Source organism: Chitiniphilus eburneus, assembly GCF_005048205.1.
In the GTDB taxonomy this organism is placed as follows: Bacteria; Pseudomonadota; Gammaproteobacteria; order Burkholderiales; family Chitinibacteraceae; genus Chitiniphilus; species Chitiniphilus eburneus.
On record NZ_SUMF01000003.1, the window covers coordinates 170319 to 251759 of the forward strand.

79 protein-coding genes and 2 tRNA genes are annotated in these 81441 nt (G+C 62.8%); 37 read left to right on the forward strand and 44 right to left on the reverse strand.

All coding sequences use genetic code 11. The features are described from left to right. Positions 1–828 precede the first annotated feature (828 nt). Positions 829–1773: an AfsR/SARP family transcriptional regulator gene (locus FAZ21_RS05715; protein WP_246038502.1), complete on the forward strand. Its 945-nt coding sequence runs from the start codon at positions 829–831 to the stop codon at positions 1771–1773. Between the two features lie 182 nt (positions 1774–1955). Here the strand turns inward: FAZ21_RS05715 and FAZ21_RS05720 are convergent, their stop codons facing one another. Continuing rightward, on the reverse strand, positions 1956–2987 hold the full coding sequence (locus FAZ21_RS05720) for a threonine ammonia-lyase (protein ID WP_136772322.1): 1032 nt from the start codon (positions 2985–2987) through the stop codon (positions 1956–1958). 545 nt (positions 2988–3532) lie between these two features. Between FAZ21_RS05720 and bcsA the strand changes: the two genes are divergently transcribed. From bcsA to FAZ21_RS05740, 4 genes are read left to right on the forward strand one after another with little or no spacing between them, the layout of a single operon-like run. Beyond that, positions 3533–5818: a UDP-forming cellulose synthase catalytic subunit gene (gene bcsA / locus FAZ21_RS05725; protein ID WP_136772323.1), complete on the forward strand. Its 2286-nt coding sequence runs from the start codon at positions 3533–3535 to the stop codon at positions 5816–5818. Further along, a complete protein-coding gene (locus FAZ21_RS05730; RefSeq protein WP_136772324.1) occupies positions 5815–8127 on the forward strand; it encodes a cellulose biosynthesis cyclic di-GMP-binding regulatory protein BcsB in 2313 nt (770 codons plus the stop codon). Before bcsA ends, FAZ21_RS05730 begins: the two co-directional genes overlap by 4 nt. Continuing rightward, the gene (locus FAZ21_RS05735; protein ID WP_136772325.1) at positions 8124–9143 is read left to right on the forward strand and encodes a family 8 glycosyl hydrolase; all 1020 of its coding nucleotides are present in this window, start codon (positions 8124–8126) and stop codon (positions 9141–9143) included. The genes FAZ21_RS05730 and FAZ21_RS05735 overlap by 4 nt, the downstream gene beginning before the upstream one ends. Beyond that, positions 9140–11731 carry a cellulose synthase subunit BcsC-related outer membrane protein gene (locus FAZ21_RS05740; protein ID WP_136772326.1) on the forward strand — a complete coding sequence of 864 codons (2592 nt, stop codon included), beginning with the start codon at positions 9140–9142 and terminating at the stop codon, positions 11729–11731. Before FAZ21_RS05735 ends, FAZ21_RS05740 begins: the two co-directional genes overlap by 4 nt. A gap of 56 nt (positions 11732–11787) precedes the next feature. Here FAZ21_RS05740 and FAZ21_RS05745 read toward each other — a convergent pair whose 3' ends face one another. Next, the gene (locus tag FAZ21_RS05745) at positions 11788–13308 is read right to left on the reverse strand and encodes a fumarate hydratase (protein ID WP_136772327.1); all 1521 of its coding nucleotides are present in this window, start codon (positions 13306–13308) and stop codon (positions 11788–11790) included. A gap of 171 nt (positions 13309–13479) precedes the next feature. Here FAZ21_RS05745 and FAZ21_RS05750 point away from each other — a divergent pair, with 171 nt between their 5' ends. Continuing rightward, positions 13480–14304, forward strand: coding sequence for an NUDIX hydrolase (locus FAZ21_RS05750; protein ID WP_136772328.1), 825 nt, complete (start codon positions 13480–13482; stop codon positions 14302–14304). A gap of 9 nt (positions 14305–14313) precedes the next feature. Next, positions 14314–14850 carry an RNA 2',3'-cyclic phosphodiesterase gene (thpR, locus tag FAZ21_RS05755; protein WP_136772329.1) on the forward strand — a complete coding sequence of 179 codons (537 nt, stop codon included), beginning with the start codon at positions 14314–14316 and terminating at the stop codon, positions 14848–14850. Between the two features lie 39 nt (positions 14851–14889). Here the strand turns inward: thpR and ypfJ are convergent, their stop codons facing one another. The 17 genes from ypfJ to ndk form a co-directional block, all read right to left on the reverse strand. After that, entirely contained in the window at positions 14890–15729 is an 840-nt protein-coding gene (gene ypfJ, locus FAZ21_RS05760; protein WP_136772330.1) for a KPN_02809 family neutral zinc metallopeptidase, read from the reverse strand. Between the two features lie 176 nt (positions 15730–15905). Then, on the reverse strand, positions 15906–17201 hold the full coding sequence (locus tag FAZ21_RS05765) for an adenylosuccinate synthase (RefSeq protein ID WP_136772331.1): 1296 nt from the start codon (positions 17199–17201) through the stop codon (positions 15906–15908). Between the two features lie 120 nt (positions 17202–17321). After that, positions 17322–18467, reverse strand: a complete 1146-nt coding sequence (locus tag FAZ21_RS05770) for an ATP phosphoribosyltransferase regulatory subunit (protein WP_136772332.1) — start codon at positions 18465–18467, stop codon at positions 17322–17324. A gap of 67 nt (positions 18468–18534) precedes the next feature. Beyond that, positions 18535–18720: a DUF2065 domain-containing protein gene (locus tag FAZ21_RS05775; RefSeq protein WP_136772333.1), complete on the reverse strand. Its 186-nt coding sequence runs from the start codon at positions 18718–18720 to the stop codon at positions 18535–18537. Then, positions 18717–19592, reverse strand: a complete 876-nt coding sequence (hflC, locus tag FAZ21_RS05780; RefSeq protein WP_136772334.1) for a protease modulator HflC — start codon at positions 19590–19592, stop codon at positions 18717–18719. The genes FAZ21_RS05775 and hflC overlap by 4 nt, the downstream gene beginning before the upstream one ends. Positions 19593–19604: 12 nt before the next feature. Continuing rightward, complete coding sequence (hflK, locus tag FAZ21_RS05785; protein WP_136772335.1) at positions 19605–20759, reverse strand: FtsH protease activity modulator HflK; 1155 nt, start codon at positions 20757–20759, stop codon at positions 19605–19607. Next, positions 20756–21868: a GTPase HflX gene (gene hflX / locus FAZ21_RS05790; protein ID WP_136772336.1), complete on the reverse strand. Its 1113-nt coding sequence runs from the start codon at positions 21866–21868 to the stop codon at positions 20756–20758. The genes hflK and hflX overlap by 4 nt, the downstream gene beginning before the upstream one ends. A gap of 83 nt (positions 21869–21951) precedes the next feature. Further along, positions 21952–22206, reverse strand: coding sequence for an RNA chaperone Hfq (gene hfq / locus FAZ21_RS05795; RefSeq protein WP_136772337.1), 255 nt, complete (start codon positions 22204–22206; stop codon positions 21952–21954). Positions 22207–22316: 110 nt separating this feature from the next. Continuing rightward, positions 22317–23660: a ribosome biogenesis GTPase Der gene (gene der / locus FAZ21_RS05800; RefSeq protein ID WP_136772338.1), complete on the reverse strand. Its 1344-nt coding sequence runs from the start codon at positions 23658–23660 to the stop codon at positions 22317–22319. Between the two features lie 3 nt (positions 23661–23663). Continuing rightward, positions 23664–24821: an outer membrane protein assembly factor BamB gene (bamB, locus tag FAZ21_RS05805; RefSeq protein WP_169307273.1), complete on the reverse strand. Its 1158-nt coding sequence runs from the start codon at positions 24819–24821 to the stop codon at positions 23664–23666. A gap of 1 nt (position 24822) precedes the next feature. Further along, the gene (locus FAZ21_RS05810; RefSeq protein ID WP_136772340.1) at positions 24823–25452 is read right to left on the reverse strand and encodes a YfgM family protein; all 630 of its coding nucleotides are present in this window, start codon (positions 25450–25452) and stop codon (positions 24823–24825) included. Positions 25453–25496: 44 nt separating this feature from the next. Further along, positions 25497–26759 carry a histidine--tRNA ligase gene (gene hisS, locus FAZ21_RS05815; RefSeq protein WP_136772341.1) on the reverse strand — a complete coding sequence of 421 codons (1263 nt, stop codon included), beginning with the start codon at positions 26757–26759 and terminating at the stop codon, positions 25497–25499. A gap of 4 nt (positions 26760–26763) precedes the next feature. Then, positions 26764–28035, reverse strand: a complete 1272-nt coding sequence (gene ispG / locus FAZ21_RS05820) for a flavodoxin-dependent (E)-4-hydroxy-3-methylbut-2-enyl-diphosphate synthase (protein WP_136772342.1) — start codon at positions 28033–28035, stop codon at positions 26764–26766. Between the two features lie 10 nt (positions 28036–28045). After that, positions 28046–28891: a RodZ domain-containing protein gene (locus tag FAZ21_RS05825; RefSeq protein ID WP_136772343.1), complete on the reverse strand. Its 846-nt coding sequence runs from the start codon at positions 28889–28891 to the stop codon at positions 28046–28048. Positions 28892–28940: 49 nt separating this feature from the next. After that, positions 28941–29687 (reverse strand): type IV pilus biogenesis/stability protein PilW, encoded by a 747-nt coding sequence (gene pilW / locus FAZ21_RS05830; protein ID WP_169307274.1) that lies wholly within the window; start codon positions 29685–29687, stop codon positions 28941–28943. 10 nt (positions 29688–29697) lie between these two features. After that, positions 29698–30819 carry a dual-specificity RNA methyltransferase RlmN gene (rlmN, locus tag FAZ21_RS05835; RefSeq protein ID WP_136772345.1) on the reverse strand — a complete coding sequence of 374 codons (1122 nt, stop codon included), beginning with the start codon at positions 30817–30819 and terminating at the stop codon, positions 29698–29700. A gap of 37 nt (positions 30820–30856) precedes the next feature. Next, positions 30857–31285 (reverse strand): nucleoside-diphosphate kinase, encoded by a 429-nt coding sequence (gene ndk, locus FAZ21_RS05840; protein ID WP_136772346.1) that lies wholly within the window; start codon positions 31283–31285, stop codon positions 30857–30859. A gap of 158 nt (positions 31286–31443) precedes the next feature. On the opposite strand from ndk, the gene FAZ21_RS05845 reads away from it, so the two are divergent. Further along, positions 31444–32190 (forward strand): SPOR domain-containing protein, encoded by a 747-nt coding sequence (locus FAZ21_RS05845; protein WP_136772347.1) that lies wholly within the window; start codon positions 31444–31446, stop codon positions 32188–32190. 4 nt (positions 32191–32194) lie between these two features. Here FAZ21_RS05845 and FAZ21_RS05850 read toward each other — a convergent pair whose 3' ends face one another. The 4 genes from FAZ21_RS05850 to FAZ21_RS05865 form a co-directional block, all read right to left on the reverse strand. Beyond that, the gene (locus FAZ21_RS05850; RefSeq protein ID WP_136772348.1) at positions 32195–33346 is read right to left on the reverse strand and encodes an NAD(P)/FAD-dependent oxidoreductase; all 1152 of its coding nucleotides are present in this window, start codon (positions 33344–33346) and stop codon (positions 32195–32197) included. A 130-nt stretch (positions 33347–33476) separates the two neighbouring features. Beyond that, positions 33477–34418, reverse strand: a complete 942-nt coding sequence (locus FAZ21_RS05855) for a hydrogen peroxide-inducible genes activator (protein WP_136772349.1) — start codon at positions 34416–34418, stop codon at positions 33477–33479. Beyond that, positions 34415–34936, reverse strand: a complete 522-nt coding sequence (locus tag FAZ21_RS05860; protein ID WP_136772350.1) for a disulfide bond formation protein B — start codon at positions 34934–34936, stop codon at positions 34415–34417. The genes FAZ21_RS05855 and FAZ21_RS05860 overlap by 4 nt, the downstream gene beginning before the upstream one ends. A 97-nt stretch (positions 34937–35033) precedes the next feature. Then, a complete protein-coding gene (locus FAZ21_RS05865; protein ID WP_136772351.1) occupies positions 35034–36188 on the reverse strand; it encodes a patatin-like phospholipase family protein in 1155 nt (384 codons plus the stop codon). Positions 36189–36312: 124 nt separating this feature from the next. On the opposite strand from FAZ21_RS05865, the gene guaB reads away from it, so the two are divergent. Continuing rightward, the gene (gene guaB / locus FAZ21_RS05870; protein WP_136772352.1) at positions 36313–37779 is read left to right on the forward strand and encodes an IMP dehydrogenase; all 1467 of its coding nucleotides are present in this window, start codon (positions 36313–36315) and stop codon (positions 37777–37779) included. Between the two features lie 69 nt (positions 37780–37848). Here guaB and FAZ21_RS05875 read toward each other — a convergent pair whose 3' ends face one another. Beyond that, positions 37849–39108: a D-amino acid dehydrogenase gene (locus FAZ21_RS05875; RefSeq protein WP_136772353.1), complete on the reverse strand. Its 1260-nt coding sequence runs from the start codon at positions 39106–39108 to the stop codon at positions 37849–37851. Positions 39109–39295: 187 nt separating this feature from the next. Here FAZ21_RS05875 and FAZ21_RS05880 point away from each other — a divergent pair, with 187 nt between their 5' ends. The 4 genes from FAZ21_RS05880 (at position 39296) to FAZ21_RS05895 (ending at position 45320) form a co-directional block, all read left to right on the forward strand. Next, positions 39296–41128, forward strand: coding sequence for a sensor histidine kinase (locus tag FAZ21_RS05880; protein ID WP_169307275.1), 1833 nt, complete (start codon positions 39296–39298; stop codon positions 41126–41128). Between the two features lie 117 nt (positions 41129–41245). Next, a complete protein-coding gene (gene recA / locus FAZ21_RS05885; RefSeq protein WP_136772355.1) occupies positions 41246–42304 on the forward strand; it encodes a recombinase RecA in 1059 nt (352 codons plus the stop codon). 79 nt (positions 42305–42383) lie between these two features. Beyond that, the gene (gene recX / locus FAZ21_RS05890; protein WP_211243380.1) at positions 42384–42836 is read left to right on the forward strand and encodes a recombination regulator RecX; all 453 of its coding nucleotides are present in this window, start codon (positions 42384–42386) and stop codon (positions 42834–42836) included. Between the two features lie 210 nt (positions 42837–43046). Further along, positions 43047–45320, forward strand: coding sequence for a GGDEF/EAL domain-containing response regulator (locus tag FAZ21_RS05895; RefSeq protein ID WP_136772357.1), 2274 nt, complete (start codon positions 43047–43049; stop codon positions 45318–45320). On the opposite strand, the gene FAZ21_RS05900 is transcribed toward FAZ21_RS05895, so the two are convergent. Further along, a complete protein-coding gene (locus tag FAZ21_RS05900; protein WP_136772358.1) occupies positions 45304–46212 on the reverse strand; it encodes a LysR family transcriptional regulator in 909 nt (302 codons plus the stop codon). The two genes, FAZ21_RS05895 and FAZ21_RS05900, sit on opposite strands and share 17 nt — an antisense overlap. 110 nt (positions 46213–46322) lie before the next feature. On the opposite strand from FAZ21_RS05900, the gene FAZ21_RS05905 reads away from it, so the two are divergent. Beyond that, positions 46323–46964 (forward strand): NAD(P)-dependent oxidoreductase, encoded by a 642-nt coding sequence (locus FAZ21_RS05905; protein ID WP_136772359.1) that lies wholly within the window; start codon positions 46323–46325, stop codon positions 46962–46964. A gap of 3 nt (positions 46965–46967) precedes the next feature. Here the strand turns inward: FAZ21_RS05905 and FAZ21_RS05910 are convergent, their stop codons facing one another. After that, positions 46968–47876 (reverse strand): LysR family transcriptional regulator, encoded by a 909-nt coding sequence (locus FAZ21_RS05910; protein ID WP_136772360.1) that lies wholly within the window; start codon positions 47874–47876, stop codon positions 46968–46970. 141 nt (positions 47877–48017) lie between these two features. Here FAZ21_RS05910 and FAZ21_RS05915 point away from each other — a divergent pair, with 141 nt between their 5' ends. The 7 genes from FAZ21_RS05915 to FAZ21_RS05945 all read left to right on the forward strand — a co-directional run bounded on the left by FAZ21_RS05915 (position 48018) and on the right by FAZ21_RS05945 (position 55000). Next, positions 48018–48566: an NADPH-dependent FMN reductase gene (locus tag FAZ21_RS05915; RefSeq protein ID WP_136772361.1), complete on the forward strand. Its 549-nt coding sequence runs from the start codon at positions 48018–48020 to the stop codon at positions 48564–48566. A 160-nt stretch (positions 48567–48726) separates the two neighbouring features. Further along, positions 48727–49962: a multidrug effflux MFS transporter gene (locus FAZ21_RS05920; protein WP_246038504.1), complete on the forward strand. Its 1236-nt coding sequence runs from the start codon at positions 48727–48729 to the stop codon at positions 49960–49962. Positions 49963–50090: 128 nt separating this feature from the next. Continuing rightward, the gene (gene alaS, locus FAZ21_RS05925; RefSeq protein WP_136772362.1) at positions 50091–52721 is read left to right on the forward strand and encodes an alanine--tRNA ligase; all 2631 of its coding nucleotides are present in this window, start codon (positions 50091–50093) and stop codon (positions 52719–52721) included. Positions 52722–52779: 58 nt separating this feature from the next. Beyond that, positions 52780–53034, forward strand: coding sequence for a DUF1653 domain-containing protein (locus tag FAZ21_RS05930; protein ID WP_136772363.1), 255 nt, complete (start codon positions 52780–52782; stop codon positions 53032–53034). A 36-nt stretch (positions 53035–53070) separates the two neighbouring features. Then, positions 53071–53144 (forward strand) — tRNA-Gly (locus tag FAZ21_RS05935). A gap of 331 nt (positions 53145–53475) precedes the next feature. Beyond that, positions 53476–53856 carry an HNH endonuclease gene (locus tag FAZ21_RS05940; RefSeq protein ID WP_136772364.1) on the forward strand — a complete coding sequence of 127 codons (381 nt, stop codon included), beginning with the start codon at positions 53476–53478 and terminating at the stop codon, positions 53854–53856. A gap of 700 nt (positions 53857–54556) precedes the next feature. Beyond that, the gene (locus tag FAZ21_RS05945) at positions 54557–55000 is read left to right on the forward strand and encodes a WapI family immunity protein (protein WP_136772365.1); all 444 of its coding nucleotides are present in this window, start codon (positions 54557–54559) and stop codon (positions 54998–55000) included. 55 nt (positions 55001–55055) lie between these two features. Here FAZ21_RS05945 and yieE read toward each other — a convergent pair whose 3' ends face one another. Next, the gene (yieE, locus tag FAZ21_RS05950) at positions 55056–55916 is read right to left on the reverse strand and encodes a DNA-binding transcriptional regulator YeiE (protein WP_136772366.1); all 861 of its coding nucleotides are present in this window, start codon (positions 55914–55916) and stop codon (positions 55056–55058) included. A gap of 327 nt (positions 55917–56243) precedes the next feature. Between yieE and FAZ21_RS05955 the strand changes: the two genes are divergently transcribed. Next, positions 56244–57359 (forward strand): YeiH family protein, encoded by a 1116-nt coding sequence (locus tag FAZ21_RS05955; RefSeq protein ID WP_211243381.1) that lies wholly within the window; start codon positions 56244–56246, stop codon positions 57357–57359. Positions 57360–57617: 258 nt separating this feature from the next. Beyond that, complete coding sequence (locus FAZ21_RS05960; RefSeq protein WP_136772367.1) at positions 57618–59195, forward strand: hypothetical protein; 1578 nt, start codon at positions 57618–57620, stop codon at positions 59193–59195. 109 nt (positions 59196–59304) lie between these two features. Here the strand turns inward: FAZ21_RS05960 and FAZ21_RS05965 are convergent, their stop codons facing one another. Next, positions 59305–60345: an FUSC family protein gene (locus FAZ21_RS05965; protein ID WP_169307276.1), complete on the reverse strand. Its 1041-nt coding sequence runs from the start codon at positions 60343–60345 to the stop codon at positions 59305–59307. A gap of 275 nt (positions 60346–60620) precedes the next feature. Between FAZ21_RS05965 and FAZ21_RS05970 the strand changes: the two genes are divergently transcribed. Continuing rightward, positions 60621–61922: a hypothetical protein gene (locus FAZ21_RS05970; protein ID WP_136772369.1), complete on the forward strand. Its 1302-nt coding sequence runs from the start codon at positions 60621–60623 to the stop codon at positions 61920–61922. 344 nt (positions 61923–62266) lie between these two features. Here the strand turns inward: FAZ21_RS05970 and FAZ21_RS05975 are convergent, their stop codons facing one another. Then, the gene (locus FAZ21_RS05975; protein ID WP_211243382.1) at positions 62267–62731 is read right to left on the reverse strand and encodes a BLUF domain-containing protein; all 465 of its coding nucleotides are present in this window, start codon (positions 62729–62731) and stop codon (positions 62267–62269) included. A gap of 211 nt (positions 62732–62942) precedes the next feature. Here FAZ21_RS05975 and FAZ21_RS05980 point away from each other — a divergent pair, with 211 nt between their 5' ends. Together FAZ21_RS05980 and FAZ21_RS05985 are read left to right on the forward strand one after the other, a co-directional pair. Beyond that, positions 62943–63218, forward strand: coding sequence for a hypothetical protein (locus FAZ21_RS05980; RefSeq protein WP_136772370.1), 276 nt, complete (start codon positions 62943–62945; stop codon positions 63216–63218). Beyond that, the gene (locus tag FAZ21_RS05985) at positions 63215–64057 is read left to right on the forward strand and encodes a spermine/spermidine synthase domain-containing protein (RefSeq protein ID WP_136772371.1); all 843 of its coding nucleotides are present in this window, start codon (positions 63215–63217) and stop codon (positions 64055–64057) included. The genes FAZ21_RS05980 and FAZ21_RS05985 overlap by 4 nt, the downstream gene beginning before the upstream one ends. A gap of 8 nt (positions 64058–64065) precedes the next feature. Here FAZ21_RS05985 and FAZ21_RS05990 read toward each other — a convergent pair whose 3' ends face one another. After that, positions 64066–64254, reverse strand: coding sequence for a ribbon-helix-helix protein (locus tag FAZ21_RS05990; protein ID WP_018748324.1), 189 nt, complete (start codon positions 64252–64254; stop codon positions 64066–64068). A 121-nt stretch (positions 64255–64375) separates the two neighbouring features. Here FAZ21_RS05990 and FAZ21_RS05995 point away from each other — a divergent pair, with 121 nt between their 5' ends. The 5 genes from FAZ21_RS05995 (at position 64376) to FAZ21_RS06010 (ending at position 67914) form a co-directional block, all read left to right on the forward strand. Next, positions 64376–64717 (forward strand): zinc ribbon domain-containing protein YjdM, encoded by a 342-nt coding sequence (locus FAZ21_RS05995; protein ID WP_136772372.1) that lies wholly within the window; start codon positions 64376–64378, stop codon positions 64715–64717. A gap of 124 nt (positions 64718–64841) precedes the next feature. Next, positions 64842–65747: a helix-turn-helix domain-containing protein gene (locus tag FAZ21_RS06000; RefSeq protein ID WP_169307277.1), complete on the forward strand. Its 906-nt coding sequence runs from the start codon at positions 64842–64844 to the stop codon at positions 65745–65747. 105 nt (positions 65748–65852) lie between these two features. Next, positions 65853–66605, forward strand: coding sequence for an alpha/beta hydrolase (locus FAZ21_RS06005; protein WP_136772374.1), 753 nt, complete (start codon positions 65853–65855; stop codon positions 66603–66605). Positions 66606–66925: 320 nt separating this feature from the next. Next, on the forward strand, positions 66926–67255 hold the full coding sequence (locus FAZ21_RS21025; protein ID WP_211243383.1) for an aldo/keto reductase: 330 nt from the start codon (positions 66926–66928) through the stop codon (positions 67253–67255). Next, positions 67207–67914: an aldo/keto reductase gene (locus FAZ21_RS06010; RefSeq protein WP_211243384.1), complete on the forward strand. Its 708-nt coding sequence runs from the start codon at positions 67207–67209 to the stop codon at positions 67912–67914. Before FAZ21_RS21025 ends, FAZ21_RS06010 begins: the two co-directional genes overlap by 49 nt. Before the next feature lie 331 nt (positions 67915–68245). On the opposite strand, the gene FAZ21_RS06015 is transcribed toward FAZ21_RS06010, so the two are convergent. Continuing rightward, positions 68246–68336, reverse strand: a tRNA-Ser gene (locus FAZ21_RS06015). A 358-nt stretch (positions 68337–68694) separates the two neighbouring features. Here FAZ21_RS06015 and FAZ21_RS06020 point away from each other — a divergent pair. The 6 genes from FAZ21_RS06020 (at position 68695) to FAZ21_RS06045 (ending at position 74693) form a co-directional block, all read left to right on the forward strand. Then, positions 68695–69579, forward strand: coding sequence for a ribokinase (locus FAZ21_RS06020; protein WP_136772375.1), 885 nt, complete (start codon positions 68695–68697; stop codon positions 69577–69579). 2 nt (positions 69580–69581) lie between these two features. Further along, entirely contained in the window at positions 69582–69980 is a 399-nt protein-coding gene (rbsD, locus tag FAZ21_RS06025; protein WP_136772376.1) for a D-ribose pyranase, read from the forward strand. An 86-nt stretch (positions 69981–70066) separates the two neighbouring features. After that, entirely contained in the window at positions 70067–71548 is a 1482-nt protein-coding gene (locus tag FAZ21_RS06030) for a sugar ABC transporter ATP-binding protein (protein ID WP_136772377.1), read from the forward strand. A 22-nt stretch (positions 71549–71570) separates the two neighbouring features. After that, positions 71571–72509, forward strand: a complete 939-nt coding sequence (locus FAZ21_RS06035) for an ABC transporter permease (RefSeq protein WP_136772378.1) — start codon at positions 71571–71573, stop codon at positions 72507–72509. A gap of 73 nt (positions 72510–72582) precedes the next feature. Beyond that, complete coding sequence (gene rbsB, locus FAZ21_RS06040) at positions 72583–73530, forward strand: ribose ABC transporter substrate-binding protein RbsB (protein ID WP_136772379.1); 948 nt, start codon at positions 72583–72585, stop codon at positions 73528–73530. 143 nt (positions 73531–73673) lie between these two features. Beyond that, complete coding sequence (locus tag FAZ21_RS06045) at positions 73674–74693, forward strand: LacI family DNA-binding transcriptional regulator (protein WP_136772380.1); 1020 nt, start codon at positions 73674–73676, stop codon at positions 74691–74693. On the opposite strand, the gene FAZ21_RS06050 is transcribed toward FAZ21_RS06045, so the two are convergent. The 13 genes from FAZ21_RS06050 to FAZ21_RS06095 all read right to left on the reverse strand — a co-directional run. Next, a complete protein-coding gene (locus tag FAZ21_RS06050) occupies positions 74694–75137 on the reverse strand; it encodes a DUF3293 domain-containing protein (protein ID WP_136772381.1) in 444 nt (147 codons plus the stop codon). Between the two features lie 327 nt (positions 75138–75464). Next, complete coding sequence (locus FAZ21_RS06055; protein WP_136772382.1) at positions 75465–75758, reverse strand: immunity protein TriTu family protein; 294 nt, start codon at positions 75756–75758, stop codon at positions 75465–75467. A gap of 162 nt (positions 75759–75920) precedes the next feature. Then, on the reverse strand, positions 75921–76307 hold the full coding sequence (locus FAZ21_RS06060) for an SCO4402 family protein (RefSeq protein WP_136772383.1): 387 nt from the start codon (positions 76305–76307) through the stop codon (positions 75921–75923). Continuing rightward, positions 76304–76603, reverse strand: coding sequence for a hypothetical protein (locus tag FAZ21_RS06065; protein ID WP_136772384.1), 300 nt, complete (start codon positions 76601–76603; stop codon positions 76304–76306). The genes FAZ21_RS06060 and FAZ21_RS06065 overlap by 4 nt, the downstream gene beginning before the upstream one ends. A gap of 174 nt (positions 76604–76777) precedes the next feature. Beyond that, positions 76778–77044 carry a hypothetical protein gene (locus tag FAZ21_RS06070; protein ID WP_136772385.1) on the reverse strand — a complete coding sequence of 89 codons (267 nt, stop codon included), beginning with the start codon at positions 77042–77044 and terminating at the stop codon, positions 76778–76780. Positions 77045–77476: 432 nt separating this feature from the next. Next, on the reverse strand, positions 77477–77611 hold the full coding sequence (locus tag FAZ21_RS21030; protein WP_281279738.1) for a hypothetical protein: 135 nt from the start codon (positions 77609–77611) through the stop codon (positions 77477–77479). A 503-nt stretch (positions 77612–78114) separates the two neighbouring features. Continuing rightward, a complete protein-coding gene (locus FAZ21_RS06075; protein WP_136772386.1) occupies positions 78115–78369 on the reverse strand; it encodes a hypothetical protein in 255 nt (84 codons plus the stop codon). Beyond that, a complete protein-coding gene (locus FAZ21_RS21035) occupies positions 78366–78500 on the reverse strand; it encodes a hypothetical protein (protein WP_281279739.1) in 135 nt (44 codons plus the stop codon). Before FAZ21_RS21035 ends, FAZ21_RS06075 begins: the two co-directional genes overlap by 4 nt. Positions 78501–78912: 412 nt before the next feature. After that, the gene (locus FAZ21_RS06080; RefSeq protein WP_136772387.1) at positions 78913–79215 is read right to left on the reverse strand and encodes an immunity protein TriTu family protein; all 303 of its coding nucleotides are present in this window, start codon (positions 79213–79215) and stop codon (positions 78913–78915) included. After that, positions 79202–79447: a TreTu family toxin gene (locus FAZ21_RS21335; RefSeq protein ID WP_444542046.1), complete on the reverse strand. Its 246-nt coding sequence runs from the start codon at positions 79445–79447 to the stop codon at positions 79202–79204. The genes FAZ21_RS06080 and FAZ21_RS21335 overlap by 14 nt, the downstream gene beginning before the upstream one ends. A gap of 220 nt (positions 79448–79667) precedes the next feature. After that, entirely contained in the window at positions 79668–80267 is a 600-nt protein-coding gene (locus FAZ21_RS06085) for a cytochrome c oxidase assembly factor Coa1 family protein (protein WP_136772388.1), read from the reverse strand. Then, entirely contained in the window at positions 80268–80852 is a 585-nt protein-coding gene (locus FAZ21_RS06090; protein ID WP_136772389.1) for a hypothetical protein, read from the reverse strand. Further along, positions 80809–81441, reverse strand: a 633-nt coding sequence (locus tag FAZ21_RS06095; RefSeq protein WP_211243385.1) for a hypothetical protein, incomplete at its 5' end; no start/stop codon positions are given. The genes FAZ21_RS06090 and FAZ21_RS06095, both read right to left, overlap by 44 nt.

Below are 81441 nucleotides of genomic sequence, written 5' to 3' on the forward strand. Positions count from 1 at the left end.
GGGAAGTCTTTAGCCGCAAGGCTTTTTTCCGCCACGGTGAAAAAATAAAACCACCGTGGCGGAAATTGCCCTTTTCTCTCCTCCGTGCGACATCCAGCACATGATCAACCACAAGCATGTAGTCTGTCAAAGAAAGCTACAATCTTGTTTGTTTATATAAAAATCAATGAGTTAACAAAAATGACATCGTCAAACATCACACCCGTTCAGCGGAGATGAATGGAAGAAAGCTGGTCGGACAAAAATCAAAGCGCTTTCATGAATTGATTGCCGGATGCCAAGAAAAGCACCAAATAAAAACATAATGAAATAGTGATTTTTCAAAATTCTCCATCAGCAATAAATTAAATAAAAACGGGAATGAAAATACGAATACGGCAAGAGCCAGATGCCAGGGCATTCCAGAAAGGCCGGCATTTCAACGGCAATGTCCTTTCCTGTGTTTCGTACCCCGCCCCTCCCCCGATCAAAACAGACGCGATCGTTCAGAGTCGCTAACAAAACCCAGCGCAGCGGTTCTGGCAAGGAGCGCGAAACGTCCTGAAAGGCAATAAACCGGACTTCCTTCGGTCGCAGGCAGTACAAGGCGTACGGGCAAGTGAGGCTCGGCGCCCCCGCGCGACATCGCCAGAAGGGTCTTGTTAGCGGCTCTTGGTCATGAACCATGCCACCTGTCACCGTCGGCTCGCGTTCGTCGTTTCGTCGGGGGCTGAACGTCGGATGAGGTAGATGGCTTAAATTGTCCTGTCTACGGTGGAGGCTGTTCATGACAACGAGATAGAAGCCAATGGAAAGCCGACGCACTCTTCCCGCCAGCAAGGATTGATCGTGCTGCACCTGTTCCTGTTCGGCTCGCTGTCCGTACAGTGGTCCGGCGCCCCTTGCGCGGGGATTGCGCTATCCAGCCGGGCAGCCAGCCTGCTGGCCTTTCTGGCGCTGGCGCGCGGGCGCTTCTTCAGCCGCGCGGAACTGGCGACGCTGCTGTGGACGGATCGGGGCGAGGCAGTGAATGCCGGCACCTTCAACACGGCGCTCTGGCGCTTGCGCAAGGCGATCGAACGTCCGCCGATCGCCGCCGGCACGCTGATCGGCAGCGACCGGCGCGGCGGCATCGGCTTGCTGCCGGATGCTGCGCTCACGCTGGACGTGGAGCAGTTCCAGCAACTGACCGCTCCAGGGCTGGCGCGGCCACTGGAGCAACTGGGCGAAAGTGAGATAAGCGGCCTGCGTGCCGGCGTGCAGCTCTACAAGGCCGATATCCTCAGCGACTTCACCGATGACTGGGCCCTGCGCGAGCGCGAAAAACTGCGTCGCATCTATCTCAATGCCCAGGGCCGGCTGATGAAGTTCTGCGGGCTGGTGGGCGATCACGGTGGCGGCATCCGCCACGCCCAGGCCATTCTCGATTGCGATGCGCTGCGCGAAGACGTACATCGCGAGCTGATGCGGCTGTACGTACTGAACGGCCAGCGGGCACTGGCGCTGCGCCAGTTCGAATACTGTCGCGGCCTGCTGCGTCGCGAACTGGCCATTCATCCGATGCCGGAAACCGTCGCCCTGTACCGGCGCATCGCCGAAAGTGCCATCGATGCCAACCCGCGCGATGCGGCGCCGGCGACGGAAGCCCCCATCATCGTTCCGCCCCCCGCCCCGGCAGGGCCGGGGCCTCAGCGGCCAACCGGCGACCCGCGGCTGTTGCTGGAAACCGCGCGCCGTCATCTGGCCGAGGCGGATGTCCAGTTGCAGATGTCGTTGCGTCTGTTCGACGACTGACCTTGCCGCCAGCCACCTGACCCTGCCCCGGCCCAGCCACCGGCCAGCCCCGGCATCGCGATTCCGGGCGCAGTCACCCGGTGAGCAATGCCGGGGTTTCCTCCATCGCATGCCGTACCCGGTGCGCGATCGTTAACGCCCGGCGCTGAGCACCCTGCCGCCAACTGAGTGCCATGAGGTACTCAGGCCGCGAGCGCACGTCCTTCTTCGAGCAGTTGCCCAAAACGCGTCGGGTCCAGGTTGGCGCCGCAGGCAATCACCGCAACACGGCGCCCGGCCAGCGTCTCGCGCAGCGGGCCCAGCAAGGCGGCGGTGGCCGCCGCCGTCGCCGGTTCGGTGGCCAGTTTCATGTCGCGATACAGGTAATACATTGCGCGGCGTAGTGCGTCGTCGGAAACCCGCACGATATCTTCGACAAAGTGTCGACAGACGCCGTAGCTGTAATCCATTGCGTACGGCGCGCCCAGGCTGTCCGCCACCGAATCCACCTGCTCCAGCGCCATCGGCCTGCCCGCCTGGAAGCTGCGGTACATCGCATCGGCGCCGAAAGGCTCCACGCCGAACACCCGGCAGGCGGGGTCGATCTGCCGCACCGCCGCCGCGATGCCGGCGCACAGCCCACCACCGCCCACCGGCACGATCACGGCATCCAGATCCGGCACCTGCGCCATCAGTTCCAGCCCGATGGTGGCCGTACCCTCGGCGATGCGTGGCCCGTCATAGGGATGCACCATTGCCCTGCCCTCGCTGGCCACCAGGCGCTGCGTCAGCTCGAATGCCTGGTGCACGGTATCGACCAGCAGCACTTCGGCGCCCGCTTCACGGCAGGCGGCAATGCGGGCGGGGCTGGCGTGGCGCGCCATGGCCACTTTGGCCGATGTGCCGGACAACCGCGCAGCGTGCGCCACCGCAATGGCGTGATTGCCGGCGCTGGCCGCCACCACGCCACGCGCCAGCGCATCCGGTGCCAGTGCGGCGATGCAGTTGAGCGCGCCGCGCAACTTGAAGGTGCCGGTTTCCTGAAACAACTCCAGCTTGAGCCAGACTTCGGTATCGCCCAGCAAGCGTGACGCGGCGCCGGTGCGCCACTGCCAGACCGGTGTATGCAGCACGCGGCCGGCAAGGCGGCGCGCGGTGGCTTCGATGTCGGACAACGAGGGATAGGCGGCGGAAGGCGCCGTGGCCGGCGCCGCGAGGGACAGGGTGGACAACATGATGATTGCTCCGTTGGATCGATGGCAGCGCGCATGCCGCAGGGCATGCGTCCATGGGATCGGGGCCGCCGAGCACCGGCCCCAGCCGCAGCTCAGCGACCCTGGAGAATTCGAATCATGGCGAAGCCCGACACGACGGCGGGCGAAGGAAACACGGCTTCGAGCACGGCCGAACGCCCCGGCCGATGAACGGCGGGAGCAACATCGGCAAAGGAAGCAATGTGGAAGGCGCACATGATCGAACCAGTATGCCGACGATGACGGCTGCAAATCAAGCACTTGCGATGGCCGTCGCGATAACCGATTGCAATCACCTCCTGGCATCTGGGGCCGAGCCCCCCTGAATACGGGGCCTTCATACGTCTTACGGTGGTTATCAACAACAATACGAGCGGCTACAACGAACATGAATGACTGTTTGGCCTCAACCCAATTCCAGCATGAATGTCCAGCAGAAAATTACGCTTACTACACTGCCCCACCCTTGCTTTACATACCTACCGTATGCGTCAAAATACCGCTCTACACCTGTCACCTGAATGACGATGACCCAGCAACCAGATCGAATCACTCACCACGCTGGCCTGGCGGCGCTGCTGGCGCTGGCCGTGACGGTGGCGATGGCGCTGCTGGTCTCGGTACCGGTCGATACGCTGTCGCAACTGACGTTCGCCGCCATCGCCGTGGCCACCATCCTGGCGCTACGGGTGCTCGGCCACCTGCCGCGCTGCCGGCTGTTCTTCATGATGCTGGCCGCCTTCCTCACCTTGCGTTATGTGTACTGGCGCACCACGTCCACCATCGAATATCACGGCGTTGCCGATCTGATGGCGGCGTTGCTGCTGTACTGCGCCGAGCTGTACGGCATCGTGGTGGCGCTGCTGGGCATGTTCGTCAACGTACGGCCATTGCGCCGCCAGCCGCAGCCCCTGCCGGCCGACCCCGCCGACTGGCCCACGGTGGATGTATTCATTCCCACCTACAACGAATCGCCCGACATTCTGGAAGTGACGCTGCGCGCGGCGTGCAATCTGCACTACCCGCGCGACAAGCTGCGTGTCTACTTGCTGGACGATGGCGGCACCGAGCAAAAGCGCGGACAGAACGACACGCTCAAGGCCATCACCGCGAACGTGCGCCTGATGCAATTGACCGAGATGGCCAGGCGGCATGGCGCCCACTACATTTCGCGCGAGCGCAACGAGCACGCCAAGGCCGGCAACATCAATGCCGCGCTGCGCAAATCGCACGGCGATCTGGTGGCGATCTTCGATGCCGACCATGTGCCGACGGTGGATTTTCTGGAAAAGACCGTCGGCTTTTTCGTTGCTGATCCGAAGATGTTCCTGGTGCAGACGCCGCACTTCTTCATCAATCCGGACCCGATCGAGAAGAACCTCCAGATGTTCGGCGAAATGCCGTCCGAGAACGAGATGTTCTATTCGGTGATCCAGCACGGGCTGGATTTCTGGAACGCGGCGTTCTTCTGCGGCTCAGCCGCCGTGTTGCGCCGCGCCTGCCTGGAGGAAGTGGGCGGCATCCAGGGTGGGTCGATCACCGAGGATGCCGAAACCGCGCTGGCACTGCATGCCCGTGGCTACAACAGCGCCTACCTGGGCACTCCGATGATCTCCGGTCTGCAACCGGAAACCTTCAGCGGTTTCGTCACCCAGCGCGTGCGCTGGGCGCAGGGCATGGTGCAGATCTTCCTGATGAAGAACCCGCTGCTGCTCAAGGGGCTGACACTGCCGCAGCGGCTTTGTTATTTCTCCAGCACTTTCTTCTGGTTCTTCGGCTTCGCGCGGGTGATGTTCCTGGTGGCGCCGCTGGCCTACCTGATCGGGGGGCTGCATATCTACGACGCCACCTTCGCCGAGTTCGTTGCCTACACCGTGCCGCACGTGGTGGGCGTGATGCTGGTGTCGGATTTCCTGTTCGGCAAGGTGCGCTGGGCCTTCGTGTCGGAGCTGTACGAGCTGCTGCAATCGTTCTTTTCGCTACCGGGCATTGTCCAGGTGCTGAAGAACCCGCGCGCGCCCACGTTCAATGTCACGCCCAAGGGCGAGCAACTGGAAGAAGACTTCATCTCGCGCCTGTCCGGCCCGTTCTACCTGGTGTACCTGCTGGTGCTGGCCGGCATGGGCTTCGCCGCCTGGCGCTATATCGCCTTTCCGCTGGAACGCGGCGTGGTGTTGATCACGCTGGCCTGGAACTGCCTTAACCTGCTCTTGCTCAATGCCGCTATCGGCGCCCTGTTCGAGCGACGCCAGCGGCGCGGCACGCCGCGCATGCCGGCCGACCTGCCTGCCGAACTGGTGCTGTACCAGCATGGCGAGCCGCTGGAGTGCCGGATCGACGATCTGTCCGCCACCGGTGCGCGGCTGGTGGTGCCGCCGGGCATCCTGCCCGGCCCGCGCACCAGCGACCGCGCTTTTCTCGCCGTCCACAATCCCGCGTTGTCGCGCTTCTCCCACTTGCGCGTGAAGATCCAGAACGAGCGCGAGCTGGACGATGGCAGCGTCGCGCTGGGCGTCGCCTTCGTCGAAGTGCAGCCCGTGCTGCTGGCCGAGATCGTGGCGCTGGCCCACGGCGACAGTTCGCGCTGGCAGGCCTACCGGCAATCGCGCGCGCGGCAGATCGGCATCGGTGCCAGCCTGGTGCGCCTGGGCTGGCTGGGCGCGCGTTATGCCTTCGATCACTCCCGCGCCATCCTGGACATCGTCTGGGGTTACGTGCGGGACAACTTCTTGCACTACGGCGGCCTGCTGGCCCGCCGCCTGCGCCGCCATGGCGGCGAATTCATCACCTGGATTTCCGGAGCGCCCCGATGACGCGAACCCTGACCCGACACCTGATCCATCTCACCCTTGCGCTGTGCTGCGCACCGCTGGCGCTCGCCGCCGAGCCGGCAGCGCTCACCGCGTCCGCCACGGTGTCCACGCCGGAGCGCGCAGCCCCCGCCACTGGTGTGCCGCTGGCGCGTTTCATGGCCACATCGGGGCCGATACGGCTGGAGGGCGCGGCGGGCCGGATGGACATCAGCCTGCCCGTCTCCGCCCGCGAAACGGTCCAGCATGCGCAACTGCGGCTGGTGGCGACCAACTCCGTATCGCTGCTGGGCGAGCGCTCGCAACTGGCGGTCCGGCTGAATGGCCGCACCGTGGTGCAGTTGCCGTTGTCGCCGCGCCAGCCGGAAATCGTTGCCGATATCCGGCTGCCGGTTGCCTTGCTCAAGCCGGGCTACAATACGCTGTCCTTCGTCGCGGCCCAGCACTACAGCTTGCAGTGCGAAGACCCTGCCGCGCCCGAGTTGTGGACCGAGATCGACACCGTGCGCTCGACGCTGACGCTCGATACCGCGCTCAAGCCCATCACGCCGGTGCTGGCCGATCTGCCCGACCTGCTGGCGCCCACGCAGTCCCCTGGTGAAATCCTGAACATCGTCACGCCCGGTCTGCCTCAGCCCGCGCTCCTGGCCGCCGGCGGCATCGTCGCCCAGGGCGCCGCGTTGCGGCTGCGCTATCTGCCGTTGACCGTGCGCCACGCCAGCGCGCAGGTCGCGACGCCGCGCGGCGCCGGAGCGCTGGCCGGACTGGATACGCGCGCCCTCAACGGTGACGCCGTGCTGATCGGCACGCTCGATGCGCTCAAGCCCTACCTGGCCGCCGACGTCGCCACGCGGATCAAGGGCGCGTTCCTGGCGATCTACCCGATGCCCAGCGATCCCAAGCGCTTCGTGATCCTGGTCAGTGGCCGCAATGACGCCGAGGTGGCCAGCGCCGCCAGCGCCTTCGCCTGGCAGAGCACGCCTTTCCCGCGCCAGGCCGAGCTGAATGTCGCCGCGATACGCATTCCCGAGATGCCGGATTACGCCGCCGGCGGCCGTATCGCCCAGCCAGGCAGCTACCGCTTTTCCGACCTGGGCTTCTCCACCCGCAGCGTGGAAGGCACGCAGGCGCAGCCGTTGACGCTGACCATGAGCCTGCCGGCCGATACCTACGCGCCGGAGGACGCCTATATCGAACTGGCGCTGGACTTCGCGCAGGGCGCGCGCATGCGCAACGATTCGGTGCTCAACATCTTCCTGAACGGCAATTTCCAGCAGGTAGTGCCGCTGGATGAAGAACGCGGCGGGCTGATGCAGCGCTATCGGGTGCGCATCCCGCTGCGCGATTTCAAGCCCGGCAGCAATACCCTCACCTTCTCGCCACGGATGACGCCGCAACAGGAAGGCGCCTGCGCTACCTACCAGACCGGGAACCTGCAATTCACGCTGTTCGACAGCTCGCTGATCACGCTGCCGCAGGTGTTCCATTTCACCCTGCTGCCGGACCTGCAACGCTTCGCGCTATCGGGCTTTCCGTACACCGTCCGCTCCAGCGGAGAGCAACTGGGCGTGTGGCTGGCCAGCCGCGACAGCGACACCATCGCCGCCGCGTGGACGCTACTGGGCAAGCTGTCGCAACGCAAAAGCATCCCGCTCACGCAGGTGCGTTATGGCTACGAGCAACCGGCCGGCGCGCGCCATACGTTGTTGCTGGGTGCCAGCGACCGGCTGCCGGTCGCCGCGCTGAAAGGCGCGCCCTGGTTGCCCGGTCGCCACTTCACCCAGCCCGCACTATCGAACCAGGCGTTGCCGGTGAACAACCCGGGCTGGCTCTCCAGCACCTGGCACTGGCTCAGCGGCGGTCTGCGCACCTCGCTGGACACGCCCACCATCGGCCCGGTGGCGGTGGACGGTAATGCCCGGCTGGACGGCCAGTTGCTGACAATGCAGTACCGCTCGCCGTTTTCCAGCAAATCCACGCTGACGGTGTTCACCTCCGACGACCCGGCTGCGTTGAGCGCCGGCATGGCGCGGCTGGTCGATCCCCGATACTGGGACAACCTGCGCGGCGATGTGGCGCTGGTCAGCCAGGACCGCGATACGGTGACCTGGCAGCAGGTCGGCGCCCGCTACGAGTACGGCGGCATCGGTCTGCGCGACCGGCTGGGCTTCTATTTTTCGCAGCACCCGTGGCTCTGGTTCGTGCTGACCGTCATCCTGCTGGTCCTGCTCGCCGCACTGGTGGCCCGCCTGATCCGGTTGTATCACCGGCGTATCCACCGCAATGTCGCCGAGCAGCAGGAACCCCGATGATCCGGCGCTGGTGCTACGCGCTGCTGTTCGGCCTGTGCGCGCAAGCGGCCAGCGCCGCCGCGCCGTCGTGGGACGACTGGCTGGAACGTTTCGTCTCGCCCGAAGGCCGGGTGATCGATACCGCCAACCAGCGCGTCAGCCATAGCGAGGGCCAGGGCTACGGCATGCTGCTGGCCGAGGCCCGGCGCGACCGCGCCAGCTTCGAGCGCCTGTGGCGCTGGACCGACCGCAACCTGGCCGTACGCGACGACGCATTGTTCGCCTGGCAGTGGAAGCCGGCCGGCGATGGCGGCGCGGTGGGCGACCGCAACAATGCCACCGACGGCGATCTGCTGATCGCGTGGGCACTGCTGCGCGGCGCCGAGCGCTGGCGTCAGCCGGCATGGCGCGCCCGCGCCCGCGCCATCCTGGCGGATGTGCGCGGCAAGCTGATCCGCCCCAGCCCATACGGCCCGCTGTTGCTGCCGGGCATGGTGGGGTTCGTGCAGGACCAGACCGTCGTCGTCAACCTCTCGTACTGGCTGTTCCCTGCTTTCGGCGAATTCGACCGGGCCGACCCCGCCCCGGTCTGGCGTGAACTGGCGCAAAGCGGGCAGAAGCTGCTTGTCGCCGCACGCTTCGGCCGCTGGCAGTTGCCGCCCGACTGGGTGGCAGTGGCGCCCGATGGCAAGCTGTCGCTGATTCCGCGCCTGGGCACCCGCCATGGCTACAACGCCGTGCGTATTCCGCTTTACCTGGCGTGGGCACGGGTGGACAACCCGGCGCTCTACGCCCCGTTCCTCGCATTCTGGCGGGATTTCGACCAAGGCTCCGTCCAGCCGGCCACCACCGATCTGCGTGACGACACCACCGATCCCTACAACGCGCCACCCGGCGTGCTGTCCCTGAACGCCACCGTGCGGCGGCTGCGCCAGGACGCCGCCGCGCCTGCGCCGCCCGACGCGGCGGACACCGACTATTACCCCGCCACGCTGGCGCTGCTGGCCGCCCTGGCCGAACGCGAGGTGGCACGATGACGCGCGGCCCCCTGCTTGTGCTCAGCGCCCTGTGCGTTGCCACGGCCACCGCCGCGCCACAGGAAAACCTGGTACGCGACCAGCGGGGCGAACAGACGCGGGACCTGCTCGACAGCCAGCACAGCACTCAGCAAAACCGCGTCGACGACCGGCGCGGTGAGCAGAACGCACTGATCGCGCCGACAACGACCCCGCCCGCTACGCCCGGCAACGCCGCCACACCCCCTTCGCGCAGCGCCGTTGCCGAGCCGGATGCCCGACCACTCTGGCGCCTGCTGCACGCTGGCCGGCTGGGTGAATTCGACGCCGCGCTGGCACGCCAGCGCCAGGCCACGCCAGGCTGGCGCCCGGATGCCGCGCTGTTGCGCGAACGCGCGCGGTTGCAACGGCAGGATGAGATCGCCGCCGCGCTGGCTTTGCAGGATGCCGTTACGTTGCGCCACGTCATGGCCGCCGCGCCGCAGGAATTCGGCTGCACCCGGATCGACCGTGCCTGGGCCGCGGCGGCCATTCTGGCGCGTGCCGGCGATGAGGACGGCGCGTGGCGCATCTATCGCGGGCTGTTTCCCGACTGCACGCCGGCCGCAAACCGCATTGCCACGCTGTACAAGGCACAGCCGCTGCTCTCGCCGCAGCGCTACGAGCAATTGCTGGCACTGGAAATCGCCGAGGGCCGGCGCGATGCCGCCAGTGACGCCACCCTGGCGCGCATCCGCTACGACCTCGCGCTGTCGCGCCTGGCCGACCGGCCACGCGACGTGGCCGTCCCCGATGCCAGCGTGACCGAACTGGCGCCACAGATCATCGCCTACCGCGACGCCGACACCGCGCTCCTGGCGGGCTGGAGCGCCTACCAGGCCGGCGAGGCGGAAGCCGCGCGGGATTGGTTCGAGCGCGCGTGGCAGTGGCAACCGGCCGACCGCGAAGCCCCCTACGCGCTGGCGGTCATCGCGCTGGATCAGGGTGAACTGGACCGCGCCGACCAACTGCTGGCCACCCCCGCGCTGGCCGACGACCCGCGTCTGCCGGCCCTGCATGCGCAACTGGCCTACGCGCAGGCAGTCGAGGCCAATCGCCGGGGCGACTACGCGGCCAGCCAGGTGGCGCTGGCACGCGCCAGCGGTTACGGCGTCCCTGCGGGGGACATCCTGCGGCTGCAAGGCTGGAATGCGCTGCAACTGGGCGACGCCAGCCAGGCAGCCCGCGATTTCGCCGGGCTGTATCGTGCAGCCCCCTTGCCGGAAACCGCCGAAGGGCTGGCGCTGGCGCGACAACGCCTCGGCGAGCTGGAGGTACTGGCGCGCGAGGCCGATGAGCTGGGCGGGCCACTGGCCGATTTCAGCGATGCGCTGCAAGCGCGGCAGCAGTACCAGCGCAAGCTGTTCCTGGCCAGCCATGCCACGCTGCCCGCGTTCCGCGCCTTGATCCCGGCCGCGCAACACCACGCGCCACCGTCGCTGGCGGGGATCGACAGCCCATCGCTGGCTTTCGCGCCCGGGTACGAGCATCGTAGCGGCGACGCGGGCCGGGGCCGGCTGGATGCCTGGTCCGGTGCCGTGCGTGGTGAGCTGATCCGCGACCAGGACGCGTTGCAGGTGCGCTACCGCCATTTGTGGCTCGACGCTGGCGAGGCGCCCGCCCAGGCCCACATCGGCACGCCCGGCACCGTCTACGCGACCTCGCCCGTCACCCGCGATCAGGCGGACGAGTTGTGGCTGGGCTGGACCCGTGAGGACTGGACCAGTTGGCGCGCCGGTATCGGCGTCACCACCGGTGGCGATGGCGCCACCGCCTGGGAAGGTCAACTGGCTGCGCGCACCCAGATGGCCACCGGCTGGTGGGAGCTGTCGCTGGACGCGGCGCCGGTACGCGAGTCGCTGCTGTCCTGGCGCGGCATGGCCGATCCTTATCGTCCGGGCGAGCGCTGGGGCGCGGTGCAGCGGCAACGGCTGGCCGGTGCGCTGTTCACCCAGCCGGTGCCGCGCTGGGGGATTTCCGCCGCCGCGCGCGTCGAGCGCCTGCCGGGCGACGACGTCCAGACCAACCAGGGCTGGGGCCTGGATCTGGCGCTGGGCTATGACCTGCAACAAGCCGGCTTCGACTATCTGACCGTCGGCCCGAGCGTGCGCTATCAGCACTACCGCGACAATCTCGGCCAGTTCACGCGGGGTCACGGCGGCTATTACAGCCCACAGCAGGATTGGGCACTGGGCGTGGCCAGCCAGTTTCTCACCGAGGAAGGACGCGCCACGCAATGGCGCGGCGGGCTGGAACTGGGCTACGGTCATTCGCGCCAGGATGCGACGCCGTGTTTTCCGCTGGGCGCCCCGGCCGGCACGGACTGCCCCGATTACGCGGCAACCACCGATCGTGGGCTGTATGCCTCGCTGCAACTGGCCGGCGTGCATCGGCTGTCGGCCAACTGGCAGGCGGGCGGCATGCTCAGCGCCGGCGCCAGTCCGGGCAACGATACGCAGGTGGCGGGCATGCTGTTCCTGCGTTATTTCTTCGAACCACGCGGCGCGGTATTCAGCCGCGATCTGCCGGGCGACGCGCGCACGCTGACCTTCGGGCTGGAGCGCCGCTGATCCGGCAAACGAACAAGGCCGCCTCACAAGGCGGCCTTGTTCATGGTCAGGGCCGATCAGGCGACGGCGACCGGTATCTTGCCGATCTTCGCCTGCCACTCCTTCGGCGCCACGGCGTGCACCGAGGTGCCACCGGCATCGACGGCGACCGTGACCGGCATATCGACCACGTCGAACTCGTAGATGGCCTCCATGCCCAGTTCCTCGAAGGCGACCACGCGACTACTCTTGATCGCCTTGGACACCAGGTAGGCAGCGCCACCGACCGCCATCAGGTAGACAGCGCCGTTATCCTTGATCGCCTCGATGGCGACCGGGCCGCGCTCCGCCTTGCCCACCATGCCCAGCAGGCCGGTGGTTTCCAGCATCTGGCGGGTGAACTTGTCCATGCGGGTGGCGGTGGTCGGGCCGGCGGGGCCCACGACTTCATCGCGCACCGGATCGACCGGGCCGACGTAGTAGATGAAGCGATTGGTGAAATCCACCGGCAGCTTTTCGCCCCGGTTCAGCATGTCCACCATGCGCTTGTGCGCGGCATCGCGACCGGTGAGCAGCTTGCCGTTGAGCAGCAGCGTCTGGCCCGGCTTGAACGCCGCCACCTGTTCGCGTGTGATGGTGTCCAGATCGACGCGGGTGGCGGCGGCGGATGGCGTCCAGGTCACGTCCGGCCAGTCTTCCAGACGCGGTGCCTCCAGCTCGGCCGGGCCGCTGCCGTCCAGGATGAAGTGCACGTGGCGAGTGGCGGCGCAGTTGGGAATCATCGCCACCGGCAGGCTGGCGGCGTGGGTCGGGTAATCCTTGATCTTTACATCCAGCACGGTGGCCAGGCCGCCCAGGCCCTGCGCGCCGATGCCCAGCGCGTTCACCTTGTCGAAGATTTCCAGGCGCAGTTCCTCGATGCGGTTCTGCGGGCCGCGCGCGATCAGGTCGTGGATGTCGATCTCCTCCATCAACGATTCCTTGGCCAGCACCATGGCCTTTTCGGCGGTACCGCCGATGCCGATGCCCAGCATGCCGGGCGGGCACCAGCCGGCGCCCATCAGCGGCACGGTCCTGACCACCCAGTCAACGATGGAATCACTGGGGTTGAGCATGACGAACTTGGATTTGTTCTCGGAGCCGCCGCCCTTGGCAGCGATATCCACTTCCACGGTATCGCCCGGGACGATCTCGAAATGGATCACCGCCGGCGTGTTGTCGCGGGTGTTCTTGCGCCCACCGGCCGGATCGGCCAGCACCGAGGCGCGCAGTTTGTTGTCCGGGTGCAGGTAGGCGCGGCGCACGCCTTCGTTGATCATGTCGGCCACGCCCATCGTCGCGTCGGCCCACTGCACGTTCATGCCGACGCGGATGAAACAGGTGACGATGCCGGTATCCTGGCAGATCGGGCGATGCCCTTCCGCGCACATGCGGCTATTGGTCAGGATCTGGGCGATGGCATCCTTGGCCGCCACGCTCTCTTCGCGCTCGTAGGCGCGGCCCAGTGCCTGGATGTAGTCCTTGGGGTGGTAATAACTGATGTATTGCAGGGCGTCGGCGATGCTGTCGATCAGATCGTCCTGGCGAATGACGGCCATGTGTGCTCCAGGGGGGCTCGCGGGAAAAGCGCGATTCTAGCAGTTCCGCCCGTGGAACAAGGCTGCGTGAAACACTGATGTCGCGGCATCCGGCGGGCCGTCGACGGGACGCGCGGCACGTTCGCCAGCGGTGGCGGTAGAATCGAACCCTCCAACCTGCGTTGATCGGCAATGCCTGCCCATTCCGCCCCGGGCGCCAGCGTGGCGCCCCATGACTATCTGGCCCGTCATCCACGGTTCGACCCCGCTGGCCTGACCCGCCTTTGGCTGCTGGGCATGCCGCTGGGCTGGCTGGAGGCGCCGACGCTGCGCTTTCTGACCCGCTTCGACGCGGCATTCCGCCAGGTGGGCGAGTTCGGCGTGCAGTTGCAGGCGGAAACCCCCGCCGAGGCCGGGGCGATCCTGGAACGCGCGGCGCGCGCCATGCGCGAAAACGGGCTGGTTCGCGGCTGGCGCAACGAGCGTTACACCGTTTACGCGCCGCTCGGCGACGGCGCGCCAGACCTGGACCAGCCGTGGTTTGCCCTGGAGCGTGCGGCGTTCCGCCGGCTGGGGCTGGTCAGCCGCGCGGTGCATATCAACGGCTACACCGCCGCCCGCACACTCTGGGTGGGCCGGCGCGCCGCCGACAAGAGCATCGACCCGGGCCGGCTGGACAATCTGGCGGCCGGTGGCCTGCCGCAAGGCGAAACCACGTTCGATTGCGTGGTCCGCGAGTTGTGGGAGGAAGCCGGCGTACCGGCGGAGCTGGCCGCCCTGGCTCGCCCGGGCGACAGCATCCGCGTCACCCGCAACGAGCCGGATGGCACGCACGACGAGATGCTCCATTGCTACGATCTGGCGCTGCCGGCCGATTTCACACCGCGTAACGTCGATGGCGAGGTGGCGGGCTTCATGCAGCTCGATGCGGCAACGGCGTTGGCGCGCCTGCCGGAATTCACCTGGGATGCCGGCATGGTCACCGCGCGATTCCTGATCGCGCACCATTGGCGCTGAGCGTTCACGATGAACCTGCCGACTGATCCGCCCTCACCCACTGAACGCCTGTTCATCGCGCTGGCACCCGCCGAGTCGCTAAGGGAAACCCTGTGCGCCATTCGCGACCGGTTGCACAACCAGGCTGGTGGTCGCGCGATGCCGGCGGGCAATCTGCACCTGACGCTGGCATTCCTGGGCGACACCCCCACCGCGCGCATTCCGGAGCTGCTGCAATTGCTGGCGGCCTTGCCCCGACGCGAGTTTGTCTGGCGCATCGAGCGCGCGGGCAGTTTCAAGGCCGGCAGCCCCAAAGGCTGCATCGTCTGGGCGGGGGGCGAAACGCCCGCGCCGCTGGCCGCGCTGGTCGAGGACGTGTGGGCCACCCTGCGTGCCAACCGGTTTCCTTTCGACAGCAAGCAGTTCAGGCCGCACGTGACCTTGCTGCGCGATGCGCGACCGGTCGATGAGACATTGCCGCCGCTGGACTGGCAAGCCGGCCCGCCGCTGCTCTACCGCAGCGTGGCAACGCCCCGCGGGCCGCGCTACGAAGTGATCACGCGCTGAGGCACCCGCCGGACGCTGGCCGTCATGTGACGACACGCCCTAGCTGGCAAAGGTATCGCAGCTTTTGATCTGGCCGCTGTCGAAGCCACGACGAAACCAGGTCATGCGCTGTTCGGAACTGCCGTGCGTGAAGGAGTCGGGCACCACTTGGCGGCCGGCGCTGCGCTGCAAGGTGTCGTCGCCGATGGCATTGGCCGCCGTCAGCGCCTCTTCCAGATCACCCTGTTCCAGCAGGCCGCGTCGCTGCGCATAGTGTCCCCAGACGCCCGCGAGGCAATCGGCCTGTAGTTCCTGCTTCACCGACAGCGCATTGCCAGCGGCTTCGCCCAGGCGCGCTCGCGCGGCATGCACTTTCTCCGACACGCCCAGCAGGTTCTGCACGTGGTGCCCGACCTCGTGGGCAATGACGTAGGCTGCGGCAAAATCGCCACCTGCCTTGTAGCGCTGGGCCATTTCGTCGAAGAAGCCCAGGTCGAGGTAGACCTGACTGTCGCCGGGGCAATAGAACGGCCCGACCGCCGAACTGGCCTGACCGCAGGCGCTTTGCACCGCGTCGCGGAACAACACCAGCCGGGGTGGCTGGTACTGCCCACCGGCCTGGCTGAACAGCGTGGTCCAGGTGTCTTCGGTATCACCCAGTACGCGGGCGGCGAACTGGCGGCTGGGGTCGTTCGCGGCAGCGGGGGCCGATTGCTGGACCGCGGGCGCGGGCTGTTGCACCTGGGATACCATGCCCAGGATTTCCATCGGACTCTTGCCCATCAGCAGGCCGATGACCACGACAACGGCAATGCCGCCCAGCCCCAGCTTGACGCCGCCACCGCCCATGCCGCGCCGGTCTTCGACGTTGTTGCTTTCACGCATTTTGTCCCAGCGCATGCTTGCTCCTCGGTCGTCCGCGACCCGTTCTATCGGTTGATGCGCCACGTTAGCGCATGGCCGGCATTCCACGACCGGCACTTGTACGACTCAGTGTGGGCGAACGCGGCCCGAACGGTAGCCCACCAATGAAAAGCCCCGCTGAACGCGGGGCTTTGACGATGATCGCGACGCGCTTATCCCAGGTAGGGATGACGCAGCACGATGGTTTCCTCGCGATCCGGGCCGGTGGAGATGATATCCACCGGGGCCTCACAGATTTCCTCGACGCGCTTGAGGTAGGCGCGCGCGTTGGCCGGCAGGTCGTCCCAGCGCTTGATGCCAAAGGTGGATTCGCTCCAGCCCGGCATTTCTTCGTAGACCGGCTCGCAACGCGCGATTTCCTCAGCGCCGATCGGCAGGATGTCGATCAGCTTGCCATCCAGCTTGTAGCCAGTGCACAGGTTGATGGTTTCGATGCCGTCCATCACGTCCAGCTTGGTGACGCAGAGGCCGGAAACGCCGTTGATCTGGATCGAGCGCTTGAGCGCGGCGGCGTCGAACCAGCCGCAGCGACGCGGCCGGCCGGTGACCGAGCCGAACTCGTTGCCGCGCTTGGCCAGGCCGGCGCCGATTTCGTCGAACAGCTCGGTCGGGAACGGGCCCGAGCCGACGCGGGTGGTATAGGCCTTCACGATGCCCAGCACGTAATGCAGCATCTGCGGCGCCACGCCGGCGCCAGGTGCGGCAGCGCCGGCCACGCAGTTGGACGAGGTCACGAACGGATAGGTGCCATGATCGACGTCGAGCAGGGTGCCCTGCGCGCCTTCGAACAGCAACGGTTCGCCAGCCTTGTGCAGGTCGTACAGCGTGCGCGAGACGTCGGCCACCATGGGCTTGATCCGCTCGGCGTAGGCCAGGGTCTGGTCGTGCACCTGCTGGAAGTCCAGCGTTTCGGCCTTGAAGTAATGCTTGAGCGCGAAGTTGTACCAGTCCAGGTTCTCCAGCAGCTTGGAGGCGAAACGTTCCGGATGGTAGAGATCCTGGAGGCGGATCGAGCGACGCGCCACCTTGTCTTCGTAGGCCGGGCCGATGCCGCGACCGGTGGTGCCGATCTTGCGATCGCCCTTGGACGCTTCACGCGCCTGGTCGATGGCGATGTGGTACGGCAGGATCAGTGGGCAAGCCTCGGAAATACGCAGGCGGCTGGCGACGTCGATGCCGGCCACGCTCAGTTCGTCGATTTCCTTGAGCAGCGCCTCGGGCGAGATCACCACGCCGTTGCCGATGAAACACGCCTTGCCTGCGTGCAGGATGCCCGACGGGATCAGGCGCAGCACGGTCTTCTTGCCGCCGACCACCAGGGTGTGCCCCGCATTGTGCCCACCCTGGAAACGAACCACGCCCTGTGCGTGATCGGTCAGCCAGTCAACGATCTTGCCTTTGCCTTCGTCACCCCATTGGGTCCCGATCACGACGACATTTCTGCTCATGGAAATCCTCGATTCACCAATTGAAACCAACGTGGACCACCGATGCGGCCCGCGTCATATTTTCCCGCACCCGTCCGGCGCCCGCATGTGAGGGGCGACGAACGAGCTACCGAATACTTGTCAGTCCAGCGCTTCCACCCGCCAGCCATCGCCATGCGCCGACAGGCGCCGATCGCACCCTGCCTCGGCCGGGTCCACGCCCAGGTCGACGATGACGGTTTCGCCTTCGGCACGCAGCGCGCGGATCGCGGCCAGCAGGCCCGGCGCCTCGCCAGCCGGCGCGATGATCGCGGGCCGGGCAGCCGGGAACGGCAGCCGGCTCATTTCGCGCAGGTCCAGGCTGAAGCCGGTGGCCGGGCGCGAACGACCGAACTTTTCGCCCACGCTGTCGTAACGACCGCCACGCGCAACCGCGTTGGCAAAGCCGGTGGCGTAAGCGGCGAAGACGAGGCCGGTGTGATAGTCGCTGCTGCGCACTTCGGCCAGGTCGAAACGGATGGCGATGCCCCGGGCGGCCAGCGCGGCCGCCAGTTGTTCCAGTGCATCGAGCGCCGCGACCACCGCCGGCAACGGCGGCAGACTGGCGCGGGCCCGGGCGATCACGTCGATATTGCCGTACAGGTTCGGCAACGCGGTCAGGCCCTGGGCGATGGCCGGGTCCAGTTGGGCGGTGGCGGCACGCAACGTGGGCAGGTCTTTCTGTTGCAGGGCCAGGAATACTTCGTGGCGGGCTTCGCCGCCCAGGCGCGCGGCATCGGCCAGTGCGTGGAACAGGCCGATATGCCCGATATCCAGACGAACCTGCTTCAATCCGGCCAGCGCCAGGCTTTCGAACATCAGTTCGATCACTTCGACGTCGGCAGCGATGTCGGCACAGCCATAGAGTTCGGCGCCGATCTGCCGTGGTTCGCGCGTGGACAGGATGCCGTCGGGCCGGGTGTTGACCACCGAGCCGGTGTAGCACAGGCGGGCGACGCCCTTGCGGTTGAGGATGTGCGCGTCGATGCGCGCCACCTGCGGCGTGATGTCGGCACGCAGGCCCATCTGCCGGCCGGTCAGCTCATCCACCAGCTTGAAGGTCTTGAGATCGAGTGCCGGATCGTCGTTGACGAACAGCGATTCGACATACTCGACGAGCGGCGGCATGACCAGTTCGTACCCGTAACGGGTGAACAGGTCGAGAATGCCCCGACGCATCGCCTCGATCTGGCGGGCTTCGCGGGGCAAGACGTCGGAAATATTCTCCGGCAGGATCCAGTTGCGCATTGGTTCTTTTCAAACAAAGGCCCGCCGGTGCGTGTGCACCGTCGGGCGCCTTGGTCAGGTAAAGGAGTTAGTGTACGGCGAGCGCGAGCAGCAGGCCAGCCATCAGGGACAGAAAACCGAACAGCCGGACCTTGCTTTCATCCAGCGAGGCGAGCTGCGTCATGCTCTGCTTCCACAGGCGCGGCACGGCGAAGGGCAGTATTCCCTCGAACACCATGACCAGCGCCAGCGCAAGGCCGATGCTGCCGATCATTTACCGCCCGCCCTCGGGTTCTTCATGTACTTGAAGAACTCCGCGCTCGGATCGACCACCAGCAGGTCGCCCTTCTTGCGGAAGCTTTCCTTGTAGGCATCCAGGCTCTTGTAGAACGCATAGAACTCGGGATTCTGCCCATAGGTCTGGCCATAGATCGACGCGGCGCGACCGTCGCCCTCGCCCTTCAGTTGCTGGGCCTTGTTGTAGGCGTCGGCCAGCGTCACTTCACGCTGGCGGTCGGCATCGGCCTTGATCTTTTCGGCCTCGGCAGAGCCTTCGGCGCGCAACTGGCTGGCCACGGCCTTGCGTTCGGACTGCATGCGCTCGTACACCGAGGTCAGCGTGCTGTCTTCCAGCTCCACGCGCTTGATCCGCACGTCGATCACCCGCACGCCGATGCGTGACGCATCGGAGTCGGCCACCTTGCGCACGAAGTCCATCACTTCGTCGCGCTTGCCGGAGATCACGTCCTGGACCGTGCGTTTGCCGAATTCATCGCGCAGCATGTTGTTGACGGTATTGCGCAGGCGATCCACCGCCTTGCGCTGATCGGTACCCACCGCCTTGTAGTAACGCTCGACATCGACGATGCGCCACTTGATGTAGCTGTCGGCACGCACATTCATCTTTTCGATGGTCTGGATGCGGGCCGGAATGCTTTCATCGATGGTCTGGATACGCTTGTCGAAATAGCGCACTTCCTGCAACAGCGGAATCTTGAAGTGAAAGCCCGGCTCCGAAATCACGCGGCGCGCTTCGGAGAACTGGAACACCACGGCGAACTGGCGCTGATCGACCGTGAAGAACGACAGGCTCAACACGAACAGCACTACCAGGATGACGGCGAGCGTCGGCAGAATACGATTCATCTTGTCGCCTCCTTAGCGGCCGTAACGAGCGCCGCGTTCTTGCGAGGCTGTATCGAGGGTTGCGGGAGCCGGAGCGGGCGCGGGCGCAGGTGCGGCAGCCGTCGGCGCATCGGCGCCGGTCTGCTGGATCAGTTTGTCGAGCGGGAGATAAAGCAGGCTGCCCGCTTTCTGGTCGACCAGTACCTTGGTGGTGTTCTGAAAAACCTGCTGCATGGTTTCGAGGTACAGCCGGTCACGCGTGACCTGCGGCGCCCTGGCGTACTCGGCAGCCACCGCCTTGAAGCGAGCGGTATCACCCTCGGCCTGGGCCACGACGCGCTGCTTGTAGCCCTCTGCTTCTTCCAGCAGTCGGGCGGCGGCGCCACGCGCCTTGGGAATCACGTCGTTGGCATAGGCGGTGCCTTCGTTGATCAGACGCTGGCGATCCTGGCGGGCCTTGACCGCATCGGCAAACGATTGCTGCACCTGCTCGGGCGGCTGCACATCGGAGATATTGACGCGCGCGATGGAAACGCCGGCACCGTAGCGATCCAGCAGTTCCTGCATCTGCTTCTTGGTTTCCTCGGCGATCTGGCCACGGCCTTCGTTCAGGACGTAATCGACCTTGCTGCGCCCCACCACTTCGCGAATGGCGGTTTCGGCCGCGGGCTTGACGATCAGGTCGCGCCCGTTGGGGTCGTTGACGCGGTTGTTGAAGACGTAATCCTTGGCGGAATTGAGCGTGTACTGCACTTCGAGCTGCACTTCGATCAGGTTCTGGTCGCCGGTCAGCATGATCGCTTCATCCGACGAACCACCCGCGGCCGCGGTGCCTACTTCCAGGCTGCGGATTTCCGTCATGTTGACGATCTCGCGGCGTTCGATCGGCCAGGGCACGTGCCAGTGCAGGCCGGAATTCTCGACAGTGTTCACATAGCGGCCGAACCGCAGCACCACGGCGTTTTCGCGCTCGTCCACCACGTAAAAGCCGGAAAGCCCCCACAAAACCAGCAGGACGCCGACGACGGCAAACAGCCCCGTGCTGCCACTACCGGAGCGTCCTGGCGTCGGCGAGCGGCCGCCGCCGAAAAAGCGGGAAATCTTCTGGGTAAAGCGACGGATGATTTCATCCAGGTCGGGAGGGCCATCGTTGCGGCGGCCACCCCATTGCGGGTCGTTCTGGCTCATGGAGTCGTGTTTTCCTCGGTGTTTTGGCTCATTGCCTCGACCACGGCGCTGCGCAGCAGATCCAAGCCTTCCCCTTGCATTGCACTCACGCGCACGGCGCGAATCCTACCATATTCATCAAGATCCACGCCCGCCGGCAGCGGTTTCAGGTCGATCTTGTTCCAGACCATCAATTGGGGAATGCGTTCCGCTCCGATCTCCGCCAATACCTTGTTGACCTCGCTGACCTGCATTTCGCGCATCGGATGATTGATATCCACTACATGCAGCAATAGATCAGCATGGATGGTTTCTTCAAGCGTGGCGCGAAATGCCGCGACCAGGGTATGAGGCAATTGACGGATGAACCCGACGGTATCGGAAATCACCACCGAATGCGCCGAGTCGAGAAACAGTTTGCGGGAGGTGGTATCCAGCGTGGCAAACAACTGATCGGCCGCATAAATCTTGGCCTTGGTCAGCGAATTGAACAACGTGGACTTGCCCGCGTTGGTGTAGCCGACGATGGATACGGTGAACAGGTTGCTCCGCTCGCGGGCCCGCCGCTGCGTTGCCCGCTGTCGTTGCACGGTGGCCAGCTGATCCTTGAGCCGCTTGACCCGGATGCCGATCAGGCGCCGGTCGGTTTCCAGCTGGGTTTCACCCGGCCCACGCAGGCCGATACCGCCCTTTTGCCGCTCCAGGTGAGTCCAGCCCCGCACCAGGCGCGTCTGGATGTGCGCAAGCTGAGCCAACTCCACCTGAAGCTTGCCTTCTGCGGTTCGGGCGCGCTGCGCAAAGATATCGAGAATGAGCGTGGTGCGATCGATGACGCGGCAGGACATCGCCCTTTCCAGGTTGCGCTCCTGCGCCGGCGATAGCTGGTGGTTGAAGATCACCAGTGGCGCATCGTGCCCGCGCACTGCGGCGGCAATCTCTTCCACCTTGCCGGTGCCGGCAAAATAGGCCGGGTCCGGTCGCGAGCGCTTGCCTTCGATGACGGTCAGCGGGCGTACGCCGGCCGATTCGACCAACTGCACAAATTCTTCAAGGCCATCGCGATAATCGGCCTCGCCAAAGTCGAGACAAACGAGAACGGCGGTATCGCCGCCTTGGTGACGTTCAAACATTAGGGCCCGGGGTCAACGGCAAAGCCAAAAGATAAAACCCCGGAAGTCTACATCTTCCGGGGTTGGCATGCGTGCACTACCTGTCACGCTTCGGCTGCGGGTGCGGCCGGCGGCTGTTCGTGGGGGATCGAAACAGGGCGCGAAGGCACCACGGTGGAGATGGCGTGCTTGTACACCATCTGGGTCACGTTGTTACGAAGCAGGACCACGTATTGATCGAAGGATTCAATCTGACCCTGTAGCTTGATGCCATTGACAAGGTAGATGTAAACAGGGACGTGTTCCTTGCGAAGGATATTCAGGAACGGGTCTTGCAGCATTTGCCCCTTGGCGCTCATTAGTTGTTCTCCGATGCGTTGTTATGTTGGAAGTCTGTCTTATCGCGTCTTAAATGACATCTTACACTTATAGTATAACCCGGAGCGTACGCCAATCGTCATGATTCACATCACCGGGGTTTTTTGCCCCCACCGGCCTGCCCTTCATAGGGGTTGTCGCTTCGCTTGTACTGCACCCGCAGCGGCGTGCCCTGCAATTTGAAGGTCTTGATGAAGCAGTGCTCCAGATAGCGCCAATAGGAGTCCGGGACTTGTTCCAGCGCGTTTCCGTGGATCACGATGACAGGGGGATTCATGCCGCCCTGGTGGGCATACCGCAACTTGGGGCGAATCCGGCCTGAGAGCGGTGGCTGTTGTCGTTCGATAGCAAGTTGCAATGCACGGGTCAGCTTTGGGGTGGGCAACTTTACCATTGCCGCAGCGTAAGCGGCATCGATGGACTTGAAGAGGTCACCCACGCCCTGCCCCGCCAGCGCGGAAATATAGTGAAAGCGGGCAAATTCCAGAAAAGCCAGCTTGCGCGAGATTTCGCGCTTGATGCGGTCCCGCTGTTCGGCCGACGCAGCCTCCCACTTGTTCACCGCAACCACCAGCGCCCGCCCCGTTTCCAGCACGAAACTGGCAAGGCGGGCATCCTGGTCGGAGACCTCTTGTGTGGCATCCAGCACCAGCACCGCCACGTTGGCATCTTCCACCGCCTGCATGGTCTTGATCACCGAAAATTTCTCGATGGTTTCATTGACCTTGCCGCGACGCCGCACGCCAGCGGTATCGATGATGGTGTAGTGCGAAGCGTTGCGCTCGAAATCGATGTAAACCGAATCGCGGGTAGTGCCCGGCTGGTCGAAGGCGATGACGCGTTCCTCGCCCAGCACGGCGTTGACCAGCGTGCTCTTGCCCACGTTGGGACGGCCAATCACTGCGAATTTCGGATGATCGGCCTCGGTATCGTCGGTATCGACCTGGAAACCGTCGAGCACCTCACCGATCAATTCGCGAACACCTTCGCCGTGCGACGCGGAGATGGCCACCGGATCGCCCAGACCCAGCTCGAAGAAATCCGCCGTGACCACGCCACGGTTCATCCCTTCGACCTTGTTCACCGCCACCCAGACCGGACGTTCGGTCTGGCGCAGGCGTTGCGCGATCAATTTATCCTGAGGTGTGATGCCGACCCGGCCATCGACGATGAACACGATGGCATCGGCCTCGTCCACCGCCTGGAGGGTCTGCCGAGCCATTTCCATCATGATGCCTTCGTCGACGACGGGCTCGAAGCCGCCGGTATCCACGACGAAATAAGGCTTGCCCCCCACCTTGCCATGACCATAGTGGCGATCGCGGGTCAGGCCCGGCTGATCGGCCACCAGGGCGTCACGCGTCTTGGTCAGGCGATTGAATAAGGTGGATTTGCCGACATTGGGACGGCCGACAAGCGCGATAGTGGGTTTCATCAGTTATTGCTTGATACTCAATGCAAACACGTTGCCGGCCTGCGTTTGCACGATCACACGATTGCCGATCACCTGAGGCACGGCCGCGATACGGCTGCCATCGGTGGACACCTGGCCGACGAAACGGCCATCTTCGCGTGACAGAAAATGAACATAGCCCGCCAGATCGCCGACGGCGACCACGTCGCCGATGCGCACCGGGGCGCTGGTGCGTCGGGCAACCAGCTTGTCCTGACGCCACATGCTGCGACCGCTGCTCCGGTCGAGCGCACTGACATTGCCGAGGTCATCGACCAGATACAACTGATCGTCATCCACAGCGACGCCCGCATAGCTGGAGGCTTCGCGCGACCAGACCGGCGTACCGTTGTTCTGGTTCAGGCAACCCACCCGGCCCTGATAGGCCACGGCACAAACCAGATTACCCGTCACCACGGGCGGCGCCACCACGTCGGAGACGCGCTCCAGCTCGGTTGCACCGCGCGGCTGGGCGATGGGGCTATCCCACACCACCGTGCCATCGCTCAGCCTGAGCGCAAGCAGGCGTCCACCCGCCATGCCCGCGAACAGCAGGCCATGGTCGGTGACCATCGGCGCGAAATTACGCAGCATCAGCGCCGGCATCTGGCGCTGGTATTGCCATTTACGCGAACCGTCCGCAGCGGAAAAACCCGTGATCCGGCCATCCGCGGTCCGCACGGCGACGATGCCGTCGGCCACCAGCGGCGGGGAGATGATTTCAGTGGACGCCCGCGTCTGCCACAGCGACTGACCATCATAGCCATAGGCAAGCAGGTCGCCCTTGAGCGTACCGACGACAATGGTGCCTTCACCGGCACCGACCCCGCCGGCAACCGGATGCGGCAGGTCCACCTTCCAGCGCGCACCGCCACCGTTCATGTCGATGGCCTGCAACTGCGCGGGCGCCCCGGCAACGATCAGGCGATCTCCCGCCTGTGCCGGCAGAAAACGGAAATCGGTCTTGCCGCCCACGCCATCGCGCCAGGCAACCTGTGCGCCGATCTGGTCGGCCACGGTCGGCAAGGGGGACGGCTCCGGCTGATTGCTGGTCGCACCGCATGCGGCCAGCGCGGCGGTCATCGCTGCAAGGCTCAGGCGGCGCAAGGCCATGCCTTTCATGCCCATGATCTTGGACGGCATCTCAACCCTTTTGGAGTGCATCGAGTTTTACCTGGACAAACTGGACATTCGGCGCGTCCTTGGGCAGCTTGGCCAGGGCCTCCTTGTAGGCCTCCCGCGCGCCGCTGCTATCGCCCTTGTCGAGCAGGACATCGCCACGAAGTTCCGCCACCAGTCCGGCAAAGCCCGTGGTTTCGGCGCCACCCAGGGTTTTCAGGGCCGCATCGGGCTGCTTTTGATCGAGCTGGACCGCGGCAAGGCGCAGGCGTGCCGCGTCGCGCAGGTCCACTTCATTGCTGTTGGCCACCACCCAGTTGAGCTGGGCTTCCGCTTCCTTGAGCTGGCCGGCATCGGCGCTGGCCTTGGCGGCAAACAGTGCGCCGCGCGTTGCAAAGGCGGAGCCCGAAAAATCCTGCTTGAGCAGATCGGCATCGGCGCGGATCTTGGCCGCATCGCCACCGATTGCGCTCTCGATGCGGGAATAGATCATTGCGGCCTTTTCCGACTGGCCCTTCTGGTAGGCATTCCAGCCCTGCCATGCGAGATAACCCAGCAAAGCCAGGATGGCGGTGGCGGCGAGGTACTTGCCCCAGCTATTCCACCAAGCCTTGAAGTCAGCGATTTGTTCTTGTTCCTGAAGGTCGAATGCCATCTTTTGATGATCCAGAGTTCAGAGCGGTAAACGGAAGTAGGCGATTATGCCCGAATTCGTGCGGCCAGGTCGGCCAGCGGCAGCGTGACTTGCTCGCCGGCGCCAGCACCGGTCAGCGTTTTCAGATTGGCGTTGCCATTGCGTGCCTCTTCGTCGCCGATCACGACCGCAAAGCGTGCTCCACTGGCATCCGCCTTCTTGAACTGCGATTTGAAACTGCCGCCACCGGCATGCACCGCCACGGCCAGCCCTTCGTCACGCAGTTTTTCGGCAAGGCCCGGCGCAATGCGTTGCGCCTCGTCGCCAAGATTCACCAGATAGACATCCGGCGAATCGGAAGCCTGCACGCCATATTCCTGCATCAACAGGAATACACGCTCCAGGCCCATGCCGAAGCCGCAGGCAGGCGTGGGCTTGCCCCCCAGGGTTTCCACCAGGGTGTCGTAGCGACCCCCGCCAGCAATCGTGCCCTGGCTGCCCAGGCGCGTGGTGACCCATTCGAACACGGTGCGGTTGTAGTAATCCAGACCGCGCACCAACCGTTGATTCAGTTGATAAGCCACGCCGGCATCGGAAAGGAACTGGCATACACCGTCGTAGTGCGCCCGTGTTTCAGCGCCCAGCGTATCGAACAGCTTGGGCGCGGCTTCGATCATTTCCTGCATTGCCGGATTCTTGCTATCCAGGATACGCAGCGGATTGGTATGCAGGCGACGCTTTGCATCGTCATCCAGCAGCGCGGCATTGCGCTCGAAATAGTCGATCAGCACCTGGCGGTAGGCCGCACGCTCGGGGGCATCGCCAATGGTGTTGATCTGCAGGGCCACGTCGTTCAGACCGAGCGCGCGCCACAGCCGCGCCAGCATCACCATCTGCTCCGCATCGACATCCGGGCCAGTAAAGCCGAATGCCTCGACACCGATCTGGTGGAACTGCCGCTGCCGCCCTTTCTGCACGTTCTCGTGACGGAACATGGGGCCGGCGTACCACAGCCGCTGCGGGCCGTTGTAGGTCAGGTTGTGTTCGACGACCGCCCGGACGCAGCCGGCAGTGCCCTCGGGGCGCAAGGTCAGCTTGTCGCCGTTCAGCGCATCCACCCAGGAATACATTTCCTTTTCGACGATGTCGGTGTTCTCGCCGACGCCGCGCACGTACAGCCCCGTCGGTTCGACGATGGGCAGGTGGATATAGCGATATCCGTACTGGCCGAGCACGCGAGCGGCCACGTCGCCCAGCTTCTGCCAGAGCGCGGAATCGCCCGGCAGGATGTCGTAAAAACCCTTGATGCTTTGAAACTTGTCAGCCATGGAATCAGACAACCTTGAGCGGAATGATCTTGTTCTCGGCACGCCTGGCACCGCCCTCGCCATACCGCGTGCTCACATAATTCTCGACGATGGCCTGGAACTCGGCCGCCACCTGGTCACCCTTCAGCGTGACGGTCTTCTCGCCATCCACATAGACCGGACAGACCGGCACCTCGCCCGTACCCGGCAGGCTGATGCCGATATCCGCCAGCTTGGATTCGCCGGGGCCATTGACCACGCACCCCATCACCGCGACCTTCATGTCCTCGACGCCCGGGTAGCTGGCGCGCCAGACCGGCATCTGCCGACGCAGGAACTCCTGGATATCCTGGGCCAACTCCTGAAACACGGTGGAGGTCGTCCGCCCACAGCCCGGACACGCGGTCACCAGCGGGGTGAAGCTGCGCAGGCCCATGGTTTGCAGCAACTCCTGCGCGACGATCACTTCCTTGGTGCGATCGCCACCCGGCTCGGGGGTGAGGGAGATGCGGATGGTGTCGCCGATCCCTTCCTGGAGCAGCACCGCCAGCGCGGCGGAGGATGCGACGATGCCTTTGGAACCCATGCCCGCCTCGGTCAGGCCGAGGTGTAGCGGAAAATCGCAACGGCTGCCCAGATCGCGATAGACCCTGATCAGGTCCTGCACGTGCGATACCTTGCACGACAGGATGATCTTGTCCGGGGACAACCCCCAGCCGATCGCCTGTTCGGCCGATTCGAGCGCCGAGCGGATCAGGGTTTCCCGCATGACCGCCTCGACCGGAAGCGGCTGGGCCAGCTTGGCGTTCTCGTCCATCAGCCGGCCGGCCATGGCCTGATCGATCGATCCCCAGTTCACGCCGATCCGTACCACCTTGTCGAACTCGATGGCCTTTTCGATCATGAAGGCAAATTTCTCGTCGCGCTTGCTACCGCGCCCGACATTGCCCGGGTTGATACGGTACTTGGCCAGCGCCTTGGCGCATTCGGGATATTCGCGCAGCAGCCGGTCGCCGTTGAAATGAAAATCACCGATCAGCGGAACGCGGCAACCCCACTCTTCCAGCATGGCCTGGATCGGCGCAACGGCGGCGGCGGCTTCGGAACTGTTGACGGTGATGCGCACGGCTTCGGAGCCCGCGCGCCACAACTCGAAAATCTGCCGCGCGGTGCCTTCGGCATCGGCGGTATCGGTGTTGGTCATCGACTGGACCAGCACCGGGTGATCGCTGCCGATCCAGGCGTGGCCCAGTTGGACCTGCCGGGTACTACGGCGAGGAAGGGAATCGCTCATCATTGCCTGGGGGTTATTTCAGTTCGAACGCGGCAACATTGACCTGCGTATAGGGCACGAGGTCCACCTGCTTGCCGCGCAGGTAAAGCTGGGTTTTCGGCGCATTGCCGATCTTGATGCGATAGGGCGCTCGACCGCTTACATAGCGCTCCGCACCTGCCGGAATCACTTCCGAAATCATGCGACGCCCATCGGCATCGGTGATCTGCACCCAGGTTTCCGCCTGCGCCGCGATTCGCAGATCACCGGACATCACCGCGGTTGGGGTCGGCGCGGCCGACGCCACCACCGGCCCGGGCACGGCGGTCACCACGGGCTGGGGTGCAACGGCACTGGCCGCCGCGACAGCCTGGGACGCCGCCTCGCCAACCGGATCGACCGGCACCGGCGCCACCACTTCCACCGGCGGCGTATCGAGCTGTGGGTTCACCGGCTGCTGCAAATACCACCAGACGCCGCCGAACACGCACGCAAACGCCACCAGCCCGGCCAGCACCGCCGGCCAGCGCGACGAGCCACTTCGCGGCAAGCTGCCACCGAGACTGACGCCCACTTCCTCGCGTACCGACGGCAACGCCACCTGTACCCGCTCCGTCGGCAGCAACCCTTCCAGGTCGGCCAGCAGCGGCGCGGCATCCATCCCCAGCAGCTTGGCGTAATTGCGGACGAAACCACGGGCGAACGTATTGCCCGGCAGGGAGTTGTAGTGATCAGCCTCGATCGCTTCGATCTGTTTCTTCGCCAGCTTCAGTTGCGCCGCGATCTGCTCGATCGCAAGCCCCATCTGCTCGCGCCTCGCCTTCAGCCGTGCGCCCACACCTTGCGGCAGGGATGTCGTCGATTCGGTTTGCTCGGTCATTCTGTCCAGTTTTCCACGCAGATCCGCTTGCGTCAGCAGGCCTCTCGGTTCAGTCGTACTTTCCGTTCAGCAGCTTGGTGGTTTCCACCGATTCGGGAAATTGATTGCGCAACTTGGCGGCCATGCGGCTTTCCACCGCTTTGTTGCCCGCCATGCGCTCCACCCGCACTCCCAGCCAGAGCGACTCCGCGCTTTCCGGCAAGCGCTTTTGCAACTCTGCATAATTTTGCTTGGCCAGCACCGGATCGCCCTTCTTCAGCCCCAGCTCGACCAGCCACAAACGGGCCTGAAGGTTGTCCTGGCGATAGGCCAGCGCGCGCTCGAAGTAATCCTGCGCCGCCGTCATCTTGCCCGCCTGGAACGCACACTGCCCGGCATTGACCAGCGTCTTGTCCGGGGTGGTGTAAAGCTTGTCCTTCAGCGCATTCAGGTAATAGAGAATGCCTTCGTCATACTGGCCGCGATCGCAGAGGAACCAGCCATAGTTGTGATTGATGTTGGGATTGTCCGGGGAGAGCGTCAGCGCCTTCTGGAAATTGTCCCGTGCCTTCTGGTCCTCTTTCAGCTCGGCGTAGATCAGCCCCAGTACGTTGTAGGCTTCCGCGTAGCGCGGATTGGCGGTGATGGCGCGATTGGCCTCATCGATGGCAACGCCGTACTGTCCCCGTTTGAAGTAGCCCGCAGCCAACTGGGTACGCAGGGTGGCCACATCGCCGGGCTCGGCCAGCACTGGCGTGGCGAGGCCTCCTGCGATCAGTCCCAGTGCCAGGCCCACCGTCGCAATCAAACCTCGCATCTTCTCCCCCTCAACGCCGGAATGTAATGGGCTGCGCGTCGGTCGCGCGCTGTGTACGCCGCGTCCGATCCTTGACCTGGCCAGCGAGCTGGCCGCAGGCGGCATCGATATCGTCGCCGCGCGTTTTGCGGACAGTCACGATGTAGCCCGCATCAATCAGGATGTCGCGAAAGGCGAGGATAGCATCGCGCGACGAACGGTTGTAGCCCGAGTTGGGGAAGGGATTGAATGGGATCAAATTCAGCTTGCATGGCACATCGCGCAACAACGCCGCCAGTTGCCGCGCATGCTCGGGCAAATCGTTGACCCCCTCGAGCATCACGTACTCGAAGGTGATGAAGTCGCGCGGCGCCTTTTCCAGATAGCGGTTACAGGCGGCCAGCAGTTCGCGCAACGGGTATTTCTTGTTGATAGGAACGATGTGATCGCGAATCTCATCGTTCGGGGCATGCAGGCTGACCGCCAGGGCCACCGGACAGGCGTCGCGCAGGCGATCCATCGCCGGCACCAGCCCCGATGTGGACAGCGTGACGCGCCGGCGCGACAAGCCGTAGGCATTGTCATCCAGCATCAGGCGCAGCGCGGCGACCACATTCTCGAAATTGGCCAGCGGCTCGCCCATGCCCATCATCACGACATTGGAAACGATGCGCCCGTCTTCGTTGACCGGCGCGCCCAACCGCGCTTGCTCGACCGACAGGCGATTGTTGGCCCACCACAACTGCCCGATGATTTCGCCCACGGAGAGGTTCCGGTTGAACCCCTGGCGCGCGGTGGAACAGAACGAGCATTCGAGGGCGCAGCCTACCTGGCTGGAGACGCAGAGCGTGCCGCGGTCGTCCTCGGGGATGAACACGGTTTCGATGCCATTGCCGACACCGACGTCCAGCAACCACTTGGTGGTGCCGTCGCTGGCCACATGCTCGGCCAGCACGCCCGGAGACTTGATCTGGGCATCGGCGGCGAGCCGGGTGCGAAAATTCCTGGCGATGTCGGTCATCTGCTCGAAATCGGCCACGCCGCGCTGATGAATCCACTTCATCAGTTGCTTGGCGCGGAACGGCTTTTCGCCGTATTGCACCATCAGCTCGGCCATGCGGTCGGCATCGAAATCAAGCAGATTGACGGACATTCGTTACTCCCGGACCGCCCGCACGGGGCGGACGCGATTACTTGGCGGCGTACACTTCGGAAGCCGCGAAGAAATAGGCGATCTCGATCGCCGCATTTTCCGCGCTATCCGAACCGTGAACGGCGTTGGCGTCGATCGACTCGGCGAAATCGGCGCGAATGGTACCCTTATCGGCCTTCTTCGGGTCGGTGGCGCCCATCAGCTCGCGATTCTTCAGCACCGCGCCCTCGCCCTCCAGGGCCTGGATCATCACCGGGCCGGAAACCATGAAATCGACCAGATCCTTGAAGAAAGGACGCTCTTTGTGCACCGCGTAGAAGCCTTCGGCCTCGGTGCGGGACAGATGCTTCATGCGCGCGGCAACGACCTTCAGACCGGCGGATTCGAAGCGATCATAAATCTTGCCGATCACATTCTTGGCGACGGCATCAGGTTTTACGATCGACAGCGTACGTTCAATAGCCATGGTGACTCCGAATAGGCGTTACGGTTCTAGATAAAGGACAAAGAAATCGTTTGCAGCAGCAGGCAGACTGGGCTAGCCTCGTTCTGGACTATCCGCAGCAATCTTGCGCTGCGTCAAAATAGCCGAACATTATAACAAACTTGCGTGCACAACGGCAGATGAGTGACGGACAGGATCCCCTGCTGAGGGAAGCCGAGCAGCACCGGCTGAAAGAACAAGTGTTTTGGCGCCTGGGAATTGCCACCGGGTTGATCGTCATCATTCTGGCCGGCATCTATCTGCTGGACCGCCCCGACTCGACACCGCAGCTCGCCCCTACCCCGGCCCAACCGCGCATCGCCGCAATACCGGCTCCAAAACCCGTCGTCGCGAGCGCGCCGGTCGTTACCGCCAGCGCGCCGCTTGCTGAAAATGCCTCGATCGCCTCCGACACCGCAACGGCACCAAGCCCGACCGCCGCAGCGCCAGTCGCCGCGCCTGCCGCGCCGGCGACCACCCCCACCCCGTCGCCCGTCGTGGCTGTCCGCCCGCTTGGCCCGACACTCAATGAAACAGACCGGCCGGCACTGCCCGGCGTCGTTCGCCCCGCACAACCGCAGATAGCCCGTCCCACGCCGCCGGACATCGTCCGGCCCGTCAGCCCCACGCTCGCCCGGCCAGCGCCCGTCGAACCACCGGCGCGCCCCGTGGTCGCGACCGAGCCGGCCACCTACACCGTTCAGGCCGGTGTCTTCCTGCACGCGAACAACGCGGAAAAACTGCTGCGCCAGCTACAGAATGCCGGCATTCCGGCCTATCTGGAGACCCGGGTACAGATCGGCCCCTTCAAGACCAAGGCCGAGGCGGAGGCTGCCAAGCGGCAGCTGCGCGCGCTCGGCATCGACCCGGTCCTGCACAACAACTGATCGATCAGTCCAGCCAGGGCGCCAGTTGCGCGACCAGCGACTGGCGCTGCCGGATTCCCTCGCCCATCAGCGCGAAGCCCAGCAGTTCACCGGTTGGCGAGCAATGCCTCGCCACCAGTGCCACTTCGTTCGCATCGACCTCCCAGACCCCGTCACGCCCGCCTTGCGGCGGCGCCACGACCGTCGGGCAACCGGGGGTTTTGACGATGACCGGCATGGCGGGATATCTGACCTGTGCCCCCTGACCCGCCAGGGTTGCCGCCAAGACCCGGGCCTGCTGCATGAGGGGCATGACAAAAGGCAGGCTCGATCCGGCCACTTCGGCGCAATCGCCGAGCGCCCAGACATGCTGCGCACTGGTTTGCAGGTCTCGCCCGACCGTCACGCCCCGCCCCGTCGCCATCCCGGATTGCCGCGCCAGCCCGGTGCGCGGGCACAACCCCACCGCCGACAGGACCAGCGCCACCTCGAGCACCGCGCCATCATCGAGCGCAACCCGATAGCCACCGCTCGCCTCATTGACCGACGTCGCCGCCACACCCAGGTGAAAATCCACGCCCGCGGCCGCCAGGCGCTCGCGAAGCCAGTCTCCGGCCGCTTGCGGCACGAAACGGGAGAGCGGCCAGGCGGCGGGATCGACCACCACCGGCTTCAGCCCACGCGCCAGCAGGTCATTGGCGAACTCGCACCCGATCAGGCCAGCCCCGAGGATGGCCACGGCACCTTCCACGGGCAGGCGTTCGACGAAGCGGGCGTAATCGTCCAGGTCGTTCACGGACAGCACCTGGGCGGCGGCATCCCCCGCCAGGGACAGGCGGATGGGATCGGCACCGAGCGCCAGGACCAGATCGCGATAGCGCAACTGGCGACCGTCCGCAAAAGCCACGGTTTGCGCGGCCACATCGATGGCGGTTGCTTCGCAACGCGGCCAGATGGTGGCATTCAGCTCCTCCGCCATGCGCTCGGCCGATTTCATGACCAACGCTTCCGGCGCCTTGTTTCCCGCCAGGGCATTGGACAGCATCGGTTTCGAATAGAAACCGGCGCCATCACGGGCAACGATGAACAGCGGCGTGGAAGTATCGAGTTTGCGAAACTCGCGGGCACAGTGGTAGGCGGCCAGGCCCGCGCCGACGATCACGACAGGATCGGACATGAAGACTCCAGGGATAGACGCCCGATATCCACCCATGCCGGCTCAAACCGGCTTCCGGCGAGCGCACCGGGGCGCCAGACAAACTGATTGAACGAGAAAAACGGAATATAAGTAATGCGCAGGCCGCCACTCAGGCGCTGGCATGGGCCTCGGGCAGATAGGTGATATTGGTCAGTCCCGCACCCAGCACCGCCTGCCGCACCGCTTCGACCGCCGCGCCGCGCGGGAAGTTCTTGCGCCACGCCAGCACTACCCGCCGGGTGGGCGCCGGCTCGACAAAGGGGCGAATCGCCAGCAGCGCATCGTCCGCGGGGCTGACGGAGGTCACCGGCAACACCGTAACGCCAATGCCGCCCGCGACCATATGCCGGATCGTGGTCAGCGAGCTGCCCTGCAACGTGCGTTGCAGACTGCTGCCGGCAGGGACACTTTCGCGATTCAGGTCCGGGCACATCTGCAGGACCTGATCCCGAAAACAGTTGCCTGGCGACAGCAGCAGGACATTTTCTTCCGACAACTGCTCGGAATTCACGTGATCGAGCTTTTCCCAAGGGTGCCCCTTGGGGGTGGCGACGACAAAGGGCTCGTCGTAGATCGCCTGGGTGACCACGCCGCTTTCATGGAACGGCTCGGCCACGATGGCCAGATCGATCTCGCCCTGCTTGAGCATCTCCGCCAGCCGCGCGGTGTAGTCTTCTTCCAGCAACACTTGCATCTGCGGTGCGCGCTCGCGCAATGCAGGAATCAGGTGCGGCAGCAGATACGGGCTGATGGAATAAATGATGCCCAGGCGCAGCGGCCCGGCCAGAGGGTCCTTGCCCTGCTCGGCCAACTGCTTGATGACCTGCACTTCCTCGAGCACCGACTGCGATTGCTCGACGATGCGCTCTCCGATGGGGGTCAGCGTCACATCGCCGGCCGAGCGCTCGAACAGCGTGACGCCCAGCTCGTCCTCCAGCTTCTTCACCGCCACCGACAACGTGGGCTGCGACACGAAGCAACTGGCGGCGGCGCGGCCAAAATGGCGCTCTCGTGCCACGGCGACGATATAGCGAAGCTCCGTCAACGTCATACCCAGAACTTCCTCTTCAGTTCGCGCCAGCGCCGCGCGCTCAGCGCGAAGGTCAAACCGAGCAGAACCAGCATCGTGAACAGCACCAACAGCGGCATGCTGAGACCAAGCAGCGTGAAATCGACGCTGGTGCAACTGCCGACCGGGCGGATCAGCGCCACCAGCCAGCCCGGCCAGCCCGGGTCGTTCAAATCGATGGGAAACGGCAGGCTGGAGGCGCACGCGAGATTGGGGTCCGGGGTACCGTATTGCAGGCGCAGGTTCCAGACCGCGCTTGCCGCGCCGGCCAGCGCGGACAGGCCCAGCAAGGACCCCAGGATGATCACGCCGCGCCGGGATGCCGGCTTCCAGAACACGGCCAGCAAGGAAAGCAGGCCAAAGGCAATGACCGCCAGCCGTTGATAGATGCACATCAGACAGGGCATCACCCAGTTGTAGATCTGGTGATACATCGCAAAGCCGACCATGCCGCAGCACGCCAGAAACAAGACCAGGAACCAAAGACGCCAGCGGGCCATGCCCCACTCCTTGTCTGATTGTTTTTTTCAATCGGCGATTGTAACGCCATGCTCAGGCAACGCCAAAGCAAACATCACGGAACCCTGATGTGCCGATTTACCCCGCACGATTCAGGAACTCCGCCAGCGCCTCGCGCTGCGCCATGGCATCGCGATACCCCAGGCGGATCAGCTCGCGCGCGTACTGATGATGGAACAGAACATAGCTGGCCACGATCGATCCCTGGCGACGAAATGCGCCCAGCCCGCCCAGCAGGAAGCGCAGGCCGGGCGGGAACGTCGAGCGATGCGGCATGGCCAAGCGCTCCAGCGGTCGCGAAGGCTTGATGCTGAACACCTCCACCTGACGCAACCCCAGCTGCTCACGCTCGACAGCGGGCAGGCGCTCCAGCGTACGATTGATGCGGCGCACCCGCTCCAGATCCGCTTCCAGCCCGTCGATGAAGATGCTATCGAGCAGGTGCCCGGCCACCTGCGCCAGCGATGGGTAGGCCACCACCTTTTCACGCGGCGGAACCGGCTCGGATTGCGGCGCCACGCCGATGACCAGCACCCGGCACGCGCCGAGATGGATGGCGGGGCTGATCGGTGCCACCTGCCGCACCGACCCGTCGCCAAAATACTCGCGGTGTATCCGCGCAGCGGGAAAGACGAATGGGATCGCGCTGGACGCCAGCAGGTGCGGCGGCTCGATGACGGTCTTCATGCCAAGCCGTTGCGCGCGCTGCCAGCCCTGCAACGCATCGTCGCCCTGGAAAAAACTGACGGATTGCCCGGTGGTGTAACCGGAAGCGGTAATCGACAGCGCCTTGAGCTGCCCCGCCTCGATGGCCCGGCCGATACCGCCGAAGTCGATCATGTTCCGCAACAGCTCGGTCAGCGGGCGATTGTCGAGAAAAGACCGGGGGTTGAAGCGGCCCAGGCCACCCAGCATCAGCGAAAAGATCCAGTGCGCGGCACGGCCAAACAACGCCGGCAAGGTGACGCGATAGACGCGCTCCGGCGTCAACGACAGCCAGGCGCGCGCCAGTTCGCGCACGGCCCGGCGAAAATCGGTGGCGCCGGCTGCCAGCGCGGCGGCATTGATGCCGCCCGCCGACGTCCCGCAGATGATGGGAAACGGGTTATCACGCGACCGGCGATGCAATCGCGTCACGGCCAACAGCACGCCGATCTGGTAGGCGGCCCTGGCGCCGCCGCCCGACAGGATCAACGCGGTGGCGTTCTGCGCACGATGCGTCGGCTGATCCATGCTCTCCCCTGGCGCGTTCGCGCGCGCTCATGCCTGGCACTCGACCCTGTCCAATGACACCGGGGCATGGTCGAGCAACGGCCCTTTCGGTATAATCTGGTTTTGGCGTAAAAGGATTTCGCCCATGCGCATCGTACAGAAAGCCCTGACCTTCGACGACGTTCTGCTTGTCCCCGCACATTCCTCCGTTCTTCCCCGCGACGTTTCACTGGCCACCCAGTTCACGCGTGACATCCGCCTGAATCTTCCGCTCGTTTCCGCCGCGATGGATACGGTGACCGAATCCCGCCTTGCCATCGCCATGGCACAGGAAGGCGGCATCGGCATCATGCACAAGAACATGTCGGCCAGACAGCAGGCCCAGGAAGTATCCAAGGTCAAGCGCTACGAATCGGGCATCGTCAAAGACCCGATCACCATCCGTCCGGACCTGCTGGTCCGCGATGTCCTGGCCCTCACACGCCAGCACCGGATCTCCGGCCTGCCCGTGGTCGATGCCGGCGGCCAGGTCGTCGGCATCGTCACCAACCGCGACATCCGTTTCGAATCGCGCCTGGACGTGCCGGTCAGCTCGATCATGACCCCCCGCGAACGCCTGGTCACGGTAAAGGAAGGCGCGAGCATCGAAGATGCTCGCGAACTGATGCACACCAACCGCCTGGAGCGGGTGCTGGTGGTGGACGACAACTTCCGCCTCAAGGGCCTGATCACGGTCAAGGACATCATCAAGACCACCGAACACCCGAATGCGGCCAAGGACAGCCTGGGCCGCCTGCGCGTCGGCGCAGCCGTGGGCACGGGCGGCGACACCGAAGAGCGCGCGACATTGCTGGTCGAAGCCGGCGTCGACGTCATCGTCGTCGATACCGCGCATGGCCACAGCCAGGGCGTGATCGATCGCGTGCGCTGGGTAAAGCAGAACTTCCCGCAAGTGCAGGTGGTCGGCGGCAATATCGCCACTGCCGCCGCCGCGCTGGCCCTGGTGGAAGCCGGCGCCGACGCGGTCAAGGTAGGGATCGGCCCGGGCTCGATCTGCACCACCCGCATCGTTGCCGGCGTGGGCGTGCCCCAGATTTCCGCGGTTTCCAATGTTGCCGATGCACTGGCCGGCACCGGCGTGCCGCTGATTGCCGACGGCGGCATCCGCTTCTCCGGCGACATCGCCAAGGCGCTGGCCGCTGGCGCGCACTGCGTGATGCTCGGCGGCCTGTTCGCCGGCACCGAGGAAGCACCGGGCGAAGTCGAGCTATACCAGGGCCGCAGCTACAAGAGCTATCGTGGCATGGGTTCGCTGGGCGCCATGCAGCAAGGCTCGTCGGATCGTTACTTCCAGGAAGAAAACACCGCCAACGTCGAAAAGCTGGTACCGGAAGGCATCGAAGGCCGCGTGCCGTACAAGGGGGCGTTGTCCGCCATCGTCCACCAGTTGGTCGGCGGTATCCGCTCCTCGATGGGCTACCTGGGCTGCGCCAGCATTGCCGACATCCACGCCAAGGCGGAGTTCGTCCAGATCACGGCGGCCGGCATCCGCGAATCGCACGTTCACGATGTGCAGATCACCAAGGAAGCGCCGAACTACCGGATGGAATGAGCAAACCTTTCCGTCAAGCAAAACCCCCGCAGCACTGCGGGGGTTTTGTTTTTGCGAAGCCCGGCTCGATCAGGCCGGCAGCCCGGTGAACGGAAAATCCACCTCCGGCCGCCGCCCCGCGATGATGTCGGCAATCGCCAGCCCGGAACCGCAGGCCTCGGTCCAGCCCAGTGTGCCGTGCCCGGTGTTCAGATAAAGGTTGGCATAACGCGTACCGCCGATATAAGGCAGATTGCTCGGCGTGGCGGGGCGCAGGCCACACCAGAACTCGGCCGCATCGTAATCGGCGCCATCCGGGAAAATCTCCCTGGTTCGCGCCACCAGCGCCTCGCAACGGATACGGTTCAGCGACAGGTCATAGCCGTTGAATTCCGCGGTTCCCGCCACGCGCAGCCGGTCACCCAGGCGGGAAAACACCAGCTTGTGGCCATCGTCGGTCAGGCTGACCGTGGGCGCCTTCTGCCCCGGCCGAACCGGAATGGTGGCGGAGTACCCCTTGGCCGGATACAGGTTGAGCCGGATACCCAGGGGTGCCAGATGCAACGGGCTATAGCTGCCCAGGCACACCACGAAGGCGTCGGCAGCCAGCACTTCCGGCCCTTCCGCCGTACCCAACCGCACCCCGGAGACCCGGTCCCCCTCGGTGGCGAAGCCGTCGATGACGCAGTCATAGCGGAAATCCACGCCTAATCTGGCGGCATGGCGCGCCAGCTCATCCGTGAACTTGCGCGCATCGCCGGATTCATCGGACGGGGTATAGGTACCACCGACAATGGGGCGATGCGATGCGCCAAGCGCAGGTTCGATGGCAATGCACTCATGCGCCTGCTTGACCTGCCGGTCCAGCCCCACCTCGCGCATTGCCGCGGCGGCGGGAATCGCGGCCTCGAATTCGGCGGGGTCGGTGTAGTAATGCAGGATGCCCTCGGTACGGGCGTCGTACTCCAGGCCGAGTTCGGCGCGCAGGCGTTGCAGGGTGTCGCGACTATACAGACCGAGGCGCACCAGGTTCTGCAAATTGGCGCGGGCGCGGGCTCGCGGGCATTCGCGCAGGAAGCCCAGGCCCCAGCGCCACAGCGCCGGATCGGCGCGCATGCGGAACAACAGCGGCGCGTCTTCTTCACCCAGCCATTGCAAAGCCTTCCAGGGTGCCTTGGGATTGGCCCAGGGCTCGGCATGGCACACCGAAATCTGGCCCCCGTTGGCGTAGCTGGTTTCGCGCGCCACTTCCGGCGCGCGCTCGATGACGGTGACCTGGTGGCCCGCCCGCGCCAGAAACCATGCCGAAGTCACGCCAATGACCCCCGCTCCCAGTACTGCTATCCGCATCTGCCTCTCCCTTTCGTCGATCCAGGGGCTGAATTATGCCGCGCCCCGCAGCCACGGGGCCTGCGCGCCATCAAGCGTGGGGTTTCCATACCACCCCGGCCATTGCCATTGCGCGCTTTCCCATATTTGTCGGCTAGACTACGCGGCGCGTATCCCGCTTTAAAGCCAATCGACAATGACCCTATCGTTGCGTACCGCTCTTATCCTCGCCATCCTGGCCGGGCTGTTGTTGCCCGCAAGCATCGCAGGCTATCTGCGCCTGGAATCGCAACTGGGCGAAGCCCGGGCGCAAATGGCACGCGATCACGGGCGGATTGCGGACATCCTGATGCTGGGCATGCAGGAACCGCTATGGAATCTGGCGCCAGAATCGGGCCGGCCATTGCTCGACTCGGTGATGAGCGACGAACGCGTGGTGCGCGTGGTGATCAGCGACAACACACTGGGCACCTTCCTCAGCGCCAATCGCCCCGAACGCCGGCAGGGCCAGCTCTACGCGTTGAACCGCGTGGTCACCAAGCAGGGCGCGCAGATCGGCAAGGTCACCGTGGAATTCGACGATGGCCGCGCCATCGCCCTGATCCGCAGCGAACAGCGCCAGACCATCGCGTCGGTGCTGGTACAACTGGCCTTCAGCCTGGGCCTGATCCTGTTCCTGATCCACTCGCGCATTCTCAGGCCGCTCGACGCGCTGACGAAGCAGGCCAAACGCCTGGCCAACCAGCAACTGGACCAGCCCTTCATCTGGCATCGCGACGACGAACTGGGCCAGCTCGGGCATGGGCTGGAAGCGACGCGACAATCGCTGAAGGCCATGTTCGACACGCTGGAGCAGAAAAACCTGCAACTCGAAGCCGATCTGATCAGCCGGCGCCATATCGAATCCGCGCTGCGCGCCAGCCAGGGGCGCTTCCAGCGGCTGGTGGAATCCACCCGCGTCATCCCCTGGGATGCCAACCCGGAGGAATGGCGCTTCGTATACGTCGGCCCCCAGGCGGAGCAGCTTCTCGGCTATCCGCAGTCGGTCTGGTATCACGAGAACTTCCTCTCCACCTACCTGCACCCCAACGATCGCCACCTGGCCTACCAGCTTTTCACCGAAGTGCGCGGCGATGCGCCCACCGAGTTCGAGTGTCGCCTGCTCGCCAAGGACCAGCGCACGGTCTGGGTGCTGTTGATCGCCGAACACCGCCACGGCGCCGATGGTCATCACCTGCAAGGCTTCCTGATCGACATCTCGGCACGCAAGGAGGCCGAGATCGAACTGGAAAAGTATCGCAATCACCTGGAAGAAGGCATCGAACTCAGCACGCGTGCGTTGGCCGCCGCCAACCACGAACTCGAAACCTTCGCCCAATCGGTCTCGCACGACCTGCGCTCGCCACTGCGGACCATCGAGGGCTATATCGAGGTGCTGCTGGAGGACTACAGCGATACGCTCGACGAGCGTGCGCGCAACTACGTGGTCCGCATGCGCGGCACCATGCGCCACATGGGCGTCCTGGTGGACGACCTGCTGACGCTGTCCCGGCTGTCGCGCAGCGAGATCCGCCGCCAGCCAGTGGACCTGGCGGCCGTGGCCTACGAAATCGTCGAAGAACTGCGCGCACTGCAACCGGACCGGCAGGTGGAGATCGCCTTCCCCGACTGCCTGATGGCCAGCGCCGACCCCAAGCTGATCCGCATCGTGCTGTACAACCTGCTCGACAATGCCTGGAAGTTCACCAGCCATGTCCCCGAGCCGGTCATCTCGCTGGAAGTCAACGAAGCCAACGGCCAGCAGGTCTACCAGGTCAGCGACAACGGCGTAGGCTTCGACATGGCCCAGGTCATCCGCCTGTTCCTGCCCTTCCAGCGCCTGCATCCGCCCGGCGAGTACGAAGGCAACGGCATCGGCCTGGCCATTGCGCAGGCCATCGTCCAGCGTCATGGCGGTCGCATCTGGGCCAAGGGCGCGCCTGACGAAGGCACCACCTTCTACTTCACGCTCCCCGAAGGGCGCGACGTCCCCGGGACCTGACCTCCGCGCGCATCCGCTCGCCTCGCCGCTTTTCTTTTACAGAACATTCGTTCTATAATCGCCGCAACATCAGGCCGGCCACAAGGCCGCATTTCCACTCATACGGGCACAGGTGTCATGGACGACAACAAGAGCAAGGCGCTGGCTGCGGCGCTGGCACAGATCGAACGCCAATTCGGCAAGGGCGCCATCATGAAGATGGGCGAGAGCCAGATCGAGAATGATCTGCAGGTGGTTTCCACCGGCTCGCTCGGCCTGGACCTGGGCCTGGGCGTGGGCGGCCTGCCACGCGGCCGCGTGGTTGAAATCTTCGGCCCGGAATCGTCCGGCAAAACCACGCTGTGCCTGCATGTCGTGGCGGAAATCCAGAAGAACGGCGGCGTTGCCGCCTATATCGATGCCGAGAACGCGCTGGACCCCGTCTATGCGCAACGCCTGGGCGTCAACGTATCCGACATGCTGATTTCCCAGCCCGATACCGGTGAGCAGGCGCTGGAAATCTGCGACATGCTGGTTCGCTCCGGCGGCGTGGACATCATCGTGATCGACTCGGTTGCCGCGCTGACACCGAAGGCGGAAATCGAAGGGGAAATGGGCGACCAGCTCCCCGGCCTGCAGGCACGCCTGATGAGCCAGGCGCTGCGCAAGCTGACCGGCAACATCAAGCGCACCAACACGCTGGTCATCTTCATCAACCAGTTGCGGATGAAGATCGGCGTAATGATGCCCGGCCAGAGCCCGGAAACGACCACCGGCGGCAACGCGCTGAAGTTCTATGCCTCCGTTCGCCTGGATATCCGCCGCATCGGCGCCGTGAAAAAGGGCGACGAGATCATCGGCAACCAGACCAAGGTGAAAATCGCCAAGAACAAGGTGGCCCCGCCGTTCCGCGTGGTGACCTTCGACATCCTCTACGGCGAAGGCATCAGCCGCGAAGGCGAGATCATCGATCACGGCGTTACACACAAGATCGTCGAAAAATCGGGCGCCTGGTATAGCTACAACGGCAACAAGATCGGCCAGGGCCTGGAAAATGCCCGTCAGTTCCTCAAGGACAACCCCGAACTGACGCAGGAAATCGTGCAGAAGATCCGCAGCAAGATCGGTTTCGGCGAAGTGCCGATCGAATCGGGCGGCTCGCTAGCCGATGAGGCGGACGCCGTCGCGGCCGAGTAAGCCGCCGGTCCACCCCCTGCAGGGCGAGCCTCATGGCTCGCCCTGTTCGCTTGCGACACCCCACCACGAGGCCCCGCCATTGCCGAAACCTCCTGCCACCCTGCGCAATCGTGCCCTCGCCCTGTTATCGCGCCGGGAGCATTCGCGGCTGGAACTGCTGCGCAAGCTGAAGCCGCACACGGAAGACGAAGCGGAACTGGAAACGCTGCTCGACGATTTCGCGCAACGCGGCTGGCTATCCGATGCGCGCTTTGCCGAAAGTTGGGTGCATGGTCGCGCCGCGCGCTACGGCGGTACACGGTTAAAAGCGGAGCTGTGCAGCAAGGGGGTGGCCGCCGAGACCATCGATGACACCCTTGCCCACCTTCAGACCAGCGAAGCCGCGCGCGCCCGCGACATCTGGCAGCGCAAGTTCGGCAGCCCCGCCACGGATGCCAAGGAGCGCGCACGGCAGTTGCGCTTTCTTGCCACGCGGGGGTTTTCGCTGGACGTGATATACGCCGTGGTCGGGGGCGACTGGGACGACGAGTGACTCCCCGACGCATTGTCGCGCGAGCGCAATGCCAGCCCGATCAGCAGTGGCATTGCGCAAATCGCCGGACGACTTGCGACTTTCCTTACAAAAATTGGCAATCCCACGCGGCAAAGGCTATCAAGAGGGAAGTTCAATATGCCGGAGTTGTCGTGCCCTTCCCGTCCATCACAGCGGCAACACCCACGCTGACTTCCCCGCCGGATCGCCATGGAGGATAGCCTCAAACCCCTGGAGGCGGCGGTGCAGTTCAGCCCCTACGATCCGCCGCTGTCGTTCGCCGGCGAGGAAGAAGGCGGGCACGAGGAAATCGCCCCGGAACGGTGGCGCATCCTGGTGGTGGACGACGAACCCGATGTCCACCTGGCGACCACCTTTGCGCTGAAAGACGAAATCATTCTCGACCGCCCGCTGGAACTGCTGCACGCCTACAGCGGAGACGAAGCCCTGCAAATGCTTTCGCGCGAGCCCGACATCGCCGTCGTACTGCTCGACGTGGTGATGAACGGCAGCGAGGATGGCCTCGCCGTCGCCCATGCCATCCGGCACCAGCTCAACCTGAAAGAGCTGCGTATCGTGCTGCGTACCGGCCACCCGGGCTATGCACCCGAATATGCGGTGATCCGCGACTACGGCATCAACGACTACAAGACCAAATCCGAGCTGACCCAGATCCGCCTGCAGACGACGCTGACCACGGCCATCCGTTCCTACCAGCAGCTCAAGACCGTCGACGCCAACCGGCGCGGGCTGGAAATGATCATCGAAGCGTCCGCCTCGCTGTTCGAACGACGTACGCAGGAAAGCTTTGCCGCTGGCGCCCTCGCCCATCTGATCGCACTGCTGGGCCTGCCGCATCATGGCCTGATCGCCATCCACCAGCCCAGCACGCCCGGTACCCGCCCGCCCCATGCCTGGCTGATCGCCAGCGCGGCAGGCAAGTTGAATGCCCTGGTCGGCCAGCCACTGGCTGCGCTGGAGGACCCGCTGGTCCTCAACGCCATCGAGCATGCCATCCGTTCGCGCAGCCCGCTGTATACCGCCGAATTCGCGGTGCTCTATCTCAACCGGCCGCACGATCAGGAAGCGGCGATCTATCTCTCCACCCAACGCCCGCTGGCCAAGGACGAACGCCAGTTGCTGGAAGTGTTCTGCACCAACATCGCCGTCGGCCTGGAGAACGTGGCGTTGTTCCGCCAGTTGCAGGATCTGGCGTATATCGACCCACTCACCTACCTGCCCAATCGCACCCAGTTCGTCACCCGTCTCGACAATCTACTGAAATCCGCCGAGCCGGACGAAGTGGTCGTGCTGCTGGATATCGCCCAGTTCTCACAAATCAACGATGCCCTCGGCCACCTGATCGGCGACCAGTTGCTGCAAAGCGTGGCGCAACGCCTGCGGCCGCTGGTGCCCGCCACGGCGACACTGGCCCGCCTGGGCGTGGACCTGTTCGGCGTCGTCGGCCATTACCAGCCGGAACAGCTCACCCCTTTGTTCGAAGCATTCGAGCGCCCATTCGCTGTCGCATCTCACCGGCTGCGCGTACAGATATCCTGCGCCGCCGCCCATTTGCGCGATACCGAACCAACCGGCATCGGCTGCCTCAAGGACGTGACGATCGCACTCAACCAGGCCAAGCGCGCCGACAACGGCCAGTTGGTCTGGTATTCGCCCTCGATGAGCCGCGCTTCGCGCCGGCGCCTTGACCTGCTCCACGACCTGGAAAGCGCCATCCACCGGGGGCAGCTCACGATTCACTATCAGCCGCAGATTGCGCTGGACAGCGGTGAAATCGTCGGCGTGGAAGCATTGGCGCGCTGGCCCCAGCCGGATGGCAGTTTCATCCCACCGGATCGCTTCATTCCACTGGCCGAGCAATCCGGCCTGATCCTGGATCTGGGCAACTGGCTGGTGACGCAGGTCTGCGGCCAGTTGAGCGAGTGGCGCGCGCTGGGACTGGGCGCGTTGCGCATGGCAATCAACGTTTCCATGGTGCAGTTCAACCACGAAGGCCTGATCGACCTGCTGGCCGACGCATTGCAGCGCCACAGCCTGTCAGCATCGCTGATCGAGGTGGAAATCACCGAGAGCGTGGCCATGGCCCGGCCCGAGGAAGTCATGGCCAAGATCGCGCGACTGAAGGCGCTGGGCGTCTCGGTCGCCATCGACGATTTCGGCACCGGTTTCTCGTCGCTGGCCTACCTGCAAAAACTGCATGCCGATCGCCTGAAGATCGACCGTGCCTTCATCCGCGACATGGGCCTTTCGGAAAACCCCTACAGCATCGCCGAAATGGTGATCAATCTGGGGCACAAGCTGGGGATCAAGGTATTGGCCGAAGGCGTGGAGTCGCCGGCCCAGGCCACCCTGCTGCGCAGCCTCGGTTGCGATGAAGCGCAGGGGTTCCTCTTTGCCAAGCCCGCGCCACCGGCGCCACTGACCCACTGGTTCCTGGAAACCGGGCTCAAAGTGGCGGTATAGCGCCGAACTCCTTCAGGAAGTCGATGAATGCCCGAGACTTGGCCGGCAGATGCCGGCTGGCCGGGTAAACCGCGTAGATGCCGCCGCGCGGCAAGGCCCATTCCGGCAGCAAGCGGATCAAGCGCCCGGCCAGCACCTCCTCGTGCGCCAGATAGTCCGGCAACACGCTAACCCCCGCATCGTGCAACAACAGGGAGTGCAGCACCTGGGGCGAATTCACCCGCAACGGCGCCCGCATGCGCACAGGGACCGCTTCGCCATCCCGCTCGAACTGCCAATGCAGCGGCGCGCTCAGCAGGTTGAGCGCGATCCAGCGATGCGATGCCAAGTCCTCCGGCCGCTCGATAGCCCCCGCCCGCGCCAGGTAAGCAGGACTGGCCAGCAGCCATTGCCCGAAACTGCCCAGTTGCAAGGCGTGCAGGCTGGAATCGCGCAACCAGCCCATGCGGATCGCCACGTCGATGCGCGTCTCGACCAGGTCCACCACCTCGTTGCTGGCGATCAGCTCGATCTGCAATGCCGGGTAGTGCGCGGCGAAAGCCGCGATCAGCGGCGCCACCACGCTGGCCGCGTAGTCGGTGGATGCCGTCACCCGCAGCGTACCGTGCGGCACGGCGTGATCCCGCGCCGCGCTGTCCAGCACCGCTTCCGCCTGGCGCAGCAGCGGCACGCAATCGCCGTAGAACGCCTCCCCCGCCTCGGTCAGGGTCACGCGGCGGGTAGTGCGCGCCAGCAGCGTCACGCCCAGGTCGCGCTCCAGCCGTGCCACCTGCTGGCTCACCACCGCCTTGGCCAGTCCGAGACGATCCGCCGCGGCAGTGAAACCACCTGTTTCCACGACAGTGACAAACAGCGTCAACCGCCCAAGGTCGATGCGCGCGAGGTCGTGCATGCCCCACCATTGTTCGTATATATGAAACAGTTAATTCTGGTTGATGTCATTTATCTAATCAATCTCCGCGCGCATCATCAAGCTCACTCTTACCCACCCGGAGACTCATCATGAAAATCGCCCTGATCGGCGCCACCGGCTTCATCGGCTCCAAACTCCTGCAAGAAGCATTGGATCGCGGCCATCAGGTCAGCGCACTGGTGCAGCATATCGACAAGCTGCCGCACCATGAGCGCCTGACGCCCGTCGCCGCCGATGTCCAGAACGCCGACGCACTGGCCACACAGCTTGCCGGCCACGATGCCGTGATCAGCGCGTTCAGCGGACACGCTCAAGGCGAAAAGGTCTTCGATTATTTCCTGGCGGGCGTGAAGGCGATCATCGCTGCCACCAAGCAGGCAGGCGTGCCACGTTTGCTGATGGTGGGTGGCGCGGGCAGCCTGGAGGTCGCACCGGGCGTGCAACTGCTCGACACCCCCGAGTTTCCCGCACAGTGGAAAGGCACGGCCGAAGGCGCGCGCCAGGCATTGAACCTGCTGCGGCAGGAACAGACACTGGCCTGGACCATGCTGAGCCCGGCCGCGATGATCGCCCCGGGCGAGCGGACCGGCCGTTTCCGCCTCGGTGGTGACCAATTGGTGGTCGATGCGCAGGGCAACAGCAACATCTCGGTGGAAGACTACGCCGTGGCGCTGCTCGATGAACTGGAAACGCCGCAACACACGGGCGCACGGTTCACCCTGGGCTACTGAGCACTACGGCGCAGCGGGCCCATCTGCCATCCAGCCGTCCCAGGGCGGCGGATCGCCCCACTCGCCGGCCAGGAAATCGATCATGCTGCGCACCTTGGCCGCCACATGGCGCCGGCTGGGGTATACCGCCCAGGCGAACAGCTCGGGCTCGCCGTAATCCTGCAACAGCCGGACCAGACGCCCGTGGCGCAGGTCCTCGCCGATCAGGAACGTGGGCTGGCGGATGATCCCCTCGCCGGCCCGGGCGGCTGCGCACAGCACATCGCCATTGTTGGCGCGCAGATTGCCCTTCACCCGCACCTTCTGCGCGCCATCGTCACCGAAAGGCCAGTCGTCGCCGCCGGCTGCATAGCTGTACAACAGGCAATTGTGATCGGCCAGCGCCTGCGGCGTGATCGGCATACCGTGGCGCGCCAGATAGTCGGGCGAGGCGGAGATCGGTACGCGAATGCGGCACAGCCGCCGCGCCACCAGGTTTTCCCCCAGGCGTGGCGCGATCCGCAATGCCAGGTCGAAGCCTTCCTCGACCAGATCCACGGTACGGTCCGCCAGCTCCAGGTGCAGCATCACGTCCGGATAGCGCTGGCGGTAACGGGACAACAGCGGCGCCAGATGCAGGATGCCCAGTGACACCGGCGCCGAGATACGCAAGGTGCCCTGCGGGCGCCGGGTTTCGTGGGACAACGCCCCTTCGGCCTCGGCCACATCGGCCAGTATCTGCACGCACCGCGCGTGATAGTCCTGCCCGGCCTCGGTCAGGCTGAGCTTGCGGGTGGTACGGTTCAACAGGCGGGCACCCAGATGGTTTTCCAGATCGGCCACCAGCCGCGATGCGGCGGTGGTGGAAATCTGCAAGCGCTCCGCCGCGCGCACGAAGCTGCCGCTCTCGACGACACGAACAAATATGGCCATGGCCGTCAGTCGATCCACCGCATCCTCCAAACAGGAACAATTCCTGTCTCGATCCATTGTTTATGCTGCACAGTAGCGGGTTTCGACGGCGGTTACACGTGTCGTCCCCGCCGAACTTACCTCCCAACAGAAGGAACCCACATGTCCTCACCCGTTCGCGTTCTTGCTTTCTGCGGCAGCCTGCGTCATGGCTCCTACAACGCTGCGGCGCTCGATGCCGCCATTGAACTCGCGCCAGCAGGCATGGCCATCGAGCGCGCGGAAATCGGCGACTTCCCGCTCTACAACCAGGACGTGCAGGCGGCCGGCTTCCCCGCCGCCGTGGAGCGGGTGGCTGCACAGTTACGCGCGGCCGACGCGGTATTGTTCGCCACGCCCGAATACAACTATTCCGTGCCCGGCGTGCTGAAGAATGCCATCGACTGGCTGTCCCGCCTGCCGGATTCGCCATTCTCGGGCAAGGCCGCCGCGGTGCTCGGTGCCAGTCCCGGCAATATCGGCACGGCACGCGCGCAGTATCACCTCCGCCAGATCGGGGTCTTTCTCAACCTGCGTTTCCTGAACAAACCGGAAGTGATGATCGGGCAGGCGGCGCAGCGTTTCCAGGACGGAAAACTGAGCGACGAAGCCACGCGCGAACACCTGCAAAAGCTGCTGGTCGCACTGGTCGACCTGGCCGCGCCACGCTGAGGTTACGCGCTGCCGCTCGATCGTAGAGCACGGGAAGCGCATGGATGATCGCCCGCACTTCCCGCGCCTGCGGCGATGCAAGCCGCTCGCACCAGCGAGATGTACGAATACAGATTATTTCCAATGCAATAGTCGCAATCTCAATGGCATCATTGAGCACATGACTACCGCAACCTCCCCCCGACGTTCCTGGATTCCGCCCGGCTGGATGATCCTGCTGGGCATCCTCACCGCCATCGGCTCCGTATCGATCGATATGTACCTGCCGGCGTTCCCCGCGATTCAGCAGGGACTGCATACCACCACCGGCCAGGTACAGCTCACGCTGACGGCGTTCTTCGTCGGCATGCTGAGCGGGCAATTGCTCTACGGGCCGCTTTCCGACCGCTTCGGACGACGCCCCCCACTGATCGGCGGGCTGATCATCTACATCATCGGCTCCGTGGGGTGCACGCTGGCCCAAAGCATCGAGGCACTGATGTTCTGGCGCCTGATCCAGGCACTCGGCGCGTGCTCCGGCATCGTGCTGGCACGAGCCATCGTGCGCGATCGCTGCGATCCGCGCGAAGCGGCACGCTCCTTCTCCACGCTGATGCTGATCATGGGCGTATCGCCGATCCTGGCCCCCCTCTTGGGCGGCTATATCCTCCAGGTTTCGGATTGGCGCGTCGTGTTCGGGCTCAACGTACTGTTCGGCATCGGCTGCCTGATCGCCACGGTGACGATGCTGCGCGAATCGCACACACCGCGCGCGGACGCCTCGCTGGGCCTGGGGCCGGTGTTCTCCAGCTTCGCCACGGTGCTGCGCGATCGCGACTTCACCGTGCACGCCATCTCCGGAGGACTGGCACAGGCCGGCCTCTATACCTATCTGGCCGGCTCGCCCTTCGTACTGATCGAACTGTTCCACCTCAGCCCCAGCGCCTATGGCTGGGTGTTCTGCGCCAACTCGGTGGGCCTCATCGTTGCCAGCCAGGTCAACTCGGCCCTGCTCAAGGGCAGCGATATCCACACCATGTTGCGACGCGGCCTGCTCGGCGTGATCGCTGGCGCGGCGTTGTTGATCGTGGCCGGCCTGAGTGGCGTCGCGGTCCTGCCGCTGTTGCTGGCCGGCATCTTCGTGTTCATGACCTGCCTGGGCTTCGTCAATCCCAACGCGGCGGCGGCGTCGCTGGCCAACCATCCGGAACGCGCCGGCACCGCCTCGGCGCTGATGGGTACGCTTCAATACGGCCTGGCCACACTGGCCACGTTCGCCATGGGCGTGGTGCATGATGGCACGGCCCGACCATTTGCCTTCGGCATGGCCGCCTGCGGCCTGGCCGCATGGCTGGTGCTGCGCACGCTGGGCATCCGCCACACCGCGCCGCTGCAAACTGCCACGGCCACCTCGTAGCGGATAAGGCGCCGGGCAGGCGCTTTGTCGCTACGCCGCCCGGCCCGCCGCCGGCGCGCTATCCCAGCCGCCGGCCTTTCCTTTAGAATCGCTGGTTTGCATATCTTGCACATCCTCGCCGAGCGACCATGAAATCCGCCGAGATCCGCCAGAAATTCCTCGACTTCTTTGCCTCGAAGGGCCACCAGATCGTGGCGTCGAGCAGCCTGATTCCCGCCAACGATCCGACGCTGCTGTTCACCAACGCCGGCATGAACCAGTTCAAGGACGTGTTCCTCGGCTTCGACAAGCGCCCCTATACCCGCGCCACCACCAGCCAGAAGTGCGTACGCGCCGGCGGCAAGCACAACGATCTGGAAAACGTGGGCTATACCGCGCGCCACCATACCTTCTTTGAAATGCTGGGCAATTTCAGCTTTGGCGATTACTTCAAGGAAGACGCGATCAAGTACGCCTGGGAGTTCCTCACCAGCCCGCAATGGCTGGGGCTGCCCAAGGAAAAGCTGATGGTCACGGTGTATGCCACCGATGACGAAGCCTACGACCTCTGGCACAAGCAGATCGGCGTGCCTGCGGAAAAGATCGTGCGCATCGGCGACAACAAGGGCGCGCCCTACGCCAGCGACAACTTCTGGACCATGGGCGACACCGGCCCGTGTGGCCCGTGTACCGAGATTTTCTACGACCACGGCGCGCATATCTGGGGCGGCCCCCCCGGATCGGCCGAGGAAGACGGCGATCGTTTCATCGAAATCTGGAACAACGTGTTCATGCAGTTCAACCGGGACGAATCCGGCATGCTGCATCCGCTGCCCAAGCCCAGCGTCGACACGGGCATGGGCCTGGAACGCGTCTCGGCCGTGTTGCAACACGTGCACGCCAACTACGAGATCGACCTGTTCGTGGCGCTGCTCAAGGCGGCGGCCAAGGAAACCGGCGTGCCGTACAACCAGGACACCCCGTCGCTGAAGGTGATCGCCGATCACATCCGCGCGTGCTCGTTCCTGATCGCCGACGGCGTGATGCCCGCCAACGACGGCCGTGGCTACGTGCTGCGCCGGATCATCCGCCGCGCCATCCGCCACGGCTACAAGCTGGGCCAGAAGGGCCTGTTCTTCCACAAGCTGGTGGGCGCGCTGGCCGCCGAGATGGGTGATGCCTATCCCGAACTGCGCATCCGCCAGGCCATCATCGAAGACGCGCTGCGCCAGGAAGAGGAAATCTTCAGCCGCACGCTGGAAAACGGTATGTCGCTGCTGGACGAAGCCCTCGCCGGTGGCAAGACCGTGCTCGACGGCGCCACGGCCTTCAAGCTGTCCGATACCTTCGGCTTTCCCATCGACCTGACCGCCGACGTCTGCCGCGAACGCAACGTCAGCGTGGACATGGAAGGCTACGAGCGCGCGCTGGATGCCCAGCGCAAGCAATCCAAGGCCGCCGGCGCCTTCAAGATGGCCGCCGGTCTGGCCTACGAAGGCGATGCGTCGTGCTTCCACGGCTACAGCGAGACCAGTCGCGACGCCAAGGTGATCGCGCTCTACCGGGGCAACGAACCCGTTTCGCAACTGAACCAGGGTGAAGAAGGCGTGGTGGTGCTGGATCACACGCCGTTCTATGCCGAATCGGGCGGTCAGGCTGGCGACGTGGGCGAGATTTCCGCTGTCGGCGGCCTGAATGCGCTGTTCGACGTGACCGACACCCAGAAAGTGAAAGCCGACGTATTCGGCCATCAGGGCAAACTGGCACGCGGCGCCCTCAAGGTGGGCGACGCCGTGACCGCCACCATCGACCTGCATCGCCGCCACGCCACCCAGCGGAACCACAGCGCCACCCACTTGCTGCACTCCGCGCTGCGCGAAGTGCTGGGCACGCATGTCGAACAAAAGGGTTCGCTGGTGACGCATGAGCGCACCCGTTTCGACTTCAGCCATCCCAAGGCGGTCACCGCCGAAGAACTGGCACGGATCGAAGCGCTGGTAAACCACGCCATCATGCACAACCACGCGGTGGACGTTGCCCACATGAGCTACGACGACGCCATCAAGGCCGGCGCCATGGCGCTGTTCGGCGAAAAATACGGCGACGAAGTGCGTGTGTTGAAGATGGGCGATTTCTCCACCGAACTGTGCGGCGGCACCCACGTCGGCCGCACCGGCGACATCGGCTTCTTCAAGATCGTGGCGGAAGGCGGCGTGGCCGCTGGCGTGCGCCGGGTAGAAGCCGTCACCGGCGAAGGCGCCCTGGCCGCGGTGCAGAGCGCCGACGCCGAACTGAAGGCCGCGGCCGCGATCGCCCAGGCGCAACCGGGCGAATTGCTGGCCAAGCTGGAAAAGATCCAGGACAACGCCCGCGCGCTGGAAAAGGAACTCGCCAAGCTCAAGGGCCAACTGGCCGCGAGCAAGGGGGATGAGCTCGCCGACAGTGCCGTCGAAATCAACGGCGCCAGGGTGCTCGCCGCCGAATTGCCTGGCGCCGACAACACCGCCCTGCGCGAAACGATGGACAAGCTGAAGGACAAGCTGGGTAGCGCCGCTATCGTGCTGGCCGCCGTCAACGACGGCAAGGTCGCGCTGGTGGCCGGCGTCACCGCCGACCTTACCGGCAAGGTGAAGGCCGGCGAGCTGGTCAACTTCGTGGCACAGCAGATCGGTGGCAAGGGCGGCGGCCGGCCGGACATGGCCCAGGCCGGCGGCACCCAGCCGGAAAACCTCGCCACGGCCCTCGCCGGTGTGCAAGGCTGGGTGGGCGCCAAGCTGTAATCGCCCTCGTGACGCAGCAACGGCTGGCCTTGTGCCAGCCGTTTTTCCTGGAGGATGCATGACCGAACGCCCCGCTTTTGCCCTTGGCCGTTACCGGCATTACAAAGGCAACGATTACGATGCCATCGACCTCGTCCGGCACAGCGAAACCTGCGAATGGATGGTGCTTTATCGCGCGCGCTATGGCGACTGCGGGTTATGGGTCCGGCCATTGGCGATGTTCACCGAACACGTCGTCATCGACGGCATCGCCCGTCCACGCTTCGCCCTGCTGCATGCCGGCGAGGATCATTCACCGCCGACGCCGGACTAGCCAAACGCGCGCTTTCCCCCTAGAATGCGTGGCTCTGCGGGCGTCGTATAATGGCAATACCCTAGCTTCCCAAGCTAGAGCCGTGGGTTCGATTCCCATCGCCCGCTCCAGGACACAGCAGCGCTCGGCGTCGTTAGACGACTCCGGGCGCTTTGTTTTTGCGGGTTCCGGCCATGTTGCAGCCGCCCAGCATCGCCAACTGGCGCCTCTTGTTTCGCGCGAAATTCGCACCGGATTCGCACGCACCAAACAAGGATAACTGTCACCTGCCATGCTAAACATCGCTGCGGCTACACCGCCGCAGAGCCAGCATCGTTGCAATCGCAACCCTGGCCGTCGTTGACTCCCTGGAGCACGGCCCCCGTGTGGACTTGACCTTTCGAGCCCCGGGACTTCCCAAACAGAAGTCCCGACTTGTCGGGGCACCCCCAGGGAGGCCACATGCCCACTGCGATTCAACGTCACCGCCATCAAGCATTTCAGACCCAATCCCAACGCTGCTTTTACTGCGGCGCTCCGATGTGGGAAACCGACCCAAGCAAATTCGCGGCACACTTCCGGCTAAGCATCGCCGAAGCAGGCCACTTTCGCTGCACTGCCGAGCACCTGGTAGCGCGCAAGGATGGCGGAAAAAACATCGGAGCAAACATCTCTGCGGCTTGCCTGTTCTGCAACCGCACTCGCCATCGAGCTGCAAACGCTCTTCCTTCCGAGCAATTTCAGAAAAAGGTACGACAACGTTTAAAGCAGGGAAAGTGGCACCCTCCGCATATTTTGTTGGCGCTTCATATGGGTATTTCAAATAGGCCCTCCGAAGAGTAAGCACGAAAAGCCCAGCCATAGCCGGGCTTTTTCTTTGCTGCACATTGACGCCTACACGAATATGCGACGTCATTAAGCTAGCGCCTAAAGCTGCCCAGAAAACAACAAGCACTAGCCGAGGGGCTCTTCTTTCGGCGGGTGAGAATGTCCTCTGGATGGCGAACCAGCTCGGCCACTTGAGCACAGGGATGATGATCAAAACGGACAGACAGTGGATACCGGGCCGCGGAGCAAAAGCAGGACACACCCCGGTTGAAGACTGGAGCATCGATGGCGAGAAATTCGCACGGTGATCGCACGAAGATTACGGGCATTTTGTTTTTTGCGGGTTTTGGCGCGATACTTTGGCGTTTTGTGTATCGCCCTGCCTGCCGCCCCCCTCCCGCACGCGGAAATCTGGATTGAAACCGACTGAATATCTTGAATTGATCCTGATGGGTGTGCCGGCTGGAATGCTTGCACTTGCAGTCCTCTCCGGCGAAGAACGCACCGCCATCCGAACAGAGGTAGCTCGCCTGTGCCTCTCGTTTGGACTGTGCTCGTTGATCGCAATAGGTTTCACGTTCCTTGCGCCTGAAGGCTGGGCGGGTGGACGGATCCCGTTCGGGATGGCAGCCTTGGGGCTACCCGCTTTTCCCGTCGGGCTGCTTCTTTTTCTTTACGAAAGACTCCGAACCTATTTACGGCACCCTCGTTAAACATGGCACTTAGATTGATCAACTCAGCGCGACTGACCACCGTCCAGATCGATGCGATGTCTTATCAGTTTCCTCAATCGCTGGACGAATGGGATGGCAATTGGCTATGCATTACGGGCTCGATCGAAGCCGCCGAGGGTGCATGGAAATTTCGGGACCCTTGCCTCACCACATTTGAGCTGGAAGAGCTTGCCAATTGGTTTACTAACCTTGAAAGCGAAAAGCGGCCATGCTTTTTCACTGAGCCATGCATTCATTTTCGAGTCGTATCGTCCCCAGCCCCTGGGCTGGAGCTGGTGCTGTCTCATGAATGTGCTCCACCCTGGCAAACAGGTGAGGATCGTTTGGATGGCTGGGCATTGTTTTTCCCGTTTTCGGAAAACAGCCCCACCGAAATGAAGGCAACAAAAGCCATCATGGAGCGCTTTCCTGTCCGCAACCGGTAATCCCCTGCCCCCAGGCATCAGCCACGCAGCGCTTCGCACCACTTCCACCGAGAACTCAGCAGTAGCTGAGAAACCGCTCCAGCGCCTTCGAAACATGCTTCTGCCGATGGTGGATCAGATAAAGCGGCCTGACCAGCCCTGGTTCAGCCAATGGGATCTGCACCAGCCGGCCGTCCTGCAATGGCTCTTCGATCACCTTGCGCGACAGGCAACTGATCCCCAACCCATACCGTACGGCATGCTTGATTGCTTCGGAATTGCCCAACTCCATCACCAGGTTGAACTGCGGCAATTTCGAGAGCAAGGCGTGCTCCAGCACTTCGCGGGTACCTGAGCCGGTTTCCCGCAATATCCAGGGCGCTTTGGATAGTGTTTCCAGGGTGGCGGGCTGCGTGACGATGGGATGATCCGGCGCGGCGAAGATCACCAGCTCGTCGTCTTTCCAGGCCTGGGTCAGTACTTCCGGCATGTGGCATGGGCCTTCGATAAAGCCCATGTCCGCCTTGAACTCCGCAACGGCCTGGATGACATCGCGGCTATTGCCGACATGCAGTTCCAGGGGAATCCGTGGGAAATCGAGGCGATAGCGGGCAATCGCCTTCGGTAACAGGTAGTTGCCGATGGTGCTGCTCGCGGCAATTTTCAGCGCGCCGCCATCCCTGACAAAAAGCTGTTCGATCTCGCCGGCACGTTCCAGCAATGCAAGCGCCTTGGGGTAAAGCAGGCGTGCGTATTCGTTGACCACCAGCCGCTTGCCCACGCGATCGAACAATTTCACATCCAACTGATGCTCAAGTTCGGACAGCGCCGCGCTCACAGCGGATTGCGACAAGGCCAGCGTGGCCGAGGCCTGCGTGGTGGAGCCACTCTTCAGCACTTCGACGAAGACGGCGAGCTGGCGCAGGGTGATATGCATGCTGTTCTCCGCAAGGTACCGCTGACAAACCTGGCTGGCCGCGTCGTGCCGACGTGCCGAACCTTCACTGACCGTATGACTTGCATTGCCCGCCAGCGGGAAAAAGTCCGGTCGATCGCTTTTCGGGGTGTTTCCAACCGCTTGCCCAGACCTCTCACCAGAGTGGTGATTGGCAGCTACAAGCCGCGCCATTGCTGGATTCCTGCCTTGGCGTGGTCATGCCATCCTATCACTTATACCGGTTAGGCATAAACATATAATCAATTTCACTAATGAAGGGGTGGGGCGTAGCCTCAAGGCATCCGATTCACAGCTTTGGTTACTCACATGGACTCCACCACCGTCATAGGATCGAAGGACCCCACCTTCCAACTCAGCGCTAAGCTGCAGTCACTCAACCAATACTTGCCCGGCCTGCTACTGGTGGGCGCCATCACCGCGCTATCGGTATGGGCTGGCGATATTCCCTGGGTGGCCAATCTGGGCCTGGGCGCGCTGACACTGGCCATCGCGGTCGGCATCGTGGCCGGCAATACGCTGTATCGCCCGATCGCCCCGCAATGCGCGGCTGGCGTGCATTTCTCCAAGCAGACGCTGCTGCGCCTGGGCATCATCCTTTACGGCTTTCGCCTCACCTTCCAACAGATTGCGGATGTCGGCACCGCCGGTATCGTGATCGATCTGCTGACGCTCAGCTCCACCTTCCTGATGGCGTTCTGGGTGGGCCGCAAGGTGTTCCACCTGGACGACCAGACGGTGATGCTGATCGGCGCCGGCAGCAGCATCTGCGGCGCGGCGGCGGTAATGGCCACCGAGCCGGTGGTCAAGGCCGATGCCAGCAAGGTCGCCGTGGCCGTGTCCACGGTGGTGATCTTCGGCACCATCGCCATCTTTCTCTACCCCTGGCTGTACCAGCTCAACCTGACGCACCAATGGCTGGCGACCACGCCGCAACGCTACGGCGTCTACATCGGCTCGACGGTGCAGGAAGTGGCACAGGTGGTCGCGGCCGGGCGTGCGATCAGTGATGACGCCGGCAACGCGGCGGTGATCGCCAAGATGATCCGGGTGATGATGCTGGCACCGTTCCTGCTGCTGCTCGCCAACTACCTGGCACGGCGCGGCAACAAGGCCACGCGGGGCGACAGCGCTGTCGCAAAGCAGGAAAAGGCGCCAATCACCATTCCCTGGTTCGCCATCATCTTCATCGCGGTAGCCGCCTTCAATTCACTGCACCTGCTGCCGCAAGCCGTGGTCAACCAGTTGATCACGCTCGACACGGTGCTGCTGTCGATGGCAATGGCGGCGCTGGGCCTGACCACCCACATCAGTGCGATCCGCCAGGCGGGGGTCAAGCCGATCCTGCTCGCCACCCTGCTGTTCGGCTGGATGCTGCTCGGTGGCGCACTGATCAACCACCTGATCAACGGCCTGCTGCTCTGAAGCAACCCGCCAGACGGAACAGGCATCAAGCGCGGCGCGGCCCTTTACCTGGGCCGCGCGGCTCGTTCCAGGGCCGCTACGCCTCACGATTCGCCATGACCACCCCTGCTTCGGGCTCCACCATTTCTTTTTGATACAGACAGCAAACTGCCTTTCATCCAGTCATGTTTGTTCAGCCTTGAACAAGGTTTATATCGGATACGCGGGTCAATCGGCGCACCAGTGTCGATGCCCCGCATTCCTCACCGGAGAACCGACATGACCACTGGATGTCTTCGCCTGATCCGCTCGCTCGCACTGGTGCTACCCGCCATGCTGAGCAGCGTTGCCGCACTGGCCAGCAACCCACCACCCAACCCTTACCTGGCTGCCGAAAAATACGCGGTCACCCATTTCGACTCGGCGCAGACCGACGCCTTTCCCTATGCCGTGCCACAAGGCACCAGCTATGTCAGCGCGCTGGCCGGGCCACAGGTGCTGGCAGGGCCGATCAATCTGATGACGCTGGCCACCACCTCACCGGACTACATGTGGGGCGTTTCCACCACCGGCGTCAGCTATATCCGCGTCGCCAGCAACCAGTTCACCCCGGTGGCGCGCCTGTTGCTGCCAGGCGTCACCCAGACCGCGATCAACACCGTGCTCGGCCTGCTGACCCAGCCGCTGACCACCCTGGCCCAGGCACAGCAGATCGTCAGTCAACTCGGCCTGAGCGGCGGCGGCATTTCCAGCGCCTATAGCGTGGTGGACAACCAGAACGTGCTGTACGTGAACTACGGCAAGACCATCTACGCCTTTGCCCTCAACGTACCGGCACTGCCGGTGCTGGGCATCCATATCGAGCGCTCGCTCGATACCACCACTTTCCTGCAAAGCGGAGAGTCGGTTGCCGGCCTGGTGATGACCTATGACGGCAAGCTGGTGATCCTGGGCACGCGTTCGGTATCGATCGTCAACCGTTCGTTCACCGGGCCGATCCATACCGCCACCTTCAACAGCGACGAGTACATCAGCAACTCCGCCGCGGTCGATTCGAACAACGGCATCTACGTGATTTCGGACAAACTGATGCGCAAGGTGGTCTGGACCGGCAGCGCGCTCTCGACCAACCCAGCCGATGGCGCCTGGGTATCGCCCTACGACACAGGCGATACCTTCCCGACGGTGTTCGGTTCGGGCTCGGGCGCAACGCCGACGTTGATGGGCTTCGGCGACGACCCGGACAAGCTGGTGGTGATCACCGACGGCTTGCAGCGGATGAAGCTGGTTGCCTTCTGGCGCGACCAGATTCCGGCCGGCTTCAGCAGCCGCGTTGCCGGGCAGATCCAGGTCAATTGCAATCTGCCGCCGCAATACCAGATCCAGACCGATCAATCGGTGGCGGTGGATGGCTACGGCGCCTTTGTGGTCAACAATGTCTCGGCGCTGGACGGCAGCACCGGCTCGGGCAATGCCTTCGTCGATGCGCTGGTGCGCGGCCCGCTCCTGCCCCCGCCGGCCGGGGTGGAACGCTTCCAGTGGGATACCACCACGCATGGCTGGAGCTCCACCTGGGCGCGATCGGATATTTCGTCCAACACCATGGTTCCGGGCATCAGCTCGGCATCGGGCATCGTCTTCGCCAACGGCTACTACACCGATGGGCGCGGCTGGACCGTGGTCGGCATGGACTGGAACACCGGGCAGACACTGCACCAGACCGTGTTCGGCAACAACATCCTGGGCAATGGCTTCTACGCGCTGACGCAGTTCCTGCCTGACGGCGACCTGCTGTTCAACAGCGTGATCGGCCCGGTGCGGGTACAGGAGCCCGGCGGCGTGGTCTATCCGTTCTGATCCCGTCGCGGCCCGGCATCGCCGCGCCGCTGGCGCCTGCCCCAGTGTGGGCAGGCGCCACAGCACGCTTTCCATTTCCTGCCGCGTGCAACATCCACCCTGCGTGCCTTCACGCCTTCATCGGAGATACGCCCAGCGCCCGGATCGCGGCCACCCGCTCACTCAGCAGCCGCTGATGGGTCATCAGCGCGCCTTGCAATACCATGTGATACGGGTTGGCGCTGTCGGCCGGTGTATACGGCGCTTGCAGGTAATCGTGGTCCGGCGGCTCGGCGCGGCGATGCTCGAAGTACGCCGCCAGTTGCTGGTGCACTTCGTCGATCCGCGCCAGGTGGACGAATACATGTTCGCGAAATGCCGGTTCCAGCGTATCGAACAGCGCGTGGCAATCGGCCAGCGTGCGCAGCAGGTGCTCACCACTGGCGATCAACGCCACCCGATGTCCGAACAGCGCCATGTCGGCCTGGTAGCGCCGCAGATGGCGACGCCCACGCGGGCCGTAGTCGGCCTTGAAATTGGCCAGTTGATCCCGCAGGTCGAGCTGCGCCCGCGTCAGCGAATCGAGGCAGCCGCCGGTCAGACTGTCCAGCGAGCGCGTCGCCGCCACGCTTTCGAACAACGCGCCCAATTGCCGGCTGGCGCGGCGCGCCAGCAGGTGGAACTTGTAGCCCTGATCCGGCGGCAGCACATACAACTCGACCAGGAAACCGATCAGCATGCCGAAGAACACCGCGAACATGCGACCTTCCGCCGCCGCCAGATCGCGGCCGAAGCCAGCCACCAAACAGATGGCGATGCCCATGCTGGTCAGGCGAAAGGCGTTGGGAAAATGCTTCACCAGCACGAACATCGCCAATGCCACCAGCACGATGATGGCCAGCGGCTCAGGCACCAGCGGATACAGCACCAGCCCGATCGGAATCGGCACCAGATTGGCCATCGAGCGTTGCAGGAAATACTTCTTCGAGCTCTCCACCGATGGCCCCAGCCCCAGCGTCAGCCAGGCCGAGGACGCCATGGTCTCGGCGATGCCCGGCGAGGCGCCCCACAGCGCGGGCAGGCTATAGCCCACCAACAGCGCGATCAGCAATTTGACGAAACGTCCTTCCTGCGAGATCGACAGCGCGGAAAGCCGGGTGCCTGGATTCATGCCTCGTCTCCGATAACCGACATTGCGCACGGTGCCACAACCCGGCTGGCACCGCACCCCTCCCATCATGGACCACACCGATGGGCAAGGCTGGCACCGCAACGTCGCGCCCGGCCAACGACGGAAGAATGCAATGCGCCGGCCATCGCCTATGCTTTTGGCATTCGAGTCGAGGCCGGCCCGCCATGAACAGCAATCCGAGTAATCCAGGCAATCCGAGCAGAAAGCGTCAGGACCGGGATGTCGTACAGGACCCCAGCCTGGTCAAAAAGCACATGCCGCAAACCTACACGGCGTCCTCAGGACCGGGCTTCTCCGCGATTCCATTGCCGAGCACCCCGCAATCGGCTTTCCTGCCGCCGTCATCGGCCCATTTCACGCCACTGAGTGTACCCAGCACATTCGGCCCCGGCGCCAGCACGGCCTTCCCCAGCATTCCAAGCATCTCGCAACCCACATCCCCCACTCTGTCCAGCCCGGCCCTCACCACGCCACTCACCGCGCAGCCGACGCAGAGTGCCACGCCCACGTTGGCCGCCAGCACCTCGCCGCCCACCGTGAAGTTCCGGCTGGACGATACCGGCAAGGTGCATTACCAAGCCAAGGACGACACTCAGGCCCGCACCGACCATGCCGCGCACTACATGGAGATGAATGCCTCCGATTTCGCACTGTTCAAGAACGCCGGCAAGCGCAGCCCCAGCAACAAGGTGATGGACCCCGTCAGCGGCGACAAGTACGTCTTCGACGCGCAGCAGAACACGTTCTTCGGCTACGACAAGAGCAAGGCCGGCAAGCGTGGCGCGGAGGTGGACGCGAGCCTGAAGCAGGAGTTGCTGGGCAAGCAGCAGAACAAGCAACTGGTGGATCGCCGCCGCGAAGACCGCACAAAATCGGGCCAGGACACCCTGAAGCCTTTCGACGTGGGGCATTACAAGCAGGCACCGGGGGGGAGCAGGTTCGATGTGCTGAGCGGCAAGAAGGAAGAAGCCGGCTTCGTCTCCAACCGCGACCACATCCCGTCCGGCGCGTCGCTCCAGTTGCGCGATGGGCAGTCTGCCTACAACCAGGGGCTGACCATTGCCATTCCCAACGAGGTGATGCACCGCCCATCCAGTTCCACCTACGGCGGGCGCCAGACCACCAAGGATACGTTGGACAGCAATTCGCCGTCGGCGCGCAAAAGCATGGACAGCGACCACTCCGGCCTGGCGTTCTACCGCGATACCACCACCATGCTGAGCCGTACCGCCGACACCGATTTCACCCAGCAATCCGGCGCCAAGCACGACTACCTGGACCTCACCAAACCGGAAAATCGCGTACGCCAGGTCGGCGCCTACCGCACGCTGTACCGGGGCAATACCCGGATGTACGCGGCCGACCAGGATCGCGGGGTAAACCCAAGCGAAACCGGGCACACCGTCAGCCATGCGGGCACATCGGACGGGCGGCTCGGCGCCTTTACCTATACCCAGGCCGCATCCGGCAGCGGTGGCAGCGGCACCCCCACCCAGGGCAGCCTGATGGTGGGGCACTTCCAGGAGGCACTACGCAATACCAAGCTGGCCAAGTAAAACCTGGCACCGCCAGACACACCCGACGCCCTCGACGCCAAGGGCGTTCTTTCCTTGCGCAATACGATCGATTGCCGGGGCGAAACGGCCCAGGCATCACAACAAGCGATGCATGCTTCCAGCGGCCCCACGCATTGACGCCGACATGTTGTACGCGACAGGCGCGCCAGCGGAACGCGCACATGAAGCCGCAATGGAAAGCCGCGCACGCGATACGCTGATCAACGTGGCGTCTGGTGGGGTATCTGATCGGATGGCATCTGCTGATCCTGAAATGGTGCGATGCCACAAGAACAGGACCAGCCGGTCGATTTTCCCGGCTACAGGTGGAATGAACTGAGGCGCTACTCTCTCTTGTTCCAATCGGCCGATTGCTCCACATCGAGCTGCGGCAACGCGTTCCAGATCCGCTCCACCGCCTCGTTCATGCCAGAAGCCGTCGCGACCACGCCTGGCAGAAAGGTGGCGTCGGTGCTGTAGCCCACGAACAGGCCATTGTTTGGCAACCGCCTCGGCCGGGTGCTGAGCCCTTCCCCCAGCCGCCGCAGGTTACGGTGCCGCGAGTCTCGCTCGATCACGCGCATGAGTTGCAGCACATCTCCCTTGGGCCCTTCCAGGTACTGGCAGAAGTACAGGCCATCGAACAACAGCAGGCCGGTAATGGCCAGCCCCTCGTTCTTCTTTCTCGCCCGCTGCGCCAGCAAGCCCATCTGGTAGGGCTCGAATTCGGGACTGACATCGCTGAGATAGAGATACCGATACATTTCGAACCCGTAGGAAAAGCGCGCTCGCGACGGCTTCTCGGCCATCGGAGGCCCTTGCGTCGTCAACGGTGTGGTTCAGGAGTCAGCAGACCGCCTGGCATCACATCGATCAGGCAAGCCGCACAAGCATGGATTCCTGACAACCCACTTGATGGAAGGTGATAACCCGGCGTTATTTTGCTTCGTTCTCGAACATACATCAACACACATAGCATTATAATGTTACGCACATTTCCCTCGTCCGGAGACGCTACCGATGCAGATTCAACGTTACGGACTCCGGGTCGTGGGCCAACATGACCAGGCGGACTGGCAACCTCGCCTGACCGAGCAGATCGCCACAGCGCAGGTTCTCTGCCGCGCCGAGGTGGTTACGCTGGAGACGATCGAACTGGATCTCGAATGCACCCGTGTCGACCTCGAAGCGATCGGTTACGAGATCCTGCAGGGGGCACTGGGGTTTACGCCGCGCTACGTGATCGTGCAAAACCCGGATCACCAGACCTATTTCCTGCGTAAAACTGTGGAATGACCCTTCCGATTCCCCGACCCTTGCCCGACCAGGCCGGTTTGCCATCACACCCGGAACGCATGACGCCTTGCGTGGCGCAAAGCGGGGGCTATCGCACGCTTCAGTTCGACTTGGTGGCCATCCAGAGCAGGATGGCACTCGAAGACCCGCTACAACTGGTACTGAGTTACACCCGTAGCATGCTGGCGTTCCGGCTGTTCGTACCCGACCCACGGCAGGTGGTGATGGTGGGGCTGGGGGGCGGCTCGCTCGCCAAGTATTGCTACCACGCGATGCCGGACACGATGATCTCGGTCTGCGAGATCGACGCACGCGTGATCGCCCTGCGGGAGCAGTTTCACGTGCCGCCCGACGATGAGCGCTTCCGGGTGATCTGCGCGGATGGGGCCGACTATCTGCGGCAACGCGAGGCCGACATCGACGTCCTGTTGATCGACGGCTTTGACCAGCGAGGCATTCATCCATCGCTGTGTACCGAAGCCTTCTACCGACAATGCCTGGATGGCCTGACAGCCAATGGAATAGCCGTGTTCAACCTGCTCGGCACCGATGACGACGCAGGCCGCCATCTCCACCGCTTATGCAAGGTGTTCGCGGACAAGGTGGTGGTGATCCGGGCGGAAGACTGCGCCAACTACATTGTGCTGGCCAGTGCGTCGGGGCAGTTGCGTCAGACGCCGGACGAGGTGGTGCTGGCGCAGGGCGCGCTGATGGAAGCGGTCACCGGTTACGGGTTCAGCCAGTATGCGCATCGACTCATCGTCAATCGCCGGCTGTATACCCAACCGGCACAGCTTGCCGAAATGTTCGACACCCTGCACCGCAAGCGAGGCGCCTGACCATGCGGCTATTTCACGCGCGGGTTGGCGCGCGACGCGGCATCGCCGTATTCCACGCCATGCTTGGCGAGGTAGTCCCGAATCAACTGGCGGACTACCTGAGAGGTATTGAGATCCTGTGCGGCACACAGGTCTTCAAAGGCTTTTTTCTTGGCCGGATCGATCAGCACCGTCAGGCGCGCGGTCTTGGCTTCCATCGTTCACACACACTCCGAATGGATGTGCGTTGAATTGTAATCCAATGCACATGCCGCATACAGCACCCACCCGTGTGCCGCGCCTTGCGTCCATTGTGCCTCAACTTCAAGGAGATCGTCCGTGAGTACCCTTCCCCCCTGCCCGCAATGCCAATCCGGATATACCTACCAGGATGGCGCCCTCTACATTTGCCCGGAATGCGCCCACGAATGGGCCCCGGAAACCGATACGCCTGAAGCCGACACGCAACGCGTAGTGCGCGACGCCTACGGCAATGTCCTCAACGACGGCGACAGCATCACCGTCATCAAGGATCTGAAGGTCAAGGGCTCGTCGTTGGTGGTCAAGGTCGGGACCAAGGTAAAGGGGATACGTCTGGTCGATGGCGATCATGACATCGACTGCCGCATCGAAGGCATCGGCGCGATGCAGCTCAAGTCGGAATTCGTCAAAAAGGCATGAGTCCCAAGTCATCAAAGCGCAGTGGCCTCTCATCCGCAAAGGAAACGAACCACCTGTTCAGCGAGGCGACAATGCACAAGTGTCGCGCAAGAATATGGCTCTCTGGAACTATCGCGCTGGCCCCATGAACGCACCCTTATCGGTCATCGGTCGCCAAAATTTGCCCGGCTATGTGCTGCCGGTGTGCGTATCCGCGCAAGCCGCGGAGCCAGCGCAGCCCGACGCCCCGCGCTTTGCGATCTGTCTGATCCATTCAGGCAGCGCCACAGTGACGCTGAACGGCCAGCGGCTCTTGCTGGGCGCCCCTGCGGTCCTGCTGCTGGACGACCGCGAGCGGCCCCAGTTGGATCGCACGCAGGGGCTGGCGATTGAAACCGTCTATTTCCATCCCGGCATCATCAATTCCGCGTTCACCCTGGAAAACCTGCATGGGGCCTCCCCTGGGTTCAGCGGCACGCTGGAATACGATTTCTATCTGCTACAACCCCTGCTGCCACCCGACCCAGCGCGCCGGATCCTCAAGCTGTCGCCGCAGCAGGCCCGCCACCTGCGCCAACTGGTCGCCAACATCGCCAACGAGGCGGCCAGCCAGCCCGACCAAAGCTGGCCCTGTCGCACCCGCTCCTGGCTGTTCGAACTGCTGTTCTGCCTGCGCGCCGCCAACCAGGCCGCCAACCAAGCCGCCACCCTGGCGCTGCCCTCCCAGGCCAATCGATTGGATGATGCATTGTTGTTGGTCCACGAGCGCTATCACACCCGCTTCACCATTGCCGAGCTGGCGCGCTGGTGCGGCAGCAACCGCACTTCGCTGAATGTGCACTTTCGCAATCTCACTGGCGCCAGCGTGCACGACTATGTGATCCGCCTGCGCATGGATACCGCCGCCGCGCTGCTGCGCGACACGCTATTGCCGGTAGGCGAGATCATGACGCGCGTCGGATACGAGAACCCCAGCCATTTCAGCCGCATTTTCCGGCAGTTCACCGGCAGCACGCCGCGCGACTACCGCACCGCGCACAACTGGATGTAAACGACACAACCATTGTCGTTTCGCACAATTTCATTGCCACCCCATCCTGCCCTCCAGGCGGGGTGCGTCGTATCGTCGAGGCACATTCTCGACAAGGGGTACGACATGAACAAGTGGCTCAATCTGATGCTCATCGCTTTGGTCGCCTGTGGCTCCAGCCAGGCATGGGCGGCGAGCAAGAAACCCAAGCAGGCAACGGTAGTGGTGCCGGCCGTGCAGGAAGAAGCGCCGCCCGAATTCGCCAAGGTTTCGTTCACCACCGAGGACGGCGTGCCGCTGGCGGGGCGGGTATTCGGCAAGCCCGGCGCGGCGTGGGTGATCCTGTCCCATCAACACGATCGCGATCAGACCGCGTGGGAGCGCTTCGCCGCCCGCCTGGCTGATGAAGGCTATACCGTGCTGACCTACGACTTCCGGGGCTACGGCGATTCGGGCGGCCAGCGCGTCTACGCGCAACTGGACCGCGATCTGAAGGCCGCGGTGGCCTATGCCCGAGCCCAGGGTGCCGACAAAGTGGCACTGATGGGCGCCTGCATCGGCAGCATCGCCACCGTGCCCGCCGCTGCCGCCACCAAACCGCAGGCCGTAGTGCTGATGACTTTCATCTCTTCGTTCGAAGGCTTGAAAGCCAGCGATGACGATCTGAAGGCCATCGCCGCGCCCAAGCTGTTTGTCGCGGCGCGCTACGACGGCACCATGGACAGCGTCATGCGCATGGAAAGCGCCGCCGCCGATCCCAAGCAGTTGCTGATCTCCGAAAGCGGCGGGCGCGGCCCGGACATGTTCGTCAGCCGCGACGGGGAGGAAACCCAACAGAAGATCGTGGCTTTCCTCAAGCAAGCCGTGCCCACGCCCTGACCCGGGCTACTTGATGACCGATGCTGGGAAACCAGGGGCATTCGTCAACAGCAGCAAAACAAAAAGCCCTGAATTGCTCAGGGCTCTTTGCTTGATTTCTTGTAAAGGCGTCGCTTCCCCGTCATCGGGCAAGCACAACTGTAGACCTGCATACAGGTGCCATCACCACCCGGAATCCAGCCCACCCCATTGGTGCGATAGCCTCCAGTCGAAATGCACGGCTCAGCCCACCAATCACCACTATACCTATGGCAATCGATGATCGGCTCACACGCTGAGGCCCGCCTGCATGACGACCAATTCCGGCGAGAGGAACAGGGATGAAAACACGCAAACTCGGAACGAACGGCCTTGAGGTATCCACCATCGGCTTCGGCTGCATGGGGCTGGACTTCAGCTATACCCACAAGCTCACCAGGGAAGAGAGCATTACGCTGATCCGGCAAGCGGTGGATCGGGGCGTCACCTTCTTCGATACAGCCGAGGTCTATGGTCCTTTCACCAACGAGGAAATCGTCGGCCAGGCACTGCGCCCCGTGCGCGACCAAGTGGTAATCGCCACCAAGTTCGGCTTCAACATCGTCGATGAAAGATGGCCGGCATGGACAGCCGGCCCGAGCACATCAGGCAAGTGGCCGATGCATCCTTGAAGCGGCTCGGCATCGACACCATCGACCTTTTCTACCAGCACCGGGTCGATCCCGACGTGCCGATCGAAGACGTGGCGGGTACGGTGAAAGCGCTGATCGACGCAGGCAAGGTTCGGCACTTCGGGATGTCCGAACCGAGCGCGGCCACCGCCCGCCGCGCCCATGCCGTCCAGCCGATTTCGGCATTGCAGAACGAGTACTCGCTGTGGACGCGCGGGCCGGATACCAATGGCATCCTGGAGGCCTGCGAGGAACTTGGCATCGGCCTCGTTCCCTACAGCCCGCTCGGCAAAGGATTCCTGACCGGCGCGATGAGCAAGGACACGCCGATCGGCGAAGATGATTTTCGCAAGCAACTGCCGCGCTTCACACCCGAAGCGATGGAAAAGAATCAGGCATTGATCGACCTGCTGCGCCGCATCGCCGAAGCAAAGGCGGCGACACCCGCGCAGATCGCACTGGCATGGCTGCTGGCGCAGAAACCATGGATCGTGCCCATCCCCGGCACGACCAAACTGCATCGACTGGAAGAGAACATCGCCGCCGCCAACGTGGAACTCACCCCGACCGATCTTGCCACCATCGCCGAGGCCCTCACCGCCATCGACGTCGAAGGCGAACGCTATCCGGCACACCTGATGGCGACTACGGGCCGCTGACCCTCAGCGCGCAGCGGCCGGGAGCCGGGGCTGAAGTCTGCAAAAAAACGCACGCCTCCCACTACCGATGGAGTAGCGGTGGCTTATGCCGGGGGGTTTGAAACTCGCAGCACTACCGGAAGGCGCTGGGCTACCTGGGGGGGGGGAAATGATTGGGCAAGGGCCGACAAGGCCGGGCAGACCGGGAGGCGACCGACCTCGAGGGCCAGTGCAGCCTTGCCAATGAAGCTTCGGAACGGCCAGCTGCAACCGCAAAGGGCATACCAATGGTGCGCCGGCCAACCAGAAAACAAAAAAGCCCCGATTCCTCGGGGCTTCCTGCTTTGATCTTTGGCGGAGAGAGGGGGATTCGAACCCCCGATAGGCTATTAACCTATACACGCTTTCCAGGCGTGCGACTTAAACCACTCATCCATCTCTCCGCAGTGGAGGCCGAACTATACGCCAGCCGCCTGGCATTGCCAAGAGTGATTTCCGGGCTTTTTTTGACGGGGCGAGTCAGCCACTTCCGCCCCGTTTTGCCCATTCATCCGCTCATCCATGACGCCGCCATTCCCTACCAGGCCGTCCATGCGCATAACTACCTCACCGCACACGGCGGCGGAGCGACCTCGTCGGTGCACCAAAGCGGTTCATAAGGTAATTCACGTAGTGCCGTTCCAAAAACTACATTCCTCTGTTATAAAGAAATCCACTTGCTGATTACGTTTTAGCAACGCTTCGGATGCGATAAAACAGCATCACCGCGTAACCCGTCGCAGCGCACCAAAGGAAGGCACGATGGCCAAGGTACTGGTGGTAGGCAGCATCAACATGGATCTGGTGGTGGAAACCGCCGCCTTTCCGCGATTGGGCGAAACGCTGTTCGGCCAGGGCTTTGCCACGCACCCCGGCGGCAAAGGTGCCAATCAGGCGGTCGCGGCGGCCCGCCTCGGGGCGGAAGTGATCATGCTCGGACGGGTGGGCAACGATGCGTTCGGCCAGCAACTGGCTGCCGGGCTGAAGGCGGAAGGCATCGATACCCGCTGGCTTGGCGTCAGCGATTCCGCCACCGGGATTGCGGCAATCACGCTCTGCCAGGCCGACAACGCGATCATCGTGGTTCCCGGTGCCAACGCCTTGCTGACCCCCGCCGATCTGGACACCGCCGAAGCGGCGTTCGCCGATGCCGATGTGGTGCTGGCTCAACTGGAAACCCCGCTTGCCACCGTGGAGCATGCGGCGGCGCTGGCCACGCGCCACGGCAAGCCATTCGTGCTCAACCCCGCCCCAGCCGCCCGCCTGCCGGAGCCGTTGCTGGCGCAATGCACCCTGCTGACCCCCAATGAATTCGAACTCGCCACCGCACTCGGCCGTCCCGACGCCGACTGGCAAACGCTGCTGTCCGCCCTGCCCGGCCGCGTGGTCATGACCAAGGGCTCGCAAGGCGCCTTTCATACGGATGCCGCCGGCACAGTACACCGCCAGCCAGCGTTTCCGGTCACGCCGGTCGACACCACCGGCGCCGGCGACACCTTCAACGGTGCGCTGGCCGCGTTCTGGCACCTGGGCCTGCCGGAAGCCATCCGCCACGCCTGCGCTGCGGGGGCATTGTCGGTGACCAGGCCCGGAGCGCAGGGCGGGATGCCGACGCTCGCTGAGTTACGCAGCTTTCTTGGAGCATGACCATGAAAAAGACCGGTCACCTGAATCGCGACATCAGCCGCGTCCTGGCGGGAATGGGCCATACCGACTGCATCGTGATCGCCGATTGCGGCCTGCCGATACCGCCGGGCGTGGAATGCATCGACCTGTCGCTGAAGATCGGTGTACCGCGCTTTTTGCAGGTACTGGATACCGTGCTGGCCGATCTGCAAGTGGAGCGCGCGGTATTCGCCAATGAATGCCTGGATCACAACGCGGAAGTTGCCGAGCGCGCATCGTCGCTGGCGCGCGAAAACGTCCAGGTGGAATTCGTTCCGCATGAGCAGTTCAAGGCGCTGACGCGCAACGCCAAGGCGGTGATCCGCACCGGCGAGGCCACCCCCTACGCCAATGCGGTTCTTTATTCCGGCGTGATTTTCTGACGCCGCCCCCCGCCGCGACGACGCAGCGGCGGGCAGACGGGAGTGCGTCATCCAGGCGCCCTGAGGGCGGCAAGGAGTCGAGCAACATGCAGATCAAGATGAGTGGCATCAGCAAGGCCTTCGGGCCGGTAAAGGTGCTCGAGGGGGTCGATTTCGCCCTGGCGGCGGGGGAAATCCACGCGCTGATGGGCGAAAACGGCGCGGGCAAATCCACGCTGATGAAAATCCTCTGCGGCGTCTACCAGGCCGATGCCGGCACCATCGAGGTGGATGGTCACGCGGTGCAGATCCATTCCACTACCGATTCGGAACACCTGGGCATCGCCATCATCCACCAGGAGCTGAACCTGATCCCGCAGTTGTCGGTGATGGAAAACCTGTTCCTGGCGCGCGAGCCGCGCCGTTTCGGCGTGATCGACAGCGGCCGCATGCGCCGGGAGACACAGCACTGGCTGGCGCTGGTCGGCGCCGGGCAGATCGATCCCGACATCGAGGCGGGCAAGCTCTCCATCGGCCAGCAGCAGATGGTGGAAATCGCCAAGGCGCTATCGCTGAACGCGCAGGTGCTGATCATGGACGAGCCGACCGCGGCGCTGACCGAACGGGAGATCGAAAAGCTGTTCGGCATCATGGCCGACCTCAAGGCCAAGGGTGTGGCCATCGTCTATGTGTCGCACCGCATGGAGGAAATCTTCCGCGTCAGCGACAAGATTTCCGTGCTGCGCGACGGGCAGTTCGTCGGCGAGCGCGTGATCGCGGAAACCGGTTTCGACGAGATCGTGCGGCTGATGGTGGGCCGCGAACTGGGCGACCGCTTTCCCAAGCGCGCGGTGGAGATCGGCACGGTGCGGCTGGCCGTCAACGATCTGGCCGATCAGGGCAATATCGCCGGTATCGGCTTCGAAGTGCATGCCGGCGAAGTGCTCGGCGTCGCGGGCCTGATGGGCGCCGGGCGTAGCGAAATCCTTAAGACTCTGTTCGGCGTGAATCGCCGCACCCATGGCGAGGTCATGCTGGATGGCCAGGCACTGGTCGCGCGCACGCCTTCCCAGGCCATTGCCGCCGGCATCGGTTTCGTCACCGAAGACCGCAAGAGCCAGGGGCTGGTGCTGGGAATGTCGGTGCGCGAGAACGCCACGCTGGTTCACCTTTCCCGCTATGCCCACGGCGGCGTGGTCAATGGCCGGGCCGAAAGCGCGGCCGTCGCCCGGCTGGTGGATGAACTGCATATCCGCACCCGGGATGCGGAGCTGGACGTGAAATCGCTATCGGGAGGCAACCAGCAGAAGGTGGTTTTCGCGAAATGGCTGGCCAACCCGCCCAAGGTGCTGCTGCTGGACGAGCCCACGCGCGGCGTGGACGTGGGCGGCAAGGCCGAGATCTACCACATCATCAATCGACTGGCCGCCGCGGGCGTGGCGATCGTGATGGTGTCGTCCGAACTGCCGGAGGTCCTGGCGATGAGCGATCGCATTCTGGTGATGCACCAGGGGCGACAGGCCGGCATTTTCTCCGCCGCCGATGCCACCCAGGAAACCATCATGACCGCCGCCACCGGCGGCAACTGAGCCTACCAAGAGAGCGACCACCATGACCCCGCAACAAAAAGCCACGCTGCAAAAACTCGGCCCCTTCCTCGCACTGCTGCTGGTGGGCGCCGGCCTTGCCTTCATGAGTCCGGACTTCCTCACCGTCGGCAACCTGATGAATGTGCTGCGCCAGGTATCGATCAATGCGCTGATCGCCTTTGGCATGACGCTGGTGATCCTGCTCGGCGGCATCGACCTGTCGGTCGGATCCATCCTGGCGCTGGCATCGGTGCTCACCGCGATGATGATGCGTGCCGGCTACGACCCCATGTTCGCCACGCTGGCCGGCGTATTCGCCGGTGCCGTCATGGGGTGCGTGAATGGGTTGATCGTGGCCAAGGGCAAGGTAGCGCCCTTTATTGCCACGCTCGGCATGATGACCGTGCTGCGCGGCCTGTCGCTGGTGTTCTCCAACGGCAGCCCGATCACCGGCTTCCAGAGCGATTTTTTCTCGATGCTGGGCGGCGGGTACGTCGCCGGCCTGATCCCGGTACCGGTGGTGTGGACGCTGCTGATGTTCGCGCTGTTCTGGTTCGTGCTGAAGAAGACCGTGTTCGGCCGCCATGTCTATGCCACCGGCGGCAACGCGGAGGCCGCGCTGCTCTCGGGTGTGAAGACCGACCGCGTGCAGATCGGCGTGTACACCATCTCCGGTGCGATGGCGGCCATGGCCGGCATGGTGCTGACCTCCCGGCTGAACTCGGCCCAGCCCACCGCGGGCATGGGTTACGAACTGGATGCCATCGCGGCCGTGGTGCTGGGCGGCACCAGCCTGGCCGGCGGGCGAGGCTGGATCTTCGGCACGCTGGTCGGCGTGCTGCTGATCGGTGTGCTGAACAATGGCCTCAACCTGCTGGGCGTGTCGTCGTTCTACCAGCAGGTCATCAAGGGCAGCGTGATCCTGCTGGCGGTGCTGATCGATCGCGGCAGCAAGAAGTAACGGCTTTTCATCGCTTTTGCTGTGAACCGGCCCTCGCGGGCATATAAACCAACCTCTTCCGAGGAGTCGAACCATGAAACGCTTGATCCCCTCCCTGCTCGCCGGTCTGCTGGCCATCGGGCTTGTCGCCTGCTCCAAGCAGGGCCCGGATACCCAATCGGCCGCCACCGGCGCATCGGGGCCGGCTCCCGCCGCTGCGGAAGGCGGCAATTCGGTCGGCCTGTCGATCTCGACCCTGAACAACCCATTCTTCGTCAGCCTGCGCGACGGCGCGGAGAAGGAAGCCAAGGCTGCCGGCATCACGCTGATCAGCGTCGATGCGCAGGACGACCCGGCCAAGCAGATCGCCAGCGTGGAAGACCTGATCCAGAAAAAGGTCAGGGTCATCCTGCTCAACCCGACCGATTCGGATGCGGTGGCCAACGTGGTCAAGCAGGCCACGGCGGCGGGTATCGCAGTGATTTCGCTCGACCGTAGCGTGAACGGTGCCGAAGTCACCTCGCATATCGCCTCGGATAACAAGGCGGGCGGCAAGATGGCGGCCGACTTCCTGCTCGACCGCATCGGTGGCAAGGGCAACGTGGTGGAACTGGAAGGCCTGCCCGGCTCGTCCGCCGCACGTGAACGTGGCGAGGGCTTCCATTCGGTGGTCGACGGCAAGGCCGACGTGAAGCTGGTCGCCAAGCAGCCCGCCGACTTCGACCGCGCCAAGGGCCTGTCGGTGATGGAGAACATCCTGCAGGGCAACAAGGATGTGCAGGGCGTGTTCGCGCACAACGACGAAATGGCCCTCGGCGCGCTCAAGGCCATCGAGGCCGCCGGCCTGAAGAACGTGGTCGTGGTTGGCTTCGACGCCACCGCCGATGCGATCGCCGCGGTCAAGGCCGGGCAAATGTCGGCCACCGTGCAGCAAAAGCCGGAGCTGATCGGCAAGATGGGTGTGGAAGCCGCCCGCCTGGTGCTCGATGGCAAGCCGGTGGAAAAGAACATCCCCGTGCCGCTGGAACTCGTGACCAAGTAAGACAGGCCTGCCCGGCACCGTTGCAACAGGCGGCGCCGGGTACTTTCCCGCCTGGCACAGGGCCGGCCCAGCGCCGGTCTTTTTGCACCATGCGCTACACTGGCACCCCTTTTCGCATGGCGCCTGCTCCGAGGCCAAATACCGTGAGCCAGTTCGAACGCCTGACCATCGACGACATCGCGCGCCTGGCCAACGTATCGCGCACCACCGCCAGCATGGTGCTCAACGGCCATGCCGAACGCTACCGGATCGCCCGCGCGACGGTGGAGCGCGTACTAGCCGTGGCCGCCGAACACCACTTCTCGCCATCGCAATCGGCGCGTGCGCTGCGCAGCCACAAGACCGGCACCCTGGGGCTGGTGATTCCCGAACTGACCAATTTCGCCCATGCCAGCCTGGCGCAGGCGCTGGAAACACAAAGCCGTGCAGCCGGCTACCAGTTGCTGATCGTGACCAGCGACGACGACCCCGACTGCGAAGCCGAAGGCCTCACCCAACTGTTGGCGCGGCAAGTGGAAGGGCTGATCGTCGTGCCCGCCGCCGGCGACCCCGCGCGCTATCAGCCCTGGGCCAGGCGCGTGCCGCTGGTGTTTGCCGACCGGCGCATCGAAAACTGCGACATCCCCTGGGTGGTGACCGACGCGATCGGTTCCGTGACGGAACTGGTAGGCACCGTGCTAGCGCAAGGCGTGGACGAGGTGGTGTATCTGGGCGGCCAGTCGGAGCTATCGCCCAGCCGCGACCGGCTGGCCGGTTATCGGGCCGCGCTGACGGCGGCAGGCAAAGCCGAACAGACGGACTGGGTTCATCAACGCGACTATCGCCGCGACTCCGGCCAGGCTTTGTTCGCGGACTGGCACGCAGCGCATGGCCGCGACCCGCAAGCGGTGTTCACCGGATCGATCACCCTGCTGGAAGGGGTTCTGGCGGAGCTGATCGCACAACACCGACTGGCCAGCGCGCCCAGGCTGATCACTTTCGACGACCATCCGCTGCTCGACTGCCTGCCCCTGCCCATCGACGCGGTGGCCCAGGACAGCGGGCAGTTGGCCGAGCACAGCCTGGCACTGATCCAGGCCCTGCTGGCGGGCACACCGGCCCACAGCCTCCAGGTACCGGCACGATTGCGCCGACGCGGGGCTGCGGCGGCAACCGGCGCCTGATCATCCGGACCGTGACGCGGGCCGGCACCAGAGCAGTTCGGCAACCCCGCCCATGTCGCCAAACACCACCGCGTTCTGCTCGAAGCGCTCGCCCAGGGCCATCGCGTCACCCCGCGCAATACCGAGAATGAGCAGCGATGGCTCCGCAGCCCAATCGCCACCACGCGGCTCACCCGCCCCTTCGAAGCAGACCCAGCCCGATTGGCGCACCACATCGATCAGGTTCTGATGGCGCGCCAGATTTTCATGCGCGCAAAGTTGCGCCGCCGAATAGGGATTGCAGGCGGAGACAAACGCCCAGGAACGCACGCCATGCCGTTGCAACACGGCATCCAGGTCGGCATGTGTGGCACCGATGCGCAGCGCGAGCGCAAGTGAGGGCACGACATAGCGGGTGGCGCGGTAAGCGGCGCCGAAGCATTGTTCCAGCTCGCCAGACTCCATTACCGCCCTCCCCGGCCAAACAGCCGGCAATGTGCAGCCGGCTGGAGACTTGTTTCAGGTACCACTTGAGCATCCAAGCGTCAGGTTTTACTGGGCTGATTGGCTTTAGAGGATCCCATCAACAGCCCAAGACCACGCCTTCCATGCATGATGCCTGCGGATCTTCGATTCATCAGGCACCAAGAATCACATTCACTTGGCCCCAAACGCCGGTTAGACCAACCCCGAGCCGATATTGGACATCAAGAGCCGCGAGGCCAACCCCAGTGCTTGCGCGGCGACCCCGTTAATTCATACCTGCATCGTGGCCCAGGCGAGAAAACCAACTCATTCACCTGCAAAAACCGCGAAGAAATCTGCGAATTTCTCCTCAATTTCATCCCTCTTCTCCAAGAAGCCGGAAGCCATGTACAAATCACTTCCATCTTCGAAAGCGAGAATTTCAAGAACGAAATCCCCACGCCCCCAAACTGTTGCCCGCCCCATCGTACCGTTTCCGTCCAACTCCAGCCGCAAGGAATCATCCACCGACTTGGGCGAAAAAATAATCTCGCTTTTTTCAATTGAAGCATAGCGCTTTTTATTTTCCTCCCACCAGGCTACAAATTCGTTCAAATCCATGGATCATATCTTTTTTTCCGGAGCATGCTGGATATTCGTAGAACTCTATATTTATGGAACTGTCTGCTTTCTGCGGCTGAGGATAATCAGACCTTAACTCAGCCTTGATTGGACTCCTTAAGAGCCAAGCCTTTCCCACCAGAATCAACAACAACCTTGACTTTATTTTTCATCAAGCTCATTTAACTTGCTTAGTGCCTTTCCCGCATAAAACACCACATCATCCCACTCAGGGGTTTTTATATAAAAACCATCGCTTCTATTTATTCCATACCTATCAAAAACCACGTCTATACTTTTAACCACCAACGCCACACAATCAACTTCATACTGGTTGAAAAGGAACTCACCAATACAGGATTGTATATCATCCGCCAGGTCTGTGTCGTCAAAGATAAAATGCACAGCCAGATCAAAATCGTCGTGAACGACACCATGGGGCATAATCCCTTCCACCCAAACTCGCTCTTGATAACCCCTATCCGACAGGGATTCCAACTTTACCTTTAACTCGTTTCGTCGCCAAGTATTTGATATTTCCATACTCATACGTTCACCAGTCCGCCAAGCACCAGCACAATAAGGGCCCCATTAAACACCAGGGGCAATGAAAGTAAAGCATTGAAAAGAATTTCCATTTTTTCACCCAAGCCATCTACTTCACATATCGAATCCATGGCCGATTTAAAAACAACCACAAGACCCATTTCAACAAAAACAAGACCAACAATGTTTTTTCCAAAGAGAGCCGGAATACCATAACCCAAAACAACCGATGACTCCATGAAAAAGGCAATGCAAAAGACAAAAATTGGTGTTTTCATTTTTTTACCCCCCGGCAGCATTCACCCCAGCCATCGTAAATCCTGCTGTGGCGTTGTTTCACTTAAGCAGAGGACGTAAAAAGTATATAGTTCGATTGTATCGACCCATTAATTGCACCCATGGCAATCTTCAGGTATAGCGAGCCCAGTCGAATACGTTACACGAACTCTACTCATAGCCCGGGCGCGCAGGCCTCAGAGAGCGGGAATTGCGCTGCACGCCATACCTTCAAGTCTTTTTCCGTTGATCGTAACGATCAAGGTCATGCCGGAGGAACAGTAAAGAACAGCCTCCCCCTCTTCGACCTCCACTTCGATTTTTTCCCCCGGTCCTTGCGCCGTTACCAGAATTTGGTCACCGGCTTGCACGACAAGCTCTTCGGCCCAAGGCTCGAGGATGACTTTGGACAACCACCCGGACTTGTTGCCCAAGCCTACCTGCAAAGGTTTCTCTTTCATCATCCCCCCAAGTTCCAATATTTTGCCCATCATTGCAGCGCTATTTGTAGCGGCCCGGTACTGGCCAAAGGGCGGCAGCCCGCATGCTGCGCAGCCCAATCTTGTCCTCAAAGGGCTTGCCGGCGAACCACTGAGTGTTCTTATGATGACCGCACCATGATCCAGTTGTCAGCTCCTTTGCCAACATCCTGTTCTAGCCATGAGCCTCAGATCACCCCTGGATGCGGCAACTATCTATATGGACTAATTCCAACAATTGTTAATAATTTCGCCATCACCCAACACCAGAAATAATGCGTAACATAACTTCGTTCATATCGAACCCCATTTAATATCGAACTTTGAAATTCTAGGCGGTTGATGCCATTGCCCTGGCTAAGGGCACGGGTGCCGGCACCGTCGTAGGTGTAGGCGATCTGGCTGGCAGCGGGTGGCCTAGCACAGGTTGCCGGCGGCGACGTATTGGTAGCTCAGACCGTCGGCACAGTTGGTGAGGTTGCCGCTGCTGTCGTAGCTGATGCTGGCATTGCCCCAGGTGGTTGAGTTGGCAACAGTCAGGCGGTCCAGCACGTCGTAATTGAGGGCATGTCCGTAGCTGTAATCGGCGTTATCACCGTTGTCGTAGACCCACGCTGTCGAGCATCGGCTGACTGGCGGCGACGGCCTGATTGTAGGCGGCCAGTGCGGTTTGATATTGCGCCAGTTGTTGGGTACAGGCCGTCTGCGCGGTGTTGTATTGGGTCAGGCCTTCGCGAAGGGGGGCTAGGCGGTGTACTGCTGGCGATAGGAGCTCCCGCCGTTGGCCTGCCTTTGCGACGGCGGCGAGCAAGTGTTCAGCTTGGGACGCCACGCCATGACCACGGGGTTAAAAGCATACTGCGGCAGGGTCGTTGCGATAGCAAGGTGGGGGGCACTCGACAACCGGCTTCGCCGTTGCGTCAAATTTCGCCACGGCTGCTCAGGCAAGACCACAGGCGTTGTATTGAACTTGCGAGCGGCATTGCCCAGCCGATCTCGCTCTCCAGCCTGGATGTATCCTGCACAGCTTGCATTAATCCAATATCAACATGCTTTCAGGCATATGGATTTATCCCAAATTTCTCGAAAATCCAAGCCACGCCGCCCACAAAAAACCCTACAAGAAAGAAACTTGATCCAGCAACAGCTATACAAAAGAAAATTTTAGCATATTCAAGCCAACCACCGTAGTCAACTGACTCATTGGTCACACCAAAAGAGTCCGTCAACAAATTCAAAACAATTACAAAAAAAATCATATTCAAGACAAAAGCACATCCATGGATAAAATCTCGATACTCTTTTTTCACCTCTTATCTCCCCCAGTTCCTTTTTGATAGCAAGTGATGGTGGCGCCTTCGATATCCGCCAGTTTGGCGCGGCCGTGGTAGGTGAAGTCTCTGATCGCGCCGGTATTGAGATTGATCTCTTGATACAGCATCCAGCGCCCCCTCCAATCCCTTGTTCCAGATCGAGGCCTAAAAAAGTTCAGGGCTTCTACAAAATCGCCATCCACAGACTCAATGTCAGCAAAGCCGTCATTGCCTCTGGCGAGTTGCAGAAGCCCCAGATACGCGAGCCCCGATCAATACAGGGCTTGCGTGGTGTTACCGAAGGTGTTGCTTGAGCATTCGCAACGCTTGATTTTGCCAGGCTTTCGGCACATCCATTGTAGAAGCTTCTACAAAAATCTATCAACACCCGGTGCCGTTCACCTCAGCGAAGCCCAGCAATGCCATGGGTTCGACTCCCATCGCCCACTCCAGATAAACAAGCGCTCGACGTCGTTAGGCGATTCCGGGTGCTTTTTTGCAGGTTCAACGCGTAATACTGCCGCCCTCCCATTGCCGCACTCACCCAGCCTTCTTACTTTCGAAAATAGAGAAAAAATCTGAGAATTTTCCCTCAATCTCACTGACACTTTCCATAAACCCAGAGATTGTGTACAAATCACTCGCGTCTTCGTAATCAAGAATTTCAAGAACGAAATCCCCACGACCCCAAAGTGTTATTCGTCCAATCAGACCAATTCCATCCAACTCCACGCGCAATGACTCATCAATCTCTTTAGGAGAGAAAGTAATTTCACTTTCTTCAATCGAAGGATAGTTTTTTTTGTTTTTTTCCCACCAATCTACAAATTCATTCAAATCCATGTATCACCTCACTTTCGTTGCAGCATACTGAATATCTGTCGCGCTCGGCATCTGCGGAACACCCCCCTTTTTTTGCCATCAATCTTCCTTCAGCGGCATTTCGCCCTACAATATTAGCCCAACCCTGATTTGTCGGCCCAAGGGAAGATGTTGGCACGCTAAATTCAACATATAAGCTTCCCGGCCTTCCTCGGCTTCCTTCAGCACGCCAATAATCTGCTCTTCCGTGAATCGCTTCTTCATGACCGCTCTTCTTGGGAACCGACTCTACATCGTCAGCGTACTAATCGCAGGGAGCAGGTCACCACGCCAAGTTGGGGTTTCGATGACCCACGCCTCGGCTTCAGCCACCGTACTCCTTGGCGCGCCAACTATCTACGTCTGCCTCGGGCTAGCCTACCGTAGATCTAAGCTTGAACTGTTTGGTGGCCTGACCACATACGCCTTGGTATTTAGTGGGAACTACCTTCCGGAGAGCGCTCACTTGGAATCCAAGTCTCCCCTACAACTCGTATTTTTATAATATTCCACTCATCAGAAAGGTGGCTTTCAAGCTCAACATTGACCTCACCTGTTCTTTTACTTCCCTTAACTGCATAGAGAAGTTCCGCATTTCCTTTAGGACCAACCTTTCTTATTGAATATCCAGAAAAATTCAATTTAACATCTTCAATTTTTCCAAATTTACCCCCAACAAATTCAGAATTTTTTATAAAAGAAATAGCCGATTCACTTGCCTTGCTGTTGACGGCAATTGCATACCCAACAAAATACGAAACAATTACCAACAAGGCAATAAAAATCAAAATAAACTTGAATTTTGTTTTCATTTTGGTGCGGCCGTGGTAGATGAAGTCTTTGGTCGCGCCGGTGGTGAGGTTGATCTCTTGGTACAGCAGGCCGTCGGCGCCGGTGAATTCGAGGCGGTTGATGCCGTTGCCCTGGCTGAGGACGCGGGTGCCGGCGCTGTCGTAGCGGTATTCGATCTGGCTGGCGGTGTTGCGGCTGGCCCAGCGCAGGTTGCGGGCAGCTTCATTTGCCAACTCACACAATTAACTCGCACCATTTTCCAAAATCAATACGGTCTTCATTTCTTCAATTCGATTAAATAAAGTGCTATTTTTTAATATCGGATTTATCTCCACCAACGCACACAAAAGCTTTTCAGCAAACTCCACAACCATATCTTTGTAAGCCTTGCAACCCACAGTAGAAATATGACTTAATTCCTCCCATTGCAAATTCAGGCTCGATGAAAACAGGAAATTATTTTGAATTGGCAAACCAACTCCGATTGAAATTCCGCCACCAACGGGGTTCATTAGCAAATACAGATTTGGGTGACCCGGATCGCAAAATGCCACTCTATTCCCTTTACTTAGTTCATGGCACGATTTTAAAAAAAACAAAGCGAGATCACTCAAAACATACCAATTTGGTACATATCCCCCATCTTTATCAAGAGTCATCCCATAAGAATCCCCCTCCCCCGAAACTTCAAACATGCCATAAATTTCAATATCTTCCAAGTCTGCCACTGAAGCATTTTGCAAAAATTCATCTTCGTCGCCAATTGTAAAATTTATAATCAATTTATTTAACTCCAAAATCAGAGGAGGAATAACCCTTTGTGCCATAGGAATTAGAACCCCAAGCAGACCCTAATCTTCCTTCCGCCATGCCAACCGTTACAACTTCACCATTTATGGTTGTTGAGAATTTGCCACTCTTAACGCCGGCTTCCACTGCTTCAGCATATGCTTTTTGTACTGCCGCCTCTATCTCTGCTTCGCTCCATGAAGAGTTAAAATAGCTTTTCGAGGCCAGTTCTTTCTCAACGGCATCTTTCCCCTTTGCCTCTAGCAGTCTTCCAACTTGTTGCTTTACTCTTGAGACGGTGTGACTATTCAAAATGTGGCTCATTTTATTGCGAGATATAGCCAGAGCAACGTTAGTGGAAGCATTGCGCGTTGCAGCAATCGCAATTCCACCAGGTACACCAGGAGTGGCAATTGCCGCAAGGTCGCCGGCAATTCCGGCAGCGTCTACCGCTGCGTCTCTGAAGCTCCCCGCCAAAACATTATTCGAAAAACTATATAAACCTACGGCGAGGCTGGGAATGCCAATAACCAGATCCTCTGCCCAGCGTCCATCCGGATCAACATACCTCAGCGGATTGTTATTGGCATAGGTATAGCGCCCAAAGCTATGGATCGGGTTGGAAGC

Coding starts and splice junctions, on each gene's coding strand:
- FAZ21_RS05850 (WP_136772348.1), bottom strand. CDS start 33,346: ATGTCCGATCCTGTCGTGATCGTCGGCGCGGGCCTGGCCGCCTACCAC.
- rlmN (WP_136772345.1), bottom strand. CDS start 30,819: ATGTCCGTCAATCTGCTTGATTTCGATGCCGACCGCATGGCCGAGCTG.
- ndk (WP_136772346.1), bottom strand. CDS start 31,285: ATGGCTATTGAACGTACGCTGTCGATCGTAAAACCTGATGCCGTCGCC.
- FAZ21_RS06055 (WP_136772382.1), bottom strand. CDS start 75,758: ATGGATTTGAACGAATTTGTAGCCTGGTGGGAGGAAAATAAAAAGCGC.
- FAZ21_RS05955 (WP_211243381.1), top strand. CDS start 56,244: ATGGACTCCACCACCGTCATAGGATCGAAGGACCCCACCTTCCAACTC.
- thpR (WP_136772329.1), top strand. CDS start 14,314: ATGAACCTGCCGACTGATCCGCCCTCACCCACTGAACGCCTGTTCATC.
- FAZ21_RS05740 (WP_136772326.1), top strand. CDS start 9,140: ATGACGCGCGGCCCCCTGCTTGTGCTCAGCGCCCTGTGCGTTGCCACG.
- alaS (WP_136772362.1), top strand. CDS start 50,091: ATGAAATCCGCCGAGATCCGCCAGAAATTCCTCGACTTCTTTGCCTCG.
- FAZ21_RS05860 (WP_136772350.1), bottom strand. CDS start 34,936: ATGGCCCGCTGGCGTCTTTGGTTCCTGGTCTTGTTTCTGGCGTGCTGC.
- FAZ21_RS05855 (WP_136772349.1), bottom strand. CDS start 34,418: ATGACGTTGACGGAGCTTCGCTATATCGTCGCCGTGGCACGAGAGCGC.
- FAZ21_RS05810 (WP_136772340.1), bottom strand. CDS start 25,452: ATGGCATTCGACCTTCAGGAACAAGAACAAATCGCTGACTTCAAGGCT.
- FAZ21_RS05920 (WP_246038504.1), top strand. CDS start 48,727: ATGACTACCGCAACCTCCCCCCGACGTTCCTGGATTCCGCCCGGCTGG.
- FAZ21_RS05910 (WP_136772360.1), bottom strand. CDS start 47,876: ATGGCCATATTTGTTCGTGTCGTCGAGAGCGGCAGCTTCGTGCGCGCG.
- FAZ21_RS05895 (WP_136772357.1), top strand. CDS start 43,047: ATGGAGGATAGCCTCAAACCCCTGGAGGCGGCGGTGCAGTTCAGCCCC.
- FAZ21_RS21035 (WP_281279739.1), bottom strand. CDS start 78,500: ATGCTGTATCAAGAGATCAATCTCAATACCGGCGCGATCAGAGACTTC.
- FAZ21_RS05775 (WP_136772333.1), bottom strand. CDS start 18,720: ATGATCGGCAGCATCGGCCTTGCGCTGGCGCTGGTCATGGTGTTCGAG.
- hfq (WP_136772337.1), bottom strand. CDS start 22,206: ATGAGCGCCAAGGGGCAAATGCTGCAAGACCCGTTCCTGAATATCCTT.
- FAZ21_RS05825 (WP_136772343.1), bottom strand. CDS start 28,891: ATGACCGAGCAAACCGAATCGACGACATCCCTGCCGCAAGGTGTGGGC.
- hisS (WP_136772341.1), bottom strand. CDS start 26,759: ATGGCTGACAAGTTTCAAAGCATCAAGGGTTTTTACGACATCCTGCCG.
- hflK (WP_136772335.1), bottom strand. CDS start 20,759: ATGAGCCAGAACGACCCGCAATGGGGTGGCCGCCGCAACGATGGCCCT.
- FAZ21_RS05960 (WP_136772367.1), top strand. CDS start 57,618: ATGACCACTGGATGTCTTCGCCTGATCCGCTCGCTCGCACTGGTGCTA.
- FAZ21_RS06020 (WP_136772375.1), top strand. CDS start 68,695: ATGGCCAAGGTACTGGTGGTAGGCAGCATCAACATGGATCTGGTGGTG.
- FAZ21_RS05865 (WP_136772351.1), bottom strand. CDS start 36,188: ATGGATCAGCCGACGCATCGTGCGCAGAACGCCACCGCGTTGATCCTG.
- FAZ21_RS06070 (WP_136772385.1), bottom strand. CDS start 77,044: ATGATGAAAGAGAAACCTTTGCAGGTAGGCTTGGGCAACAAGTCCGGG.
- FAZ21_RS05930 (WP_136772363.1), top strand. CDS start 52,780: ATGACCGAACGCCCCGCTTTTGCCCTTGGCCGTTACCGGCATTACAAA.
- FAZ21_RS05915 (WP_136772361.1), top strand. CDS start 48,018: ATGTCCTCACCCGTTCGCGTTCTTGCTTTCTGCGGCAGCCTGCGTCAT.
- FAZ21_RS06065 (WP_136772384.1), bottom strand. CDS start 76,603: ATGCTGCCGGGGGGTAAAAAAATGAAAACACCAATTTTTGTCTTTTGC.
- FAZ21_RS05900 (WP_136772358.1), bottom strand. CDS start 46,212: ATGCACGACCTCGCGCGCATCGACCTTGGGCGGTTGACGCTGTTTGTC.
- FAZ21_RS06060 (WP_136772383.1), bottom strand. CDS start 76,307: ATGAGTATGGAAATATCAAATACTTGGCGACGAAACGAGTTAAAGGTA.
- rbsB (WP_136772379.1), top strand. CDS start 72,583: ATGAAACGCTTGATCCCCTCCCTGCTCGCCGGTCTGCTGGCCATCGGG.
- FAZ21_RS05745 (WP_136772327.1), bottom strand. CDS start 13,308: ATGGCCGTCATTCGCCAGGACGATCTGATCGACAGCATCGCCGACGCC.
- FAZ21_RS05875 (WP_136772353.1), bottom strand. CDS start 39,108: ATGCGGATAGCAGTACTGGGAGCGGGGGTCATTGGCGTGACTTCGGCA.
- FAZ21_RS06030 (WP_136772377.1), top strand. CDS start 70,067: ATGCAGATCAAGATGAGTGGCATCAGCAAGGCCTTCGGGCCGGTAAAG.
- FAZ21_RS05750 (WP_136772328.1), top strand. CDS start 13,480: ATGCCTGCCCATTCCGCCCCGGGCGCCAGCGTGGCGCCCCATGACTAT.
- ispG (WP_136772342.1), bottom strand. CDS start 28,035: ATGATGAGCGATTCCCTTCCTCGCCGTAGTACCCGGCAGGTCCAACTG.
- FAZ21_RS06090 (WP_136772389.1), bottom strand. CDS start 80,852: ATGGCACAAAGGGTTATTCCTCCTCTGATTTTGGAGTTAAATAAATTG.
- FAZ21_RS05970 (WP_136772369.1), top strand. CDS start 60,621: ATGCCGCAAACCTACACGGCGTCCTCAGGACCGGGCTTCTCCGCGATT.
- FAZ21_RS05845 (WP_136772347.1), top strand. CDS start 31,444: ATGAGTGACGGACAGGATCCCCTGCTGAGGGAAGCCGAGCAGCACCGG.
- FAZ21_RS05905 (WP_136772359.1), top strand. CDS start 46,323: ATGAAAATCGCCCTGATCGGCGCCACCGGCTTCATCGGCTCCAAACTC.
- hflX (WP_136772336.1), bottom strand. CDS start 21,868: ATGTTTGAACGTCACCAAGGCGGCGATACCGCCGTTCTCGTTTGTCTC.
- FAZ21_RS05735 (WP_136772325.1), top strand. CDS start 8,124: ATGATCCGGCGCTGGTGCTACGCGCTGCTGTTCGGCCTGTGCGCGCAA.
- FAZ21_RS05980 (WP_136772370.1), top strand. CDS start 62,943: ATGCAGATTCAACGTTACGGACTCCGGGTCGTGGGCCAACATGACCAG.
- FAZ21_RS05940 (WP_136772364.1), top strand. CDS start 53,476: ATGCCCACTGCGATTCAACGTCACCGCCATCAAGCATTTCAGACCCAA.
- FAZ21_RS06035 (WP_136772378.1), top strand. CDS start 71,571: ATGACCCCGCAACAAAAAGCCACGCTGCAAAAACTCGGCCCCTTCCTC.
- FAZ21_RS05765 (WP_136772331.1), bottom strand. CDS start 17,201: ATGAGCAGAAATGTCGTCGTGATCGGGACCCAATGGGGTGACGAAGGC.
- pilW (WP_169307274.1), bottom strand. CDS start 29,687: ATGCGAGGTTTGATTGCGACGGTGGGCCTGGCACTGGGACTGATCGCA.
- hflC (WP_136772334.1), bottom strand. CDS start 19,592: ATGAATCGTATTCTGCCGACGCTCGCCGTCATCCTGGTAGTGCTGTTC.
- FAZ21_RS05770 (WP_136772332.1), bottom strand. CDS start 18,467: ATGCGCAACTGGATCCTGCCGGAGAATATTTCCGACGTCTTGCCCCGC.
- FAZ21_RS06000 (WP_169307277.1), top strand. CDS start 64,842: ATGAACGCACCCTTATCGGTCATCGGTCGCCAAAATTTGCCCGGCTAT.
- FAZ21_RS05975 (WP_211243382.1), bottom strand. CDS start 62,731: ATGGCCGAGAAGCCGTCGCGAGCGCGCTTTTCCTACGGGTTCGAAATG.
- bcsA (WP_136772323.1), top strand. CDS start 3,533: ATGACCCAGCAACCAGATCGAATCACTCACCACGCTGGCCTGGCGGCG.
- FAZ21_RS06010 (WP_211243384.1), top strand. CDS start 67,207: ATGGACAGCCGGCCCGAGCACATCAGGCAAGTGGCCGATGCATCCTTG.
- rbsD (WP_136772376.1), top strand. CDS start 69,582: ATGAAAAAGACCGGTCACCTGAATCGCGACATCAGCCGCGTCCTGGCG.
- FAZ21_RS05990 (WP_018748324.1), bottom strand. CDS start 64,254: ATGGAAGCCAAGACCGCGCGCCTGACGGTGCTGATCGATCCGGCCAAG.
- FAZ21_RS06080 (WP_136772387.1), bottom strand. CDS start 79,215: ATGGATTTGAATGAATTTGTAGATTGGTGGGAAAAAAACAAAAAAAAC.
- FAZ21_RS05720 (WP_136772322.1), bottom strand. CDS start 2,987: ATGTTGTCCACCCTGTCCCTCGCGGCGCCGGCCACGGCGCCTTCCGCC.
- bamB (WP_169307273.1), bottom strand. CDS start 24,821: ATGCCGTCCAAGATCATGGGCATGAAAGGCATGGCCTTGCGCCGCCTG.
- FAZ21_RS05985 (WP_136772371.1), top strand. CDS start 63,215: ATGACCCTTCCGATTCCCCGACCCTTGCCCGACCAGGCCGGTTTGCCA.
- ypfJ (WP_136772330.1), bottom strand. CDS start 15,729: ATGCGCTGGGACAAAATGCGTGAAAGCAACAACGTCGAAGACCGGCGC.
- der (WP_136772338.1), bottom strand. CDS start 23,660: ATGAAACCCACTATCGCGCTTGTCGGCCGTCCCAATGTCGGCAAATCC.
- yieE (WP_136772366.1), bottom strand. CDS start 55,916: ATGCATATCACCCTGCGCCAGCTCGCCGTCTTCGTCGAAGTGCTGAAG.
- FAZ21_RS05965 (WP_169307276.1), bottom strand. CDS start 60,345: ATGAATCCAGGCACCCGGCTTTCCGCGCTGTCGATCTCGCAGGAAGGA.
- FAZ21_RS21025 (WP_211243383.1), top strand. CDS start 66,926: ATGAAAACACGCAAACTCGGAACGAACGGCCTTGAGGTATCCACCATC.
- FAZ21_RS05730 (WP_136772324.1), top strand. CDS start 5,815: ATGACGCGAACCCTGACCCGACACCTGATCCATCTCACCCTTGCGCTG.
- FAZ21_RS06050 (WP_136772381.1), bottom strand. CDS start 75,137: ATGGAGTCTGGCGAGCTGGAACAATGCTTCGGCGCCGCTTACCGCGCC.
- FAZ21_RS06005 (WP_136772374.1), top strand. CDS start 65,853: ATGAACAAGTGGCTCAATCTGATGCTCATCGCTTTGGTCGCCTGTGGC.
- guaB (WP_136772352.1), top strand. CDS start 36,313: ATGCGCATCGTACAGAAAGCCCTGACCTTCGACGACGTTCTGCTTGTC.
- FAZ21_RS05945 (WP_136772365.1), top strand. CDS start 54,557: ATGGCACTTAGATTGATCAACTCAGCGCGACTGACCACCGTCCAGATC.
- recA (WP_136772355.1), top strand. CDS start 41,246: ATGGACGACAACAAGAGCAAGGCGCTGGCTGCGGCGCTGGCACAGATC.